This window comes from Pseudomonas sp. PP3, from assembly GCF_905336995.1.
Lineage (GTDB): Bacteria > Pseudomonadota > Gammaproteobacteria > Pseudomonadales > Pseudomonadaceae > Aquipseudomonas > Aquipseudomonas reinekei.
This window is the reverse complement of sequence record NZ_HG995459.1, coordinates 2,288,798-2,401,603: the sequence shown is the minus strand read 5'-3', so window position 1 is coordinate 2,401,603 and position 112,806 is coordinate 2,288,798. Positions and strand designations below refer to the sequence as shown.

Annotated in this window: 110 protein-coding genes and 4 pseudogenes (1 of these 114 running past the window's edge); 55 read left to right on the top strand and 59 right to left on the bottom strand. The window is 59.5% G+C overall.

Annotated features, from left to right (window positions below):
- The 10 genes from tssG to tssA form a co-directional block, all read left to right on the top strand.
- Window positions 1-864 carry the 3' portion of a type VI secretion system baseplate subunit TssG gene (gene tssG, locus KHO07_RS11070; RefSeq protein WP_150736178.1) on the top strand. The gene continues 207 nt to the left of window position 1, outside the view, so the window shows 864 of its 1,071 coding nt (coding positions 208-1,071); its start codon lies off the left edge, out of view; the stop codon is at window positions 862-864.
- Window positions 861-3,464 (top strand): type VI secretion system ATPase TssH, encoded by a 2,604-nt coding sequence (gene tssH / locus KHO07_RS11065; RefSeq protein ID WP_212627200.1) that lies wholly within the window; start codon window positions 861-863, stop codon window positions 3,462-3,464. The genes tssG and tssH overlap by 4 nt, the downstream gene beginning before the upstream one ends.
- A gap of 23 nt (window positions 3,465-3,487) precedes the next feature.
- Window positions 3,488-4,243, top strand: a complete 756-nt coding sequence (gene tssJ, locus KHO07_RS11060) for a type VI secretion system lipoprotein TssJ (protein ID WP_212627199.1) — start codon at window positions 3,488-3,490, stop codon at window positions 4,241-4,243.
- A complete protein-coding gene (tssK, locus tag KHO07_RS11055; RefSeq protein ID WP_034150984.1) occupies window positions 4,240-5,583 on the top strand; it encodes a type VI secretion system baseplate subunit TssK in 1,344 nt (447 codons plus the stop codon). Before tssJ ends, tssK begins: the two co-directional genes overlap by 4 nt.
- The gene (gene icmH, locus KHO07_RS11050; RefSeq protein WP_212627198.1) at window positions 5,580-6,293 is read left to right on the top strand and encodes a type IVB secretion system protein IcmH/DotU; all 714 of its coding nucleotides are present in this window, start codon (window positions 5,580-5,582) and stop codon (window positions 6,291-6,293) included. Before tssK ends, icmH begins: the two co-directional genes overlap by 4 nt.
- Before the next feature lie 30 nt (window positions 6,294-6,323).
- Window positions 6,324-10,202, top strand: a complete 3,879-nt coding sequence (locus tag KHO07_RS11045; RefSeq protein ID WP_212627197.1) for a type VI secretion protein IcmF/TssM N-terminal domain-containing protein — start codon at window positions 6,324-6,326, stop codon at window positions 10,200-10,202.
- Between the two features lie 31 nt (window positions 10,203-10,233).
- The gene (gene tagF / locus KHO07_RS11040; protein ID WP_150736183.1) at window positions 10,234-11,160 is read left to right on the top strand and encodes a type VI secretion system-associated protein TagF; all 927 of its coding nucleotides are present in this window, start codon (window positions 10,234-10,236) and stop codon (window positions 11,158-11,160) included.
- The gene (gene tssM / locus KHO07_RS11035; RefSeq protein ID WP_150736184.1) at window positions 11,157-13,637 is read left to right on the top strand and encodes a type VI secretion system membrane subunit TssM; all 2,481 of its coding nucleotides are present in this window, start codon (window positions 11,157-11,159) and stop codon (window positions 13,635-13,637) included. Before tagF ends, tssM begins: the two co-directional genes overlap by 4 nt.
- A 151-nt stretch (window positions 13,638-13,788) precedes the next feature.
- Window positions 13,789-14,307, top strand: coding sequence for a type VI secretion system tube protein Hcp (locus tag KHO07_RS11030; protein WP_075949379.1), 519 nt, complete (start codon window positions 13,789-13,791; stop codon window positions 14,305-14,307).
- A 94-nt stretch (window positions 14,308-14,401) separates the two neighbouring features.
- Entirely contained in the window at window positions 14,402-15,499 is a 1,098-nt protein-coding gene (tssA, locus tag KHO07_RS11025) for a type VI secretion system protein TssA (RefSeq protein WP_212627196.1), read from the top strand.
- A 229-nt stretch (window positions 15,500-15,728) separates the two neighbouring features.
- On the opposite strand, the gene KHO07_RS11020 is transcribed toward tssA, so the two are convergent.
- From KHO07_RS11020 to KHO07_RS11005, 4 genes are all read right to left on the bottom strand, one after another.
- Entirely contained in the window at window positions 15,729-17,075 is a 1,347-nt protein-coding gene (locus KHO07_RS11020; protein WP_212627607.1) for a glutamine synthetase family protein, read from the bottom strand.
- Window positions 17,076-17,096: 21 nt separating this feature from the next.
- Window positions 17,097-17,651 (bottom strand): XRE family transcriptional regulator, encoded by a 555-nt coding sequence (locus KHO07_RS11015; RefSeq protein ID WP_075949382.1) that lies wholly within the window; start codon window positions 17,649-17,651, stop codon window positions 17,097-17,099.
- 25 nt (window positions 17,652-17,676) lie between these two features.
- Window positions 17,677-18,966: an FAD-binding oxidoreductase gene (locus tag KHO07_RS11010; RefSeq protein WP_212627195.1), complete on the bottom strand. Its 1,290-nt coding sequence runs from the start codon at window positions 18,964-18,966 to the stop codon at window positions 17,677-17,679.
- Window positions 18,967-19,136: 170 nt separating this feature from the next.
- A complete protein-coding gene (locus KHO07_RS11005) occupies window positions 19,137-20,339 on the bottom strand; it encodes an NAD(P)/FAD-dependent oxidoreductase (protein WP_150736188.1) in 1,203 nt (400 codons plus the stop codon).
- Window positions 20,340-20,632: 293 nt separating this feature from the next.
- On the opposite strand from KHO07_RS11005, the gene KHO07_RS11000 reads away from it, so the two are divergent.
- Window positions 20,633-21,202 carry an Rrf2 family transcriptional regulator gene (locus KHO07_RS11000; protein ID WP_212627194.1) on the top strand — a complete coding sequence of 190 codons (570 nt, stop codon included), beginning with the start codon at window positions 20,633-20,635 and terminating at the stop codon, window positions 21,200-21,202.
- Between the two features lie 3 nt (window positions 21,203-21,205).
- On the opposite strand, the gene KHO07_RS10995 is transcribed toward KHO07_RS11000, so the two are convergent.
- Both KHO07_RS10995 and KHO07_RS10990 read right to left on the bottom strand, forming a co-directional pair.
- Entirely contained in the window at window positions 21,206-21,547 is a 342-nt protein-coding gene (locus tag KHO07_RS10995) for a hypothetical protein (RefSeq protein ID WP_150736190.1), read from the bottom strand.
- A gap of 71 nt (window positions 21,548-21,618) precedes the next feature.
- Entirely contained in the window at window positions 21,619-21,831 is a 213-nt protein-coding gene (locus KHO07_RS10990) for a hypothetical protein (RefSeq protein WP_212627193.1), read from the bottom strand.
- 168 nt (window positions 21,832-21,999) lie between these two features.
- Between KHO07_RS10990 and KHO07_RS10985 the strand changes: the two genes are divergently transcribed.
- The gene (locus tag KHO07_RS10985) at window positions 22,000-22,233 is read left to right on the top strand and encodes a hypothetical protein (RefSeq protein WP_075949387.1); all 234 of its coding nucleotides are present in this window, start codon (window positions 22,000-22,002) and stop codon (window positions 22,231-22,233) included.
- A 244-nt stretch (window positions 22,234-22,477) separates the two neighbouring features.
- On the opposite strand, the gene KHO07_RS29140 is transcribed toward KHO07_RS10985, so the two are convergent.
- The gene (locus tag KHO07_RS29140; RefSeq protein WP_150736193.1) at window positions 22,478-22,669 is read right to left on the bottom strand and encodes a DUF2188 domain-containing protein; all 192 of its coding nucleotides are present in this window, start codon (window positions 22,667-22,669) and stop codon (window positions 22,478-22,480) included.
- A 218-nt stretch (window positions 22,670-22,887) separates the two neighbouring features.
- On the opposite strand from KHO07_RS29140, the gene KHO07_RS10980 reads away from it, so the two are divergent.
- On the top strand, window positions 22,888-23,250 hold the full coding sequence (locus KHO07_RS10980) for an NUDIX hydrolase (protein WP_150736194.1): 363 nt from the start codon (window positions 22,888-22,890) through the stop codon (window positions 23,248-23,250).
- 11 nt (window positions 23,251-23,261) lie between these two features.
- Here the strand turns inward: KHO07_RS10980 and KHO07_RS10975 are convergent, their stop codons facing one another.
- The 8 genes from KHO07_RS10975 to KHO07_RS10940 form a co-directional block, all read right to left on the bottom strand.
- Window positions 23,262-24,035 (bottom strand): 1,6-dihydroxycyclohexa-2,4-diene-1-carboxylate dehydrogenase, encoded by a 774-nt coding sequence (locus KHO07_RS10975; protein WP_150736195.1) that lies wholly within the window; start codon window positions 24,033-24,035, stop codon window positions 23,262-23,264.
- Between the two features lie 7 nt (window positions 24,036-24,042).
- Complete coding sequence (gene benC, locus KHO07_RS10970; RefSeq protein WP_150736196.1) at window positions 24,043-25,056, bottom strand: benzoate 1,2-dioxygenase electron transfer component BenC; 1,014 nt, start codon at window positions 25,054-25,056, stop codon at window positions 24,043-24,045.
- A 10-nt stretch (window positions 25,057-25,066) separates the two neighbouring features.
- The gene (benB, locus tag KHO07_RS10965) at window positions 25,067-25,555 is read right to left on the bottom strand and encodes a benzoate 1,2-dioxygenase small subunit (RefSeq protein WP_150736197.1); all 489 of its coding nucleotides are present in this window, start codon (window positions 25,553-25,555) and stop codon (window positions 25,067-25,069) included.
- Entirely contained in the window at window positions 25,552-26,916 is a 1,365-nt protein-coding gene (benA, locus tag KHO07_RS10960; RefSeq protein ID WP_150736198.1) for a benzoate 1,2-dioxygenase large subunit, read from the bottom strand. The genes benB and benA overlap by 4 nt, the downstream gene beginning before the upstream one ends.
- 217 nt (window positions 26,917-27,133) lie before the next feature.
- Window positions 27,134-28,093, bottom strand: a complete 960-nt coding sequence (locus tag KHO07_RS10955; RefSeq protein WP_150736199.1) for an AraC family transcriptional regulator — start codon at window positions 28,091-28,093, stop codon at window positions 27,134-27,136.
- A gap of 194 nt (window positions 28,094-28,287) precedes the next feature.
- Window positions 28,288-29,217 carry a catechol 1,2-dioxygenase gene (gene catA / locus KHO07_RS10950; protein WP_212627192.1) on the bottom strand — a complete coding sequence of 310 codons (930 nt, stop codon included), beginning with the start codon at window positions 29,215-29,217 and terminating at the stop codon, window positions 28,288-28,290.
- Window positions 29,218-29,272: 55 nt separating this feature from the next.
- Window positions 29,273-29,563, bottom strand: a complete 291-nt coding sequence (catC, locus tag KHO07_RS10945; protein WP_034150962.1) for a muconolactone Delta-isomerase — start codon at window positions 29,561-29,563, stop codon at window positions 29,273-29,275.
- A gap of 10 nt (window positions 29,564-29,573) precedes the next feature.
- Window positions 29,574-30,722, bottom strand: coding sequence for a muconate cycloisomerase family protein (locus tag KHO07_RS10940; RefSeq protein ID WP_212627191.1), 1,149 nt, complete (start codon window positions 30,720-30,722; stop codon window positions 29,574-29,576).
- 127 nt (window positions 30,723-30,849) lie between these two features.
- On the opposite strand from KHO07_RS10940, the gene KHO07_RS10935 reads away from it, so the two are divergent.
- Entirely contained in the window at window positions 30,850-31,737 is an 888-nt protein-coding gene (locus tag KHO07_RS10935; protein ID WP_150736202.1) for a LysR family transcriptional regulator, read from the top strand.
- A gap of 59 nt (window positions 31,738-31,796) precedes the next feature.
- On the opposite strand, the gene KHO07_RS10930 is transcribed toward KHO07_RS10935, so the two are convergent.
- From KHO07_RS10930 to KHO07_RS10920, 3 genes are all read right to left on the bottom strand, one after another.
- Entirely contained in the window at window positions 31,797-32,036 is a 240-nt protein-coding gene (locus KHO07_RS10930) for a DUF1652 domain-containing protein (protein ID WP_075949398.1), read from the bottom strand.
- 112 nt (window positions 32,037-32,148) lie between these two features.
- Entirely contained in the window at window positions 32,149-33,048 is a 900-nt protein-coding gene (locus tag KHO07_RS10925; RefSeq protein ID WP_212627190.1) for a polysaccharide deacetylase family protein, read from the bottom strand.
- A 135-nt stretch (window positions 33,049-33,183) separates the two neighbouring features.
- Entirely contained in the window at window positions 33,184-34,131 is a 948-nt protein-coding gene (locus KHO07_RS10920; RefSeq protein WP_150736204.1) for an ABC transporter substrate-binding protein, read from the bottom strand.
- Between the two features lie 295 nt (window positions 34,132-34,426).
- Between KHO07_RS10920 and KHO07_RS10915 the strand changes: the two are divergent.
- The 5 genes and pseudogenes from KHO07_RS10915 (at window position 34,427) to KHO07_RS10895 (ending at window position 37,781) form a co-directional block, all read left to right on the top strand.
- Window positions 34,427-34,887, top strand: a pseudogene (locus tag KHO07_RS10915) (hypothetical protein).
- Window positions 34,888-34,977: 90 nt separating this feature from the next.
- Window positions 34,978-35,814, top strand: coding sequence for an ABC transporter permease (locus tag KHO07_RS10910; protein WP_212627189.1), 837 nt, complete (start codon window positions 34,978-34,980; stop codon window positions 35,812-35,814).
- Window positions 35,815-35,817: 3 nt separating this feature from the next.
- Window positions 35,818-36,531, top strand: a complete 714-nt coding sequence (locus KHO07_RS10905) for an ABC transporter ATP-binding protein (RefSeq protein ID WP_150736207.1) — start codon at window positions 35,818-35,820, stop codon at window positions 36,529-36,531.
- A 39-nt stretch (window positions 36,532-36,570) separates the two neighbouring features.
- Window positions 36,571-37,251 (top strand): SOS response-associated peptidase family protein, encoded by a 681-nt coding sequence (locus KHO07_RS10900; RefSeq protein WP_212627188.1) that lies wholly within the window; start codon window positions 36,571-36,573, stop codon window positions 37,249-37,251.
- A 257-nt stretch (window positions 37,252-37,508) separates the two neighbouring features.
- Window positions 37,509-37,781: a hypothetical protein gene (locus KHO07_RS10895; protein ID WP_212627187.1), complete on the top strand. Its 273-nt coding sequence runs from the start codon at window positions 37,509-37,511 to the stop codon at window positions 37,779-37,781.
- A gap of 126 nt (window positions 37,782-37,907) precedes the next feature.
- On the opposite strand, the gene KHO07_RS10890 is transcribed toward KHO07_RS10895, so the two are convergent.
- The 3 genes from KHO07_RS10890 to KHO07_RS10880 all read right to left on the bottom strand — a co-directional run bounded on the left by KHO07_RS10890 (window position 37,908) and on the right by KHO07_RS10880 (window position 39,139).
- Entirely contained in the window at window positions 37,908-38,063 is a 156-nt protein-coding gene (locus tag KHO07_RS10890) for a hypothetical protein (RefSeq protein ID WP_191635299.1), read from the bottom strand.
- Between the two features lie 66 nt (window positions 38,064-38,129).
- Entirely contained in the window at window positions 38,130-38,441 is a 312-nt protein-coding gene (locus KHO07_RS10885) for an AzlD domain-containing protein (RefSeq protein ID WP_191635301.1), read from the bottom strand.
- A complete protein-coding gene (locus KHO07_RS10880) occupies window positions 38,441-39,139 on the bottom strand; it encodes an AzlC family ABC transporter permease (protein WP_150736211.1) in 699 nt (232 codons plus the stop codon). Before KHO07_RS10880 ends, KHO07_RS10885 begins: the two co-directional genes overlap by 1 nt.
- A 285-nt stretch (window positions 39,140-39,424) precedes the next feature.
- Between KHO07_RS10880 and KHO07_RS10875 the strand changes: the two genes are divergently transcribed.
- Window positions 39,425-39,787 (top strand): DUF2784 domain-containing protein, encoded by a 363-nt coding sequence (locus KHO07_RS10875; protein ID WP_212627186.1) that lies wholly within the window; start codon window positions 39,425-39,427, stop codon window positions 39,785-39,787.
- Between the two features lie 63 nt (window positions 39,788-39,850).
- Here the strand turns inward: KHO07_RS10875 and KHO07_RS10870 are convergent, their stop codons facing one another.
- Complete coding sequence (locus KHO07_RS10870; protein WP_212627185.1) at window positions 39,851-41,404, bottom strand: sensor domain-containing diguanylate cyclase; 1,554 nt, start codon at window positions 41,402-41,404, stop codon at window positions 39,851-39,853.
- A gap of 90 nt (window positions 41,405-41,494) precedes the next feature.
- On the bottom strand, window positions 41,495-42,022 hold the full coding sequence (locus KHO07_RS10865; protein WP_150736214.1) for a DUF3087 domain-containing protein: 528 nt from the start codon (window positions 42,020-42,022) through the stop codon (window positions 41,495-41,497).
- A 231-nt stretch (window positions 42,023-42,253) separates the two neighbouring features.
- Here KHO07_RS10865 and ppnN point away from each other — a divergent pair, with 231 nt between their 5' ends.
- From ppnN to KHO07_RS10845, 4 genes are all read left to right on the top strand, one after another.
- Entirely contained in the window at window positions 42,254-43,627 is a 1,374-nt protein-coding gene (ppnN, locus tag KHO07_RS10860; RefSeq protein ID WP_150736215.1) for a nucleotide 5'-monophosphate nucleosidase PpnN, read from the top strand.
- Window positions 43,628-44,634: 1,007 nt separating this feature from the next.
- Complete coding sequence (locus KHO07_RS10855; protein ID WP_150736252.1) at window positions 44,635-45,375, top strand: response regulator; 741 nt, start codon at window positions 44,635-44,637, stop codon at window positions 45,373-45,375.
- Between the two features lie 170 nt (window positions 45,376-45,545).
- Window positions 45,546-45,962 carry a hypothetical protein gene (locus tag KHO07_RS10850; protein WP_150735049.1) on the top strand — a complete coding sequence of 139 codons (417 nt, stop codon included), beginning with the start codon at window positions 45,546-45,548 and terminating at the stop codon, window positions 45,960-45,962.
- Window positions 45,963-46,198: 236 nt separating this feature from the next.
- Window positions 46,199-46,423 (top strand): hypothetical protein, encoded by a 225-nt coding sequence (locus tag KHO07_RS10845; protein ID WP_075949018.1) that lies wholly within the window; start codon window positions 46,199-46,201, stop codon window positions 46,421-46,423.
- 176 nt (window positions 46,424-46,599) lie between these two features.
- Here the strand turns inward: KHO07_RS10845 and KHO07_RS10840 are convergent, their stop codons facing one another.
- On the bottom strand, window positions 46,600-48,030 hold the full coding sequence (locus KHO07_RS10840) for an FAD/NAD(P)-binding protein (RefSeq protein WP_212627184.1): 1,431 nt from the start codon (window positions 48,028-48,030) through the stop codon (window positions 46,600-46,602).
- Between the two features lie 153 nt (window positions 48,031-48,183).
- Entirely contained in the window at window positions 48,184-48,747 is a 564-nt protein-coding gene (locus tag KHO07_RS10835; protein ID WP_212627183.1) for an XRE family transcriptional regulator, read from the bottom strand.
- Here KHO07_RS10835 and KHO07_RS10830 point away from each other — a divergent pair.
- The 7 genes from KHO07_RS10830 to KHO07_RS10800 all read left to right on the top strand — a co-directional run bounded on the left by KHO07_RS10830 (window position 48,742) and on the right by KHO07_RS10800 (window position 56,064).
- The gene (locus tag KHO07_RS10830; RefSeq protein ID WP_212627182.1) at window positions 48,742-49,767 is read left to right on the top strand and encodes a DMT family transporter; all 1,026 of its coding nucleotides are present in this window, start codon (window positions 48,742-48,744) and stop codon (window positions 49,765-49,767) included. The genes KHO07_RS10835 and KHO07_RS10830 overlap by 6 nt on opposite strands.
- A gap of 233 nt (window positions 49,768-50,000) precedes the next feature.
- The gene (locus KHO07_RS10825) at window positions 50,001-52,919 is read left to right on the top strand and encodes a monovalent cation/H+ antiporter subunit A (protein WP_212627181.1); all 2,919 of its coding nucleotides are present in this window, start codon (window positions 50,001-50,003) and stop codon (window positions 52,917-52,919) included.
- Complete coding sequence (locus KHO07_RS10820) at window positions 52,919-53,263, top strand: Na+/H+ antiporter subunit C (RefSeq protein ID WP_007944721.1); 345 nt, start codon at window positions 52,919-52,921, stop codon at window positions 53,261-53,263. Before KHO07_RS10825 ends, KHO07_RS10820 begins: the two co-directional genes overlap by 1 nt.
- Window positions 53,260-54,945 (top strand): monovalent cation/H+ antiporter subunit D, encoded by a 1,686-nt coding sequence (locus tag KHO07_RS10815; RefSeq protein ID WP_212627180.1) that lies wholly within the window; start codon window positions 53,260-53,262, stop codon window positions 54,943-54,945. Before KHO07_RS10820 ends, KHO07_RS10815 begins: the two co-directional genes overlap by 4 nt.
- Complete coding sequence (locus KHO07_RS10810; RefSeq protein ID WP_150735055.1) at window positions 54,942-55,430, top strand: Na+/H+ antiporter subunit E; 489 nt, start codon at window positions 54,942-54,944, stop codon at window positions 55,428-55,430. The genes KHO07_RS10815 and KHO07_RS10810 overlap by 4 nt, the downstream gene beginning before the upstream one ends.
- On the top strand, window positions 55,427-55,705 hold the full coding sequence (locus KHO07_RS10805; RefSeq protein ID WP_075949011.1) for a K+/H+ antiporter subunit F: 279 nt from the start codon (window positions 55,427-55,429) through the stop codon (window positions 55,703-55,705). The genes KHO07_RS10810 and KHO07_RS10805 overlap by 4 nt, the downstream gene beginning before the upstream one ends.
- Window positions 55,702-56,064, top strand: a complete 363-nt coding sequence (locus tag KHO07_RS10800; RefSeq protein ID WP_150735056.1) for a Na+/H+ antiporter subunit G — start codon at window positions 55,702-55,704, stop codon at window positions 56,062-56,064. Before KHO07_RS10805 ends, KHO07_RS10800 begins: the two co-directional genes overlap by 4 nt.
- Before the next feature lie 18 nt (window positions 56,065-56,082).
- Here the strand turns inward: KHO07_RS10800 and KHO07_RS10795 are convergent, their stop codons facing one another.
- The 4 genes from KHO07_RS10795 to KHO07_RS10780 all read right to left on the bottom strand — a co-directional run bounded on the left by KHO07_RS10795 (window position 56,083) and on the right by KHO07_RS10780 (window position 58,533).
- A complete protein-coding gene (locus KHO07_RS10795) occupies window positions 56,083-56,520 on the bottom strand; it encodes a DUF3995 domain-containing protein (protein WP_212627179.1) in 438 nt (145 codons plus the stop codon).
- A gap of 225 nt (window positions 56,521-56,745) precedes the next feature.
- Complete coding sequence (locus KHO07_RS10790) at window positions 56,746-57,762, bottom strand: ABC transporter substrate-binding protein (protein ID WP_212627178.1); 1,017 nt, start codon at window positions 57,760-57,762, stop codon at window positions 56,746-56,748.
- A gap of 118 nt (window positions 57,763-57,880) precedes the next feature.
- Entirely contained in the window at window positions 57,881-58,084 is a 204-nt protein-coding gene (locus KHO07_RS10785; protein WP_150735059.1) for a hypothetical protein, read from the bottom strand.
- On the bottom strand, window positions 58,084-58,533 hold the full coding sequence (locus tag KHO07_RS10780; protein WP_075949006.1) for a hypothetical protein: 450 nt from the start codon (window positions 58,531-58,533) through the stop codon (window positions 58,084-58,086). Before KHO07_RS10780 ends, KHO07_RS10785 begins: the two co-directional genes overlap by 1 nt.
- Between KHO07_RS10780 and KHO07_RS29375 the strand changes: the two genes are divergently transcribed.
- The 4 genes from KHO07_RS29375 (at window position 58,528) to KHO07_RS10765 (ending at window position 59,982) form a co-directional block, all read left to right on the top strand.
- Window positions 58,528-58,653, top strand: coding sequence for a hypothetical protein (locus KHO07_RS29375; protein ID WP_263597133.1), 126 nt, complete (start codon window positions 58,528-58,530; stop codon window positions 58,651-58,653). The genes KHO07_RS10780 and KHO07_RS29375 overlap by 6 nt on opposite strands.
- Before the next feature lie 312 nt (window positions 58,654-58,965).
- On the top strand, window positions 58,966-59,214 hold the full coding sequence (locus KHO07_RS10775; RefSeq protein WP_212627177.1) for a hypothetical protein: 249 nt from the start codon (window positions 58,966-58,968) through the stop codon (window positions 59,212-59,214).
- A gap of 160 nt (window positions 59,215-59,374) precedes the next feature.
- Window positions 59,375-59,605, top strand: a complete 231-nt coding sequence (locus tag KHO07_RS10770) for a hypothetical protein (RefSeq protein ID WP_212627176.1) — start codon at window positions 59,375-59,377, stop codon at window positions 59,603-59,605.
- Window positions 59,606-59,742: 137 nt separating this feature from the next.
- Window positions 59,743-59,982 (top strand): DUF2789 domain-containing protein, encoded by a 240-nt coding sequence (locus KHO07_RS10765; RefSeq protein ID WP_075949004.1) that lies wholly within the window; start codon window positions 59,743-59,745, stop codon window positions 59,980-59,982.
- A gap of 5 nt (window positions 59,983-59,987) precedes the next feature.
- On the opposite strand, the gene KHO07_RS10760 is transcribed toward KHO07_RS10765, so the two are convergent.
- From KHO07_RS10760 to KHO07_RS10745, 4 genes are all read right to left on the bottom strand, one after another.
- On the bottom strand, window positions 59,988-60,191 hold the full coding sequence (locus KHO07_RS10760) for a hypothetical protein (protein WP_150735062.1): 204 nt from the start codon (window positions 60,189-60,191) through the stop codon (window positions 59,988-59,990).
- A 217-nt stretch (window positions 60,192-60,408) separates the two neighbouring features.
- Window positions 60,409-62,013 (bottom strand): methyl-accepting chemotaxis protein, encoded by a 1,605-nt coding sequence (locus KHO07_RS10755; RefSeq protein WP_212627175.1) that lies wholly within the window; start codon window positions 62,011-62,013, stop codon window positions 60,409-60,411.
- Window positions 62,014-62,260: 247 nt separating this feature from the next.
- Window positions 62,261-62,665, bottom strand: a complete 405-nt coding sequence (locus tag KHO07_RS10750; protein WP_007907888.1) for a TraR/DksA family transcriptional regulator — start codon at window positions 62,663-62,665, stop codon at window positions 62,261-62,263.
- 460 nt (window positions 62,666-63,125) lie between these two features.
- Complete coding sequence (locus tag KHO07_RS10745) at window positions 63,126-64,058, bottom strand: hypothetical protein (RefSeq protein WP_150735064.1); 933 nt, start codon at window positions 64,056-64,058, stop codon at window positions 63,126-63,128.
- 267 nt (window positions 64,059-64,325) lie between these two features.
- Here KHO07_RS10745 and KHO07_RS10740 point away from each other — a divergent pair, with 267 nt between their 5' ends.
- On the top strand, window positions 64,326-65,009 hold the full coding sequence (locus KHO07_RS10740; RefSeq protein WP_020796732.1) for a response regulator transcription factor: 684 nt from the start codon (window positions 64,326-64,328) through the stop codon (window positions 65,007-65,009).
- Window positions 64,987-66,380 (top strand): annotated as a pseudogene (locus tag KHO07_RS10735) (HAMP domain-containing sensor histidine kinase). The gene KHO07_RS10740 and the pseudogene KHO07_RS10735 overlap by 23 nt, the downstream one beginning before the upstream one ends.
- A 139-nt stretch (window positions 66,381-66,519) precedes the next feature.
- Here KHO07_RS10735 and KHO07_RS10730 read toward each other — a convergent pair.
- From KHO07_RS10730 to KHO07_RS10720, 3 genes and pseudogenes are all read right to left on the bottom strand, one after another.
- Window positions 66,520-66,930, bottom strand: coding sequence for an SRPBCC family protein (locus KHO07_RS10730; protein ID WP_212627174.1), 411 nt, complete (start codon window positions 66,928-66,930; stop codon window positions 66,520-66,522).
- A 27-nt stretch (window positions 66,931-66,957) separates the two neighbouring features.
- Window positions 66,958-67,755, bottom strand: a complete 798-nt coding sequence (locus tag KHO07_RS10725; RefSeq protein ID WP_150735067.1) for an SDR family oxidoreductase — start codon at window positions 67,753-67,755, stop codon at window positions 66,958-66,960.
- A 70-nt stretch (window positions 67,756-67,825) separates the two neighbouring features.
- Window positions 67,826-67,933 (bottom strand): annotated as a pseudogene (locus tag KHO07_RS10720) (aldo/keto reductase); the annotation flags it as partial.
- Between the two features lie 507 nt (window positions 67,934-68,440).
- Between KHO07_RS10720 and KHO07_RS10715 the strand changes: the two are divergent.
- The 3 genes from KHO07_RS10715 (at window position 68,441) to KHO07_RS10705 (ending at window position 71,216) form a co-directional block, all read left to right on the top strand.
- Window positions 68,441-68,728: a DUF6124 family protein gene (locus tag KHO07_RS10715; protein WP_212627173.1), complete on the top strand. Its 288-nt coding sequence runs from the start codon at window positions 68,441-68,443 to the stop codon at window positions 68,726-68,728.
- A gap of 309 nt (window positions 68,729-69,037) precedes the next feature.
- Window positions 69,038-70,174: an RHS repeat-associated core domain-containing protein gene (locus KHO07_RS10710; RefSeq protein WP_212627172.1), complete on the top strand. Its 1,137-nt coding sequence runs from the start codon at window positions 69,038-69,040 to the stop codon at window positions 70,172-70,174.
- Window positions 70,175-70,295: 121 nt separating this feature from the next.
- Window positions 70,296-71,216 carry a LysR family transcriptional regulator gene (locus KHO07_RS10705; RefSeq protein WP_212627171.1) on the top strand — a complete coding sequence of 307 codons (921 nt, stop codon included), beginning with the start codon at window positions 70,296-70,298 and terminating at the stop codon, window positions 71,214-71,216.
- On the opposite strand, the gene KHO07_RS10700 is transcribed toward KHO07_RS10705, so the two are convergent.
- On the bottom strand, window positions 71,137-71,730 hold the full coding sequence (locus KHO07_RS10700) for a DinB family protein (protein ID WP_150735073.1): 594 nt from the start codon (window positions 71,728-71,730) through the stop codon (window positions 71,137-71,139). The two genes, KHO07_RS10705 and KHO07_RS10700, sit on opposite strands and share 80 nt — an antisense overlap.
- Before the next feature lie 281 nt (window positions 71,731-72,011).
- On the opposite strand from KHO07_RS10700, the gene KHO07_RS10695 reads away from it, so the two are divergent.
- Together KHO07_RS10695 and KHO07_RS10690 are read left to right on the top strand one after the other, a co-directional pair.
- Entirely contained in the window at window positions 72,012-73,028 is a 1,017-nt protein-coding gene (locus tag KHO07_RS10695) for a DJ-1/PfpI family protein (RefSeq protein WP_212627170.1), read from the top strand.
- A 101-nt stretch (window positions 73,029-73,129) separates the two neighbouring features.
- Window positions 73,130-73,447 (top strand): DUF2388 domain-containing protein, encoded by a 318-nt coding sequence (locus KHO07_RS10690; RefSeq protein WP_150735075.1) that lies wholly within the window; start codon window positions 73,130-73,132, stop codon window positions 73,445-73,447.
- A gap of 121 nt (window positions 73,448-73,568) precedes the next feature.
- Here the strand turns inward: KHO07_RS10690 and KHO07_RS10685 are convergent, their stop codons facing one another.
- The gene (locus tag KHO07_RS10685; RefSeq protein WP_212627169.1) at window positions 73,569-74,360 is read right to left on the bottom strand and encodes an SDR family oxidoreductase; all 792 of its coding nucleotides are present in this window, start codon (window positions 74,358-74,360) and stop codon (window positions 73,569-73,571) included.
- Window positions 74,361-74,484: 124 nt separating this feature from the next.
- Between KHO07_RS10685 and KHO07_RS10680 the strand changes: the two genes are divergently transcribed.
- Complete coding sequence (locus KHO07_RS10680) at window positions 74,485-75,429, top strand: GlxA family transcriptional regulator (RefSeq protein WP_150735077.1); 945 nt, start codon at window positions 74,485-74,487, stop codon at window positions 75,427-75,429.
- Window positions 75,430-75,452: 23 nt separating this feature from the next.
- Here the strand turns inward: KHO07_RS10680 and KHO07_RS10675 are convergent, their stop codons facing one another.
- From KHO07_RS10675 to KHO07_RS10650, 6 genes and pseudogenes are all read right to left on the bottom strand, one after another.
- A complete protein-coding gene (locus tag KHO07_RS10675; protein ID WP_212627168.1) occupies window positions 75,453-76,118 on the bottom strand; it encodes an HAD-IA family hydrolase in 666 nt (221 codons plus the stop codon).
- 74 nt (window positions 76,119-76,192) lie between these two features.
- The gene (locus tag KHO07_RS10670) at window positions 76,193-76,591 is read right to left on the bottom strand and encodes a response regulator (RefSeq protein WP_212627167.1); all 399 of its coding nucleotides are present in this window, start codon (window positions 76,589-76,591) and stop codon (window positions 76,193-76,195) included.
- A 112-nt stretch (window positions 76,592-76,703) separates the two neighbouring features.
- A pseudogene (locus KHO07_RS10665) lies at window positions 76,704-76,808 on the bottom strand (GMC oxidoreductase); the annotation flags it as partial.
- A gap of 117 nt (window positions 76,809-76,925) precedes the next feature.
- Window positions 76,926-77,189, bottom strand: a complete 264-nt coding sequence (locus KHO07_RS10660) for a pentapeptide MXKDX repeat protein (RefSeq protein WP_212627166.1) — start codon at window positions 77,187-77,189, stop codon at window positions 76,926-76,928.
- Between the two features lie 53 nt (window positions 77,190-77,242).
- Window positions 77,243-78,028 carry a molybdopterin-dependent oxidoreductase gene (locus tag KHO07_RS10655; RefSeq protein ID WP_150735090.1) on the bottom strand — a complete coding sequence of 262 codons (786 nt, stop codon included), beginning with the start codon at window positions 78,026-78,028 and terminating at the stop codon, window positions 77,243-77,245.
- The gene (locus tag KHO07_RS10650; protein WP_212627165.1) at window positions 78,025-78,642 is read right to left on the bottom strand and encodes a cytochrome b/b6 domain-containing protein; all 618 of its coding nucleotides are present in this window, start codon (window positions 78,640-78,642) and stop codon (window positions 78,025-78,027) included. Before KHO07_RS10650 ends, KHO07_RS10655 begins: the two co-directional genes overlap by 4 nt.
- Before the next feature lie 279 nt (window positions 78,643-78,921).
- Between KHO07_RS10650 and KHO07_RS10645 the strand changes: the two genes are divergently transcribed.
- On the top strand, window positions 78,922-79,863 hold the full coding sequence (locus KHO07_RS10645; RefSeq protein WP_212627164.1) for a class I SAM-dependent methyltransferase: 942 nt from the start codon (window positions 78,922-78,924) through the stop codon (window positions 79,861-79,863).
- Window positions 79,864-79,879: 16 nt separating this feature from the next.
- On the opposite strand, the gene KHO07_RS10640 is transcribed toward KHO07_RS10645, so the two are convergent.
- A complete protein-coding gene (locus tag KHO07_RS10640; protein ID WP_212627163.1) occupies window positions 79,880-80,653 on the bottom strand; it encodes a helix-turn-helix transcriptional regulator in 774 nt (257 codons plus the stop codon).
- 110 nt (window positions 80,654-80,763) lie between these two features.
- On the opposite strand from KHO07_RS10640, the gene KHO07_RS10635 reads away from it, so the two are divergent.
- Both KHO07_RS10635 and KHO07_RS10630 read left to right on the top strand, forming a co-directional pair.
- Window positions 80,764-81,867: an extracellular solute-binding protein gene (locus tag KHO07_RS10635; protein WP_212627162.1), complete on the top strand. Its 1,104-nt coding sequence runs from the start codon at window positions 80,764-80,766 to the stop codon at window positions 81,865-81,867.
- Window positions 81,868-81,945: 78 nt separating this feature from the next.
- Window positions 81,946-83,073, top strand: coding sequence for a P1 family peptidase (locus KHO07_RS10630; RefSeq protein WP_212627161.1), 1,128 nt, complete (start codon window positions 81,946-81,948; stop codon window positions 83,071-83,073).
- A 317-nt stretch (window positions 83,074-83,390) separates the two neighbouring features.
- Here KHO07_RS10630 and KHO07_RS10625 read toward each other — a convergent pair whose 3' ends face one another.
- Complete coding sequence (locus KHO07_RS10625) at window positions 83,391-84,113, bottom strand: GNAT family N-acetyltransferase (RefSeq protein ID WP_212627160.1); 723 nt, start codon at window positions 84,111-84,113, stop codon at window positions 83,391-83,393.
- Between the two features lie 213 nt (window positions 84,114-84,326).
- On the opposite strand from KHO07_RS10625, the gene paoA reads away from it, so the two are divergent.
- From paoA to KHO07_RS10605, 4 genes are all read left to right on the top strand, one after another.
- Entirely contained in the window at window positions 84,327-84,950 is a 624-nt protein-coding gene (gene paoA, locus KHO07_RS10620) for an aldehyde dehydrogenase iron-sulfur subunit PaoA (RefSeq protein ID WP_212627159.1), read from the top strand.
- Window positions 84,947-85,903, top strand: a complete 957-nt coding sequence (locus KHO07_RS10615) for a xanthine dehydrogenase family protein subunit M (RefSeq protein WP_212627158.1) — start codon at window positions 84,947-84,949, stop codon at window positions 85,901-85,903. Before paoA ends, KHO07_RS10615 begins: the two co-directional genes overlap by 4 nt.
- Window positions 85,900-88,098 carry an aldehyde oxidoreductase molybdenum-binding subunit PaoC gene (gene paoC, locus KHO07_RS10610; protein WP_212627157.1) on the top strand — a complete coding sequence of 733 codons (2,199 nt, stop codon included), beginning with the start codon at window positions 85,900-85,902 and terminating at the stop codon, window positions 88,096-88,098. Before KHO07_RS10615 ends, paoC begins: the two co-directional genes overlap by 4 nt.
- Before the next feature lie 200 nt (window positions 88,099-88,298).
- The gene (locus KHO07_RS10605) at window positions 88,299-89,192 is read left to right on the top strand and encodes a LysR family transcriptional regulator (protein WP_212627156.1); all 894 of its coding nucleotides are present in this window, start codon (window positions 88,299-88,301) and stop codon (window positions 89,190-89,192) included.
- A gap of 145 nt (window positions 89,193-89,337) precedes the next feature.
- On the opposite strand, the gene KHO07_RS10600 is transcribed toward KHO07_RS10605, so the two are convergent.
- From KHO07_RS10600 to KHO07_RS10570, 7 genes are all read right to left on the bottom strand, one after another.
- The gene (locus tag KHO07_RS10600) at window positions 89,338-91,824 is read right to left on the bottom strand and encodes a TonB-dependent siderophore receptor (protein WP_212627155.1); all 2,487 of its coding nucleotides are present in this window, start codon (window positions 91,822-91,824) and stop codon (window positions 89,338-89,340) included.
- A 119-nt stretch (window positions 91,825-91,943) separates the two neighbouring features.
- Window positions 91,944-92,897, bottom strand: a complete 954-nt coding sequence (locus KHO07_RS10595) for a FecR domain-containing protein (protein WP_212627154.1) — start codon at window positions 92,895-92,897, stop codon at window positions 91,944-91,946.
- Window positions 92,898-92,900: 3 nt separating this feature from the next.
- On the bottom strand, window positions 92,901-93,410 hold the full coding sequence (locus KHO07_RS10590; RefSeq protein WP_212627153.1) for a sigma-70 family RNA polymerase sigma factor: 510 nt from the start codon (window positions 93,408-93,410) through the stop codon (window positions 92,901-92,903).
- Between the two features lie 111 nt (window positions 93,411-93,521).
- Window positions 93,522-94,091, bottom strand: coding sequence for a YceI family protein (locus KHO07_RS10585; RefSeq protein ID WP_150735104.1), 570 nt, complete (start codon window positions 94,089-94,091; stop codon window positions 93,522-93,524).
- A 217-nt stretch (window positions 94,092-94,308) separates the two neighbouring features.
- A complete protein-coding gene (locus KHO07_RS10580; RefSeq protein ID WP_212627152.1) occupies window positions 94,309-94,995 on the bottom strand; it encodes a phosphoribosyltransferase family protein in 687 nt (228 codons plus the stop codon).
- Window positions 94,996-95,152: 157 nt separating this feature from the next.
- Complete coding sequence (locus KHO07_RS10575) at window positions 95,153-96,118, bottom strand: alpha/beta hydrolase (RefSeq protein ID WP_212627151.1); 966 nt, start codon at window positions 96,116-96,118, stop codon at window positions 95,153-95,155.
- A gap of 140 nt (window positions 96,119-96,258) precedes the next feature.
- Entirely contained in the window at window positions 96,259-97,620 is a 1,362-nt protein-coding gene (locus KHO07_RS10570) for an MATE family efflux transporter (protein WP_212627150.1), read from the bottom strand.
- Window positions 97,621-98,007: 387 nt separating this feature from the next.
- On the opposite strand from KHO07_RS10570, the gene KHO07_RS10565 reads away from it, so the two are divergent.
- Window positions 98,008-98,838 (top strand): type 1 glutamine amidotransferase domain-containing protein, encoded by an 831-nt coding sequence (locus tag KHO07_RS10565; protein ID WP_212627149.1) that lies wholly within the window; start codon window positions 98,008-98,010, stop codon window positions 98,836-98,838.
- A gap of 156 nt (window positions 98,839-98,994) precedes the next feature.
- On the opposite strand, the gene KHO07_RS10560 is transcribed toward KHO07_RS10565, so the two are convergent.
- The 3 genes from KHO07_RS10560 to KHO07_RS10550 form a co-directional block, all read right to left on the bottom strand.
- The gene (locus KHO07_RS10560) at window positions 98,995-100,209 is read right to left on the bottom strand and encodes an aldose 1-epimerase family protein (protein WP_212627148.1); all 1,215 of its coding nucleotides are present in this window, start codon (window positions 100,207-100,209) and stop codon (window positions 98,995-98,997) included.
- A gap of 439 nt (window positions 100,210-100,648) precedes the next feature.
- Complete coding sequence (locus KHO07_RS10555) at window positions 100,649-103,381, bottom strand: cation-transporting P-type ATPase (protein ID WP_212627147.1); 2,733 nt, start codon at window positions 103,379-103,381, stop codon at window positions 100,649-100,651.
- 401 nt (window positions 103,382-103,782) lie between these two features.
- Entirely contained in the window at window positions 103,783-105,993 is a 2,211-nt protein-coding gene (locus KHO07_RS10550) for an LTA synthase family protein (RefSeq protein WP_212627146.1), read from the bottom strand.
- A gap of 290 nt (window positions 105,994-106,283) precedes the next feature.
- On the opposite strand from KHO07_RS10550, the gene nhaA reads away from it, so the two are divergent.
- On the top strand, window positions 106,284-107,480 hold the full coding sequence (gene nhaA, locus KHO07_RS10545; RefSeq protein ID WP_212627145.1) for a Na+/H+ antiporter NhaA: 1,197 nt from the start codon (window positions 106,284-106,286) through the stop codon (window positions 107,478-107,480).
- A gap of 138 nt (window positions 107,481-107,618) precedes the next feature.
- Here nhaA and KHO07_RS10540 read toward each other — a convergent pair whose 3' ends face one another.
- Complete coding sequence (locus KHO07_RS10540; protein WP_212627144.1) at window positions 107,619-108,521, bottom strand: universal stress protein; 903 nt, start codon at window positions 108,519-108,521, stop codon at window positions 107,619-107,621.
- A gap of 351 nt (window positions 108,522-108,872) precedes the next feature.
- Here KHO07_RS10540 and KHO07_RS10535 point away from each other — a divergent pair, with 351 nt between their 5' ends.
- Window positions 108,873-109,847, top strand: coding sequence for a TerC family protein (locus KHO07_RS10535; protein ID WP_212627143.1), 975 nt, complete (start codon window positions 108,873-108,875; stop codon window positions 109,845-109,847).
- Between the two features lie 150 nt (window positions 109,848-109,997).
- Here KHO07_RS10535 and KHO07_RS10530 read toward each other — a convergent pair whose 3' ends face one another.
- Window positions 109,998-110,456, bottom strand: coding sequence for a helix-turn-helix domain-containing protein (locus KHO07_RS10530; protein ID WP_212627142.1), 459 nt, complete (start codon window positions 110,454-110,456; stop codon window positions 109,998-110,000).
- A gap of 137 nt (window positions 110,457-110,593) precedes the next feature.
- Here KHO07_RS10530 and KHO07_RS10525 point away from each other — a divergent pair, with 137 nt between their 5' ends.
- Both KHO07_RS10525 and KHO07_RS10520 read left to right on the top strand, forming a co-directional pair.
- On the top strand, window positions 110,594-111,877 hold the full coding sequence (locus KHO07_RS10525; RefSeq protein WP_212627141.1) for an MFS transporter: 1,284 nt from the start codon (window positions 110,594-110,596) through the stop codon (window positions 111,875-111,877).
- Entirely contained in the window at window positions 111,874-112,068 is a 195-nt protein-coding gene (locus KHO07_RS10520; RefSeq protein WP_212627710.1) for a hypothetical protein, read from the top strand. Before KHO07_RS10525 ends, KHO07_RS10520 begins: the two co-directional genes overlap by 4 nt.
- A 17-nt stretch (window positions 112,069-112,085) precedes the next feature.
- Here KHO07_RS10520 and yfcF read toward each other — a convergent pair whose 3' ends face one another.
- Complete coding sequence (gene yfcF / locus KHO07_RS10515; RefSeq protein ID WP_212627140.1) at window positions 112,086-112,718, bottom strand: glutathione transferase; 633 nt, start codon at window positions 112,716-112,718, stop codon at window positions 112,086-112,088.
- Window positions 112,719-112,806: the final 88 nt, after the last annotated feature.

The window sequence follows — 112,806 nt, the reverse complement described above, 5'->3', positions numbered from 1 at the left end:
GACTTGCAGTTCGAGCGCGAAGGCAAAGTGTCGGTGGCCGGCCTGCCGCTGTCCGAGGTGCAAGTCACCTTCATGGGGCTGGTGGGGCCGTCGGGTGTCTTGCCGCGCCCGTACACTGAGTTGTTGATCGAGCGACACATCCAGTACCGGGATGACGCGGCGCACGCCTTTCTCGACATCTTTTCACACCGCATGACCACGCTGTTTTACGAGGCCTGGCAAAAGTACAAGTTTTACATCGAGTACGAGCGCAACGGCAGCTCGGATTTCGACCGCTATCTGCTCAACCTGGTGGGTTTCGGCCCCGAGGCGCAGAAGCAGAAGTTCGACAAACAGGGTTCGCCCCTGCGCCGTGAATTGTTCAGCTATTTCTCCGGCCTGTTCGCCCAGAAGCCACGCAACGCATTGAACCTGGAAGTGATGCTCAGCTTCTATTTTTCGCTGCCGTTCAAGGTCAAGCCGTTTGCCGGGCGCTGGCTCAAACTCGATGCCAGCCAGTGCACGCAACTGGGCCGCAAGAACGCCGTGCTCGGGCAAAGTGCCGTCGCCGGTAACCGGGTCTGGGATTACCAATCGTGCGTGCGCATCGAGACGGCCCCACTGGAGCTGGCCGACTATCAACGCTTGCAGCCGGGTGCCATCGACTACCAGAAACTGCTGGAACTGGTGCGTTTCTATGTCGGTGCCGAGCTCGACTTCCAGCTGGCGCCCAAGCTCAAAACCCAAGCCGTACCCGTGGCCCGCCTCGGTCGCCAGGGCAACGTTTCGCTGGGCCGGCTCGGCTGGCTCAAACGTCCAGGCGTCGACGTGGAACCCTCCCGTTGCGCGCTCTTCCACATTCCATTTGATGGGGTCTCCCTGTGAACCTGAAGTCCCTGTTCGCCAAGCTGAACGACACCAGCCGCACCGCCACCGAAAGCGCCGCGGCGCTTTGTCTGTCGGAACACCACTACGATGTCGAAGTCGAGCACCTGTTGTTGCAATTGCTCGACAGCAACGACAACGACCTGCCGGCCATCCTGCGCCATTACGACGTGGTGCCTGAACGCTTGCAGGCGCAATTGGTGACGGCACTGGGGACCTTCAAGAAAGGCAATACCCGCACCCCGGCGCTGTCCCCGCACCTGACCCGCATGATCGAGCAGGCGTGGGTGCTGGCCTCCATCGAGTTCGGCCAGGCGCAGATCCGTACCGGTCATCTGCTGCAGGCATTGCTGGATGACGATGAGCTGCGCCGGGTGGTGATCGCGGGTGCGGCCGAACTGGAGAAGATCAACGCCGACGATTTACGCGTGAACCTCAACGCGCTGGTAGAAGGCAGTGCCGAGTCGAAACAGGCCAAGGCGCTGGACACGTCCGGCAGCGCCAGCGCCAACCCGGTAAAAGGCAACGGCAAAACCCCGGCCCTCGATCAATACACCATCAACCTCACGCAAAGTGCGCGCGAGGGCCGGATCGATCCGGTGCTCGGTCGCGAGTTCGAGGTGCGGCAGATGGTCGACATCCTGACCCGCCGCCGCCAGAACAACCCGATCCTCACCGGTGAAGCCGGCGTCGGCAAAACCGCCGTGGTCGAAGGCCTGGCCCTGCGCATCATCCAGGGTGACGTGCCGTCGGTGCTCAAGGGCGTGGCCATTCACACATTGGACCTGGGCCTGTTGCAGGCCGGTGCCGGGGTGAAGGGCGAGTTCGAAAACCGCCTCAAGTCAGTCATCGAAGAAACCAAACGCAGCCTGCACCCGATCATTCTGTTCATCGACGAAGCGCACACCCTGATTGGCTCGGGCGGCCAGGCCGGGCAGAACGATGCCGCCAACCTGCTCAAGCCAGCCCTGGCTCGCGGCGAACTGCGCACCATCGCCGCGACCACCTGGGCCGAGTACAAGAAGTACTTCGAAAAGGATGCCGCCCTGGCCCGCCGCTTCCAGGTGGTGAAAGTCGAAGAGCCGGACGAAGACAAGGCGATCCACATGCTGCGCGGCCTGCTGGCCAAGATGCAGGAACACCACAAAGTCACGGTGATGGACGAAGCGCTGGTGCAGGCCGTGCGCCTGTCCAATCGCTACATCACCGGGCGCCAATTGCCGGACAAAGCCGTCAGCGTGCTGGACACCGCTTGCGCCCGGGTCGCCCTGGGGCAATCGGCGCAGCCCGGGCCGCTGGAAGACTGCAAGCGTCAGATCGACAACTTGCAGGCGGAAATCTCGGTACTGCAGCAGGAAGCCGCCAAAGGCAGCGACCATGCCCGACGCCTGACCAGCCTCAACGCCGAGCTGCTGAACGAACAGCAGACCCGCGACGCCCTTGAGCAACAATGGCAACGCGAACTGCAACTGGTCGAGCAACTGGGTGCCCTCAGCCACCCGGAAAATCAATCACCCGATGCCCTCGAAATTGCCGCCGTACGCGCCGAACTGACCAGCGTCCAGGGTGAGCAACCGCTGGTGCATGCCCTGGTGGATGGCGGCACTATCGGTGAAGTGATTTCCGGCTGGACCGGCATCCCGCTGGGCAAGATGCTGCGCGACGAAATCGAAACCGTGCAGCGCCTGCCAGCACTGCTGGGCGAACGCGTGCTTGGCCAGGACCATGCGCTGCACGAAATCGGCAAGCGCATCAAGATTTCCCGCGCCCGCATGGAAGACCCGAACAAACCGATCGGCGTGTTCCTGTTGCTCGGCCCAAGTGGCGTCGGCAAGACCGAAACCGCACTGGCGCTGGCCGACACCCTGTACGGCGGCGAACGCAACGTCATCACCATCAACATGTCCGAGTACCAGGAAGCCCACACGGTCTCCAGCCTCAAGGGCTCGCCGCCGGGTTACGTCGGTTATGGCGAGGGCGGCGTGCTGACCGAGGCCGTGCGGCGCAAGCCCTACAGCGTGGTGTTGCTCGATGAAGTGGAGAAGGCCCACCCGGACGTGCTCGAACTGTTTTTCCAGGTGTTCGACAAAGGCGTGCTGGATGACGGCGAGGGTCGCGAGATCAACTTCCGCAATACCGTAATCATCCTCACATCCAACACCGGCACCGACCGCATCATGCAGTGGTGCCTCAATGCACAGCCGCAACCGACGCCGGAAGCCATCGTCGAAGGGCTGCGTGACGAGCTGAATCAAGTGTTCAAACCAGCCTTCCTCGGCCGCCTGACCATCGTCCCGTACTACCCGGTCAAGGACGCGATCCTGGAGCGCATCGTCGCCCTCAAGCTGGAGCGCATTCGTCAGCGTTTCGAGCGCAACCATCAGGCTGTCCTCAGCTATGACGAGGCGCTGGTCAAAGCCATCGCCTCACGCTGCACCGAGGTCGACAGCGGCGCCCGCAACATCGACAACATTTTGTCCAAGACCCTGATGCCGGAACTCGCGCAACGGGTGCTGGAGCGCATGGCGCAGGACAAACCGATTCAGAGTTTGAACATCGAGTTGGGCAGCGATGGCGATTTCGCCTATCGCCTGTCCTGACCGGGCAACTACAGGTAGTGGTCATGGATAACAGACATACAGGGAAGCGTTCCGCGAAGGCGGCATGGGCAAAAAGCCTGACGGCGGTGGCGGTGATGCTCGCGCTGACGGCTTGCGGCGTGACCGATCGGGTCAGCAAACGGGTCGACGACACATGGGCCGGTGACATGCTGTTCGATGACACCGAAAAAGTCATCCTGACGTCCGACGGCGGCAACCAGCTCAATCCCGACGCGGCCGGACAACCGCTGTCTGTGGTGCTGCGTGTCTACCAACTGACTTCGCTTGAACGCTTTTCGTCGGTTGACGCGGACTCATTGTGGGACGACCCGCAAAAAGCCCTCGGCAACACCCTGATCGAGAACCGCGAAATCACCTTGTTGCCGGGAATGGGCCAGGTCGACAAATGGCCGCTGAACAAGGCCACGGGTTATGTCGGCGTCGCGGCTTTTTTCCGCACTGACGAGAACAGCCGCTGGAAGGTCGCGTTTGACGCCAACTCCCTGCGCAAGGACGGCATCTGGTTCTCATCCGATGGCCTGCGGGTGCTGGTGGACAACAACACGGTGTCCGCCGTCAGCGGCGTCGACGTGCTGAACAAACCCAAGAGCGAAGAACAACTCGCCAAAGCCTCCGCCCTGCCCGAGCAACCGGCCCAGCCAACACTGACCCAACGGGTTCAGGACGCCGTGATTGAAAAAGCCCAGGACCAGGCCGCCGGCTCCGCGCAAAAAGCCCTGGACTCGAAATTGAATTCATTTTTGGAAGGCGCTCAATGAGTAAGCAAAGCCGGGTGATGTGGTCCGAAGGCATGTTCCTTTTGCCACAACATTTCCAGTATCAGGATGAGTTCCACCAGCATCAGCTGGCGCAGGCAACGCTGCGCAACACGCCCTTTCACTGGGGCGTGCAGTTGCTGGAAGTGGACGAGGAAGCCCTCGCCACCGGCTCCCTGCAGCTCAAGCGTCTGAAACTGGTGTTTCCCGACGGCAGCCTGTTCGACGCGCCGCAGCATGATCCGCTGCCGGCAGCCCGCGACTTGAAAGACCTGCTCAAGGGCAACGACCTGAAGGTCTACGCTGCGCTGAAACTGCCTGAGCCCTTCGGCCTGAATTACGTTGAAGACGGCCAGGAGCAAAAGACCGGGCGACGTTTTCGCAAGCAATTCGACACCTTGCCGGACCTCAACGAAGGCGACCTGGAAAACGAAATCACCAGCCTGCGCCTGAACGTGGTGATGCTGATCGACGGCGACAATCTGGATGGTTACACCTGGTGCCCGATTGCCCGGCTGTCGCGCAACAACATCGGTGGTTTCAACCTCGACGGGCATTTCGTGCACCCGACGCTGCACCTGGGCACCCATGACACCCTGATCGGTCTGGGCAAGCGTTTGCTCGGCGCCCTGCAATCCAAGAGCAAGGCGTTGTCGGGCCGGCGTCGCGAGCGTGCGGACCAGATCGCCGAATTTGGCTCAAGCGATGTGACCCTGTTCTGGCTGCTGAACACGGTGAACCGTGCCCATCCGAGCCTGGCGCACCTGCTCGCGCACCCGCGTTTGCACCCCGAGCGTTTGTATCTGTTCCTGGCAGAACTCGCCGGCGGCCTGCTGACGTTTTCGCTGGATACCCAGCTTAACGACATTCCCGAGTACGACCACCACGACCCGGCGGCCTCGCTGGTCAAGCTCGACGAGATGATTCGCGTGCTGCTCGACAACGTGGTGCCGAACCAGTGCGTGGTGATCAACCTGACCCAGACCAAACCTTCGTATTGGCAAGGCCAGTTGCACGACCCACGGCTGGCGGAGGCGGATTTCTACATTTCCGTGCACGCTGACATGCCCGGCGCAAGCCTGCTGGAACTGGTGCCACGGGCGTTCAAGGTCGGCTCGCCGGAGGACATCGAAGTGGTGGTCAACAGCGCCATGCCGGGCGTTACGCTCAATCACTCGACCCGCCTGCCCAATGCGATTCCGGTGCGACTGGACAATCACTACTTCTCCATCGAGCCCCACGGCCGGGTCTACGAACGAATGATGAGTGCCCAGGCCATTTCTTTCTATGCGCCCAGCGCGTTCACCAACCTCAAGCTTGAACTGATGGCGGTACTCAAATGACCGAAGCCGTACTGCAAGGCGCCGTTGCGGCCGCCAGTGAAAAACCGACGCTCAAAGACCTGGTGCAGGACTTCATCAGCATGGCGCTGATCGTGCGCAAGGGCCGACAGGTCACCTCGGTCAGCGCCTTTGAAGCGAGCGTCGACAACTTCTTCAAGACACTGGAACGCGATGCCCGCAGCGCCAACTACAGCGTTGAACAGGTGAAGGACACCCAGTACGCCCTGTGTGCATTCCTCGATGAAAGCGTACTGCGCTCCGGGGACAACGAGTTGCGCCGTCACTTTGAATTGCAGCCATTGCAGTTCCGCTATTTCGGCGTGCACCTGGCCGGCGAAGGCTTTTTCGAAAAAATCGATTCGTTGCGCGGCGACGTCAAACAGAACCTCGATGTACTCGAGGTGTACCACCTGTGCCTGGCGTTGGGTTTCGAAGGCAAATTCAGCCTTGGGCAAAAAGATCAGCTGCGTTACCTGGCCAACACCCTGGGCCAGGACATCGCGCGTTTTCGCAAGACGCCCAAGGCTCTGTCGCCCGACTGGGCACTGCCAGACCAGGTCTCGCAGATGCTGCGCCATGAAGTCCCCCTCTGGCTCTACCTGGCGCTGATTGCGCTGGTCTGCGTGGGTGTTTACCTGACGCTGGACTGGTTGCTGGGCAAGGATGTAGCCGCGTTGTCCGAACAAATCAGCCAGCTGTTCAGTGCCTGAGCACAGGTCAGGTAACCGAGTCAGGAAGACATGAAAACATTATTGCGTTTGTTGAAAAGCTTTTGGTTCCTCGTCCCCGTCCTGTGGCTGGCAAGCCTGGCGGTCAGTTGGTTCGCGGCCCCGCACGTGAGTTGGCTGCGCGGTTACGCGCTGGAGACGATGGCGATCGTCAGCGCCTTCTACCTGCTGATCATTGTGCTGCGTCAGTACAAGCGTATCCGGGCTGAACACAACCTCGAAAACCTGGTGCAGATCGAAGTTGACCGGTCGCTCAAAGGCGCCGGTGAGTTCCGTGACCAGCAGGTGCTGCGCGAACGCCTCAAGCACGCCATCGCCATGCTGCGCGCCGATCGCTCGGCCGGTGGCGGCGGTTCGTCGGCACTTTACGATTTGCCGTGGTATCTGGTCATCGGCATGTCGGCCGCGGGCAAGACCTCGTTGCTGACCCGCTCGGGGCTGTCCGCCAACATTGCCAGCAGCGCCAACGACACCGAAAGCGGTACGCAGCACTGCGATTGGTATTTCAGCCCCGAGGCCGTGATGATCGACACGGCCGGCCGTTACCTGCGCGACGACCCGTCGGCCAGCGAATTCGCCGCCTTCCTGCGCATGCTGAAAAAGCAACGCAGCAAGGCTGCGGTCAATGGCCTGGTGCTGGTGGTCAGCCTGCCGGAACTGCTGGCCTGCAGCGCTGCCGAGCGCAATGAGCTCGCCGCGCAACTGGTCTCGCGCATCGAGGAGTACAACGATTGCCTTGAGGCCAACCCACCGATTTACCTGATGCTGAGCAAGACCGATCAACTGCCGGGGTTCAGCCAGGCATTCGAAGGCCTGGACCTGAACGAACGCCAGCAACCGCTGGGCATGACCTTCGGTTTGTCCGAGATCCGTAATCAGGGCCTGCGTCCGGTGCTGGACGCCAAGCTGGCCAACCTGCACGGCCACATCCGTCGTCACGTCGACGCGCAGATGATTGCATTGGGTGCCGATGCCAACAGTGCATTGCTGAACTTCCCGAACTATTTCGCCGAATTGTCGGGCGTGCTGGAGCAATTTCTCCAACACTTCGCCGAGACCCGTCGCAGCGGCGCGCCACTTTTATTGCGCGGACTGTATTTCACCAGCGCCTTGCAGACCGATCAGCAACTGAGCCAGGTGTATGAAGATGACCTGGCCGAGTCGTTCGCCTTGCAGCCGGCCACCGAACACGACAATCAGGCACAAGGCAGCGGCAAGAAAATCAGCGACCGCAGCTACTTCATCACCGATACGTTCCGTCGGGTGATCTTCCCCGATCGCGACTTGACCCTCTACCAGTCGCGTTTCGGCAAAAACAAGTCCGCCAGCCCTGCCCTGCTGGGTCTGGCGGTGCTGGCGGGTGTGGCGTTCATTGGCTGGCAGATTCTGTCGTTCCAGAACAACCGCCAGTGGCTGGCGACACTGCGCGAACAACTGACCGAACTGCAACAATCCCCGGACAGTGCGCGGTTACTCGCCTCGGGGCACGGCCTGGAACTGCTGCGCGAGCAACTCACCGCCATCGAGAAGCACCGCGCCAAAGGCGTGCCGCTGCAACTCGGCGCCGGCCTGTACCGGGGTGACGATGTTTATCGCGTTGCACAGACCGCCTACTTGCAGCAACTGCGCACTCAGGCCCTGGAGCCGATCACCCTGCAACTGCAATTGCAGATGCGTGCGTTCAATGAGTTCGCCAAAACCATGGACCCGCAGAATAACTTTGCGCCTGCGACGGCCAAGGCCGGCTCAGCCAAAGCCCGTTTGCAGGGGCAGAAACTGCCAACCCGCCTGAACAATCTGCCGCGCAGTACCGGTGAGGTAGCCAGTCGATTGAATGGGGCTGCCAGGGGCGCCGCAAACAAGGTTCGCGGCGAAGCACTGACAGCGCTGCGCAACCCGGCTACCGCGAGCGATGCCGCTGAACTGTCGGCGACGACCGGCGGGCTTTCGCTGTCCGAAGAAATGTTGGGCCGACTCGATGAGCGCCAGGTCGCTTCGATTATCGAGTCGTACAACGCACTCAAGCTGTATCTGATGCTGACCCAACCTGCGACCCATCCGGATCCGGAGTTTGTGAGTGCGGCGTTGCCGGTGGCCTGGGCCAACACCGCCAGCACCGACAACGCGGTCAGCAGTGCGGTGATCCAGGACAATGCGCCGGTGTATGTGCAATTGCTCAAGAGTGGTCAGGCGCCGACTTTGTCGCGCAACGAGCAGCTGATCAGCGAAACCCGCAACAGCCTGAAGTCGTTCATGATTTCCAGCTCGCTGGTAGACCGCGAATACCTGCGCCTGCAACTGGAATCGAGTCGCCAGTTTCCGGCCGTCAGCCTGAGCGATCTGGTGCCCTTGCCGGGCCGTCAATTGCTGTACGGCACAGAAGCGGTCCCCGCGATTTTCACCCGTCAGGGCTGGGAGCAATTCGTCAAGCCGGAGCTGATCAAACTGGTGTCGGGCAACCTGCAGAATGAATCGGACTGGGTGCTCGACGGCGAAGGCGCCGACAGCATTGTGCAGAAGGCCAATTTCATCCGTGAGTTCATGGCGCGCTACAAGCGCGATTACACACAGGCCTGGTACACCCTGATCAACAGCGTCGGCGTTCGCCATTTCACCGACATGGCCAACGCGACCCAACAACTGTCGCTGCTCAGCGACGTGCAGAACTCGCCGGTGAAAATTCTCCTGGCGGCGGTCAATGACAACACCCAGTGGGATGTCCCTGCCCCCCGCGAAACCCTGCAAGCAGGCATCAAGCCCGATGACGGATTCTGGAGCAGTGTCAGCGGCATTTTTGATGACAAGAATGCATCGCCAAGCTCGCTGATTTCGCCATTGCCAGCGGTTGACGACGGCAGCCTGGCCAAGCGCTTCGAGCCGGTATCGCGGGTATTCGCCGTGCAAAACGCCGAAGGTGCCGACAGTACGATCATGGACCGCTACCTCGCGGCCTTGCGCAAACTCAAGGTGCGGATGAACAACATCCAGCGCTCCCAGGACGTCGGTAAAAGCAGCAAGCAGCTGATCAGCGAAACCCTTGAAGGGCTGCCAAGCGAAGTGACCAGCGTGCGCAACTATGTCGAGACCACCGTCGACACCAGTCAGGGCGGCTTGTCCACTTCGTTGCAGGGCCTGTTCAGCCTGCCGATCCAGTTTGCCTGGGAAACCTTGCGTGACCCTGCCGGCCAACAGATTGCCAAAGCCTGGGCTCAGCAGATTGCCAAGCCGTGGGAACAGGTCATGGCGCACCGGTATCCGATCGCGGCAGGCAGCCGCAACGAAGCGTCGGTCAAGGACCTGCAGCGTTTCGTCGACCCGGAATCCGGCCTGCTGCCAAACTTCAAGCGTAACGAAATCGGCAACCTGTCCGGTGGCGAAGGCCTGGGCATGAGCAGCGACAGCAAGGCAACGCCGCTGGTCAACCCGAACATGGTCAACAGCATCGACAAGGCCAGCTCGTTGGGCCAGGTGATTGCCAGCCTGTCGGACCGCGACAACGGCTTCGAGATCATGCTCGAACCCTCCGCCAGCCTGACCGACATCATCTTCACCCTCGATGGCCAGGTGCAGCACTACCGTAACGGCAAGACCAGCTGGAGCCGCTTCTCGTGGCCGGGCACGACCACCACGCCGGGCGCACGCCTGGATGTGGTCACCCTGACCGGCGAGCGCCTCACGGTGTTCGACTACCCGGGCCGTTGGGGCTTGCTGCGCATGAACGACAGCGCACGGGTCAGTGATCTGGACGGTATTCAACAACGTTTCAGCTGGAACACCAGCAGCGGCCCGGTCAGCCTCGCCGTGCGCAACTACGGTGGCGTCAAGCTGACGGACCTGGGCAACGTCAAGGCCTTGAGTGCGCTCAACGCCAAAGAAGGTCGTCCGCTGTGATCGGCCGCCTCTTGAATCAGGGATCCGGCCAATGATCGGCTGCTTCGGCAAAGTCCCCGCGAGCCCGGACTTCGTCAGCCTGCAAGGTGCAGGCGACGACGTCTGCGAGTTCGACGGCTGGCTGCAAGGCGCGCTGGCCGCCTTGCAGCACCGCGAAGACTGGCGAGAACTGTTCGACGCCTTGCCAGTGTGTTTTTTCAGCTACCGCGCGCGCAGCGGCAACTGGCTGCTGGGCGGGCTGATCAGCTCGAAAGATTCGAGTGGGCGACGCTATCCGTTTTTCATTTTCCAGACGCTCAAGGCCAGCGAGGCCGAGCCTCTGGTCAATCCGTTTACCCTCGGCGAACTGTTCAGCGGGCAGATCAGGCCCTTGCTGCACATGGCAGTCCAGGGCGAAAGCACTTCGGTGCTGTTCGAACGCATCAAGGCCCTGCGCCCATTACAAGGCCAGGACTTCGAGTTGTTCCGGCGCGTGCATGACAAGTTTCTGGTGAATTTCAATCTGCGCGACATCAGTACCGCGCTCGAAGGTGCCTACCCGGAGTTCGTCACCAACGCCGTGCTGACCCGACTCCTGGCCCTCAGACGGCATCTGTCTCGCCCGACGCCGATCGGCATCGCCCTGCCCTTGCCGGCGGAAAGAGGCCTGAAGAATCCGACCGCCGATTTGTGGGTCACCTGGCTGACGCATATGACGCCTGAACGCGCGGTGCCTCAGGTCAACCTGCTGGCCGACGACTTCATGCGCCCCAGGCTGATCTGTTTTGCCTCACGCCAGACCAGTGATGCCTACCGCGTGCTGACGGGGATCAGTGAGCGTTCACAAAGCTACGACGTGCTGGCCTCTTTCGATGCCTTCGACGAGCACCACCGCACACACGCCTTTCCCGAAATTGACCGCCCTCTGGGTGACGTTATCGACCGTTTTGTCGATGCCCTGGATTCGAAGTCCGTATGAACAAGATCAAGTATTACTTCTTGCGCTATCAACCCTACATTCTCGGGGTGTGCTTTTTCCTCACGATCTTCGTGGTGTGGGGCATCGGGCGGGCGTTTGACTTCAGTTCGCTCAACAGCCTGCTGACCGGCATTGGCGTGTTCCTGGTGCTGTCGGCCGGCTACGTCTTGCTGCTTTATCGAGGCGTGTCCCGGCATCACAACCTCGAAGGGCTGCTGCGTGACGATGCCGATCAGGCGGTGTTGAACGCGAGCCCGGCCGATCGCGAAGAGGTCAGCTTGCTGCGCGAGCGGCTGCTGCAGAGCATCGAACGCTTGCACAACAACAAGCCCCGGGGCAGCAACGCCAAAGATGCGCTGTATGCCCTGCCCTGGTACCTGGTGGTCGGCCAGCCTGCGGCGGGCAAAAGCACCATGCTGTACCAATCGGGTCTGAATTTCCCCTACGCCGAACGTGAAGGCGTACGGGTCGCGGGCCTGGGTGGCACGCGCAACTGCGACTGGTTCTTCAGCTCCGAAGCGGTCCTGCTGGACACCGCCGGCCGCTACATGAATAACCAGGAAGAGGCCGGCAAATGGCGAGCCTTCCTTCAGCTGCTGCGCCAGCATCGCCAGCGCCGGCCACTCAATGGCTTGATCGTCACCGTCAGCATCCACGACATCCTGCAATCCTCGCTGGAAGATCAGGAACGTATCGCCAAGCGCCTGCGCGAACGCATTCAGGAAACCCATGCCCTGCTGGAAGTGCGTCTGCCGGTCTACCTGGTGTTCACCAAGTGCGACCTGGTCCCGGGTTTCGCCCCCTTCTATCGCCAGCTGGATGAAACCGCGCGCGGCGAAGTCATGGGCAAGACTTTTTCCCACAAAGGCTACGAGCAGGCCGATTGGGGCCAGCGCTTCGGTGTCGCAATGGACGAGTTGGTCGGCTACTGGCAACAGGTGGCGAGCCAGCAGTTGGTGACGCAGGACATCCAGATCACCCGCCAGGATTCGGCGGTGTATCGCTTCCCGCTGGAACTGGCGGCGCTCAAGCCACGGCTGCAACTGTTCGTCGATGCGCTGCTGCGGGCCAATCCTTATCAAAATGCAGAACTGCTGCGCGGCTTCTATTTCACCAGCGCCCTCGATGCCGACCAGCCGGAAATGGGTGGGCACGCACGCCAGGTGACAGAGCGTTTCTCGCTCGAACGGGATCTGGAGATCGCCAGCGGCAACGCGCAGCCGCGCCCGTTGTTCATCAACAGCCTGTTCCGCAAAGTCATCATTCCCGACCAACATCTGGTGGCGCTATACACCACCAACCATCGCGAGCGTCGGCGCAAAGCGGCATGGATCGGCGGTGCCGGCCTGGTTGCGGTGCTGCTGTGCAGCCTGTTGAGCTGGTCGTACATCAACAACCGCAACACCCTGCAAACCCTCTCGGCAGAGCTGACCCAGGCCGCTGCCGACGATCACTCGGCCACCGGCCAATACACCGATTGGCAGACCCTCGATCGTCTGCGCTTCTGGACCGCGCATTACTACGCCCGGCATCACGACGAAGGCGTGCCACTGCGCATGCGCCTCGGGCTTTACCAGGGCCATAAGGTCGAGCCAATGCTGCGCCGCCAGTATTTCGATCGGCTGGAAACCGTGATGCTCAAACCCACGGCCGACAACCTGACCCGCTCGTTGTATCTGCTGACCACGCTCAAGGTCTATCAGCGCAATGCCAAAGAGTTGATGCCGGTGACAGGCGTGGACAGCGTCGAGCCCAAGGCGTTGCCGAACGACAACCGCGCACAATCCATTGCCGCGTTCGGCAAGGCGACGCTGGACACTTACGTCATGCTGTCGCGTGCGCAACGGGACAAGGCCGACCCGGCGTTCCTGAAAGCGAAAATCCCGGATTACTGGTACCCGGCAATTGCCCGCCAGGTCGGCAGCACCGCCGTCGCCGCCACCCATCAGGACTATGAGTTCGCCAGCCGGCAGATCAATTTCTACAGCGATCAGATTCACGAGCCGGACGTGCCGCGGATCCTCGACAACGCGTTCCTGATCTCCAGTTCGCGCAACTACATCAACAGTCTGCTCACGCAGTCGTTGCGCTCGATCGAGACCATCACGCTGGAGTCGGACACCCTGTTCGCCTTTGCCCGTGCCGACTTCCAGAGCCTCAAGACTGAGGGGCAAAGCCAACTCAGCGCGATTGCCGGCAAGCTGCTCAGCACGCCCAACATCGGAAAAATCATCATTGCCGGCCACGCTGATCAACTCGGCGATCCACAGGGCAACCTGCAGGTTTCCAAACAGCGGGCACAGACCATCAAGACCTATCTGGTGGGCAAAGGCGTCCCCGGTGAGCTGGTAGAGGCGGTCGGCGAAGGCAGCAACAAGCCTTTGGTCAAGTGCGATATGCAGCAACCAAGGGCGCAACTGATTCACTGCCTGGAACCCAACCGGCGGGTAGAAATCGAAGTACGGGCACTCAATTGAGACGCCACGTGCAATGAAGAAAAACCGCCACCCGGGCCAGTCCCGAGTTGGCGTAACACACCTCTCTTGATCGTTTCAAAGAGGTTTAAACGAAGGGCTGTGATCTGTTTGCAGGTGACAACCTTTAAATAAAGGTAAGGAGAAACTAAAAATGGCATTTGACGCATACATCCAGATCGACGGCATTCCAGGTGAAGTACTGGACGAAAAACACAAGGATTGGATCGAAGTGCTGGGCTACGAGTACGGCGCAACCCAGGCCACTTCCGCGACGGCCAGTTCGTCGGGCGGTGCTTCGTCGGAGCGTGTGGCGCTGAGCGACTTCAGCATTCGCAAAGCCGTGGACAAGGCTTCTGCCAAGCTGTTCGAAGCCTGCTGCAAAGGCACGCACATCGCGAAGATCCAATTGAATGTGAACCGCGCTGGTGGTGACAAGGTGACCTACCTGACCATCAACCTGGAAGAAGTCGTGGTGTCTTCGGTCAAAGCGGTCGCCGGTGGCAGCCAGAACGGTGAAGACAAATCGGTTGGCGACCTGCCGATCGAAGAAATCAGCTTCAACTTTGCCCGCATCAAAACCACCTACACCCAGCAGAGCCGTGCCGATGGCCAGGGCGGCGGCAACGTCACCGGTGGTTGGGATCGCACTGCCAACAAGGTTTTTGCATAAAACCGTGGCAATGACGGGCCGCCCCTGCGGCTCGTTTTCAGCACCGTGCCTGCCGGGCAGGCACGGTGTTCTTTTATTTTGATCAGAGTTTCCTATGTCTGAATTTCTCAACGACCTTTCGCTGGCCGAACTGACCGCGCCCATCAATGAGGGGAGCGGCGAAGACTTGAGCTTTTCCGCCTTGTTCGATCAGGTGAAAGAAGCGCGGCGAGCAGACCCCGATTATTTGACCCAGGGTGACTGGCAAACGGATCTGAAGTCCTCTGACTGGGATCTGACCATCACTCTGGCTGCCCAAGGCCTGGCTCGACAGAGCAAGGACCTGATGCTTGTCGCCTGGCTCAGTGAAGGGCTGGCGCACCAGTATCACTTCAGCGGTATCACCTTTGGCCTGACGCTGGCCGAACGCATTCTGGATAATTTCTGGGCCGATCTGTTTCCTTCCCTCGAAGACGGCGTCGATGAGCGAGCAGCCCGCCTGGCGTGGATGAAAACGACCCTCACCGATGTCGTCGGCGGTCTGCCCATCACCCAGGGCCAGCAATACGGCTTGCTTCGTTATGACGAATCCAGGCATGTCGAAAACCTGGCCCTGCAAAGCCCGCAGGCCATGCGCGCCGCCCTTGACGAAGGCAAGATCAACGCCGAGGTGTTCCAGCGCTCGGTGGTGCTGACAGACTCGGATCACCTGCGCCGCAAAGCCGGCGAAATTGCCGCCAGCCTGAGCGCCTGCCAGCAATTGCAGAGCACCGCTGACCGGCTCTTCGGCCATGACGCGCCAAGCTTTGCCGGGCTCCATGACGTGTTGTCCCGTGCCGGCCAACTGGCCGAGAAACTGCTCAAGGATCGTGGGATCGAACTGAACCCGACCCCAGTCGCGCCGGCCCCGAGCGTCTCCGAAAGCGCTGGCGCACAACCCACAGGTGCTGCAATGACCCAGACCCAGCAAGACATTCCCGTCACGCCGTTGCGCACCACGCCCCAGACCCGCGACGAGGCGTTCACCCTGCTGGCGGGGATCGCGCAGTTCTTCAAGCAGACCGAGCCCCAGAGTCCCGTCCCTTACCTGATCGAACGTGCGATCAAATGGGGCAACATGCCGCTCGAAGGTTGGCTCAACGACGTCATCAAGGACAGCAATGTGGTGGACAACATCCGCGACGTGCTGGGGACCAAGGAAGCCAAGTCCTGATTCGGCCCCGAAGCTCGCACGACGCAAAAATGGCGGGCAAAAAAAATCCCGGGCAGCTGATGGACGCCCGGGACTTAAAAATGCATAAACCGTGGTGGTGAACGCGGCGCGGATATTACGCAATGTTTCGCGCTGTAACAAGATATTTTATTTAACCAGCCAGTTACTAAAACGCCTAACCCATTAAATATCCAGATATTTTTTAGGGTTAAGCTCGAATCCTCTTTAACTACAGGAACCAGCGATACTCCCTCGCACTGATGTCGTGCAGGAAGGCCAGGTGGTCCTGGCGTTTGTTCTCGCAATAGACATCCACGAACTCCGCACCCAATCCTTCGCGCAGTGGCGAGTGATTTTGCATCGAGTGCACGGCCTCGAGCATTTCCAGCGGGAAATCGATGCCACTGCTGCGGTCTTCGTTCAGCGGTGCAATCGGCTCGCACTCCCCTTCCAGCCCCTGCTCCAGTCCCACCAGAATGGCCGCAAGCACCAGGTATGGATTGGCATCGGCGCCGGACAGACGATGTTCGATCCGCAGGTTTTTCGCGTCCGAGTCCGGCACGCGCAGGCACGCATCACGGTCTTCAAAGCCCCAACTGGCGCGCGATGCGACGTTCACCGTGCCGCTCAGACGGCGCAAGGCATTGTGGTTCGGTGCGAAGATCGGCATGCAGTGCGGCAATACATCCAGGCAACCGGCCACGGCATGGCGCAATGCCCGCTGGCCGTTCACCGCCAACAGATTCTTGCCGGCCTTGTCGTAAAGGCTCACATGCACATGCATGCCGCTGCCAGGGTGCTGCAAGTACGGCTTGGCCATGAAACTGGCGCGGTAGTTGTGCTTGAGCGCCACGCCACGGGTGCTGCGGCAAAACAGGGCGGCCCAGTCGGCGGCGCGCAGGCCGTCGTCCGAGTGGCCGAAATTGATTTCAAACTGGCCCGGCCCCAACTCGGCGGTGATCACCGTGGCATCGATACCCTGCGCTCGCGCGGTCTCGACCATTTCATCGAGCACCGGGGCAAACCGGGACAGGCGTTCGATGTGCATATTGGGCTGGTCGTCGGCATCACCCGTCAACGGATCGCGGGCAAACTGCGGCATGCCATCACGCAACTGGCTGTCGAACAGATAGAACTCCAGCTCGAACGCCACCACCGGGAAAATGCCTTTGCGTTTGAGTCGGTCCAGCACTTGCGCCAACACTTCACGCGGCTCGAAGACGATCGGCTTTTCTGTGCCATCGGAGGTGATGAGCATTTGCCCCAGTGGCTGTTTCTCCCAGCTCACCCGCTTGAGCGTGCCCGGCACCAGGCGACGCAGCGCATCCGGGTCGCCGTCGTTGAAGCAATAGTCACCGATCTTGAACAGCCCGCCCTGAGTGCCGAGCAACACACAGTTTTGCGGCAACTTGAGCGCACTGCCGGCGGCGACTTTTTCGAGCATTTCGATCGGGTAGCGCTTGCCATAGAAATGGCCCGGGATGTCCAGGGAAATCAGGTCGACGTAACGCACATCGGGATTGCGCTGACGAAACCCGCGCACTTCGGCCAGCAGTTCAGAGCACACAGCATCCATCATTCTGTTCCTTGTTTTTTATCAGGTGTAAACCCAAAGCACGCGGGTGAGTTGGTCTGACAGGTTGCCGTAACGGCAATGGGCATGACTGGCGAGTTGAAAGCTGTCGCCGGCGTGCAGGGTCACCGGCTCGTCGTCATCGAGCCATAACGTCAACTGTCCTTCGAGGACATAGCCGCCCTGCTCCGAACTGTCTTTCATGTGCCGGTCACCACTGCTCGCACCCGGTTCCAGCTGGCTCTCCAGCATCGAAAAGGACGCGCGCATTTTCGGTGAAACCATGATGTCGGTGATGCCGTCGGCGTAGTACAACGTGCGGCGCTCATCCGGCCGGGTCACCCAAGGCAAGGCCATGGGCTTGGGCAGGCTGTAGAAATAGGTGGTGGGCACGCCGAGGGTTTCGCTGATCGCCGTCAAGTCTGCGACCGTGGGACGGGACAAGCCGCGCTCGACCTGCGACAGAAAACCCACCGACCGGCCGATTTTGTCCGCCAGTTCCTTGAGGGTGTATTTCTTGTGTTTGCGCAGGTCCTGAATCAGGATCGCCAGCGCCGAAATCTCTTCTTGCATGTCCATCTATAGGCTTCCGCAAATGCTCGTTTCAAATGCTGTCGCGCAGCCGATACCAGGCTTTGCCGATGGCTTCCAGCGGAGCGGCCATGTACTTGCCGCCGGGAAAGCTGCCGTTGGTCAAACCCTGGTACAACGCCAGTTCATCCTGTTGGCCGAGTATCGCCTCGGACACTGCCCGCGCCCCGGCCAGGGTCGGCAGAACACCGTGCCCGGAGTAGCCCTGCATCCAGTAAAGGTCGCCGCGCCGGCCGATATCGGGCGTGCGCTTGAGGGTCAGGTCGATGTGCCCACCCCAGGCGAATTCCAGCTCAACACCTTTCAATTGTGGGAACACGCGTTCCAGGCACGGCCGGGTGGCACCGGCGATGTCCTTCGGCATGCCGCCGAGGTACGTGCAACCACCGCCGAACAACAACCGGTTGTCCGGCGTGCGACGGAAATAATCGAGCACGAACTGGTTGTCGGTGACACACACATTGCTCCGCAGCAACGCCGTGGCCTGTTCCTCGGTCAGCTCAGCGGTGGCCACCTGATAGGTGCCGACAGGCAACACACAACTCGCGAGTTGTGGATCAAGGCGATCAAGGTAGGCATTGCAAGCCAGCACCAGCACATCCGCGCGGATGTGACCGCGCTCGGTGGTCACCACGTATCCGCCTGCCTCCTCGCGGTAATTCAGAGCCTTGCTGTGTTCATGAATCACCCCACCGGCACGCTCAATCGCAGCGGCCAGCCCCAGCGCCAGCTTCAGCGGATTCAAATGCCCGCCCTCGGGATCAAACAACCCCGCCTGATAGCGTTCGCTGGCAACCCAGTCGGGCAACTGTTCCCGGGGGATGAACTGCAAACTGTCGTGACCCCATTTGTGGCTGGCTTCGTGTTGCCATTCGGTGAGCAGACTGACCCGACGTGGCATCACCGAGGTCCACAAGTGCCCGGGCCGATAGTCACAATCGAAACCATGGCGTTCCGGCAAATCCCGCAACTCCCGCGCCGCCCAACGCATACCTTCCCACAACTGCCGTGCGCGCTGGTAACCCAGCGCGGCTTCCAGCGGCGGCATGTCGCATGACCAGCCGAGAATGGCCTGACCACCGTTGCGTCCTGATGCAGCCCAGGCCACGCGACTGGCTTCCAGCAACGTCACGCGCTTGCCGGCCAGGGCCAGGCGCAATGCGGTGTGCAGGCCACTGAAACCGGCGCCGATGATCAGTATTTCAGTAGTTTCTTCACCTTCCAGAGCCGGTCGATTGGGCAGCTGATCCGCACAGGTGTGGGCGTAATAGCTGGCGATGTGTTGAGTTGATTGCTGAAACATACCGGCCCCGTGAAATTTTATAGTTTTATTTTCATGAAAAAATACACGATGAATTTCATTGGGGCAATGGTGTCGTTAGCGCAGCACGGATAGGTACACAAACCAAAACGCAAAAAAATCCCGCCCGGGCAACCCCGGGCAGGACTCATATCAATCAAGAAACCAGAAAATCACGCAACCGGAATCAACGGATCCGCCGCCGCCCAGGCCACTGCACGATCAGCCACCGGTGGGTAAATCCACACCGTGTTGATTTGCGTCTTGAGTTCCTTGCCTTCCTGCCCGAACAACTTGACCTGACGATCCCAGCCCTCGGTATAAACCGCCCCCCAAGCCCCCAGGTCCAGACAGGTCACGTACTTCGGCTGACGATACGGTGTCGGCTCCACACCCAGAATCTGTGCCGCCACGTTATTGCCCGCATGACGCCCCAACGCAATGGCGTGCTGACAGGTCATCAACGCATGGTTGCCGATGTCGTCGCTGGCCGCGTAGGCAACATCACCCGTAGCGTAGACATCGTCCAGCCCGATGACTTTCAGATGCGCATCAACATGCAGGCGTCCCAGATGATCGCGCTCGGCGGGGATCTGCTCGGTCAGCGAACTGGCGCGCACGCCGGTCGTCCAGACCACGGTCCTGGCGTCGATGCGCTGGCCATCGGACAACGTCACGCCTTGTTCATCGACAGCGACAACCGAAGCGTTCAGGTGCCATTTCACGCCGGTTGCAACGCTGGCTTCAACGATTTTCTCGGCGATTTGCGGCCCCATGGAACCGCCGACCTTGTTACCGCGATCCACGATGATCACGTTGATGTCCGCACGATCACCCAGGATGGCACGCAGGCGAGTCGGCATTTCAGTCGCCGTTTCGATGCCGGTGAAACCGCCGCCGGCCACCACGACGGTATTACGCGCCGGGCTTTCTGGCTGGCTGGCCAGGGACTTGAGGTGGTTTTCCAGGCGCACGGCCTGCTCGATCTGGTCGACATCGAACGCATGCTCAGCCACACCCGGGGTGCCAGGCACGGCCAGACGACTGCCGGTGGCCAGAACGAGTTTGTCGTAGATGGCGACCTGTTTTTCGCCCGCCGCGTCGATGTAGCCCACACGCTTTTGCGCTACGTCGATGGTTTCGGCGGCGCCCTTGATGAATTTCACACCGACCGCATCGAACAGTTCGCCAATCGGAGCGGCCAACTGGTGGGCATTGGGCTCGTAGAAGCGCGGACGCACACGCAGTTCGGCCTGGGGAGCCAGCACGGTCACTTCAACGTCATCGTGACCATGAATGTCGAACAAACGCGTGGCGCTCAAAGCGGTCCACATGCCACCGAAACCTGCGCCGATTACCAAAATGTGCTGTTTCATTTGTCGCTCCAGAGAGGCATTGAAATTCGTTGAATGATCAGGGGATTGGTGTGCTCGTCCTTGTGAACGCAGCGCTGGGCTCCCGACCTGACAACGGCGACTCTATTGGTCCAAGTTAAAAGCCGCAACAGATTTTTTCAAATGCTTGCAATCGATCAAATCGATACACCGGGAAAACCCTCTGAAACCCAGAGCCTCAGAGCAGTTATCGGAAAAATTCAAAAGCGCTTCAGCGCGTTGAATGGTCGGTCATCAGCTGTTAATATTTGCGACAACATTAGTCGGAGATCGAGATGTCTCTTTACAGCGCAGGTGTCGAGTACGGCATTCACTGCCTGATTTTCCTGGTGGGCAATTGCGGCGATACCCGTGAAGCGAGCGTGCGCGACCTTGCGGAACTGCAGGGCGTGCCTCTGGACTATCTGGCAAAAATCTTCACCAAACTGGCCAAGGCAAAACTGGTGGTCGCCACTGAGGGTGTGCGGGGGGGCTTCAAGTTGGCGCGACCAGCCGATGAGATCTCGCTACTGGATATCGTCAACGCCATCGATGGGCGCAAGGCCATTTTTGAATGCCGGGAGATTCGCGGTCGCTGCGCATTATTTGAGGGTGAAGCCCCCGCCTGGGCGCTTGAAGGCCACTGTTCGGTGCATGGCGCGATGATGACGGCGCAAAAGCGCATGGAAGACGCCCTCGCCCAGCAAACCATTCTGGATATCGCCCGGAAGGTCGGACGTAAAGCGCCAGCCGAGTTCAATGCGCAGGTTGACAACTGGATGAATGAGCGCCGGGAAAAAAAAGGCACAGCCAACGCTCAGGTAAGCGACGATCAACTCATCCAGGTCACGGACATCTCTGGCTGAAGACTACAGGCAGTCACGCACTGCATCGCGCAGTGCGCCGGATTTCGCCCAGGGCGGCCCTTGATACAGCGACACCCGGCTACCGTCCTTCGACTTCACGATATCCAGAACCTCGTCGGCCGTGATGATGCTGGGCGCGGTGATCCGGTAGCCGTTGGAAATCGACGCCTGAGTGCTGTTGGAAACTTCTTTCTGCCACATCGGCAATACGCACGCTGCATAGTCCTTGGGTGCTTTCTCACTGTACTTGCTGACATTCGGTTCGCCGGGCACTACAGACGCCGGCAACGAACATCCCCCCATCAACGCCAAAACCACACCCCCCAACAACATGCGACTCTGCATAAAGCATCCTTATCCTGAAAACATGAAATGTAGCCTGTCCCCACCCCGGCAGCCATTTTCGGCGTCGCGCCCTAGACGTTGTGGTCGCCAGGTTCAGGGTATGAGCGTTCGTTCAAATAGGTCATCCAGCGCTCATAGGCTTCGTGCTGCCATTGAGTGACCCGCTCCCATTCGGGCCCGCTGAGCTGGTGGCCGGAAATAAGATTCATCATTGCGCTGGTGGCCGCATCCAGATCGGCGATCAGTTCATGGGCCTGTGCTCTGAAGTCATCGGTTGCCGTCATTTGAACTTGACCCCGCCATCTGAAAAATAGCTACGTGACTACGACAGCGAATTTTGCCGTTCGCGCAAATTTCCCGACCAAAGGATGCGGCGCAGAAACAGACGAATACAACGTCCCGTGTCAGTAATGGGTCTAACATTTCGTAGCACAGCGTTTCAGGAGAACATCATGTGGCTTAACGAAAGCGAACAAGCGCTTCGGCGTGATCTGCAAGGGCTGGCATCAGACCTGCGATGGTCGGCAGTGGAACTGTTGCGCATCGCGGAGCAATTGCGCCTGACTGGTAACGATGTCGATGCAGAAGCCGTCAAGCGCCTGTGCGACCTGTTTCAAGGCGATGAAAAGCGATTGTCGGAGTATGCCGAGGAAGTGAAAGCCAAGACCATCACTCGCAATAAGTGAGACCTTTCACCGGACACAATAAAAAGCCCCGGCATGCCGGCAATGCTGTTCAGTCAAGGACGAACACTGTACCTGTGGCGAGGGAGCTTGCTCCCGCTGGACTGCGCAGCAGTCCCATTTTAGGGGCCGCTTCGCGCCCCAGCGCGAGCAAGCTCGCTCGCCACAGGATATTGATTGCTCGCTCTATCTCTCAAATGAACTGCATATGCCGGCATGCCGGGGCTTTTACGTGCGCTATAAGAGCTTACTGACTGTTCGCCTGCTTGCTCGATTTCGATCGGTAACCGGGAAGAGACGCCGCAAACGCCAAGGCTTCCTCTCGGCTGGAAAATGACGCCAGCCGGTCACCTTTGGTGCAGACGCGCCATGGGCCGTTGTTTACGCTGAGTACGTCGTAACCGTTCATGTGCATTCTGTTCAACATCGGAACGCTCATAGTCACCCTCCAATTCGGCAGCGATATCCAGAGTCAACGCTTCTACCTTACACCCACCTGCCGCGAGAGTGCCGACCAGACGTCGTCTCGAATTACTCCATTCAAATGCACTTTTACACTTTTAGAGCCCTCCAACTTCTCGAAGAGAGGCAAAATGCGCACGGCTTGAATATTGCATTTTTATTACTGTTTTGTGACACGCAGCAATCGGGTAACACATGAAAGTACGCGCAACCGTCATTTGCGAGCAGGACCGACACATTCTCCTGGTGCGCAAGCCGAGATGTCGCTGGGCATTGCCCGGCGGAAAGGTCGAACCCGGTGAAACGGTGACAGAAGCCGCCCAGCGCGAGCTCCAGGAAGAAACCGGGCTCGAGAGCGATGACATGCTGTACTTAATGGAGATGGAAACGGCAGGCACCCGCCACCACGTCTACGAAGCCTCAGTGGTGAACCTGGATGAAGCCCGGCCACAAAACGAAATCTTCGATTGCATCTGGTTTCCACTGGATGCCGTACACAACCTTAACACCAGCGACGCCACGCTCAGGATCATCAGAGCCTTTCAGCGTCGCTTGTAACCCATCGATCGTCAGCCCTGATCACCACCGCCAACCGGCATGACCATGCCTGTGATGTAGGAAGCGTCATCACTGGCCAGAAACAGGATAGCGCCGGCCTGCTCATCCAGCGTGCCGTAGCGTTTCATCAGGCTGCTGTCGATGGTCTGGTCGACGATCTGCTGATACCAGATTTTCTCTTGCGGGCTCTGCTCGGCGCTGTTGCGCGGAATCAGCCGTGGCGGCGCTTCGGTCCCCCCGGGCGCGGTGGCATTGACCCGCACGCCGCGTCCGGCGGTTTCGAATGCCAGGCACGCAGTCAGTGCATTCACGCCGCCCTTCGCCGCGCCGTAGGGCACGCGATTGACGCTGCGGGTGGCGATGGACGACACGTTGACGATCGCACCACTGCCCTGCTCCAGCATGAAGGGTAATGCGGCATGGCAACACCACAGTGTCGGGAACAGCGAACGGCGCACTTCGGCTTCGATCTGCGACGCTTCGTAGTGCTCGAAAGGCTTGGCCCAGATTGTCCCGCCGACGTTGTTGATCAACACGTCCAGGCGCCCGAAATGTTTGACGGCGGCCTGGATCACCCGGCTGCATTCTTCGTATTGCTCAAGGTCGGCAGTCAATGCCAGGACCTGGCTGCCCTGCCCCAGTTGCTGCTGGACCTCGAAGACCAGGTCGGAGCGATCAACCAGGATCAACTTCGCCCCTTCCGCCGCCATACGCTCAGCAACGCGCCGGCCGATGCCTTGCGCCGCGCCGGTGATCAGCGCGACTTTATCTGTGAATCTGTCCATGAGCACCTCACGCCGCGCTGGCGGCGAATTTTTCGTAGTAGAAGTTCACAGGCGCAATACCTTGCTCGCGGATGAACTGGCTGACGGCCTCGACCATCGGCGGCGGTCCGCACAGGTAGACGTCGACATCACCGTCATTCAAATGCTTTGGCTCGATGTGCTGGGTCACGTAGCCCTTGAGCGGATGCTGGCTCTCAGGGCTGGCGACGCAGGCACTGAAGGTGAAGTTGGGAATGCGCGCGGCGAAGGCTTCCAGGCGGTCGAGCTCCACCAGGTCGAAATCGTGGGTAACGCCGTAGATCAGGTGCAACGGATGATCACTGCCCTGCTCGGCGATTTTCTCCAGCATCGCGGTGAACGGCGCCAATCCGGTGCCACCGGCCAGCAACAGCAACGGGCGGCGGATATCGCGCAGGTAGAAACTGCCCAAGGGGCCGGCCAGGCTCATGCTGTCGCCCGCCTTGGCCATGCCGGTGAGGAAGCTGCTCATCAACCCGCCCGGCACGTTGCGGATCAGGAAGCTGACCTCGCCGTCGCGTTGCAACGAGCTGAACGAATAGGCGCGGGTCTGCTCGCTGCCGGGAATCCCCAGGTTCACGTACTGCCCCGGCAAGAATGCCAGTTTGCTCAACGCCTCGCCCTTGATCGATAGCGCGATGGTGCTGTCGGACAACTGGCGCACCGCGCTGATGGTCGCGTCATAGCTGGCCTGACGGGTGCGGCAGACCTCGGAGGACGTCGGCACCCGCACCACGCAATCGCTCTGCGCGCGCATCTGGCAGGTCAGGACAAACCCTTGTTCGGCCTCTTCAGGGCTGAGGGCGTCTTCAATGTACTCCTCGCCCAAATCGTATTGCCCGGCTTCGGCAAAGCACTTACAGGTGCCGCAGGCGCCGTCGCGGCAGTCCAGCGGAATGTTGATGCCTTGGCGGTACGCGGCATCGGCCACGGTTTCGCCGACGTTGGCGTCGATGAATCGAGTGACGCCGTCTTCAAAATTGAACGCGATGGAATGGGTCATGACGGCAGTCTCACAAATGGTAAACATCAATGACCTGGCGAACGTAATCGTTCTTCAGGATCACTTTCTTGGCCTTGATCAGCGGGTTTTCACCGCGCACATCGAGGGTGTAGAAACTGCTGCCGAAATAGCTGTCGACGGTTTTGTAGCGAAAGCTCAGGGTGTGCCAGTTGAAGCGCACCTTGCACAGTCCGTCGGCTTGTTCCAGTAGCTCGATGTTGCTGATGTTGTGGGACGTGCGGGTGTCCGGCACGCTGGCGCTGGAGCGCTCGGTCTTGATGCGGAAGATGCGGTCTTCAAGGCCGGTGCGGTTGCCGTACCAGATCAGCGAGATTTCCCGCTGCGGGTCTTCGGTCAGTTCATCGTTGTCGTCCCAGGACGGCATCCAGTACGTCGCGTCGGCGGCATACATTTCCAGCCAGTCGTCCCACTGGCGGTCGTCGAGGTAGCGTGCTTCGCGATAAAGGAAGTCGCGCACCGCTTCATAGGAAATGGTCATTGCACGTCCTCCACGGCGATCAGTTTCGACTGCTCGGCCGCCAGGGCCTTGAGCATGGTCTGCTGCCAATACTTGTGTTGCAGCACGAACAGGCCTTCGTCCTCGGTGCGCACACCGCTGAGCAGCGGATGCAGGTCGATTTCCTTCGCTGCCTCATCGGCGCCATCGATCCAGTGTTCGGCACCGCGGGACATGTCGTTCCAGGTGGTGACGCTGCCCTGGTAGCTGGTCTGGCACGAGCGGAACTCTTCCAGGTCGTCCGGCGTGGCCATGCCGCTGACGTTGAAAAAATCTTCGTACTGCCGAATCCGGCTCGACCGGGCGTGGTCGCTCTCGCCCTTCGGCGCGATGCAGTAAATGGTGATTTCCGTACGGTTGACCGAGATCGGCCGGGCGATACGAATCTGCGAGCTGAACTGGTCCATCAGGTACACGTTCGGGTACAGGCACAGGTTGCGCGAGTTCTCGATCATCCAGTCGGCGCGAGCCTTGCCGAAGTCTTGCGCCAGCTCGTCGCGACGTTCGTACAGCGGACGATCCTCGGGGTTGGCCCAGCGGGTCCAGAGCAGCATGTGGCCCTTGTCGAAGGAATAGAAACCACCGCCCTGCTTGGCCCAGCTGCCGGCGCTCATGGTCGGGTTTTCGTCACCGGCTTCGCGCTGTTTGCGCTGGTTCTGGGTGGCCGCATAGTTCCAGTGCACGGAGCTGACGTGGTAACCATCGGCACCGTTTTCGGCGGTGAGTTTCCAGTTGCCTTCGTAGATGTAGCTCGAAGAACCGCGCAGCACTTCCAGGCCATCAGCCGACTGATCGACGATCATGTCGATGATTTTCGCCGACTCGCCCAAGTGCTCCACCAGCGGCAACACATCGGCCTTCAGGCTGCCAAACAGGAAACCGCGATAGGATTCGAAACGCGCCACTTTGGTCAGGTCGTGGGAGCCTTCGCAATTGAAGCTCGCCGGGTAACCGGCGTTGGCCGGGTCTTTGACTTTGAGCAGCTTGCCGGAGTTGTTGAAGGTCCAGCCGTGGAACGGGCAGGTGTAGGAGCTTTTGTTGCCGGACTTGTGCCGGCACAGGGTCGCGCCGCGATGACTGCAGGCGTTGATGAAGGCGTTGAGCACACCGTCCTTGTTGCGCGCGATGAAGATCGACTGGCGCCCCATGGTGGTGGTGTAGAAATCGTTGATATTGGGGATCTGGCTTTCGTGGGCCAGGTACAGCCAGTTGCCTTCGAAGATGTGTTCCATCTCCAGATCGAACAACCGGGGGTCGGTGAACATCTCGCGCTTGCAGCGATAGACGCCTTGTTCGGCATCGTCTTCAAGCAGGGAATGCAAATATTCGGGTCGCAGGGTCATGGCCGCCGCCTCCATTGTTATTGTTCAGGCAGGGGTCATGCTAGGACGGGGCAATGGGCTGGACTATCCGCGGGGTGCAGACCTTTATCCGTTTTGTGCAAGTGAACGTTGCGACACCGCTAACGGCAGGAGCCGGCTTGCTGGCGATTCAGGCGATGCGATGTGTCTGGGCTGACGCCTTCGCCAGCAAGCCGGCTCCTACAGGGGTTGTGGTGATTCAGTGCCGGCGCTTGAGGGTATCGGACGGCAACTCACCGAACTGCTTGCGATAGCTGTCGGAGAACCGCCCCAGGTGCAGGAAGCCGTAATCCATCGCCACTTCCGTGACGTTGCGCACGTTGCAGGTCGGGTCGCTGAGGCAGGCGTTGATGCGTTCCAGGCGTTTCTGGCGCAGGTAGTTTTTTGGCGTGAGTCCGGCATTGCGCTCGAACAGGCCATACAGCGAACGCAAGCTCATGTGCGCCTGGCGCGCGAGTTCTTCGCTGTCGATGTCCTGCTTGAGGTTATTGGCGATGTAATCGGCAATCGCCTCGAAGGTGGCCGTCTGCGAGCTCAGTTCGAGGCGGCAGACGTTGGTCTTCATCAGGCTGAGCATCTTGCTGACGATGATCTGCGTGTAATGCTCCTGCACCCTGGGGATCTGTTCGGTGGACTCGGCCTCCTGGCAGATCATCGCCAGCAGGTTGACGAAACCTTCCAGCTCATCGAGTTGATAACGGTTTTCCAGAAACCGCACGCCCTGCCCCGGATAACGCCAACGCTGCTCATCGCAGACGGACTCAAACAAGCGGGTCGGGACTTTGAGGATGAATTTTTCGCAATCGGCGGAATAGGTCAGGTCCACCGGATCGTCGGGGTTGATCAGCAACAATTCGCCGGGTGCAAAGTAATGCTCCTGGCCGTGGCCACGCCACAGGCAGTTGCCGCGCAGCAACACTTGCAGGTGATAAATACTGTCCAGCGCACCGGACGTCACGCGCACACTGGCTCCGTAGCTGATGCGACACAGGTCGAGGCTGGCGAACTTGCGATGGTCAAGGCTGGCCAGCGGACTGCCGGCACGGGGCATGAGAATGCAGTGATTACCGACGTGCTGATTGACGTAGCCCGACACCGCATAAGGGTCGGCATGGTCGAATACTCTGCTGCGCTGACTCAACAGTTGAGCTTGCATCATCGGGTCACTCTCATTGTTTTTATAAGTTGCTTCGGGCCATTCTAGAACACTGCATCAGTCCCTGGAGACTTTCCAGACAGCTAACCGAAACCCTTGTGGGAGCGAGCCTGCTCGCGAAAGCGGAATGTCAGTCAACATTGATGTTGACGCTGACTCCGTCTTCGCGAGCAGGCTCGCTCCCACATGGCTTGTTGTCAGTCTTCCAGTGCGCGAACCCGCTCGTGGCGCTGTTGCTCCTCAGGCTGGGCAGACGATTGCAGGGTGAAATCGAACTCGATTTCGGCAAAACGACCGCTCACGCCATGGGCAGCGGCGCGCTGCTGATCGTCGCTGAAGGTGATCTTGGCGATCAGTTCGTCACGGGTGGCGTAGGCGAAGTCGTCATGCAGGTACTTTTCGCCATCGAGGTTGATCTGCGTCGTCAGGTGGCGATGATCCGGTGCGGAAATGAAGAAGTGCACGTGCGCCGGACGCTGGCCATGACGGCCCAGTTGATCGAGCAGTTGCTGGGTCGGACCGTCCGGTGGGCAGCCGTAGCCCGACGGCACGATGCTGCGGAAACGGTAGCGGCCATCGGCGTCGGTGACGATGCGGCGACGCAGGTTGAATTCCGATTGGGTCGGGTCGAAGTACGAGTAGGTACCGCCGGTATTGGCGTGCCAGACGTCCACCACGGCACCGGCCAGCGGTTCGCCTGCGGTGTTGAACACACGACCTTGCATGAACAGGGTCACACCCGGATCAACGCCGTCATCCAGGCGTGCTTCGCCTTCGGACAGCGGTGCACCCGCCACGTACAACGGGCCTTCGATGGTGCGCGGGGTGCCGCCGGATTTGCCGGCCTGCTCGTCTTCGGCGTCCATCAACAGGTCGAGGTAGTGCTCCAGACCGAGACCGGCCACCACCAGCCCGGCTTCCTGACGCGCACCCAGCACGTTCAGGTAGTTGACCGCCTTCCAGAACTCTTCCGGGGTCACAGCGAGGTCTTCGATGATGTTCACCGAGTCACGCAGGATGCGGTAGATCAAGGCCTTGGTGCGTGGGCTGCCAGCATCGTTGTGCAGGCCGCTGGCCTCTTCGAGAAATTTCTGGACTTCGGCAGTGTGGGAAATCTTGACGTTCATTTTGGTGGGTTCCTCATCTTGTAATTATTAGGCTATCGCGCTGAACAGGCTGGGCTCAGCGGTCGTCGTCACGGATGGAAGAAGGATGCCGGCACATCGCGTCGATCTCGATGGCCATGTACGGGAACAGCGGCAGTTGCATCAGCAGGTCATGCAGTTCCTGAACGCTGTCGACATCGAACACGCTGTAATTGGCGTAGTGCCCGGCGATGCGCCACAAATGGCGCCACTTGCCTTGGTCTTGCAGGCGCAGGGCCAGGGCTTTTTCGTCAGCCTTCAATTTGGCCGCCGCTTCTGGATTCATGTCGACCGGCAGGTTCACGGTCATTTTTACGTGGAACAGCATAACGCTCTCCTCAGGCTTGATGAATGGCGGTGGATGACTTGTCGCGGCGGAAAAACGCCAGGCGCTCTTCATCCAGGGTCAGGCCCAGACCCGGGGTGTTCGGCACGTGCAACTCGAAATCACGGTAGACCAGCGGCTCGCTGAGAATGTCTTCGGTCAACAGCAGCGGGCCGAATAGCTCAGTGTCCCACGCCAGTTTGTTCAGGGTGACGAAGGCATGCGCCGAGGCCATGGTGCCCAGGCCACCTTCGAGCATGGTGCCGCCGTACAGGGCGATACCCGCCGCTTCGGCGATAGAGGCGGTGCGCAACACGGCGCGCGGGCCGCCATTCTTGGCAATCTTCAGGGCGAACACCGAAGCCGCGCCTTCGCGAGCCAGGTTGAACGCATCTTCCACACACTCGATGGACTCGTCGGCCATGATCGGCGCCGGGCTCATGGCGTTCAGACGCGCCATGCCGGCGCGGTTGTTGCGCGAGATCGGCTGTTCGATCAGGTCGATGCCATTGGTCCCGAGAATCCGGCAGGCACGCAGCGCGACAGCTTCGTCCCAGGCCTGATTGACGTCGACCCGCACACTGGCGCGGTCGCCCAGGGCTTTCTTGATCGCAATCACGTGGGCCAGGTCGCGGTTGACCTCGCCGGCACCAATCTTCAGTTTGAAGATGCGGTGGCGACGCAGGTCGAGCATTTTTTCCGCTTCGGCGATGTCTTTTTCGGTATCGCCACTGGCCAGGGTCCAGGCCACTGGCAGCGCATCACGCACCCGGCCGCCGAGCAATTCGCTGACCGGCAGGCCGAGGCGTTTGCCCTGGGCGTCGAGCAGCGCGGTTTCAATCCCGGATTTGGCAAAGGTGTTGCCACGGATGCTGCGCTCCAGGCGCAACATGGCGGCATTGACGTTGCCGCTGTCCTGGCCGATCAACAGTGGCGCGAAATGTTTGTCGATGTTGGTCTTGATGCTGTCCGGGCTTTCGTTGCCGTAGGCCAGGCCACCAATGGTGGTGGATTCGCCGATGCCTTCGATGCCGTCGGCGCACCGGACGCGGATGATCACCAGGGTCTGGTTCTGCATGGTGTGCATCGCCAGCTTGTGCGGGCGGATGGTCGGCAGATCGACGATGATCGTCTCGATCGACTCAATGGCTGTTGCAAGCATTTCGATACCCGTCAGGTTCTTGAAGTTCTGGAATCGATTCTCGTACGGCTTTTTTCTCGATGCCAATATAGAATTGGTCTGACTTGATACCTTAAAGGTATGCAAACAACTGACATCCGGAGGCTCCATGGAACTGCGGCACCTGCGCTATTTCCAGGTCTTGGCGCAAACCCTCAACTTCACCCGCGCCGCCGAACTGCTGCACATCGCCCAGCCGCCCTTGAGCCGGCAGATCCAGCAGCTGGAGGATGAACTGGGGGTGATCCTGCTGGAGCGCGGGCGACCGCTGAAGTTGACCGACGCCGGACGGTTTTTCCATGAGCACTCCACCGCCCTGCTCGAACAGCTGAACAAGATTTGCGACAACACGCGACGCATCGGGCTGGGAGAAAAAACCTGGCTGGGCATCGGTTTTGCGCCGTCGACGCTGTACGGCGTGCTCCCGGAACTGATCCGCCGCTTGCGCAGTGGCGAGCCGCTGGAGCTGGAGTTGGGCCTTTCGGAAATGACCACCCTGCAACAGGTGCAGGCATTGAAGGCCGGACGTATCGATATCGGCTTCGGACGCATCCGCATCGACGACCCGGCCATCGTACAAACCGTACTGACCGAAGACCGCCTGGTTGCCGCCCTGCCCGCCGGGCATCCTTTGCTTGCCGGCCCCATCAGCCTGCGCGATCTGGCCAGGGAACCCTTTGTGCTCTACCCCGGCAACCCGCGCCCCAGCTATGCCGATCACGTCATCGCGCTGTTCGAATCCTACGGCGTGAGCATCCACGTCGCGCAATGGACCAACGAACTGCAAACGGCGATTGGTTTGGTAGGGGCCGGAATCGGGGTCACGCTGGTGCCGGCCTCGGTGCAATTGCTGCACCGCGACGACATCGGCTTCACGCCATTACTGGAAGACAACGCGACCTCGCCGATCATTCTCAGTCGGCGGGTGGGCGATGTGTCGCCGGGCTTGAACCATTGCCTGCGGATGATTGATGAACTGTTGCCACAGGAAATATAAGGATCGTGGCGAGGGAGCTTGCTCCCTCGCCACAGGTTCGGTGTTAATCAACGATCGGCTCAGCCGGCAAAGGCCCGGCGTCCGGCGCTCATCTCGGTACGCAACTCGCCGATCAGCTCGGAGATGGCCCGCACGCTGGTCAGTTGCTCGGTCGAAACGCCATCGATCAACAGCTTGACGTCGCCGGAAGCGGGCTCGAAAACCTCGATGCGCAATAGGCCCAGGGTTTCCGTGCACTCGCAGGTCAGCGGCTCAAAACCGGACTCTACTATGTTGCAAAGTACTGAAATAGGAACCATGGCCGGTGCCTCGGCGACAGTTGATCGGTTTGGATCCGTTTCAGCATAGATCGCCTTTGCCGATTTTGCGCCAGCGAAAAATGTTAAATGCCTCTCACTTTGAACAGATTGTTCAATGCGGATTGTCCTTCCAGATCCAGTTCCACACGCCCGGCAGTTCAACCGGCTGCGAACTGTCGCGCAACGTGCGCGCCATCGCCGCGCGTTGCAGTGCGGCGGTGTCGTCGTAAAACGGCTGATCTGCGGTCCTGACGCCGGTCGCCTGGGCGCTGTCGAGCAGGATCTGCAAGTACTCGCGGGTATGCCGGGCGGTGTAGCGATTGAGGTCATGGAAGGTCACCACCACCGGAATCACCCCGTCCACCACGGGCAGCTCACCACGGGCGATGCGCTCGCGCACCTCGGACATTGAACGCAGCATGTGCGAACGCCGCCGCGGGCTGGCATTGAAGCCCCAGATCTTGCCATCGTTGGCGCTCAGGTCGGTGAGCAACACATGCAGGCCATGTTGCTGATAAGCGGCGAATGTGCGCTTGTCGTAACTCCAGAATGGCGGCCGCACCAGGGTTGGGGGCGCGCCGCTGATCGCGGCGATATCGGCACTGCCATCGGTGAGCGCCTGCTGCAATTCTTGCGCGTCCAGAGAACGGTGATTGGTGTGTGAAGGCGTGGCCGTATGAAAGGCCAGAATGTGCCCGGCATCGCGCTCGCGGTGCATGACCGCGCGGCCGATCTCACTGTTGCCGGCCCGTGTGGCGCGGGACTGGACGAAGAACACCGCTTTGATGTCGGTTTGCAGCGAATTCACCGCCAGACTGTCGAGCACGGTTTCGGTGGGGTTCCAGAAACTCGAGGCGGAGGGACCGTCATCGAATGTCAGCAGAAAGCGGATCGGCGGTTGCGCGCGCAGGCGTTGTTCGGTTTGCGGGGTCATGTCGATGGGCGCTGCAATACAGCCCAGCAGACTGGCGGTGATCGCGCCGGTCATGAGTATCTTCAACCACTGTTTCATGTTTTGCCTTGGGCCAGACCGTTGCGGTCAACACGTCAAACGGCAAAATTCCTTCGCCCGTTCATCCTTCTTCGGCCCGCAGCGCTGCGAGCCGAAGTTGGATAAGGGTACACAGAGTTTGGTTCCGAGGCTCGTTTACTGCGCCAGCGCCTGCTGGAATGAGCCGTCAATGATCGGCGCCGTGGCCAGTTCCGCTGGCAGTGCCTTGACCTTGAACAGGAAGTCCGCGGTGCTCTGCAAATCCTTGGCAGCCTGGGCGTCGACCGGGCCGACGGTCATGTGCGCCTGACGCAGCCAGTGGCGGGACACGTTCTGGTCGAGATTGGCTTTCTTGGCCCAGAGGTCGGCGTACTCGTCGGTATGGTTATCGACCCACGCCCGGGCCTTTTTCAGACGCCCGAGGAAATCGGCGATCGCTTCACGCTTGCTGTCGATCGAGGGCGTTGAGGCGGCAATGGCACTGAGACCAGGCATCAGGTTCTTTGCGGTGAGAATCGGCCGCGCGCCGGAGAACAGTATTTGCTGGGAAATGTACGGTTCCCACACCGGAAAGGCATCGATGCTGCCTTGAGGCAACGCAGCGGCAGCGTCGATCGGCATCAGCTTGATGAAGTCGACGTAGTCTTCCGGCAAATCGGCTTTTTCCAGGGCGCGCAAGGTCAACTGCTGGCTCCAGGCGCCGGGCCAGTAGGCGACTTTCTTACCCTTGAGATCAGCGATGGTTTTTACCGGCGAGTCCTTGGGTACCAGCAAGGCGATGGTGTCGGGGTTCTGCCGCGACACACCGATCAGTTTGACCGGCGCCTGTTTGGCAGCGAGAAACAGAAAGCCCGAGTCACCGAGAAAACCCAGGTCCAGCGCGCCGGTGTTCAGCGCTTCGGCCAGGGGTGCGGCCGCCTGGAAGTGTTTCCAGTCGACGGTGTACGGCGCGTCCTTCAATACGCCAGACGCTTCAACCGAGGCGCGAATGTTGTAGTAGTTCTGGTCCCCGATATGCAGGACCACAGGCTCGGCAGCGTAGGCCAATGGCGCGGAAAACAAAGCGCTGGTCAACAGACCGCGCACCAATCGGGACAGGTTCATCGAGAACTCCTTGAAGGCGAATTTGATAGACCATAACGCTCTTACAAGAAGCTGTTGAAATTCGATTTACGCATAAGCTCATGACTCGAACAATCAAGTGTTTGCCCAGCAACAGTGACTCAACAGACTGTTTTCCTGAGTACAGCCCATCACCCTCTCCGTCGTCCTGCAAGCCTTGAAAACCGGCGCACCGCGAACATGGCACAGAGCCTGCAATATTCCTTTTATGCAGGAAGCAATCGTGAAAAATACTTTTTTAGACATAAGAACCTCGCCGCCTTGCCCGGAGCCTCCCATGAAATCCACCTTCCGTTTTGCGTTGATCAGGTCCCTGCTCGGCGCCTGTGTCCTGGCTCTGAGCCTGCAACCTATGGCGCAGGCGGCTGAAACGCCGCCAGCCGAAGTGCATTTGGATTACGCCTACTATTCGCCGGTCAGCCTGGTGCTCAAGCATTTCGGTTTTCTGGAAAAGGCCTTGCCCCAGACCAAAGGGCCCGGGAATGGGCGGTAAACAATCCTGACGAACTGGCGAAGCTGCTCGCCACCGAATCCGGCCTGTCGCTGGAAGTGGCCAAGCTGCAACTGTCGCGCACCGACCTGGGCAGCCCGCAACTGACTGCCAAGGATGTGCTCGCCTCCAAGTCCGCTACACCGATTCTGGTTTCCGAGGAATTGGTCCGCCGTGGGGTGAACGTCGATCAGGTGATCGATCAGTTGATCGACACCGGCTTCAAAGAAACCGTGGCACGTCAGTAAAAGCAAAAGATCGCAGCCTGCGGCAGCTTCTACAGGGACGCTATGTAGGAGCGGCCGCAGGCTGCGATCTTTTGATGTCTGGAGAAAAACATGACCAGCAAAACCAAAACCCTGCCCACCCACCTGGCATTGCCTGCACCGCACCGCCTTGACAAGACCTGGCGCCTGCGCCTCAAAGGCCTGGCCCTGCCGGTGCTGATAGTGCTGGTGCTGGAATTCGTCGTGCGCATCGGCTGGCTGCCGTCCTACCAAATGCCCGCCCCCAGCGAAATCGCCCTGACTCTCAAGGAACTGGCCGAAGGTGCATTGTGGAAACACATCGGTGCCAGCCTGTTGCGCGTACTGCTGGGTTTCAGCATTGGCGCAGGCCTGGCCCTGGTGTTTGCCGCCTGGGTCGGTTTGAGTCGTGAAGCCGAAGCCTGGCTGGAACCGACGTTCGCCGGCCTGCGCTCGATCCCGAGCCTGGCCTGGGTGCCGCTGTTGCTGCTGTGGCTGGGTATCGACGAAACCTCGAAGATCGTCCTGATCGCCATTGGCGCGTTTTTCCCGGTGTACCTCAATGGCGTCGCGGCGATCCGCAACATCGACCGCAAACTGGTGGAGGTCGGGCAAATGTACGGTTTCAGCCGCCGTCGCCTGGTGCAGCGGATTCTGCTGCCCGCCGCCCTGCCCGGCCTCTTCACCGGATTGCGCAGCGGCTTGAGCCTGGCCTGGATGTTTCTGGTGGCCGCCGAGTTGATCGCCGCCACCAAAGGCTTGGGTTATTTGCTCAGCGACGGTCGCGAGACGTCACGCCCGGACATCGTGCTGGCAGCGATCATCGTTTTGGCGCTGCTGGGCAAACTCAGCGACGGCCTGCTTGCCAGCCTGGAGAAACGCTTCCTGGCCTGGCGCGATACGTTCAACGGCCAAAGCTCAGAGGGTTAAGTCATGACCGGACACTTGCTGGATATCCACGTCGAGCGCAAATCCTTCGCCGCCACGACCGTGCTCAACAACGTCCATTTACAGTTGAAGGCCCGGGAAACCGTCAGCCTGCTCGGCCCCAGCGGCTGCGGCAAAAGTACCTTGCTGCGGATCGTCGCCCGGCTGGAAAAAGACTTCCAGGGCAGCCTGCGCAGCAATGCCGGTGAAGTCGCTTTCGTGTTTCAAGAACCGCGGCTGATGCCGTGGCTAACGGTCGAGCAAAACATCGGTTTCAGCGCCGACAAGCATTATGACAAGGCCTGGGTTGCACAACTGATCAAGGAAGTCGGCCTCGACGGATTTGCCCAGGCCTTGCCCAAGGCGCTTTCCGGTGGCATGGCGCAGCGGGTGGCGATAGCCCGGGGCCTCTACTCGCGACCGCAAGTGCTGTTGCTCGATGAACCCTTCAGCGCGGTGGATGCCTTTACCCGCATGAAACTCCAGGACCTGCTGCTGCAACTGGCCGAGCGCCACGCCATCGCCCTGCTGCTGGTGACACACGATGTCGACGAGGCGCTTTACCTGAGTGATCGCGTACTGGTGATGGACAATCGCCCGAGCAGTATTCGACAGGAACTGGCGGTGCAGCTGGCGCACCCTCGTGATCGGCGGGACCCGCTACTGGCGCAACTCAAGGCGTTGTCATTGACCGAGTTGCAACGGGCGCACGTGATCTGAGGCAACTAGACTGAAAGCCTTGGCCAGAGGAACCAGTCGATGTGCGGACGCTTGTCGCAATACCGGGGCATCCACGATTTCGTCGCGGTGCTGAGCATTCCCGACGCGCTGATCAACCACGTCGGCGATCAGCCCTTGGCACGCTACAACGCGGCGCCCACCACGCAACTGGCGCTGTTGCATCGGGAGGACGACGGCCTGCACGCCGATTCGCAGCGCTGGGGCTGGCGTCCGCATTGGGCCAAGGATCGCGCCGCGCCGATCAATGCGCGGGTCGAGAAAGTTGCCCACGGTCCGTTCTTTCGGTCGATCTGGCCACACAGGGCGATCTGCCCGGTCGACAACTGGTTCGAATGGGTCGATGCCGGAGACGGCACACGGCAACCCTGGCTGATCCGGCGACGTGATCAGGGACCGGTGTTCTGCGCTGCCATCGGCCAGTTCCCGACTGGCGGCGCAGCGCCCAGGGAAGACGATGGCTTTGTGATCATCACCGCCGACAGCGCCGGCGGCATGCTGGACATTCATGACCGTCGGCCGGTGGTGTTTTCAGCCGAACTGGCGCGGGAATGGCTGGACCCGGCCACGCCCCGGGAACGCGCGGAGCAAATGGTACTTTTGCAAGGTGAAGACAGTCACGCGTTCTGCTGGCACAAGGTTGGCAAAGCGGTTGGCAATACGAGAAACCAGGGACCGGAATTAATTATTGAAGTGACCTGAAGTGTCAATATCGACAGTGACTCTGACATAAATAACAGTTATTTCCGAAAGATAAAGTTACAACTTTAACAATGACTGTTTCGGTGAGTTAACACCCGTATTCGATGTTTAACCGCTGGTCTGACCAGCGAGTCGCTTTGCATACATTTTTTGTCGCTAACGCTAATATTCGCGCCGTATTTCCAGCGGCACCATCAGCTGACCAAAGAGTCAGCAATTAAGGAATTCCCATACACCAAGCCTTGCAGAGAACTAAATTGCGCGACGATTTTATAAATAATCAAGTCGTGGGTTTGGCTCGTGTTCATCTTACAAAGACAGAGCACTACCAACTCGACTGTTTCATCGGGCAATACATACAGACCCGTAACTTGCGTTCAATCCCCAATATCAATGAAATTCTGAGTACAACCCTCGAAAACTACCCGGGCAAGCCCCCGGTGATGGTCAACGAGCTCAATGCATGGATCGACAAGACATTGGGTTTTCGGGCCGCTCATCCCGACTTTATGCCGTCGGACGACGCCTGAACCCCGCGCTCGCAACCTTCGCATTACCAGAGGTTCGTTGACCCTCTTTTTCTTTTAACAGACCCATGCGCCATCCACGTAGGCGCTGCCGCAAGCTGCGGCAGCGCCTACAGGGGCACGTTTCGGTCAGGGTTTTAATGGAATTTCGATGTCACGATCCGACAGCTCGCGACTGTCGTCGTGTTTCCACGTCTTCTCCGATTTTCGCTGCTGTTCAAGCTCTTCTTCTGTCGGTTCATCCATGTCGTCTTCCGGGTCCGGACGCTTGGGGTCGCTTGCCATGTTCACCTCTCTTCCTGAAGGGATCGTTCATCCGTTTTAAGCGTAGAACAGAATCCTGTGCCCGACTTACAGCCACCCGCGCAGCAAAAAGAAGAAGCCCATGCTCAACAACATACTGAGCAAGGTGTTGCGGGTGTAGAGCACCAGGCAGACCGCCACCAGCGAACTGATCAGGTACGGGTTGTCCCATTGCAGGTTCAGTTGTTTCTCGGGCATGAACACGATCGGCCCGCAAATCGCGGTCAACATCCCGGGCACGGCGAAGCCCAGAAACTGCCGGGCATTGCTGCTCAGGCGCAGTGGCAGCCGCGGCTCGAGAAAGACATAACGATTGAGAAACACCAGCACGCCCATGCCGAAAATGACTGCCCAGACCATCATGTGCGCGCTCCCTGGAATTTGTTGCAGATAAACCCGGCAGTCATGCCCGCCAGCCCCGACAGCACCAGCGCCGAGCCCCATTGCCAATAGCTGAACAGCACCGAGCAGAACAACGAAACGGCTACACAGACCACCGTCGGCACGTTGCGCACCACCGGGGTGATCAGCGCGATAAAAGTGGCGGCAATGGAGAAATCCAGCCCCAGGTGTTCCAGGCCGGGAATGCTGCTGCCAAGCACGATCCCGGCGAGGGTGAAGAGGTTCCAGGCAATGTAGAACGTCAGGCCGACGCCCAAGGCGTACCAGCGATCGAACTGCTGTTTGTCGTGCTGGCTGGTCAGGGCAAACAACTCGTCGGTGAGCAGAAATCCCAGGCCCACCCGCCAGCGACCTGGCAACGGCGAAATCACCGAGCGCATGCTCATCCCGTAGAGTAAATGCTGGGAGGTCAGCAACAACGTGGTCAACAGGATCGAAAAGATCCCGGCCCCGCCCTTGAGCATGCCGATGGCCACCAGTTGCGCGGCGCCGGCAAAGACAATGCTCGACAGGCCCTGCCCTTGCAGCGGCGTGAGATTGGCCTCGATGGCCATGGATCCGGCCAGCAAGCCCCAGGGCGCGGTGGCCAGGGACAATGGCATGATCGCTGCGGCACCGCGAAGAAACGCACGGCGCGGCAAGTGTGAGTTGGACATAACGCTCTACAACCAGAAGAAAGACGCCAGACTGTGCCAGCAGTCGCAGCCGAAGGCTTGAACAATCTTGCGCATTGCCACGAACCCGTTCCACTCAGATCGCACACGAGTTCTCCGTCGTTTGATCTTTGTTGAGCATGCTTCCCTGCACAATACGGCGCTGGAATTCGTCGAACAGGTCGACAAGTTGCGCTATCAAGCCAGGCACAACGGACGCAAGCACGCGCAGTTCACTGATTTTCGCGAGTAGGATAGAGCGATCGCCTGACCCCAGCGGGAGTCGACATGCTTTACCGAATTGCTGCCGATGGGCTGGTGCTGTTCCACCTGGCGTTCATTCTCTTCGTCTTGTTCGGCGGGTTGCTGCTGCTCAAATGGCGCCGCCTGATCGGCTGGCACCTGCCCTGCGCCGCATGGGGTGTGGCGGTGGAATTCTTCCACCTGCCCTGCCCGCTGACGCGCTGGGAAAACCTGATGCGCCACGCTGCCGGTCAAAGCGGTTATGGCGCTGGTTTCATCGAGCATTATGTGTGGCCGATCATTTACCCGGCCGGTCTGACGCCGGGCATTCAACTGTGGCTGGCCGGTCTGGTGTTGCTGGTCAACGGGGTGGTCTATGTTCAGGTGATCAAGCGGTGGTCCCGTTGAAAGATCGCAGTCCGAGGATTGAGGAGCAAACGGGTTCAGGGCAGTGACCGCTTTGTCTGCACCTCAGTTGGCGATGACGCTCATGTTTCGACCGCTGGCCTTGGCCACATACAACGCCTTGTCGGCAGCACCGATCAAGTCTTCGGTCGCCGCTTGTGAATCCGCATCGTAGCCACAGACGCCGACACTGACCGTCACAACCCCTTCGGGACTTTCACTGTGCTCCAGGCCGCTGGCGAGCACCGCGCTACGGATTTTCTCCGCCAGCAAAAACGCCCCCACGTAATCGGTCCCCGGCAGCACCACGGCAAACTCTTCGCCACCGAAACGCGACGCCAGGTCACCGGGACGCTTGATGGTGTCGACGATGATCGCACCGATCTTGCGCAAGCAGTCGTCGCCCGCCAGGTGCCCATAGCGATCGTTGAAGGCCTTGAAATGATCGACATCGATCATCAGCAGCGCGAGGCCGGTATGGTTGCGCCGGGCACGCCCCGCTTCGGCCTGAATGAACAGATCGAACTGACGCCGGTTGGCCAGCCCGGTGAGGGCGTCTTCCAGCGCCAACAGCTCCAGGTTGCGATTGACCTCCAGCAACTTGTCCTGGGCGCCGAGCAGTTCATTCTGAATGCGGTTTTGCTGTTTCATCAATTTGATCAGGCGATACCCCAGCACGCCCAAAAACCCCAGCAACAACGAGACGATCGCGGCACTGAGCAACGATTCCTTGCGCCAGCTCGCCAACACTTCATCTTTGTTCAACGCGGTAAAGACAATCAGCGGATAGCCCTCGACCCGACGATAACCCGTCACGCGCTCGACGCCGTCGATCACCGATGTGATCGTGGCCGTGCCCGCACTGCTGACGGGCAGCAACTGGGTGAACAGCGGGCTCTTGGTCAGGCTGGAACCGATGTCCGCATCATGGAACGGTCGACGCACGACAATGCGTGCATCATCGGCGATCAGGTTGATCACACCGTTCCTGCCAATGTCGATGCTGTCGTAGAGCTGCAGGAAGTGGCTGAGATAAATCGTCGCCAGTGCGACGCCGGCAAAGCTGCCGTCGGGATGATTGAGCCGACGCGATACGGTCATGATCCATTCGCCGCTGGAACGGCTCTTGATCGACGGGCCGATGTGCGGGCCGCGATCAGGGTGATCACGATGAAAGATGAAGTATTCACGGTCCGAATTGTTCGCCACACCGACTTCGGCGCCGTTTGAATTGGCGATCCATCGCCCGGTTTCGTCATACACAAACAGGCCATGGATCTGTTTCAATTCACTGCGCTGGGCGCTGAGCAGACGCTGCAAGCGATTGATCCGGCCCTCATCGATGCCATCGTTTTCAAGGCGATCGACCAGGGTAAACAGCAGCGTATCGGCCTGTTTGATCGTCGCCTGCGCTTGCGAGGCCAGGGTCTGCGCAAGGTTGGACATGGCCACTTCCTTGTCATGCAGGTGGTACTGGCGAGAACTCCAGGCCTCCCAGATGACAATCACCGCCATCGACAGGCAGACCGCAACCAGCAGCGTCACTGCGGAGCGAATCTTCAGGCGGGCAACGCCAGGCCGGCTAGTTTCGATACGATCGTGAATGGACGGATGCCCCATGTCGCTCGCTCCTTGATGATTGGGAAAACGAGGCTTCCTGCTCGATTTCTACTCACTATGCCTTCCCCGGGATGCCCACGGCTATCGGGGTTAGCCTGATGTGCGCTTCACCGCCTCCAGCCATGCCGGGTCCAGGCGTATTTGCTGCGGATCAAGCCCCAGCGCCTGCATTCGTGCTTCGTGTTGCTGCATTTCCCGGCTCAATTGCCCATGGTCGCTGGAGTTACCGTCCAGTTCGTGCATTTGGCTCAACCCCAGATGATAGAACCGAAGCAGCTTCATGGCCGTCGGATCGTCCGCCTGCACGGCGGCCGTGACGTGATGCATGACGTTGGTGACACTCATCAGGCTGCGCTTGAGTTGCCAACTATAGACCGCCGGCGCCATCCATTCCTGGGTCCAGAACACTTTGCGCATCAGCGCCGCCATCAACAGCACCGCGGCAAACACACCGCCGATGTTGAACCGCAGGTTGTCGCCGCCGGGCTCGCCGAACACAGCCACCGCCGCCGTCGAGAGCACCATCGCCAGCGCCACGAAGATCAGCGCAATGATCAGCGTGCTGCGCCGGGTCTGTTGCCGGTAGGTTTGGGCGTCCATCGGCTGGATTTCGAACATTGCGTCGCGATTCCTTTCTTCAGTGGTAAAAAGACTCTGCATCAAAAAGACTGCGGGGCATTATCGCCTCTGCACGGGATTTAGCTATGCTGGGCTCCCTTTTCATCTTTTCATCGTCAATCGGGGACATGGCGAGACCGCGTATTTAGTGCCATCTTCTTTCATGGATACACACTATTCGGATGCCATTCGTTGTTTCTGTAGGAATGACATCGTTTTAAGGATCATTGAATGACCCAACGACAAGTAATCAATGCTTCGGTCAGCCCGAAAGGCAGCCTGGAAACACTCTCCCAACGGGAAGTCCAGCAACTGAGCGAAGCCGGATCCGGCAGCACCTACGACATCTTCCGCCAATGCGCCCTGGCCATCCTCAACACCGGCGCCCACGTCGACAACGCCAAGACCATTCTCGAAGCCTACAAGGACTTCGAAATCCGCATTCACCAACAGGACCGAGGCGTACGCCTGGAACTGCTGAACGCCCCCGCCGACGCTTTCGTCGATGGCGAAATGATCGCCAGCACCCGTGAAATGCTGTTCAGCGCCCTGCGCGACATCGTCTACACCGAAAACGAACTCGACAGCCAACGCATCGACCTGAGCACTTCCCAGGGCATCAGCGACTACGTCTTCCACCTGCTGCGCAACGCCCGCACCCTGCGCCCCGGCGTCGAGCCGAAGATCGTGGTGTGCTGGGGCGGCCACTCGATCAACACCGAAGAATACAAATACACCAAGAAAGTCGGCCACGAACTGGGCCTGCGCAGCCTCGACGTGTGCACCGGCTGTGGCCCCGGCGTGATGAAAGGCCCGATGAAAGGCGCCACCATCGCCCACGCCAAACAGCGCATCCACGGTGGCCGCTACCTCGGTCTGACTGAACCGGGCATCATCGCCGCCGAGGCGCCGAACCCGATCGTCAACGAACTGGTGATCTTGCCGGACATCGAAAAACGCCTGGAAGCCTTCGTTCGCGTCGGCCACGGCATCATCATCTTCCCGGGCGGCGCCGGTACCGCGGAAGAGTTCCTGTACCTGCTCGGCATCCTCATGCACCCGGACAACGAAGGCCTGCCCTTCCCGGTCATCCTCACCGGCCCGAAACACGCCGCGCCATACCTGGAGCAAATCGACGCCTTCGTCGGCGCCACCCTCGGTGAGGCTGCCAAGCAGCATTACCAGATCATCATCGACAACCCGGCAGAAGTCGCCCGACAGATGACCGTGGGCCTCAAGGCGGTCAAACAGTTCCGCCGCGAGCGCAACGATGCGTTCCACTTCAACTGGTTGCTGAAAATCGACGAAGGCTTCCAGCGCCCGTTCGACCCGACCCACGAAAACATGGCCAACCTCAAACTCAGCCGCGACCTGCCGCCCCACGAACTGGCCGCCAACCTGCGCCGCGCGTTCTCCGGCATCGTCGCCGGCAACGTCAAGGACAAGGGCATCCGCCTGATCGAACAACACGGTCCGTATCAAATCCGTGGCGATGCGGCGGTCATGCAGCCGCTGGATCAACTGCTCAAGGCATTTGTCGCACAGCACCGGATGAAGTTGCCGGGGGGTGCGGCTTATGTGCCGTGTTATCGAGTGGTTGCGTGACTGATGGAATGAACTGCTGATGACACAAGCCGGAGCGATTGCTTCGGCTTGTTGCTTTCAGGGCCGGGGAAAAGCCGTGTTCCAAAGGGAATGCTGGTGGCGGGATACATCTATCAGATCATGTGGCTGCTACGACGCCATCGCCAGCAAGCCGGCTCCTACAGGGGGGAATGCGGACGAACCCGACAAACAGGCCGGCCGGTAGGCCGCCTCGCGTTGGCGTTGCCGTTGGCTTTTGCTTTTGATTTTCTTGCCCCCTCGAGAGGCCGAGCGCAGGTGCTGCGCAGTGGGCAACCCGGCATGGATGCCGGGTTAGCCGCCCCCGGCCATGGATGGCCGATGGCGGCGGGCCCACGGAGCAGGACCGGAGCGAGGGCATGCCGAGCCACAGCGAGGCACCTAACGAAAGGGGCAAGAGCCCTTTGGTTACTTTGGGGCTTTTCCAAAGTGACCCGCTGTAAGAGCGGAACCCTAAGCAGCCGTTACCGCAGCAACGGATATGTACACCAGCAAATGCAAGGCTGACAGTCAGGCCGCCATCGCTGGCAGGCCAGCTCGCACAGAAATCGGGTGTGGCCACAACAGCCAGGTCGGCTGTCAGGCCGCCGCGCTTTTGATTTGGCTTTTGATTTTCTTGCCCCATCGAGAGGCCGAGCGCAGGTGCTGCGCAGTGGGCAACCCGGCATGGATGCCGGGTTAGCCGCCCCCGGCCATGGATGGCCGATGGCGGCGGGTCCACGGAGCAGGACCGGAGCGCGGGCATGCCGAGCCACAGCGAGGCACCGAACGAAAGGGGCAAGAGCCCTTTGGTTACTTTGGGGCTTTTCCAAAGTGACCCGCTGTAAGAGCGGAACCCTAAGCAGCCGTTACCGCAGAAACGGATATGTACGCAACCCACCCAAAGCATGGTCGGCTACAAGGCCGCCAAGCCCAAAAAAATCCGCCAACCACAATCCCCGCCGCTCCTCTAGAATGCCCCAAACCGCGAATAACAAAAGGATCACCCCATGGACCACACCAACCATATCCTGATCGTCGACGACGATCGTGAAATTCGCGAACTGGTAGGCAACTACCTCAAAAAAAACGGCCTGCGCACCACCATGGTCCCCGACGGCCGGCACATGCGCAGCTTCCTCGAAACCAACCAGGTCGACCTGATCGTCCTCGACATCATGCTCCCCGGCGATGACGGCCTGGTCCTGTGCCGCGAACTGCGCTCAGGCAAACACAAAGCCACGCCCATCCTGATGCTCACCGCGCGCAACGACGAAACCGACCGCATCCTCGGCCTGGAAATGGGCGCCGACGACTACCTGACCAAACCCTTCGCCGCCCGCGAACTGCTGGCGCGGATCAACGCCGTGTTGCGCCGCACCCGGATGCTGCCACCGAACCTGCTGATCACCGAAAGCGGCCGCCTGCTCAGCTTCGGCCGCTGGCGCCTGGACACCACCGCGCGCCACTTGCTGGACGAAGACGACACCCTGGTCGCCCTCAGCGGCGCCGAATACCGGCTGCTGCGGGTATTCCTCGATCACCCGCAACGGGTGCTCAGCCGTGATCAATTGCTCAACCTGACCCAAGGCCGCGATGCCGACCTGTTCGACCGGTCCATCGACTTGCTGGTCAGCCGCCTGCGCCAACGACTCAAGGATGACTCGCGGGAGTCGACCTACATCAAGACCGTGCGCAGCGAGGGCTACGTTTTTTCCTATCCGGTGGAAATGCTCGATACCCAGGTATAAGCATTTACCGAGGGTTTTGTATCCGTCTGTATAAAATCCTCCCCCGGATACCTAAACGCCGATTTCGAGCGTTTCAGGCACACATCAGCGATACACCCCGGCGTTTAACTGTGAACACCAGCTAGCACGAGCTACTGACCCCTCACACTTAAGCGCACGGAGAATTACCCATGTTCAACTTCTCGAAAGTTTCGTCCCTGGCACTCGGCCTCGCCTTGGTGGGCGGTCTTGGCTTGTCCAGCCTGGCATCGGCCAACACCTCGAACACCGTGTCAAACAGTCAGATCCAGTCGCTGTTGGCAGAGGGCGGTTCAGACCGGTTGCAACAAAATCGCGTGGCTGAAGGTGGCTCTGACCGCCTGATACAGAATCGCGTCGCCGAAGGTGGCTCTGACCGCCTGATCCAGAATCGCGTCGCCGAAGGTGGCTCTGACCGCCTGATCCAGAACCGCGTCGCCGAAGGTGGTGCCGATCGTTTGCAAGAACTGCGAGAGCGAGTGGCTTCGATCCCTCACAACGCGCTGCTCGGCGGCGTGATCGTCGCCGAAAACCGTGCCGAGTTCGGTTCAAAATATCAGCGCTACTGATCACGATCAGTCGAATCAGCAAATATCCCTGTGGGAGCGGGCTTGCCCGCGATGACGGAATGCCAGGCGACATCATCGTCGTCTGTCAGGTCCCCATCGCGGGCAAGCCCGCTCCCACAGTTTTGTTTTTTGAGGATCATCGCTCTCGATAATGACTATGCGTCAGGGTGTTTTTTCATCACGGCGCTCCAGCACTACAGTAGCCACATCTTCTCCCCACACTCTGGAGCAACATCATGAAAAGCATCATCGGTATCGGCTTCGCCCTTTCGGTTCTTGGCGCCACTTCCGCCATCGCCGCCCCACACGCAACGACCCCCGTCGTAGCAGCAGCCAAAGTCAGCCAACCGGCCATCCTGAACGTGAACACCGTCAGCGTTGACCAGAAAGACACCCAGGCGAGCAAACTCTACGTCGCCGAAAATCGTCCTGAGTTCGGTTCCAAATATCAGCGCTATTGATCAACGGCCTTGGGCTGCTTGAAACAAGAAACCCCGCCAACGTGCGGGGTTTCTTCATTTCCAATGTGGCGAGCGAGCTTGCTCGCGCTTGAGTGCGTAGCGCTCACAAAATCCTGGGGCCGCTGTGCAGCCCAGCGCGAGCAAGCTCGCTCGCCACAGGGTTATTCCAATAGTCGTTACAGCGTTGCCAATCGTGCAGCCAACGCCTTGGCCTGGCCGGCGACGTCGGTGACGGCGGTGCTTTCCCACCACATCCCACGCAACGGCGGGCCCATGGCGAACAGCCGGTCAGCCACCCGTCCTTCGGCATCCAGCACCGCACCATCCACCTCGGCGGCGATCCCCAAGGCCAACGGCCCCGGCCGAATCAGCCCGCGCGCCAGCAATTGCTGCGGCAACGGCCGGGCGACCCGGCGCCAGTCGTACTCGATGCCACTGGAGTTGATCAACGCCGCGCCCCTGACGACAACCGTCTGCGCTTCAGCCCTGCGACGAATATGAATACTCACGCCACCGCCCGAAGCAGGCTCCAGCCCTTTGAACGACGCAGCTTGAATCCGCAACCGCCCTTCCCCGTGCAAGCGTTCCACCAACTCGGCGCTCAGGGGTGGCGAACGGTGGTGATGGCTTTCCCACCAGGGACGCACGTGGCGTACAAACTGCCGGCGCTGCACATCGGTGGCCTGATGCCACAGGCGACCAATATGCGCGCGCACCGTGTCCAACGGCGCTTGCCAATCAATCCCTTGCGCGATGGCATCGCGGCAATGCCGGCGCAGTTCACGCATCAGCTGTCGTGGTGTGCGAATGCTGTGATCCTCGGCCAGGAAATCCACCCAGGCCGGTGGTTGCCGCCGCACATGGGGCAACAAGCCGTGACGGGAAAACACCTCGATCGGCCCGCGATGCCCGGCCTGTTCCAGCGACACCACGGCATCGACCATGGTCAGGCCCGAGCCAATGATCAGCACCGTCGATTGCGGATCGAGCTGCTGCATGGCCGCCACATCCCAGGGATCAAGTGCCGCCGCGTTCAAGCCGCTGGATTCGGTCTGCGGCGTGCGCGCGGCCGGAAACATTCCTGTGGCAAGCACCGCACATGCACCCTGTAAACGCTGGCCATCGCTCAACGTCAGCCGCACCGACTCGGCAGCGGTTTGCAAGTCCACTACTTCTGCCCGCACATGTTCGACCGTCGAACCGTTAAAAGCCCCCACCGATTGCGCCTCGGCCAGACGCTGTTGCACATACAGGCCGAAAATCCCCCGGGGCGGGAACAGTTCACTGATCGGCACAGGTTGCTCGTTCGACTCTGGCCACCCTCCGGCGGCGATGTATTCGGTCAGCCATTGCGTCAGGTCATCGGCGTTGTCCGGGTCGACGCTCATGCGCGCGGCGTTGCCGTTGAGCGTATGGCCCAGTTCCACGGCGCTGTAGGCTTCGCCGCGCCCCAGTTCGGCGCGCGGTTCGATCACCAGCACCTGGCGTTTGCCCGGCAGGCGCAACAATTGCGCCGCCAGCATCGCGCCGCTAAGGCCGCCGCCGATGATCAGGATGTCCGCGTGACGGATGACGTCGGTCGGCTGTCCGCTTTGGGTTTCGCTCATGCCGTTCTCACTGATCAATGATTGCCTGGATAAAAATCATGCAAATCGCCCCGGGCCAGCAGCTCGCTGGCGCGGCGGACAACACCACCCGGCCGGTGTCGAGGACGCAGGCCGTGGACGCGGACTTGATCGTCACTGTTGATGGGCCAACCGTCAGATCACCACATTACGCACGAACCGCACCGCCACCGCCCCCTCGTTGCGATAGGAATGCGGCTGGTTGCTGGCGAACATGAAAAACTCACCTGCGGCGATCTTGTGCGGCACATCACCGACCATCAGCGTCAGGCAACCTTCGAAGACATAAAACTGCTCGCTCCAGCCATCGGCATCCGGCTCCGACGGGTAGTGCTCGCCCGGCTCAAGGCGCCACTCCCAGAGTTCGACTTCACGGGAAGCGTTGGCCTTGGCCAGCAACACCGCCTTGCTGCCAGGGATCGTCCCGGCCCAGGCCAGTTCGTTGATGCGGCTGTGGTCACGGGCCTCGGGCGCCTGGATCAGATCGCTGAACGCCACGTCCAACGCTTCGGCCACGCGGTCGAGGGTGGTCAGGCTGACATTCTTTTCACCGGCCTCGATGGCCACCAGCATACGGCGGCTGACCCCGGACTTTTCCGCCAAAGCAGCCTGGCTCATGTCGGCCGCATGGCGCAGACGTCGAACATTCTGGCTGACGTGCTGAAGGACCGAAGCCCGCTGCGAAGAATCTTTGTGCACTATATTGCTCACTCGGTGGTGCTGCGCAGTATACTGCCCAACTTCCGGCGCATTGTGCGTCCCCCTCAGGTAGCACGCAAGATCATGACGTCGGTGAATACCTCCCAGCCCCCCTCCCGCCTCCTTCGGCTCAGCAAGGCCGAATGCGTACTGGTGTTGATCACCATGGTCTGGGGCGGGACCTTTTTGCTGGTCCAGCATGCGATGACCGTCAGCGGCCCGATGTTTTTCGTCGGCCTGCGCTTTGCCGCCGCCGCGATCATCGTCGCCCTGTTCTCGTGGCGCAGCCTGCGGGACCTGACCCAGTTCGAACTCAAGGCCGGTGCCTTTATCGGCGTGGCAATCATGCTTGGTTACGGCTTGCAGACCGTCGGGTTGCAGAGTATTCCCAGCAGCCAGTCGGCTTTTATTACCGCGCTCTACGTGCCTTTCGTGCCCCTGTTGCAATGGCTGGTGCTGGGCCGTCGACCGGGGCTGATGCCGAGCATCGGGATCATGCTGGCCTTTACCGGGTTGATGCTGTTGTCCGGCCCCTCCGGTGCAGCGCTCAACTTCAGCCCCGGTGAAATCGCCACGCTGATCAGCGCCATCGCGATTGCCGCCGAGATCATCCTGATCAGCAACTTCGCCGGCCAAGTCGATGTTAAACGGGTGACGGTGGTGCAACTGGCGGTGACGTCGGTGCTGTCATTCCTGTTGGTGGTGCCGACCCAGGAACCTATTCCGGACTTTTCCTGGCTACTGTTGTGCAGTGCCTTGGGGCTGGGCGCGGCGAGTGCGGCGATTCAGGTGGCGATGAACTGGGCGCAGAAGAGTGTTTCGCCGACTCGCGCCACATTGATTTACGCCGGTGAGCCGGTTTGGGCCGGGATTGTCGGGCGGATCGCCGGAGAACGTTTGCCGGCCATCGCACTGCTGGGGGCGGGGCTGATTGTCGCGGCGGTGATTGTCAGTGAGTTGAAGACCAAGGGTAAAACGGTTGCGGCAGCGCAAGCGCTGGAGCGGGAGACCCAGGGTTAAAGCGCAATTTTTCTTCGTGTTATAGATAGCCATCGCGGGCACAGTCGGAATGCCTTTCCCTGTGAGAGCGAGCCTGCTCGCGATGGGGCCGGTACAGGCGAAATCCCTATCCCTGAAACAATGTTAAACAGGCTTTTTCCATCTACCGTGTAGGATTCTGCGACAGCTTGGCGTTTGGTGATCCGGGAGCTGGCACGTATGATGCTTCACAAACTTCCGCAGATTAGAAGCCTATGTCCCTGATAGTTCTACTGCTTCTGCCTTTCTTGGGCAGCTGTCTGGCAGCGGTGCTGCCACACAATGCGCGTAACACCGAATCGCTACTGGCTGGCCTTGTCGCCCTGATCGGCACCCTCCAGGTCGCTCTCCTGTACCCGCAAATCGCCCATGGCGGCGTGATCCGTGAAGAATTCTTCTGGCTGCCGAGCCTGGGTTTGAACTTTGTCCTGCGCATGGACGGTTTCGCCTGGCTGTTCTCGATGCTGGTGCTGGGCATCGGCACGCTGGTGTCGTTGTACGCCCGTTATTACATGTCTCCGGACGATCCGGTGCCACGGTTCTTCGCGTTTTTCCTGGCGTTCATGGGCGCCATGCTGGGGCTGGTGATCTCGGGCAACCTGATCCAGATCGTGTTTTTCTGGGAGCTGACCAGCCTCTTCTCGTTCCTGTTGATCGGCTATTGGCACCACCGCGCCGACGCACGGCGCGGCGCCTATATGGCGTTGATGGTCACCGGTGCGGGCGGTCTGTGCTTGCTGGCGGGGGTCATGTTGCTCGGCCATGTGGTCGGCAGCTATGACCTGGACAAGGTCCTGGCCGCCGGCGATCTGATTCGCGCACATGCCCTCTACCCTATCCTGCTACCCCTGATCCTGATTGGCGCACTGAGCAAAAGTGCGCAATTCCCCTTCCACTTCTGGCTGCCCCACGCCATGGCCGCACCGACACCGGTGTCGGCCTATCTGCACTCGGCAACCATGGTCAAGGCCGGCGTGTTCCTGCTGGCACGGCTGTGGCCGTCGCTATCCGGCAGTGAAGAATGGTTCTACATCGTCAGCGGCGCCGGGGCCTGCACCCTGTTGCTCGGTGCCTACTGCGCGATGTTCCAGAATGACCTCAAGGGTCTGCTGGCCTATTCGACCATCAGCCACCTCGGCCTGATCACCCTGCTGCTCGGGCTGAACAGCCCTCTGGCTGCCGTGGCCGCGGTGTTCCACATCCTCAACCACGCCACATTCAAGGCCTCGTTGTTCATGGCCGCCGGTATCATCGACCACGAAAGCGGCACCCGCGACATCCGCAAACTCAGCGGCCTGGTCAAACTGATTCCGTTCACTGCGACCCTGGCCATGGTCGCCAGCGCCTCCATGGCCGGTGTGCCCTTGCTCAACGGCTTCCTGTCGAAAGAGATGTTCTTCGCCGAAACCGTGTTCATCAACGCCACGGCCTGGGTCGAAGCCACCTTGCCGATCGTCGCGACCATCGCCGGGACCTTCAGCGTCGCCTACTCCCTGCGCTTTACCGTGGACGTGTTCTTCGGCCCGCCCGCCACCGATCTGCCCCACACCCCGCACGAGCCGCCGCGCTGGATGCGTGCGCCGGTCGAGCTGCTGGTGTTCGCCTGCCTGGTGGTCGGGATCTTCCCGGCGCAAGTGGTCGGCCCGTTGCTCGCCGCTGCGGCGCAACCGGTCGTTGGCGGGCAGTTGCCGGAATACAGCCTGGCCATCTGGCACGGTTGGAACGCGCCAATGATCATGAGCCTGATCGCCATGTCCTGCGGTGTGTTGCTTTACCTGCTGCTGCGCAACCAGCTCAAGCGCGGTCGCATCAACCATCCGCCACTGGTGGGTCGATTCAACGGCAAGCGCCTGTTCGAACTGGCGCTGGTGCTCAAGATGCGCCTGGCCCGCCGCCTGGAGCGGCGTGTCAGCACCAGGCGCCTGCAAACCCAACTGTTCCTGATGGTGCTCGCCGCCGTGCTGGCCGGGTTGATCCCGATGCTGCACAGCAGCCTGAGCTGGGGTGACCGGCCGAAGATTCCGGGTTCGATCGTGTTCGTCATCCTCTGGTTGCTGGCAATAGCCTGCGCCCTTGGCGCGGCCTATCAAGCCAAGTACCACCGTCTCGCGGCACTGACCATGGTCAGCGTTTGCGGCCTGATGACCTGCGTAACCTTTGTCTGGTTCTCGGCGCCGGACCTGGCGCTGACGCAACTGGTGGTCGAAGTGGTGACCACGGTGCTGATCCTGTTGGGCCTGCGCTGGTTGCCACGACGGATCGAAGAAGTTTCGCCGTTGCCGAGCACCCTGCGCAAAGCCCGCATCCGCCGCTTCCGTGACTTGCTGTTGTCGACCGTGGTCGGCGGCGGCATGGCGTTGCTGTCGTACGCCATGTTGACGCGGCAGACGCCCAACGACATTTCCTCGTTCTACCTGAGCCGCGCCCTGCCCGAGGGCGGCGGCAGCAACGTGGTCAACGTGATGCTGGTGGATTTCCGTGGCTTCGATACCCTCGGTGAAATCACCGTGCTGGCGGCAGTCGCGTTGAGCGTGTTCGCCCTGCTGCGGCGTTTCCGTCCACCGAAGGAAAGCCTGCAATTGCCCGCCCAGCAGCGCTTGCTCGCACCCGACGTGGTCACCGATCTGGTCAACCCTCGCCACGCCAGCGATACCGCGCTTGGCTTCATGATGGTCCCGGCGGTGCTGGTGCGCCTGTTGCTGCCGATTGCGCTGGTGGTGTCGTTCTACCTGTTCATGCGCGGGCATAACCAGCCGGGTGGCGGTTTCGTCGCCGGCCTGGTGATGTCGGTGGCGTTCATCCTGCAATACATGGTGGCCGGCACCCAATGGGTCGAGGCGCAAATGAGCCTGCGGCCGCTGCGCTGGATGAGCGTCGGCCTGCTGTTCGCCACGCTCACCGGCCTGGGTGCGATGCTGGTTGGCTATCCGTTCCTGACCACACACACCTGGCACTTCGACTTGCCGCTGCTGGGTGACATTCACCTCGCCAGCGCGCTGTTCTTCGACGTGGGCGTGTACGCGGTGGTGGTCGGTTCGACGCTGTTGATCCTCACGGCCCTGGCCCACCAATCGGTCCGTGGCCACAAAACCGCGGCCCAGCCCAAACCCGTCGCCATGAAGGAGGCCGTCTGATGGAAGAAGTCATCGCAATCGCCATCGGCGTCCTGGCCGCGTCGGGCGTCTGGCTGATCCTGCGCCCACGGACATTCCAGGTGGTCATGGGCCTGTGCCTGCTGTCCTATGGCGTCAACCTGTTCATCTTCAGCATGGGCAGCCTGTTCATCGGCAGAGAGCCAATCATCAAGGACGGCGTGCCGCAGGACCTGCTGCACTACACCGACCCGTTGCCGCAAGCGCTGGTGCTGACGGCGATTGTCATCAGCTTCGCCATGACCGCGCTGTTTCTGGTGGTTTTGCTGGCCTCCCGGGGCCTGACCGGCACCGACCATGTGGATGGCCGGGAGCCTAAAGAATGAATGCAATGACGCACCTGATCGCCGCGCCCATCCTGCTGCCGCTGCTGACCGCCGCGATCATGCTGATGCTCGGCGAGAAACACCGCCCGCTCAAAGCCAGGATCAACCTGTTCTCCAGCCTGCTCGGGCTCGGCATCTCCGTTCTGCTGCTGCAATGGACTCAAACCACCGACGTGCCCGGTTCCATCGGCGTGTACCTGCCGGGCAACTGGCAAGTGCCGTTCGGCCTGGTGCTAGTGGTCGATCGTCTGTCGGCACTGATGCTGGTGCTCACCGGGATCATCGGCGTCTGCGCCCTGTTGTTCGCCATGGCCCGCTGGGACAGCGCCGGTTCGAGTTTCCACGCGCTGTTCCAGATTCAGTTGATGGGCCTGTACGGCGCGTTCCTGACCGCCGACCTGTTCAACCTGTTCGTGTTCTTCGAAGTGCTGCTGGCCGCTTCTTATGGCCTGATGCTGCACGGCTCGGGCCGGGCGCGGGTGTCTTCGGGGCTGCATTACATCTCGATCAACCTGTTGGCCTCGACCCTGTTCCTGATCGGCGCGGCACTGATCTATGGCGTCACCGGCACCCTGAACATGGCTGACCTGGCACTGAAAATCCCGCTGGTGCCGGAAGCCGATCGCGGCCTGCTGCATGCAGGCGCGGGGATTCTGGCGGTGGCATTCCTGGCCAAGGCCGGCATGTGGCCGCTGAACTTCTGGCTGGTGCCGGCGTATTCCTCGGCGAGCGCGCCGGTGGCGGCGATGTTCGCGATCATGACCAAAGTTGGCATCTACACCCTGCTGCGCCTGTGGACCCTGCTGTTTTCCGGTCAGGCCGGGGCGTCGGCGTACTTCGGTGGCGACTGGCTGATTTACGGCGGCATGGCGACCATCATTTGCGCTGCCGTGGCGATCGTTGCCGCGCAACGCCTGGAACGCATGGCCAGCCTGAGCATTCTGGTGTCGGCCGGGATTCTGCTGTCGGCTATCGGTTTCGCCCAGCCCAACCTGATTGGCGCGGCGTTATTTTATCTGGTCAGCTCGACCCTGGCCCTGAGCGCGCTGTTCCTTCTGGCCGAGTTGATCGAACGCTCGCGCTCCGCCAATGAAATCCCGCTGGAGGATGAAAACGAGATGCTGCCTCGGCCGCTGGAATCGCTGCATCCGGCCAAGGGCGTCAATCTCGATGACGACCGCAAAGCCTTGGTCGGCCAGGTGATTCCGTGGACCATGGCCTTCCTCGGCCTGAGCTTCATCGCCTGCGCCCTGCTGATCATCGGCATGCCGCCGCTGTCCGGGTTCATCGGCAAGCTAAGCCTGCTCAGTGCCCTGCTCAATCCGATGGGCCTGGGCAATGGCAGTGATGCGCCGATCTCGAATGCGGCGTGGGGCTTGCTGGCGTTGCTGATTCTTTCCGGGCTGGCCTCGCTGCTGGCTTTCTCGCGCCTGGGCATCCAGCGTTTCTGGACCCCGGCAGAACGGCCTTCGCCGGCGTTGCGGCGGTTTGAGTGCGTGCCGATCTTCGCCCTGCTGGGCTTGAGCATCGCACTGACGTTCCAGGCCGAGCCGTTGTTGCGCTACACCCAGGCCGCTGCCAATGCCTTGAACAACCCGCAGCAATACGTGATGGCCGTGCTCGGCACCCGCGCCGTGCCGAGTCCGGAAGCTCGGGCTGCATTGCTGGAGGTGCAACCATGAAGCGTCTGTTTCCTGCGCCGTGGTTGTCACTGGCCCTGTGGCTATTGTGGCTGGTGCTGAACGTGTCGATGAGCCCCGGCAACCTGCTATTGGGCGCCGCCCTGGGCTTCTGTGCGCCGCTGATGATGCGCAAGTTGCGTCCGTTGCCGATCCGCATTCGCCGGCCGGGGGTGATGCTGCGCCTGTTGCTGGTGGTGGGTCGCGATGTGCTGGTGTCCAACCTCGCCGTGGCCTGGGGCGTGCTCAATGCCGGCCGCCGCCCGCCCCGCTCGCGCTTTATCAAGGTGCCGCTGGACCTGCGCGATGCCAACGGCCTGGCGACGCTGTCGATGATCTGCACCGTGGTGCCCGGCACCGTCTGGTCGGAATTGGCCCTGGACCGCAGCATTCTGTTGCTGCACGTCTTCGATCTGGATGACGAAGCGCAGTTCATTGAACACTTCAAGGTGACTTACGAGCGCCCGCTGATGGAGATTTTCGAATGAGCGCCCTGCTGTCGAACGCGATTCTGCTGAGCCTGTTTCTGTTTTCCGTGGCGATGATCCTGACCCTGATCCGCCTGTTCAAAGGCCCCTCCGCCCAGGACCGGGTCCTGGCGCTGGATTATCTGTACATCGTTGCGATGCTGATGATGCTGACGCTGGGCATTCGCTACGCCAGTGACACGTACTTTGAAGCGGCGCTGCTGATCGCGCTGTTTGGCTTCGTCGGCTCGTTTGCCTTGGCGAAATTCCTGCTGCGCGGAGAGGTGATCGAATGAACGCAGAACTGTCTCTATGGGTGGAAGTCCCGGTGGCGATCCTGCTGGTGCTCGCCGGCCTGTTCGCGCTGATCGGCGCCACAGGCTTGCTGCGCATGAAGGATTACTTCCAGCGCATGCACCCACCGGCCCTGGCCTCCACGTTGGGTGCGTGGTGCGTGGCACTGGCTTCGATCATCTACTTTTCGGCGTTGAAGTCCGCGCCGGTGCTGCACGCTTGGCTGATCCCGATCCTGCTGGCGATCACCGTACCGGTGACCACCCTGCTGCTGGCGCGGGCAGCGCTGTTTCGCAAGCGCATGGCGGGGGATGATGTGCCGGCTGAAGTGAGTAGTCGGCGGACTGAGAGTGGTAGCTAAGTTCAGGACCAGCCAGCCTTAAATCCAGGCCACGGCCAACAATCCACTCCCCAACACCACACACAGCGGCGAGTAAACCCAGGTATCCCACCGGGCAAACCTCGAGCCTTTGATCTCTTTGAAAAACCCCACCAGTTCCGAATCGCCGATTGCCCGGGCGAACAGTAAGAGCGCAATCGCACTGATCACCCACTGCAACATTTGATGATGCACTTGCGGCAGCCACCAGCCGACCCGCAAACACACCAACAGGGCAATCACCATAAGGGCTGCAGCCACCAGCAGCGTGAGCCAGCCTCGCGACTTGAAGGCCGGGCGCAGTTGCGTGCCGCCCTCCTGTGGCACTTGAGGAACGGCCGCCACCGCGGCCCATTCGCCGCCCAGCGCCCAATAAACGTGAACCAGAGCAATCGCCGCAAATATCGTCACCAGCCATTGAGCCAACGCAAAGGTCATGGTTGAGGATCCTTGAAAGGGATTTGGTCAAATCATCCTAGTCGGCATTTTTTGATGTGCACGACCGTTGGTGCACAACCTGACAAACGTGGGACTGACGCCGAAAAAAGCATCGCGAGCAGGCTCGCTCCCACAGGAGTTATTCAGTGATCACAGATTTTGCGAACGACCGGGAACCAATGTGGGAGCGAGCCTGCTCGCGATGGCGGTGTCAGACTCGCCGCATCACTTCAACTCGGCTGACACTTTGTCCGCCACATCCTGCGGCACCCAGGCCTTCCACACATCCGGATGCTTCTTCATGAAGTTCTCGGCTGCCTGACGCGGTGCGGTGTGTTTCTCGCTCATCTCCGCCAGCGCCTTGTTCAACGGATCAATCGGAAAGTCGACCTTGGCGAAGAACTCGGCAATCTGCGGATACTGCTTCTGGAACGGCGTGGATACGCCAATGGACAGCTTCGAGGGCAGCGAACGGGTGGGTTGGGGATTGGGGTTGTCGGCGTCGGTCAGGGTTTTCCAGGCTTCGGCGTCGAAGGGCGGCTCTTCAAGCTGGATCAGCTTGAAACGACCGAGCAAGGGCGTAGGCGACCAGTAGTAAAACAGCACCGGCTTGCCGCGGCGGATCGACGAGCTGATCTCGGCATCCAGTGCCGCACCGGAACCGCTGCGGAAATTCACATAGCTGTCGTCCAGCCCATAGGCCTTGAGCTTCTGCTTGTTGACCACTTCCGAGGTCCAGCCAATGGGGCTGTTGAGGAAGCGTCCCTTGTTCGGCGCTTCCGGGTCCTTGAACACGTTCTTGTATTTGGGCAGGTCGCTGACACTGCGCAAGTCCGGCGCCATCGGCTTGATGCCCTTGGCCGGGTCACCCTTGATCACGTACTCCGGCACCCACCAACCTTCGGTGGCACCCTTGACCGTATCGCCGAGGCTGACGACCTTGCCTTCCGCCTCGGCCTTGACCCACACCGGACTGCGTCCGGCCCACTCCTCACCAATGACCTGAATGTCATTGTTGGCCAGGGCGGTTTCCAGGGTAATGGTCGTGCCCGGCAGCGTGTCGGTCGGCAGCCCGTAGCCCTTCTCGACAATGATCCGCAGGATGTCGGTGATCAGGCTGCCGCTTTCCCAGTTCAGATCGGCGAAATGAATGGGCGCCTGGGCGGCCAGGACCGGAACGGGAGACGCCAACAAACCGCAAGTGGCCAGGACCGCGGCCAGCAACCGTCGAAAACCTTTCATGCTTTTGCACCTCGTGCTGTTCACAGCAATCGCAGGATGGCCTGGCAGAAGACCGCGAAGCCTCTGAATAATCAGTCAACTGACTGTAGTAGAGGTTCCTGCTTTCGAGGGGCATGGATCAGTTTTCAGAAATTTCCTGCAAGCGCACCAGCTCTCTTCTGACCATGCTGGCGTAGGCCGCCGGGCGCAGCGCGTAGATCTGTGACGCCACCCAGTTCAGCCACGCTCCCTGCAAAACGGCTTTCTGCTCGAACAACCGCAGGGCTTCGGCTTGGGCGCCAGCCTGGTTCTGTTCGTGGAAGTCGGCGCGGGTCTGGGTCATTACTCGCTGGCCTTGAAGGTCACCAGCTCGCCTTTGCGCCATTTAGCGGCTTTGGCGGTTACCGCTTTCAGGGTTTTGGTCAGGCCTTCCTGTAACTGCTGGTGGGCGGCAAATACCGTGACCACGCTATGACCTTCCTTGAACAAAACGGCCTGGCCGTCGGCGGTGGTGACAAACGCGTAGTCGCCCAGGCCATAGACCGTCAGTTTGATTTCACGGAATTTGATTTCCAGCTTGCCGCCTTCACGGCTGGGCAACACCGAAGCGCTGAAATGATCGCCGACCTTGAGCTTGAGTCCCGGTTTGTCATCCACCACCAGTGCTGACTCGGTGTCGATTTCGGCAACGTAGATGCCTTCAGCATTCTGCTCGGTGATGTAGACGAAACGTGACTGAAACTGCTTAACCAGCTTTGCGCGCAAATCACCCAGAACGAACAAAGCATGCATATCGAGATTACTTACTGCCAAGGAAACATCCCCACATCTAAAAATGATGCTGCACGCGAAAAAAGCGCACAGCCGAAAAAGGCGGCAATGCCGAAAATGAAACCAAAAGACCCGGGTTGAAAGCCTGAATGAGTAGAGGACTCATCCATCACAAGACTTGAGCAGACTACTGGAACGTCGCTCGTGTCGCCTTGCCTGGTGTTCGTCAAAGGTTGAAGGAAAACGCCTTTCTTACAGCCAGAGAAATACGGACTATCAACTTCAGGGAAAAAACTCTTAAAAAAAAGCACTTTTCTTACATATCGCCAGCCGAAAATTGCTTTAGATAACCATCAATCACCCACCAGTGAGGGTGATTCTAGAGCAGCGATGCTCACCGAGACTACCCATAACGACGTACATACGTCGGCAAAACAACGAAAAGGACTTCATATGTGCACGCTGACACACTTCGCCCACCCGCAACTTTCCTGCTCCGGCAACCCTTCGGCCCTGTTTCCGGTGGCATTGCCTGACCCTGACACGCACCTGCCGGACCATCAACCGCCGAGGTTTCAGGTGATTCTGGCCGGGAATGCGTTCTTTCATATCAAGGAAATTTCCACGGGGCATGTAAGAGGTTTTCGGGGTAATCACAACGACGCCTGCGCCCTCGCCCGCTCGCTTGAGTCGCGCAGTTGATCTCTTTACCGCGCTTCATCCTTGAAACGTTTCGTCATGCCGGCGACTTAACTCAGCCGCCGGCCTGCAACTGCTGCCATACTGCCCGACCAATCAAACGCGTCCCGCCAAAGAGGACGACGTTGAACACAACAATATATTTCCAAGGGAAGGCTGCGACGTGACGGAATTTGATATCGGCGAGTTTTTTATCCGGGGCGAAGCCAGAGAAGTCGAAGGCGAGTTCCAGGCAGTGATAGTCATGCGCGCCAAGCCACCACAAAAAGCCGTGACCTATCACCAGGTCGAGAAGGATCGCTGGTTCAAAAGTTCTGAAATTGCCGCCATCGCTGCCCAGGAATCCGCCCGGGAGTTAAAGGCTGCTGTCGACGCCGGCGCATTGAAAGCCTGATGCCCGGGTTTGTGGCGTCTATGCTCATCGCTGCGTTTGAACATCGCTTTCGAACTTACTGAAACGCTACTCGCTCAGAAGTAATGGAGCCGTAGCTCAGTCCTCGTACGCGACCGATTATCTGCAAGGAGATGAAGATGGAATCACCGACCCACGACTTGAAAGGTTTGTTCGACCAGCTCGGCCTGGATTCCACCCAGAAAGCTATCGACGATTTCATTGCCAGCCATTCACCGCTGCCCGATGACAAGAAGCTCATCGATGCCGATTTCTGGACGCCGCAGCAGGCAGGTTTCCTCAAGGAACAACTGCGCGAGGATGCCGACTGGGCGCGCGTGGTCGACGACCTCAACCTGCGCATGCACCAGGTTCACTAGCGTCATCAGTGCAGGCTGTCTGACGTTTCTGCGTTCAATTGCGCCAACCAGGCAGCCTTGCATTCCTCCGCTTCCGAGCGGCTGGAAAACGCGGTTCCCCGGCGCTCGCCATTGAGCAACACCACCCAGCAAACACTCTGCCCCAACGCCCGCAGACTGGCGGGCACACCGCTGCCGATCATCACGGCGACATCAACTTTACCTTGCATGCTGACCTTCTCACATCGTTAGCAACCTAACTATGTAGACATGTTAATCAGTCGATTCGCGTGGAAACAGCTGCGACCGTGCACAGCAGCGTTGCCAGAATCGCAACAATGCATAGCGCTATCAAACCCGTAGGAGCCGGCTGGCTGGCGACAGCTTTTTGAGGCCGCGATCGCCAGCAAGCCAGCTCCTGCGAAGGACTCTCCGCGTTGCCTCCCTTTAACGAGGACTCTGCGGCTTGTAGCCCAGTCGCAAGCCACCCCAATGCCGCCCCTTGAGCATGATCGGCACCGACAGGTCGTGCATCAGCTCACCCGTATCGCGGGTGTAGGTCTGTAGCAACACCGGTTGCTGGTGGCTGCCGCAACGGATTCCGGTGCGATCGGCGAACTTGCGTTTGGTACGGTTTTGCAGGGTGTCGACCTGGGTATCACCCGTCAGTGGCTGGCTGAAAACCGCGTTATGGGTCGGCACGTAGCCCTGCTGAGTGCAGGCGATGGCGAATACCAAACCTTCGTGGCGTGGCAGCAACGGCTCTTGAATAGTCGGCAAGACCTCATCGGTGTAGCGGTCGAAACGTGTCTGGAATTTCGTCGGGTTGGTGTTGGGGAGCGCCTGATAGTTGCGGTCGAACAGGTCGTCGAGGCTGATCCGGCCCGCCTCGATATCCGCCTCGAAACGCGCCGCAATCTGGCTTGCGCCTTCCCGGGCCAGGTCGTATACGCGCTGGTGATAGTCATCCAGGCCAACTTCGGCCAAACGCTCGCTGATGGTTTCGGCCTGGCCCTCCATCTGCACCGCGGCTTCGGCCAGGCGCCGGGTCTGCTGGTCACTGATCGCCAGGTCGCTGCGCATCTGTTCGATGGCGTGAAACAGGCTGTCGAGTTGCTCACGATTGGTGTCGGCGCCCCGGGCGATTTCCCCGACCTGACTCTCGACGCTGGCGGCCAGACGAGCGATGTTTTCCAGGTGTTGCCCGGTGTGCTCGACCTGCTCGACGCCGCTATCCAGATCGCTGGATAACTGACGGATCTGTTCCACCACCTGCGCGGTGCGGTGCTGGATGTCGGCCACCATTTCCCCGACCTCTCCCGTCGCCGTCGCCGTTCGCGCAGCGAGGCCGCGGACTTCGTCGGCGACCACCGCGAAACCACGACCGTGCTCGCCGGCGCGCGCGGCTTCAATCGCGGCGTTTAGTGCCAACAGGTTGGTCTGGCTGGCGATGGACTGGATGACCAGGGTGACGCGCTGGATATCATCACTGCGCAGGCTCAAGGCTTCGATCAGTTCACGGCTGCTATTGGCGCGCTGGCTGAGCTGGTGCATGCGCGCAATCGACTCGATCAACTCGACCCGCCCTGCTGCACCGCTCTGATGGGCCTCGCTGGCCGCACTCAACGCCTCACGACTGAGGATCGAAGTGGCCTGTTCGGTAGCGATCATGACTTCAGCGTTGCTGACGATTTGTGCGGCCGCGCCGAGTTGCGACTGCAGCTTGTCGGCCAGTTGTTTGACGGAAAAGGCTACGCCTGCGGCTGACAGCGCATTGTGACTGGTGGTGTAGGAAAGATCCCGGGTCAGGGCAGAAATGGCGCTGGACGTATCCAGTGGCGCGGTTTCGGGGGTTGCGCGCGACCGCAGGCGTGGCAGCCAGATAATCAGGATGACCAATGGCAGGCCAAGGTAAAGCGACCAGCCCCCCAGCGTCATGCCACACAGCAACAGCATCAGGGCGATGCTTTGCAGCGTCGGTGTGAACCAGCGGTTTTTCGGCAAAAACACTGGTGCAGGCACGGCCGCAACCAGAGACTCGTCTCTCGTCATCGTTGTCACCCCAAACATCTTCTAATTGTTGTCTTCGCATTAAACGCCACTATAGGGCCATTATCTATGAGCCTTTAGTCGTGGGCGTTGCAACAGATCAATAGAAGGACGGAGGTTTCTACGGACGTCGAAAAACAAAGATCGCAGCCTTCGGCAGCGCCCACAGGGTTGAGTGAACCCATGCAGGTGCTGCCGAAGGCTGCGATCTTTTCAAGGCAGCCCACGTTAAACGGGCTGCCTCACAGAATCAGGCCTGACGCTGGTGCTTGTCGATCTGCTCGTGACGCTCTTGAGCTTCGATGCAGTACTTGGTGGTCGGACTGATCAGCAGGCGCTTGAGGCCGATTGCCTCGCCGCTGTCGTCGCACCAGCCGAAGCTGTCTTCCTTGATGCGTTCAAGGGCTTGTTCCAACTGAGGCAGCATGCGCTGGTCGCGATCGATCGCGTTCACCAGCCAGGTACGCTCTTCTTCAACGGAAGCCGCGTCAGCCGGATCGGCCGGGGTGTCCAGGCTTTCGATGGCGATGCGATTCTGTTCGATGCGCTCATGGGTTTCGACTTTCATGTTCTGCAACAGCTCGCTGAAAAAAGCATGTTGCTCGGCGTTCATGTAGTCATCCGCCGGCATGGCCAGCAACTTGTCCTTTGTCATTGATATCTCTATAAAAAAACGTGCATTAAGGCGAATTAGGGAGCGTTCCGGCAGACCTGGACGGGTCATCGGAAAGGCGCCGTTTATACCAAGCGCCACCCGGCACTCAATTTACGAGGGGCGGCAGTCTAAGGCCGAGTGGAGGCCTCAGCAACTGAAAAGACAGCGAATTTGTCCGACAAAGCCTCGAAAATGCTCTATGGCAGGCTTTGAGGTGGATATCGGAGTGCGTTTATAGCAAGAAATTCAATCCGGCACAGGTATATAGAAGATAAACGGCTGTGTTTGCACATTCCCTGTACCGGCCCTGCATAAACAAATCGCCGCTTCTACCAAAGGCAGAAGCGGCAGAGGCACAAGCCTCAGTCGATCAATGCATGAACAGAGCGATCAGAATGATGATCGGGATCGGTACGCCGAGAAAGAACAGCAGTAATGAACGCATGATGATTCTCCTGTTTTAACGAATCGTTGGGGTGGCTGCGTAGGTATCGGTTTCCAGGTACACCACGGCATCCCGGCGACGACCACCGAAGGTCGCGGCAAGGCTGGCGAAGAACGCACCGGCCAACAGGGCTACAAACATCCAGAGGGTGGTCCAGGCGGCGACTTTGGCGGCAGTGTCAGCCGCTTGCTGCGCAGCCAGCTTGGCGTCGGCCACGGCTTTTTGCGTGCGGGCATAGACTTCATCGACACGACGTTCCGCGTCCGCTTGCGTCAAATTCGTCCGTTGCGACACCAGTTGCGCCAGATAAGCCCGATCTTCGGCGGCCAGTTGCCCGTCATTGCTCAGGGAACGCACGAAAATCCGCGTCACCGTGCCCCTCGCCGCGTCATCGCTGACGGCGGCTGGACGATCATCGCGGAACAGGCTGTCAATGTAGTAACCGTATTGATCGCTATCGGTGTTGCCAGCAGCGGCCCCCGCCGCTTGCGTGGCAGCCGTGGCGGCACCGCCGACCATGTTTGCCCCTGCCTGCACCCCGCCGCTCACCAGGCTGCTGACCGAGCCCGCGACCAATGTGGCCGTCACCAGCGTCGCCACGCACCAGGCGAGAAAGCCATGGGCGGTGTCGCGGAAATACACTTCATCGCCATGCATGTACGCCCACTTCACCCGCAGCCGCCCGGCGATGTAACCGCCGGCGCCGGAAGCGATGATTTGTGTGACGGCCAGCCAGACAATGGTCGAAATACCCAGGCCCTTGGCGCTTACGCCTTCATTGGCCCACGGCGAGACCGCCGAGAATCCCAGGCCGAAACCCAGCAGCACAAGGATCAGCGATAACGCCGCGGCAGCCGCGGCCCCGGCGAAAATCGCCCCCCACGACACGCCGGACAGCGTCGTCGATTCGTCTTCGGCAGGATAGAAACCATCAGAGGATCTATTCATTGTTATATCGCTCCAGGCAGAAAAATGGTGTTACAACTCTCGAGGGAGCATTTGCAGACACCGTGCCAGTCGAGCGCTCTGCGTAAAGCCAATGTTTTCAGTGAGATACAAAGTTTGAACTTCGACAATTCTTGCAATATGCAATGAATGGGCAGACTCAGCGGGTTTTATGCATTAAAGCGTCCATGAACTTTTATTTAGAAAGCCTGCGATCATTTCTTGGCAAAATGCCCCACAACGTTGTGAACATTTAATCAGGCCAATTCCATGACCCGCATCTTGACCATCGAAGACGACGCCGTGACCGCCCGTGAAATCGTCGCCGAATTGAGCAGCCATGGACTCGACGTCGACTGGGTCGACAACGGCCGTGAAGGGTTGGAACGTGCGGTCAGCGGAAACTATGACCTGATCACCCTCGACCGCATGTTGCCCGAGCTCGATGGCCTGGCGATTGTCACCACGCTGCGGACCATGGGCGTGGCCACGCCGATCCTGATGATCAGCGCCCTTTCCGATGTCGATGAACGCGTTCGCGGCTTGCGCGCTGGCGGTGACGATTACCTGACCAAGCCGTTCGCCACCGATGAAATGGCCGCCCGGGTTGAAGTGCTGCTGCGTCGGCAGAACACCGTGACCGCCCAGGCCACCACGTTGCGGGTGGCGGATCTGGAACTGAACCTGATCAGCCACGAGGCCAGCCGCGACGGTCAATTGCTCACGCTGCTGCCCACCGAATACAAGCTGCTGGAATTCCTCATGCGCAACACCGGGCAGATCCTGTCGCGGATGATGATTTTCGAAGAGGTCTGGGGCTACCACTTCGACCCCGGCACCAACCTGATTGACGTGCACATCGGCCGCTTGCGCAAAAAGATCGACCCGCCTGGCAATGTCCCATTGATTCGAACCGTGCGAGGCTCGGGTTATGTCATTGCCGAACCCGTCTAAAGGCTGGCGCTCTTCCAGCAGTCGCTTGCTGGCGCTCTACAGTGCGCTGTTCGTGGCCTGGAGCGGCATTCTGATGGGGGTCATGTACTTCGAGGTGTCCGCTTACCTGGACAACCTGGCCAAGCATTCGCTGATGCAGCGCCAGCATCTGTTTTCGCGTTTCCAGGGCGAACAACTGGTGGACGCCCTCGCCGTCAGCATGACCTTCGACATCCGCGGCATCGACGGCTATGGCCTGTTCGATCAGCAGCGCCGCTACCTGAGCGGTGCGCTGGACCACATTCCCCATGGCCTGCCGCTGGACGGCAAGATTCACATGCTCAGCGATTGTGCCGACTCCGACGACCCGACGCTGCCCAATGACAGCTGCGACGCCGTGGCGACCCAGACCCGGGACGGCCTCCTGCTGGTGCTGGTGCGCGACAACGGCTCGCTGTTCGCCGTCACCCGGATCATTCTGCACGCGTTGTTCTGGGGCGTGACCCTGACCATCCTGCCGGGCATCGTCGGTTGGCACTTGTTGCGCCGCCGTCCGCTACGGCGGATCCGCGCGATTCAGGCCAGCGCCGAAGCCATCGTCGCCGGTGACCTTACCCGACGCTTGCCGCTGTCCAATCGCCGGGATGAGCTGGACATGCTCGCGGCCATCGTCAACGCCATGCTCGAACGCATCGAACGCCTGATGCACGAGGTCAAAGGCGTTTGCGACAACATTGCCCATGACCTGCGCACGCCCCTGACCCGCTTGCGCGCTCAGCTTTACCGCATGCAGCAACAGGCCGGTGAAGGTTCGGCGCAGGCGGCGCAACTGGATCTGGTATTGGGCGAGGCCGACACATTGATGGCGCGGTTTCGTGGCTTGCTGCGGATTTCCGAACTGGAGGATCGCCAGCGCCGTTCCGGCTTCGTGCAACTCGATCCGGTGTCGTTGCTGCAGGAACTGCATGAATTTTATCTGCCGCTGGCGGAAGACGACGGCCTGACGTTCGAGCTGCAGTTGCCTGAATCATTGCCGCCGCTGACTGGCGATCGGGCCTTGCTGTTCGAAGCGCTGGCCAATCTGCTGAGCAACTCGATCAAATTCACCCCGCCCGGCGGCCAGGTGATTTTGCGCGGGATCGACGCAGGCGGACACACCCGCATCGAAGTGCTGGATTCCGGCCCGGGCATTCCCGAGGCTGAGCGCGAAGCGGTATTCCAGCGCTTCTATCGCGCTGAGGCGGGGAATCTGAAAAGCGGTTTTGGCTTGGGCCTGTCGATCGTCGCGGCGATTGTCAGCCTGCACGGGTTTACGCTGGAGGTGGGCCGCAGCGAGATGGGGGGGCGCGGTTGGTGCTCGACTGTGAGCAGCGTTTGATTGCCCAGAGCTGAATATTAAAAAATCGCAGCCTTCGGTAGCGCCTACAGGTGTACACACCACTCTGTAGAAGCCGGCTTGCTGGCGATCGGGCCTATGAACACTGCGCCCACCTAAGACTGCCATCGCCAGCAAGCCGGCGCCTACAAGTGATCAGGCTGGATAGTTAGCCCGCAGCGCCTCGAGGCCACCCTGGTAGATCCCGGTAAACAACGCCTCTACTTCCTCGTTACTCACGCCTACCGGTTCAAACCGGCCGGACCATGTAACCCGAGCCCCGTCGCCCTGCGCTTCAACCTTGATCGTTGCCAGGTATTCGGTCGCCGGAAACGGTGCCTGCAAAATCGAGTAGCTGTATGTCTTGGCGGCGTTGTCGAACGTTTGCAGGCGTTCGACCACCACCCCTCCGTCCGCCGTTTGCAGGCTACGCACGCGCCCGCCTTCGCTCAGCTCGCTCTTGGGTATGAACGGCAGCCAGTCCGGCAGCGAGTTGAAACCACCGATCAATTGCCAGACCTGATCGGCCGAAGCCGGGATGTCGATGATTGCTGATGCAGTTGCCATGTAATGCGCTCTCTCAATGAATAAGGTTCAGATGGCCATGCTGTCGACAACGCCGCCGTCGACTCGCAACGCAGCGCCCGTGGTGGCCGAGGATAGCGGCGAAGCAATGTACGCCACCAGGTTCGCGACTTCATCGACATGGGCGACGCGCTGGATGATCGAGGTCGGCCGCGCCTCACGCACGAAGGCGTCGGCTTCCTCCTGGAGGCTGCGACCGGACGCGGCAATGGCATCCTTGAGCATCAACTCCACGCCATCGGTCAACGTCGGGCCTGGCAGGATCGCATTGACCGTCACCCCGGTGCCCGCCAGCCGCTTGGCCAGTCCGTGGGACACCGCCAGGTTGGCGCTTTTGGTCACGCCATAGTTGAGCATGTCGGCCGGAATGGCGATGCCGGATTCCGAGGACAGGAAAATCACCCGCCCCCAGCCCTGCTTGACCATGTCCGGCACGTAATGCCGGGACAGGCGTACACCGGAAATCACGTTGATTTCGTAAAAGCGCGTCCACTCGCTGTCGGGCGTTTCAAAGAAATCCACCGCGTTGAAGATCCCGAGGTTGTTCACCAGAATGTCCGCTCGCGGCTCGGCGGCGAACAGTTTTTCCGCGCCTTCAGCCGTACCGAGGTCAGCGGTCAGTCCACGCAATTGAGCACCAGGCACCTGCTCGCGAATGCTCGCCAAGGCCTGCTCGACCTTGGCCGACTCGCGACCGATCACTACCACCGTGGCGCCGGATTCGGCCAGCGCCTTGCTGATGCCCAACCCGATGCCAGCGGTGCTGCCGCTGACAATCGCCAGTTTTCCACTCAAATCGATTTTCATGTTCAGGCTCCAATGATTGGCAATGGTGCACGCTCGGACACCCGTTTCGCATCGCGCAGCGCATGCCACCATCCAACAAGCGCTGCGAGGTGCGGTCATGGTCGAGAACAGTGTAGCGACCCGCCAGCAGAAAACCGTCTGGCTGCGCTTCGCTCAGATCAAGGGTCAATTCACACGGTGCCCCTGTGGCGAGGGAGCTCGCTCCCGCTGGGTCGCGCAGCGGCCCTAAACCCTGCAACCTCGGTCATTCAGGCACACCGCATACGCAGGGTTTACGACTGCTGCGCAGCCGAGCGGGAGCAAGCTCCCTCGCCACAGGGTTTAGGGCAGCCGTTCGAGGTTGTTTAACGGCTGTCAGCGTTACTTCATGAAAGCTACAACGCCTTGCGCCGTTGCCTACGCTTACGCCAGAATCCGCCGGCTTGTGCGCCTTGGGGCCGGGTTCTATCGTTGGCCGGTCGCTGAATAACAGCGATGGGGTTTGGTAGCCCGGCCATACACAAGGCGCACAGCGTCACCTTTTGCAGGTGTTATTTACCCCTGCATTAATGGTGGTCATACGCAGGGCACCTTCGGGTGCGCCGGGTTTTCCTTGTGTGCCGGTCTACCAACCTGCGTATGGCCATCACCCATCGTTTGGTAGCGAAGGGGTTGGCTCCTTCATTTTTCACAAGGAGCTCCATCCATGCCCAAAGCCACACTCAACCCACCCGACCACATCCCCTCCGCCGCCGACATCCGCGCCACCCCACGCACACTCTGCACGATGTACGTCATCGACCCACAAATCGACGTCGAAACCCTGCTGGGCGACGCGTGCGAATCACTGGCCTCGGCCCATGTCATGACGCTGGATCTGGCGGATCGTATCGAAGGATCAAGTCGCAACACCCTGCTGGGCATCGCCCAAGTCATCATGCTCGGCGAACTGGCAGTGAACCGCGCACTGGACCGCATCGACCCACCTGCATAAACGCAATCCCCTGTGGCGAGGGAGCTTGCTCCCGCTGGGTCGCGCAGGGTCCCAGCCCTGTGATCGTGGTCACTGGTCGTACGCATAACCGTGCTCACTGCAAATCCAGTGCGGAGCAAGCTTGCTCGCGATGGGGGCAGCACATTCAACATATATGTACCTGACACATCCCTATCGCGAGCAAGCTCACTCCCACAGGTTGCGCGCAATGATTTCCCACCCCCGCACCTATCAGTTCTGATAGTTCCCACCGCTTGCAATACCGCCAATACTGAGCGCCAGCACTTAGGTACTTCGGAGCACTCGCTCATGCCATTACCAGAAAAAGTTGTCCTGTGCCAATATCGCTACGATCCCCTTGATTGGTTGATAAGCCATCAGCCATCAGGCGCGCCACAGCATCAACGCTTCTACTGTAAAAGCCGCTTGGCTACCGAAATTCAAGGGGCTACACGGCACTCCATCTTCCAAGAGGGTGATTTGCTCCTGGCACAACAACGAAGTGATGAAGGAGTAATCGACACCTCGCTGTTTGCGACTGACCAACAGCGATCGGTGTTGAACACGGTCAAGGCCAATCAGCAACGACAGCCCATTGCCTACTCACCTTATGGTTACCATCCTGCTGAAAATGAATTGCTTAGTTTGCTGGGATTCAATGGTGAACGTCCGGATCCGGTTTCCGGCCACTATTTATTGGGTAATGGTTATCGGGCGTTCAATCCGGTGTTGATGCGTTTTAATAGCTCAGATAATTTAAGCCCTTTCGGGAAGGGCGGATTGAGTTCATACATGTACTGTTTGGGAGACCCAATAAATTTGCACGATACAAATGGGAGGTTCCCGCTTCCACGATTTCTCTCAAATGCTTTCGAAGGTCTTCTGAAATCACTGGGAAGAACAAGAAAGACTTATATAAGCGGCCCCGAAAAATTATTCAAAACCTCTACAACCTCTTCAAGACCCTTTACTTATGTAGATTCTTCTTATCGAGGCAGAAGGCATTCTTCCCCTTCTGCATTATCTCCACCGCCTTCCACTGACGAACTCAAAAACTGGGATTTCTTAGGGTTTCATGGTAGCACCGAAAAAAACTCCAGTAGCTTAATATCAGGCCTCAACGCAGAACATATGGGAACCGCACATGGATTAATGGGTGGTAAAGGATTTTATGTAGCACCACACCCTAGGCTACCTATTATGTATGCTATAAATTCTTCTATTAAGAACTTGAGCCCGCCTGGGATTTTTGGCGCCTACACAAAGAACTACGCCGCGCTCAAATTGGGTCGCGACTATCGTTTTGGACTGCACGCAGGCTCTCCCAACACCCGTAAAAACCTTGAAATAGTTATCAAAGAACCCGCATACAATCTAGTCGTTATAAGAGAAGGAGATTTGCGAAAAACTGCTTTACTACCTAAATCATACGAATCGCCTTTGTAAGGCTAATCTGCCTATTAGCGCTCTATTAACATGCGTATGGGAGTGTGACCTGAGTGAATGACCACGCAGTCTGGGTTTAATGCTTTAATAATAAGAGCCCAACCCAAGCGAGTAAGCCGCGATGAACCGCAACGACCTGCGCCGCGTGGACATGAACCTGTTGGTGATTTTCGAAACCCTGATGTTCGAAAAAAACCTGACCCGGGCCGGGGAGAAGCTGTTTCTCGGCCAGCCTGCCGTCAGTGCGGCACTCGCCCGATTGCGCGATTTGTTTGATGACCCGTTGCTGGTGCGTAACGGTCGTGTGCTGGAGCCGACGCCCCGGGCGCTGGCGATTCTCAAGGAGTTGCAGCCGGCGATGGATACCATTTCCGGCGCGGTGAGTCGGGCCAAGGATTTTGATCCGTCGATCAGCCGCGATGTGTTTCGCATCGGGCTGTCCGATGATGCCGAGTTTGGTCTGTTTCCGCCGCTGCTCAAGCAGATCCGCGAAGAAGCGCAGAACGTTGTGGTGGTGGTCCGGCGGGTGAATTACTTGTTGATGTCGTCGATGCTTGCCAGCGGGGAAATTTCCGTGGGCATCAGCTACACCACGGAGTTGCCGGCCAATGCCAAACGCAAGAAATTGCGCGACCTGAGCGTCAAGGTGCTGCGCGGTGATGATCGCCCCGGCCCGCTGACCCTGGATGAATTCTGTGAGCGTCCCCATGCACTGGTGTCGTTTTCCGGGGACTTGAGCGGTGCGATCGATAACGACCTGGCCCGTATCGGACGTTCCCGTCGAGTGGTGCTGGCGGTACCGCAGTTTTCCGGCTTGCGGGCCTTGCTGGCCGGCACCGACATGCTCGCGTCGGTGCCGGACTATGCGGCGGCTTCCCTGATCGAAGGCAGCGACCAGTTGCGTGCCGATGACCCGCCGTTCGATATCAATCTGTCGGAGCTGTCGATGGTCTGGAACGGCGTCAGCGATAACGATCCGGCAGAACGTTGGTTGCGATCGCGTATTGCGGAGCACATGTCTGCTCCACTGCCGAAGCATTGAGCGAATTGAAGTTCGGGTCGGTCTCGCGCAGGTAGATCGGCAGGTCGGTCATCGGCGGCATGGCCGGGATTTCGAAGTACATCTGGATCACCCAGCCCCGGTGATAGCTGGCGTGGTTGACCACATGCATGAGCATCGCGCCGGCGCTCATGGTGCCGCTTTCACCGGAGATAAAGGTGAACCGCAAGGGTTTATCCAGCGACGCATCGGTCTGCCGGGCGCTCCAGTCGCAATACCAGTGATCGACGTTTTGTTGCGCCTGGCGCAGGTCCGGCAAGGCCGGGTGCACCACGTCATGGGAAGTCTTGAAGCCATGCCCTCGCCCTTCAAGATGAGCCTGCCAGAGGCAGTCCACGACATACATGTGATTGAGCGTGCCAATCATGTTCTTGAAAATCCCGGCGCGTTCCTTTTCAACTTCACCCGGCGGCAATTGCGCCAGATTCTCGAAGAGGCGCTGGTTGGCCCATTGTTTGTAATCGGCGAGCATGCGGGCAGTGCGTACATTGATCATCGAACTTCTCCGATGGCGAATAGCGCATCTCCCAAGGATAGCGCTATCCACGCCAAGTGCCGCGGGCGCTGATCATCGGTACGCATCAGAAAATCCGACCCGGTGGACTGCACGATCCAGCCAGTCATGATCGGCACGATTTCTGTACCTGCCGGCAGTGCTAGAGTAAAACCGCTTGTTCGACTGACATAAAACCCTGAAATAATGACAGCCGACCAATTGCGATAACCTTTAGATCGTTTGCGAATTATGATTATTCCCACTCGCTGAAACAGAAGCCTATGAACATCGCAAACTCGCCAGCCCCTCGCGAAATTCAATCTGAAGCACCGCGCCTGATCGTCTTCCTCGCTTACCCGGAAATGGGCCTGCTGGACCTGACCGGCGCGCAAACCGTGTTTTGGGCGGCCTCTCGTTATCTCAGCAGCAGCAATCTGCCGGGTTACAAACTGCAAACCGCGAGCCTCACCGGCGGCCTGATTCAAACGGCCGAAGGCCTGGCCGTCGACACCGTGCCGTTGAGTGACTTTGCTGAGCACTCGATCGACACCCTGATCGTTCCCGGGGCGCCGGTGATTATTCTGGCAATGAACAATGCCCTGGAGGTTGTCGACTGGCTGAAAAACGCCGCGACCCAGGTCAGGCGCACCGCCTCGGTGTGCAGCGGCACGTTCCTGCTCGCCGAAGCCGGATTGCTCGATGGCCGACGCGCCGCTACCCATTGGGCGATGTGCGGCATGCTCAAGGAGCGTCACCCTTCAATCGAAGTCGACAACGATGCGATCTTCGTTCAGCAGGGCTCGGTCTGGACTTCCGCCGGGGTCAGCGCCGGCATCGACCTGGCCCTGGCGCTGGTCGAAGAAGATTGTGGACGCGAATTGGCACTGTTGGTGGCGCGGGAAATGGTGGTGTTTCTCAAACGTCCCGGCGGCCAGGCTCAATACAGCGAATTGCTGCAATCGCAGACCAGCGACGGCGCCATGTTTGACGAACTGCATCTGTGGATCTCAAAAAATCTTGCGAGCAATAACCTGACAGTCGACCTGCTCGCCCAGCAGGTGCAGATGAGCCCGCGCAACTTCGCCCGGGTCTACAAACTCAAGACTGGCCGCACCCCGGCCAAAGCAGTGGAGGTGCTGCGCGTGGAAGCCGCCCGACGCCTGCTGGAAGACTCCGAACGTAATATCGATCAAATTTCCCGACTGTGCGGGTTTGGTGATGAAGAGCGTATGCGCCTGACGTTCCAGCGCAACCTGGGCGTCTCGCCAAGGGACTATCGCAATCGCTTTTCCCGTTGAATCAACGGCCAGTTGCATCGGCAGGGAACTCTTGAGCGTTGTCGTGCATCCTAAAGGGTGAGGTATTTCCTTTTTGCAACACGCTTTCAGAGGACACCGTCATGCGCCGTCTGATTATCATTTCTTCCCTTATGCTGTGCTTACCGTTCGGCTCCGCAATGGCCGATGTGGACGCAAAAGATGTCGCCACCTCGGCAGGGGTCTCCGCTTCGCTGTACTCGACGTTCAAGGACGACAAGTTGATGATTCCCGCCCGGGATGATGCGTCCAGCTTCGTTGCCAGTGACGGTGCGATTCGTGGCGTTTATCTGGAGCAGGTAATGCAAAGGGTACGTCACGAAAATCCTGGGCTCAACGCCAGTGACGAGGAACTGGCCCGTGCCATTCTCGTTCAGGACGGCACGCAAGCACTTCAATAACCAGCGTCAAACTGAGCGGTGGGGCTTGTGTCACTTCGATAGCGTTTTGGCCCTGCCTGCTTTTGGCCCCACCGTTGCACATTTAGGCTGACCCTGACGCGCCAGCGACAGGGTCGGTATTTCAGCGATAACGCGGTGCCGCTGCCGAATTTCCGAACAGCCCGCTCAACACTTGGCGCTGAGCTTCATGGCGGTCCCACTGGCTGCCATCGTGCAACCCCGGAATGGTCACCACTTCACCCTTTGCCAACCCCACCAATGCCGCATCGACCATGTCCTGCGCGGACATCACGATTTCCGGCGGCAGGTTCTCCACCGGGTTGCCCGCTTCGCTCCAGAAGTCGGTCGCGGTGGCACCCGGCAGCACTGCCTGGACGCGCACGCCTTTGTCGGACAACTCCCGATGCATCGACTGGCTCAAGCCCAGCACAAACGCCTTGGTCCCACCGTACACACCGTTGAGAATTTCCGGAGCGATGGCAACGATTGAAGAAATGTTGATCACCGTCCCGGCGCCGCGCGCGACGAAGCCAGGCACCACGGCGTAGGCCAGTCGCATCAACGCGGTGACATTAAGCGTGATCATGTCTTCCATCTCATCCACCGGGCTGCCAAGCAACGGCATGACCGCGCCGACCCCGGCGTTATTGACCAGCAGCGTGATGCTGGCATCGTTGCGCAGGATGTCTTCTACTCGCCGCACATCGGCCTTTTCCTTGAGGTCGGCGGCGACCACTTCCACGGTGCGACCCGTCTCGTCGCTCAAATGTCTGGCCAGGGCATTGAGTTTTGCCTGGCTGCGAGCGACCAGAATCAGGTCATAGCCCTGGCGGGCGAGACGGTCGGCGTACACCGCGCCAATACCCGACGATGCGCCGGTGATCAATGCAGTGCCTTTGGATGAGAGCGCCATAATCGGTTTCCTTCACAGTGGGGCGAGACATTCGCCGGTTGTGTACCGTTATAAATGCCCTCGCCCGCGTCTCAAATGACGTTTAAAGTACGGTTTTCGGACATCACCGTTTGAGGACATCCTGATGATCACCGTGGCGTTTGTAGTGTTCGAAGGCTTCCAGTCCATGGCGTTGGCGGCGATGCCGGTGTTCGAGTACGCCAACTTCAGCGCTGGCGAAACGCTGTATGACGTGCGGGTGCTATCCGCGCACGGCTGCTCGTTGCGGGCCTCCGGCGGTTTAAGTATCGGCACTGAAGCATTCGATGAGCGCGTGTTCGACACGGTGATCGTGGTCGGCGGTGATTCCATCCTCGAACAGGCGCCCGACGCGGTGCTCGAATACCTGCGCGCCAGCGTCCACACCGCACGCCGCACCGCGTCGATTTGTTCCGGGGCTTTTGTCCTGGCTCAAGCCGGTTTACTTGAGGGAAAGCGCGCGACCACCCATTGGGCGTATGTGCGACAGCTGCAGGATCGCTTCGCGGGGATCCACGTGGAGGCCGACCGGATCTACGTGATTGACGGTGCCATCTGGACCTCCGCCGGCATGACTGCCGGCATCGACCTGGCGCTGGCCATGGTCGAGAAAGACCAGGGTGCCGACCTCGCCCGTTCGGTGGCGCAGAAGCTGGTGATGTATCACCGCCGCGCGGGCGGTCAGTCGCAGCATTCGGCGCTGCTGGAACTGGAACCGAAATCCGATCGCATCCAGACCGTCTTGACCTACGCCCGGGAACACCTGGACCAAGCGCTTTCAGTCGAACAACTGGCCGAGGTGGCGCGCCTGAGTCCACGACAGTTCAGCCGGGCATTCCGTGCCGAAACCGGCCAGTCGCCGGCCAAGGCCATTGAAAACCTGCGCCTGGAAGCGGCGCGGCAAATGCTCGAACGCGGGCGTTTGACCCTCGACCAGATCGCCCTGGAAACCGGCTTCAGCGATCGCCGCCGCATGCGCGAAGCGTTCCTGCGGGCATTCGGACAGCCACCGCAGGTGATACGACGCAGTGCGCGATCAGCGTCAGCATGATCCCGGCAGGCTCGCTCCTGTATTTAGCGCTTGCGCAGGCTGAGACTTTTCTCAGCCAAATATGCCTCGACCCAATCGTAACCCGCCAACGTCGAATGCTCCGTTTGAATCGGTTGTTCATGCGCCGCCGTCACAATCAGCAGATCCGCACCCGCCGCCTCGGCCGCGAGAATCCCCACCGTGGCGTCTTCGAACACCAGGCATTGCGTAATCTCCACGCCCAGCCGTTTCGCCGCGAGCCGATAACCGCTCGGGTCGGGTTTGCCGAAGCTGACGTCTTCGGCGGTGACCATCACGTCCGGCTCAGGGATCCCCGCCGCTGCCATTCGACGCAACGCCAGCGTCCTCGGCGCTGAAGTGACAATGGCCCATTGATCAGCCGGCAGCGACTTGAGAAAAGCCGCAGCGCCGGCCACTTCCTCGACACCCTCGACATCGTCGATTTCCGCCTGGGTAATCCACGCCGCTTCCGCCTCGGCATCCACACCGGGCAAGGCCAGGCGCGTGATGGTGTCGATGGCGCGGGCACCATGGATGGTCGGCAGAAAGGTTCCGACGTCGACACCATGGCGCAAGGCCCAGGTGGTCCAGACGCGCTCGGCGGCGGCAATCGAAGTGAGGATGGTGCCGTCCATGTCGAAGAGGAAGGCACGGTAAGGGGTATTGAAGACGGATGTTTGAGCTGGCAAAAGGTCCTTCCTGTCTCAAGAGTCTGACGGATGTTTTGCGCAATCTACATGATCCGCAGCAGCACCTGCAGGACTCATCGGGATTTGAGTGCGCCTTCCACACAATCGAGCAACTGCCCCAGCGCCCAGGGTTTCTTGATGAAAGCCACCTCGTGCCGGACCCCGGAGCTTTGCGGGGTTTCGTAGCCGGACATGATCATGATCGGCTTTTCCGGCCAGCGATCGCCAAACTGATTGGCGAGATCGGCGCCATTGAGTTTGCCAGGCATGGTGATGTCCGTGAGCAACATACTGACTTGCGCAGCATGCCGCTCCAGATACTCCGCCGCAGCGTCAGCACTGGCCTGCGGCTGTACCTTGAAACCTTCGTCCTGCAGAATTTCACAGAGAAATTCCAGGATCAATGGGTCGTCCTCAACCACCAGGATCAACCCCTCAGGAAGATTTCGGTCCGCCGTCTTCAGTTGGCTCATGAACTTGCCGCTCCCTGATTGCACCTATGATTTCGCGGGCCTGAGTCCGCTACCTACACGTAGGAGCAGCGGACTCCGAGGAAATTCATTTTTGATACACCCAGGTGATAAATCAAGCGTCCTGCAGGATCAGATCAGCGCCCTTCTCGGCCACCATCAACACCGCGGCGTGGGTGTTGCCCGAGGTGACGTTGGGGAAAATCGACGCATCGATGAGCGTATTTCAACACTAGTGCCTGGCGGGGCTGTGACGATAAAAAATCATGGGGGCATGACTCAAGTCATACCCCCACACAACCTTTGCAGCCCCTAGAGGGATTTGCGTTGGTCTGGATTACTGCGACGACTCTTTTTTCATGGCGTCCTTGGACATGCTGTCCTTCTTCATGGCGTCTTTGGACATGCTGTCTTTTTTCATTGCGTCCTTGGACATCGCATCCTTGGACATCGCATCTTTCTTCATGGCGTCTTTGGACATGGCATCCTTGGACATCGAATCCTTGCTCATGCTGTCCTTGCTCATGGTGTCAGCCGCGAACACGCTAGCGGCGCCTACGGCCAGGCACATGGACAAAACGACGGTGGTCAACTTTTTCATGATGAAACTCCTTGGAGCATGGGTTTGCGGACGGTGAAGTTGTCGGACGTTCATCAGCTGCCACCGAACCAGTTGTAGCCCTGGTCTTCCCAATAGCCACCGCTGAAGGTGTTGCTGACGAAAATCGCCTGAATGTGTTTGGGGTTCTTGTAGCCCAGCTTGGTGGGCATGCGCAGCTTCATCGGGAAGCCGTACTCACGCGGCAGCACCGCGCCGTCGTAGGTCAGCGACAACTGCGTTTGCGCGTGCAGCGCGGTGGCCATGTCAATGCTGGTGTAGTAGTCGTCGGCGCATTTGAAGCCGACGTATTTGGCATCGGTGTCGGCGCCGACACGCTTGAGGAAATCGCTGAAACGCACGCCACCCCAGCGGCCGATCGCGCTCCAGCCTTCCACGCAAATGTGCCGGGTGATTTGCTCGGTCTGGGCCATGGCGCGCAGTTCTTCGAGGCGCCAGCTGCGTTTGTCGGCGACCAGCCCAGTGACTTCCAGGCGATAGCTCTCCTCCTCCACCGTCGGCGCGTCTTCGATGCCGTAGAACGCATTGAAGGGAAACGGCCGGGTGATCATCGACGCCGGATAGGTCGGGGCCATGGCGTTGGGGTTGAACAGCCAGCCCTGCACCCGGTCGTTGAAGCGCGACATCGACGACAACGCAGTCTCGACACTGTCATTGTCAGTGATGTTGCAACCGGACAGCATCGCCACGCCGCCGAGGGTCAGGCCACGCAGCAGAAACGAGCGACGCGAGCGGTCTTCGATCTGGGGGGCGAGGATCTTGCGGGCATCGGTGAGGATCGAAGCCTCATCCAGCCCGGGTACCTGAATGCGCTTTTTCATACCGGCTCCTTGCGGCCAACGATCATGGCCAACAGCGTTTTCGGCACCAGCGCGACCATCACCAGATGCACCGCCACGAAGGCCACCAACAGCGCCATGGCGAAGAAGTGCACACGGCGTGCGCCTTCGTAGCCCCACAGCAATTCACGCAGCAACGGGAACTGCACCGACTTCCACAACACCAGCCCGGAGAGCACCAGCAGCGTGATGTCGATGATCACAAACAGGTAGGCGAACCGTTGCACCTGGTTGTAATGACTGAGGTCGGCATGCCCGAGTTTTCCGCGCAATGCGGCCCACAAGTCGTGCAGCACGCCTTTGGGCGACAGCGGAAAAAAGCGTCGTTTGAGACGACCACTGAACAGATTGATGATCAGGTAGACCAGGCCGTTGATCGCCAGGAACCACATTGCCGCGAAGTGCCATTGCAAGGCGCCACCGAGCCAGCCGCCAAGGGTGATCGACGTGGGAAAGCTGAATTCGTAGATCGGCGAGGCGTTGTAGATGCGCCAGCCACTGGTGACCATCACCAGCACCGCCAGGGCATTGAGCCAATGGGTCAGGCGCAGCCAGCGTGGATGACTGGCCTTGGGTGAGGCAGATGACTGCGACATGTCCGGCTCCCGATGTTGTTGTTCGTTGGAGCCGAGTATGGGAGCCGCAAGATCGCCAAATCCTCACGCAAAGTTAAATTAATCGTGATAACTCGCCTCTCCGGACACCCCAAAACCTGTGGGAGCGGGCTTGCCCGCGATGAGGCCATCACCTTCAACATCAAGGGTGTCTGATCCACGGCTATCGCGGGCAAGCCCGCTCCCACAGGGTTTTGTGTGATCTGTAACGAGCGCATCTATGGTTAAATGCCGCCCCCCGCAAATTGCCGACCCAAATTCATGAACGCAGACGCCCTCGCCACCCTCCGCGAACACTTGCTGACCGCCCTCGCGGCAGCCCCCGCCGAAACCCGCCGCCTGTTCCACGGCCGTGGTCGCTGCTGGCCGGGGTTGGAGCAGCTGACCGTGGACTGGCTGCAAGGCGTGGTGCTGGTGGCGTTGTTCAAGGAACCGCAAGCGGCGCAACTGGAAGACTTGAAGCAACTGCTGATGGCGATCACCCAATCGCCGCAGTGGGCACAATCGGGCGCACACACGTTGCTGTTGCAACACCGCTACCTGCTGCAAAGCACCACCGAATGGCTGCTGGGCGACGTCATCGACGAAATGACCATCACCGAAGGCGGGCTGAAATACCGAGTGGATCTGGGCCGCAAGCAGAACACCGGGCTGTTCCTCGACATGCGCTACGGCCGCGATTGGGTGCGGGCCAATGCCGACGGCAAACGGGTGCTGAACCTGTTCGCCTACACCTGCGGCTTCTCGGTGGCAGCGATCGAAGGCGGTGCGACCCAAGTGGTCAACCTCGACATGTCCAGCCCGGCCCTGAGCCGTGGCCGCGACAATCACCGGCTCAATGGCCATGACCTGAGCCAGGTCACGTTCCTCGGCCACGATCTGTTCAAATCCTGGGGCAAGGTGATTGGTAAAGGCCCTTACGACCTGGTGATCATCGACCCGCCGTCGTTCCAGAAGGGCAGTTTTTTGCTGACCAAGGATTACCAGCGTGTGCTGCGCCGCTTGCCAGAATTGCTGGCTGAAAACGGCACGGTGCTGGCCTGCATGAACGATCCGGCGTTCGGTGCCGACTTCCTGATCGACGGCGTCACCCGCGAAGCACCGAGCCTGCACTTTGAACAACGGCTGGACAACCCGCCGGAGTTTCCCGATGCGGATGTGGAATGCGGGTTGAAGGCGTTGGTGTTCAAACTCGAAAACTGAAAAGCAAAGTTTGATGTCAACGCGGTTGCAGCACCAACGCGAACAACTCCCCATGCCCATTCACATTGAGCTTGTGATAAAGGTTGCGCCGATGCACCTTCACCGTCTCCGGTGAAATGCCCATCTGCTGGGCGATAGCCTTGCTGGAGAAGCCCTGCAGAATCGGCCGTGCCGTTTCGATCTCGCGTACTGACAAGCGTGCATCGAAACGATCCAGCAGCGTCGCCAGATCCCCAGCCACGACCTCGGCGACCGGCCCTTCCGGCGGCAGCAATCGCAAGTGTCGACGCATGGCGGCCAGCACCCAGTCGCGCACGCACAACAGGCGGCCCTGCTGTTCGAGGCTGAAGCGTGTCGCACGTCCCAGGGACAACCCCAGCACGGCGCCATCAACGTTGACCATGAATTGCAACTCGTCGCCGCCGACCACGCTACGGAAGTAACTGAGGTAGTACTCGCTCTGCAGGAACTGGTCCGGGGCCACCGAATCGAGGCTGTGCAAACCGTCACTGATGCCGCCACACACCGCGAGGTAAAACGGATCGAGCAGGTACATGCCGGCGCGGTAGTCTGCCAGTTCTTCGTGCTCGTCGGCGGTGGCTTTGGCGTCAAAATCGATCAGCAGGCGCGGCACCCGACTTGGCTGCATCACCGCGACCAGGGCGTTGTCGAACGGCACCAGCAGGCGCAGGGTATCGACCAGCGCCCGCCAGAACCCTTCCTCGCCCACGGAGGCAAACACACGCGCCAATCCCTGGTGCAGCGGCAACTCTTTCAACAACGCGTCCACGCACTACCCCTTTCGAGTAACCCATGATGGGAATGGGTGACGGCCACCCCTGTCGATACCCTGCAAGCTCCTGAACATCACCGGCCGCAGCAGGCCAGGAGTGCCGCATCATGAGTGGTCATCGCTCGTATTTCAATCTGGGGTTGGGCGCCTGTCTGGCGGTGTCGCTGTCGGCCGTTGCGGCCGAGAACCCGACCGTTCACGTGTACAACTGGTACGACTACATCGGCCCGACCACCCTGCATGACTTCCAGCGAGATACCGGTATCCAGCCCGTCTACGACACGTTCGACAGTGCCGAAGTACTGGAAGGCAAACTGTTGACCAGCCGTAGCGGTTACGACGTGGTGGTGGCCAGCAACTACAGTTTGCCGACACTGATCAAAGCCGGTGCCCTGGCGCCCATGCCTCGCGCCGACCTGCCTGATTTCAAGAACATGGACACCGACCTGCTGGCAAAACTGGCCAATAACGATCCGGGTAACCAGTACGCCGTGCCGTACCTGTGGGGCACCAACGGCATCGGCTACAACATCGACAAAGTGCGTGCGGTGCTCGGCGACAACGCGCCGGTGGATTCCTGGGACCTGGTGTTCAAGGAAGAGAACCTGGCCAAGCTCGGTGAATGTGGCGTGGCGATGCTTGATTCGCCTTCGGAAATGCTGCCGGTCGCCCTGCACTACCTGGGCCTGCCGCCCAACAGCACCCACCCTGCGGACTATAAAAAAGCCGAGGCGTTATTGCTCAAGTTGCGCCCGCATATCGCCTACTTCAACTCGTCGAAATTCATCAGTGATTTAGCCAACGGCAACATCTGCGTCGCGGTCGGCTGGTCCGGAGCGATGCTTGAGGCCAAAACCACCGCCGAGCAGGCCGGCAACGGCGTGAAGGTCGCCTACAGCTTGCCGAAGGAAGGCGCGCCGGTGTGGTTCGACACGCTGGTGCTGCTCAAAGATGCACCGCATCCGCAACAAGGGCTGGCCTTCATCGATTACTTGATGCACGCCGAGGTCATCGCCCCGATCAGCAATCACCTCAACTACCCCAATGGCAACCGCAATGCGACAGCCCTGGTGGCCGAGGCGACACGGAGCAATCCCGCCGTCTACCCGTCTGCCGAAGCCCTGGCCACCCTGTTCACCCTGCAACCCCTGCCGGCCGCCACCGAACGGGTGCGTACGCGGATCTGGAGCAAGGTCAAGAACGGCCAGTAGGCACACCTCTATCCCCTGCGGGATCCGCCCCCGAACACACACCTTTTTTATGCCATGAATTTGAAGAGGAGAGATCCGATGAAACCACGTGCCCGCGACCTCAACATCCAGTTTGGCCAACTGCAACCCGGCCCGCTCAATGCCATCACCGACGTGCCCGGCGTGAGGGTCGGCCACTGCGATGTGCGAGGTCGTACCGACAAAGGTCGCGACATCCTGACCGGCGTCACCGTCATCGAACCGCGTGCTGGTTCCACCAGCGAGCAACCGTGTTTCGCCGGAGTCCATGTGCTCAATGGCAATGGCGACGCCACCGGGCTGGAGTGGATTCGTGAAGCGGGTCTGCTGACCAGCCCGATTGCCTTCACCAACACCCACAGCCTGGGCGTGGTGCGCGATGCGCTGATCGCCGTGGACCGCGAGCAGCAAGCCGACGGCAGGCTCTACTGGAACATGCCGGTGGTGCTGGAAACGTATGACGGTCTGCTCAACGACATCAACGGCTTTCATGTGAAACCCGAGCACGTCGCCGAAGCTGTGCGCAGTGCCAGGAGCGGCCCGGTGACGGAAGGCAATGTCGGCGGTGGCAGCGGCATGATCTGTCATGAATTCAAGGGTGGCATCGGCACCGCCTCGCGGCGATTGGACAGTACCCTGGGCGGCTGGACCGTCGGTGCCATGGTCCAGGCTAACCATGGCATCCGCAACGAATTGCGCGTCGATGGCTACCCGGTCGGGCGATACATGGAGCAGATCGACTCACCGTTTCTCAAAGCTGCGTTGCCGCATCCGGGCATGGGTTCGATCGTGGTCTGCCTGGCGACCGATGCGCCGTTACTGCCACACCAGTGCGCACGTCTGGCGCAACGTGCCAGCCTTGGCCTGGCCCGTACCGGCGGCGGCAATGAAGACCACAGCGGCGACATCTTCATCGCCTTCGCCACCGGCAACCAGCATGTGCCCCCGGCGGCCTACGAGAGCAAAAAAGCGCCGACCACCGACAACCTGAGCATGGTCAACAACGATCACATCAGCGAGCTGTTCCTGGCCGCAACCGAAGCCGTGGAGGAAGCCATCATCAACGCCATGCTCGCCGCCGATACCGCTGAAGGTAACGGCCATGCGGTGCCGGGGCTGGATGCTCAAACGCTGCTCAAGGCACTGCGTCGGTCCGGTTGGCCGGGGGATTCGACTAGCGGTACTTGAGTGAAACACTCGGTCTTTCTAGGATGAACTTGCGCAGCCGCCTGTTTGCTCAACAAGCCGTTGCGTAAGTGGTGAGTGCACTGAACCCCTACAAGCTCACCACTTGCTTCATGCGCATCTTGAGCCTCAATGGCTCTACTTCCTCCCCATCAAAGAGCTTTGAGGCTCTTTTTTTACCTTCGAAAAACAACCTCTTTCATTGTGGAAGCGAGCCTGCTCGCGAAAGCGGTGTTTCAGTCGCAATCAATGTGACTGACACGACGCCATCGCGGGCAAGCCCGCTCCCACAGGGTTCTGGGGTGTGGAACAGATGGTGATCAAACCAGGCGCAATCGCGGACCGCTGGCAGGCACCGCATCGTCACCCAACCGTGCACGCACAAACTCATTGGCCTTGAACGTCAACTTATCCAGATGCCGGTCCCGCTGTTTCTCGGCATCGACCATCGCCCGCTTGCCATGTTTTTGCAGCAGGTAGGTATGAATCTGCCGCACTTCCAGCGAGCTGTAGATCGGCGCCACGTCCAGCAGCGCCATCAAGCCGTCGCTGCCGTGGTCGCGGGTGTTCATCAGGACCTGGGTTGCGCGCACGCCCACCACCTGAAACCCCATCGCCTCGAAATACGGCACCTTGGCCACCGCGCAAGTCAGCTCGGCATGGGGATAACGACTGACCATTTCCCGCAGCATCCGACGCGCAATGCCCTGGCGCCGATGTTCCGCCTGAACCGCCATGTACGCCACGCCGCAGGCCTCGGGATCGTCCTTGACCGGCAGATACAGCAAGAAGCCAGTCACCGTGTCCGGATCGTCCAGATCGGTGGCGACGATCAGCTCTACGTCAATGCCTTTCGCACCGCTCAACGCTTCCAGATACAGATGCACTTCGTAGCCAATCGCGTACTGGTAAACGTTGTACAGCAGGTTGCTCGGCGGTATCGCGACCATGCTGATGTCGGTCAGGTTGTCGACCACCATCTGCAGGATCTGGCTGTTGATGTGCTCGGGGCACGGCGTTTTGAAGTGCGTGATCTGCGGCATTGCGGGGGTTGGCTCCGGGGTGGCGTAAAGCGTTCGTTGCGGGCGGACATCTTAACGCGTTCCGGCCCTTTTCTGGATTCATGAGCTACGTGCATGACTCTATAGCTGAAAACGGCAAAAACATTTTCATCAAACCACTGGTCACTCCTATTGATGAGGGCTGCGAAGTGCCGCAGGGCACTGCACGCGAAAATAACCCAAGGAACTGACCTGATGACGATTTCCCGACGCACATTCCTGATTGTCGGTGCAGTGACGGCGGCCAGCGTGGCATTGCCGCCGTTCATTTCTGTGCAGGCATCCGTCGCCAATGCCGCGCGCCCGATCAAAGCCTCGGTGAAGATCTGGGTGAACGACGAACAGCGCGACCTCGACCTCGATACCCGCACCACCCTGCTCGATGCCCTGCGGGAGAACCTGCAATTGACCGGCACCAAGAAAGGCTGCGACCACGGCCAATGCGGCGCCTGTACGGTGATCGCCAATGGACGACGGATCAATTCGTGCCTGACCCTGGCCGTCATGCACGAAGGCTCGAAGATCACCACCATCGAAGGCCTCGGCACACCGCAACAGTTGCACCCCATGCAGGCCGCGTTCATCAAACACGATGGCTATCAGTGCGGTTACTGCACACCGGGGCAGATCTGTTCGGCCGTCGCCGTGCTGGGGGAAATTCGCGATGGCATACCCAGTCATGCCAGCCCCAGTCTCACTGAACCACCCAAGCTGATCGCCAGTGAAATCCAGGAACGCATGAGCGGCAACATCTGCCGTTGCGGGGCGTACTCCAACATCATCGAGGCGATCAATGAAGCCGCGGAGGCCAGCGCATGAGACCTTTCACATATCTGCGCGCGAAATCCCCGGCTGAAGCGGCCGCATTGGCAGCCCAAGCCAGCGACTCGCGGTTCATCGCCGGCGGCACCAACCTGCTCGACCTGATGAAACTCGACATCGAAACGCCCGCGCACCTGATCGACGTCAACGGTATTGGCCTGGACCGCATCGAGGCCACGACTGAAGGCGGCCTGCGTATCGGCGCCCTGGTGAGAAACACCGACCTCGCCGCCGACCCGCGCGTTCGTAAAGACTACGGCTTGCTCGCACGCGCCCTGCTCGCCGGCGCCTCCGGGCAGTTGCGCAATGTCGCCACCACCGCCGGCAACCTGCTGCAACGCACCCGCTGTCCGTACTTTTACGACATCCATCAGGCCTGCAACAAACGCCAGCCGGGCAGTGGCTGCGCGGCCATCGATGGCTTCAATCGACAACTCGGAATCATCGGCGTCAGCACCGCCTGCATCGCCACCCACCCCAGTGACATGGCCGTGGCGATGCGTGCACTGGATGCCCAGGTCGAAACGGTGAAACCCGACGGCACTACCCGCGTCATTCCCCTCGCCGAGCTGCATCGATTGCCCGGTACCACACCGAACATCGAAACCACGCTGACGGCCCACGAGTTGATCACCGCTGTCACCTTGCCGGCGCCGATTGGCGGCACTCACATTTACCAGAAGGTCAGGGACCGCTCGTCCTATGCGTTCGCCCTCATTTCGGTCGGTGCGATCATCCACAGCGACGGCAGCGGCCGCGTCGCTCTCGGCGGCGTGGCGCATAAGCCGTGGCGCGTCGAAAGTGCCGAGTCGGTCATGCCACACGGTGCGAAAGCCCTGACCGAAAAGCTGCTCGCCGGTGCGACACCCACCCATGAAAACGCCTTCAAATTGACCCTGGTCGAGCGCACGCTCGCTGCGGTGATGGCCCAAGCGAGGGAGCACGCATGAAATTCGACACGCCAGCCACCACCAACCCGATCGACCAGATGAAGGTCGTCGGCAAGGCCACCACGCGCATCGAAGGCCCGTTGAAAACCACCGGCACGGCGCATTACGCCTTCGAGCATCACAACGCCGTACCGAACCAGGCTTACGGCGTGGTGGTCGGCTCGGCCATCGCCAAGGGCCGAATCGCCTCGATGGACCTTGAGGTCGCACAAGCCGCGCCGGGCGTGCTCGCCATCGTCACCGCAGCCAATGCCGGCAAGCTTGGCAAAGGCAAATACAACACCGCTAAATTGCTCGCCGGGCCGGACATCGAGCATTACCACCAGGCCGTCGCCTTGGTGGTGGCAGAAACCTTTGAGCAGGCACGCGCCGCCGCGGAATTGGTCAACGTCAACTATGTGCGCGCCGAGGGCGTATTCGACCTCGCGGCTACTCGCGATTCGGGCAAAAAAGCCGAGGATCAAATGCCCGATACCGTACATGGCGACTTCGACGGGGCTTTCGCCGCTGCGCCGGTGCAACTGGATGCGACTTACACCACCCCCGATCAGGCCCACGCGATGATGGAACCGTTCGCCTCGATGGCGGCGTGGGACGGCGACAAGCTGACCCTGTGGACGTCCAATCAGATGATCGACTGGTCCGTCTCGGATCTGGCGACCACCCTCGGCGTGCCGAAGCAGAACGTGCGGTTGATCTCGCCGTACATTGGCGGCGGTTTTGGCGGCAAGTTGTTCATCCGCGCCGACGCGGTGCTGGCCGCGCTCGGGGCGCGCATGGCCGGCAGACCGGTGAAAGTCGCGCTCGCGCGGCCGCTGATGTTCAACAACTCGACCCACCGCCCCGCCACCATTCAACGCATTCGCATTGGCACCACGGCTGACGGAAAAATCACCGCCATGGCCCACGAAGGCTGGTCTGGCAACTTGCCGGACGGCAAGGTCGAACTGGCCGCGCAACCGAGCCAGTTGCTGTACGCCGGGGAAAACCGCCGGGTGACAATGCGCCTGTCGACCCTCGACTTGCCGGAAGGCAATGCCATGCGTGCACCGGGAGAGGCACCGGGCATGATGGCGCTGGAAATCGCCATGGATGAAATGGCAGAAAAACTGAAACTCGACCCGATCGAATTCCGCATCCTCAACGACACCCAGGTCGATCCGGTCAAACCGCAACGGCCTTTCTCGCAACGACGCTTGATCGAATGCCTGCGCACCGGGGCCGAACGGTTCGGCTGGAGCAAACGTCAGGCGCAACCGGGCACGCAACGCGAGGGCCGCTGGTTGATCGGCCAAGGCATGGCCGTTGCCTTTCGCAATAACCTGCTGGTGAAGTCGGGAGCCCGGGTTCGGCTGAATGATCAAGGCATCGTCACCGTTGAAACCGACATGACCGATATCGGCACTGGTAGCTACACGATCATCGCCCAGACCGCAGCGGAGATGATGGGGGTCAACCTCGACAAGGTCGTGGTGCGTCTCGGCGATTCGAGTTTTCCGGTGTCGGCAGGGTCCGGTGGCCAGTTCGGTGGCAACTGCTCGACGGCCGGGGTCTATGCGGCGTGCCTGAAACTTCGCGAAGCCGTTGCACAACAACTTGCAATGAAGCTGGACGATGCAACGTTCGCCGAGGGTGAAGTCCGTTCCGGCGATAAACGCGTGCCGCTGCAAGAGGCCGCGAAAAACGGAGAACTGGTGGCCGAGGATTCGATCGAGTTCGCCGAGCTGAGCAAAAAATTCCAGCAATCGACCTTCGGCGCGCACTTCGTCGAAGTCGCCGTGGACAGCGCCACCGGCGAAACCCGTGTGCGGCGGATGCTCGCGGTCTGCGCCGCCGGGCGCATCCTCAATCCGACCTCGGCACGCAGCCAGGTGATCGGTGCCATGACCATGGGCGTCGGCGCGGCATTGATGGAAGAACTGGCGATCGACAAGCGCCTGGGCTTTTTCGTCAACCATGATTTGGCCGGATACGAAGTGCCGGTGCACGCCGACATCCCGCATCAGGAAGTGATTTTCCTCGACGAGACCGATCCGGTTTCATCGCCGATGAAAGCCAAGGGTGTGGGTGAACTGGGGATTTGCGGGGTCAGTGCGGCGATCGCCAATGCGGTTTACAACGCGACGGGGATTCGAGTCCGTGAATACCCCATCACGCTGGACAAAATGCTCGATAAATTGCCGCCAATGATCTAATTCGATCGTCGGGTCACGGCGCGTCGGGATCATCCGCCGCGCTGACTTGCTCCATCCGGTCAGGCACTTTGCCGTGCTGCATCTCTGCGATGGCGATGTGGGTCATGCCGGTGGTGTGGCTGTTTCAGTGCCGATTAACTCCCTGCGTATTCCAAGGATAAGCCGCTACAATCAGGAAGACCTATGAGGGAGACTCATGAATGTTGCGTGAGAACGCCAATGACCTGCTCGCCTTTCTTGCGGTAGCGCGGGAGCGAAGTTTTACCAAGGCGGCCGGCAAACTCGGGGTTTCCCAATCGGCGCTGAGCCATACCATCCGCGGCCTCGAAGCCCGGTTGGGCTTGCGCCTGCTGACGCGTACCACCCGCAGCGTCTCGCCCACAGAAGCCGGGCAACACCTGATTGACAGCGTGGCACCGCACTTTGAAGAAATCGAAATCGGCCTGGCGGCATTGAGCAATTTGCGCGACACGCCTGCCGGCAACATCCGCATCAATGCGGTGGATCATGCCCTGGAATACATTCTGTGGCCGGTGCTCAAACCCTTTTTGGCGCAATACCCGGACATCTCGATCGAGGTGAGCTGCGATTACCGCTTCGTCGACATCGCGGCCCAGGGATTTGATGCGGGGGTGCGTCTGGGTGAAGACGTAGCGCAAGGCATGATCGCTACGCGCATCGGGCCGGACATGCGCATGGCGGTGGTGGGTTCGCCGGCCTACTTTGCCCATCGGACCCTGCCGAAAACCCCGCGCGACCTGACCGATCACCAATGCAACAACTTGCGCCTGCCCACCCACGGCGGCTTGTATGCCTGGGAGTTTGAAAAGGGAAAGGAGAGTCTCAAGGCCCGAGTCTCCGGGCAGGTCACGTTCAACGGCGTGTATCAGTTACTCACTGCCGCGCTGGATGGTTTTGGCTTGAGTTACATCCCTGAAGACCTGGTGGCGCCACATATTGCCGATGGCCGACTGGTGCGGGTACTGGAAGATTGGTGTCCGTTGTTTGCCGGCTTCCATTTGTATTACCCGAGCCGACGCCAGGCGTCGCCGGCGTTCGCATTGTTGCTGGAGGCGTTGCGGTATCGGGGGTGATGATGATTGGCGGCCCCATCGCGAACAGGCTCGCTCCCACCGGGTAGCGGGCCGCCCGGCTGTATATCGGCGGCAGCCTGATGCTCGGGTTGGCATTGATTTGCATCGTTGCCGTGATCATCAGGCCTGCCTCGCTGGCACCGAGTTACCAGTCGTAAGTCATCTCAACCGACGCCACCCGCTCCTGCCCGTAGTAGCAGCCAAACGAGTAGTTGCAGTCCGACACGTACTCGCGATCGAAGAGGTTCTGCACGTTCAGGCGGGTCTGCAAACCGCGCAGGCTTGGGTCGAGTTTGCCCATGTCATAGCTGACGGTCGCGTCGTAGACGACCCAGGACGGGACGTCGAACGAGTTGGCCGCATCCCCCGGCTTGCGTCCGGTGTAACGCGCACCAGCGCCGAAGGTCAGGCCATTGAGGGTGGCCTGGGTGAAGTGGTAGTCGACCCACATCGATGCGGAAACCGGTGACTGCGCTTCGTTGCGGTTGTCCTCGTTGCCCCAGGTGTCCTTGGTGTAGAACGAGTCCATGTAGCTGGCAGCGGCGAGGAGGTCGACGTTGTCGATGCTCGATTTGATTTCCAGCTCGACGCCGCGCGAACGCGTTTCGCCGCCCTGGGACATGTACTCCGGATAGTCATCGTCACCGGTCAGCACGTTCTTCTGTTTGATCTCATACACCGAAGCGGTGATCAGGGTCTTCTCGAACGGCTGGTACTTCACACCCACTTCGTATTGTTGACCCTCGGTCGGCTCGAAGGCCTTGCCGCCACGCTCGGGCGCCGCAGTGCCCAGCGTCGGCAGGAACGACTCGGAATAGCTGACATAGGGCGCGAGGCCGAAATCAGTGACGTAAGTCAGGCCGATACGCCCGGTGAACTTGTTGTCGCGTTTGGATTCACGGGTCGATGCGAGCAAATCCTTGTTGTCGATTTCCGCCCAGTCCTGACGCCCGCCGATGGTCAGGATCCACTGGTCCAGTTTGATCTGGTCCTGCAGGTACACCCCCGTCTGACGCAGGGTGTTGTCCCATTGGGTGGTGAGCGTTGGCGTCACGCTGCTGGTGTCGTAGTTGTTCTTGCCGTACAGGTTCACCGGCAACACGTTGTTGGCGTTGTAGCCGTCGTACTTGCGGGTGAAATGCCGATAGTCCACCCCTGCCAGCGTGGTGTGTTCCAGGGCACCGGTGTTGAATTTGTATTCGAGGTTGTTATCGACGGTCCAGGCGATGTTGTGTTGGTGCCAGTCGACCTTGGCACGATTGGCGCGGGTGTAATCGGTCACGCCGGCATCGGTGACGAAGCTGCGCAGATAGAAGCCCTTGTAACGGTCGCGCACGTCGGTGTAACGCGCAGTGGAGCGGTATTTCAGGTCCTCGCTGAAGTTGTGGCTGAAGTCATAGCCGAAAATGTACTGGTCACGCTTGTAGTCGTTGAAGTGGGTGTCGCCGGAGAAAAAGTCGCGATTGATTTTCTCGCCGTTGGGGCCACGGTTGAGGGAACCGATGCGTGGCAGCGACTGATAATCGGGCACGCCGTCGTCGCGCTGGACCTGCGCCAGCACCGTCAGGAAGGTGTCATCGGTGGGCGCCCAGGTCAGGCTCGGCGCCAGCAGCATGCGTTCGCTGCTGTTGTGCTCGACCTGTTCGCCTCCCTTGTTGGCGACGCCGATCAGGCGATAGGTGAACTGTTTCTGTTCATCGAGCGGGCCGCTGGTGTCGAAGGCACCGTTGACCCGATCGTAACTGCCCGCACCCAATTTGATCTGGCTGCGCTGCTCGGTGGTCGGGCGCTTGGAGACCATGTTGATCAAGCCACCAGGCTGGTTCTGCCCATAGAGGACCGACGACGGCCCCTTGAGCACTTCGATGCGCTCCAGGGTATAGGGATCGATTTGCGGCGCACCACCGAGGCTACCCGCGTAAGGGATGTACGCACCATCGAAATACAACGGCGTCGGCGCGAAACCACGGCTGGTGATTTCATCGGCAATCGAGTTGCGGTCGGTGTACCCGCTGGTGTTCAACCCCGGCGTGTAACGCAAGGCCTGGGTCAGGTTGCGCGCGCCTTGGGTTTCGACCTGATCGGCGGTGACCACGTTAATGGTCTGCGGGATTTCGAGGATCGGCGTGTCAGTCTTGGTGCCCGTGGCACTGCGGGTCGCCACGAGGCCGTCCACCGGTCCGTAAGCGGACTCGACGATCGCACCGGAAATACTGGTGGCCCCCAGTTGCAAGGCGGCGCCGTCACCCACCATCGGCAATAGCGAATAGCTGCCGTTGTCATGACGCACAGCCTGCAATTTGCTCCCGGCGAGCAATTGGCGCAGCCCCGCCTCCACCGAGTGACGACCCTGCAATCCCGCGGTCGTTTGGCCAATGGCAGAGCCCGGTTCAAACGACACGGTCACCCCGGCGGTGCCGGCAAACTGGGTCAACGCCGACCCCAGGGGACCTGCCGGAATATCAAATTCGGCTTCGGTGCTGGTTTGCGCCCACGCCGGTTGTGCCACGACAGCCATGCCCAACGGCACGACCAGCGCCATACCGAGCAGTGCGGCATGCACGGCGCGACTCAAGGGTCTGACAGATGGCTGGAGGGTAGAAATGCTCGAGGGGGAGTTGCGAGGGGTCATGCAGTGTCCTTTCGCCCGTGAGTGGCAGTCAATGGCAGCGTCTAAATGCGCCTCTAACTACCAAGTCGAACGAGAATCGAAATCAATAACCCCTGCGGCAAATTTTTTCGGTCAAGCACTCAAACAGGCTCCACGCTGGCCCAAAAGCGGCTGAACCGTCGGATGCGCACGGGCAAGGTCGAGGTCAGGTTGTCCAGAATGGTGTCGGTGCTGGCCAGATGAAAAGCGCCGGAGATCCGCAGCGCCGCCACCGCCGGATCACACCCCAAGTGCCCCGGACGATAACGCTGCAGTTCACGGACGAAGTCACCCAGACGCCAGTCATTGACCACCAGCATGTCGCGGGTCCAGGCGTCCGACTGCGGGACGGCGCGCAGCACGGTATCGGTGGCATCGCGGCGAAAGCTCAATTGCTGGCCGGCATCGACGCGCACCGCTGGGCCGGACAGATCGGCGCAGCGCACTTCAACCGCATGTTCCTGCACGCTGACCCGCGTTTGCTCCGCGTCGTGGCGCACGACAAAACGGGTACCCAGCGCGCGGATGCTGCCTTCAGCGGTATGGACCACGAAGGGCCGCGCCAATGAATCGCGCGCTGTCTCGATCTGGATTTCGCCCTCCAGCAAACGAATCTCGCGCAGGGTGGCGCTGTAGCGAATGTCCACCGCCGTCGCCGTGTTGAGTTGCAGTTGACTGCCATCGTCCAGTCGCACCCGGCGACGCTCGCCGGTGCCGGTGCGCTGGTCGGCCATCAACGTCGGCAGCGGTGTGGTGTTCCAGGCCAGTGTCCCTGCCCCGCCTGCCATCAACAGAATCGACAACACCTTGAGCACGTCCCGGCGTTTGGCCCGGGCGCTGGCCAGGGTCGGGCGGGCGACGGCGGGAGATAGCTGGCCAAGCTTGTCCTGCAAGCGTCCGAGGCGCTCCCATGCCTGCACATGCCGAGGATCACGCTCCAGCCAGCGCCGATGCGCTTCGCGTACGGCGTCGTCTTGCACCTCACCGCGCAAGTCGACGTACCAGCGAGCAGCGGCTTCAAGGGTGGCGAAATCCAGAGGTTGCGCACGGGCCACGGTTCAGTCCTCGATCAGCAGCAGACAGTGAGTCAGGGCGCGCACCGCGTGTTTCTTGACCGTGGTCACCGAGACATTCAGGCGTCGCCCGATCTCGACATAGTTCAGGCCATCGAGCTGGGCCAACAGGAAAATCTCGCGGGTGCGCTCACCCAGGCCGTCGAGCAAGCGATCGATTTCCATCAGGGTTTCGATGATCAGCGAACGGGTTTCCGGGGAAACCGCCACCGGCTCGGGATTATTCGCCAGGGTTTCCAGATAAGCCTGCTCCAGCGCGCGACGGCGGAACATATCGATCATCAGGCTACGAGCGATAGTGCTCAGGTAGGCGCGAGGCTCGCACAGCTCCTGGGTCTTGCGCTGGGTGAGCACGCGAACGAAGGTGTCCTGGGCCAGGTCCGCCGCGCTGTGGTTGCAGCCGAGCCGCTTGCGTAACCAGCCACACAACCAACTGTGGTGATCCTCGTAAAGCGTGTGCACGGCGTGTTGCAGCGAGAGGTCGGCGGAGGACATGGAAAAGGCCCGATACAAATTTATTTGATAATGACTCTCATTTTCTTCCAAGCCAACGCATTTTGGCAAGACCACCCCTGTGTTTCTGCGCGGCTGAGTGATGGCTTTACGTCAACGCTCAGGCGCAACTATGCGGAAACGTATGTTGATGTCGTTGGAGACAACACTGTCAGCCCATTCACCCGAACCGATCTTGAAGTCACTGCGTTTGAGCGTTAACTCGCCATCGAAAATGCCGATCGCATTTTCCGCTTTCAGCTGCACCGGCACCTCCACCTCCTGAGTGAGGCCCCTGAGCGTGAGATTGCCGGTGATCATGTAATGGTTGTTGCCGAGGTCCTTGACCTGAGTCGATTCGAAGATTGCCTTCGGATACGTGGCCGTGTCGAACCAGGCAGGCTTGGGGAGTTCGGTCCTGGCGTCACTATCGTCCACTTCGATGCTGTCGAGGTCGATGATCAACTTGGCGTGCGCATCCTGGGGGTGCGTTGTGTTGAAATCGAGAGTCCCGACGAACTTGCCGAACGTGCCATACACCCGCGAGCCCATCTGGTTGTAAGTGAAACTGAGGGTACTGGCCGCGGGATTTACTTCGGTGTATTCGACTGCATGGGCGCACGCAAACACATCGAACAAAAGGACGCAGACCCATGCAGAGAAACGCGTAGTACGAGCGTTCATTGGGCTCTCCGGGGTGCAGGTAAGCCGACAGTAGGTGGACTAAAGCAAAGAACCACCGTTTATGCCACCCGCAAAAAAAGGTTCTTCACGCAATCCCGGGGAACACAGCTAACGCGAATTCCGTAGAAGCCAGTGCTTGATCGGGATACAGCAAGTCTTCACCAGAGCAAGTGACGTTGTGCGATGCCACCGCCCTGTCCGATCGCTGGCGCGATGATCAACCGTTGGCGTCAGGCGAACCGGCTTCTCGCCGCCAGGCCCGCTGCAACAAGGCGATCACCTCGGCATCCGACGTCTGGGAAAAATCCACGTACCAGTGGCCAATCGACGTGAACCCGTCTGGGAAAAGTGGGCACACCAGCTCATCCACTTCGCCGCGTAACACCTCTGCCGTTTCAACCGGTGCCACCGGCACGGCCACCACAATGCGCGACGGCGCCTGCAATCGCGCCGCCTGCACCGCCGCCAGCATCGAAGCGCCGGTCGCCAGGCCGTCGTCGATCAGGATCACCACCTGATCCTTTAGCTGCACCGGCACCCGCAATCCTCGGTAGGCCTGCTCCCGGCGCAGCAGTTCGCGGCTCTCGCGCTCGACCACGGCCTGGAATGCAGCCTTGTCGATGGGATGAAAGCGCAGCGCTTCTTCATTGCGAATCTGAATACCGCCGCTGGCGATCGCGCCCATGGCGTACTCCGGACGGGACGGCACGCCGAGTTTGCGCACCAACATCAAATCAAGGCGAACGCCGAGCGCCGAGGCCACTTCGTAGGCCACCGGCACACCGCCTCGGGGTAAAGCGAGAATGATCACGTCAGGTCGATGGGCATAAGCGAGCAGCGGCTCCACCAGACGCCGCCCGGCGGCGGCTCGATCCTGCAGGATGGAACGGGACAAGGGGCTCATCGGAAAACCTCCCCAGGCAATAGCGCCTGTCGGTTATTTTCCCCACCACTGGATTGTCGGTGCGATGGTGGCCGTCAGCAAGACCTCACTGCTCACCACCGCCCCCTGTAGGCGCGAGCCTGCTCGCGATGACGCCCGCCCGGTCAACCGTGAAGCATTATTTCCCGACATGCCTGCCAAGGAAATCTCCCACCAACCGCGCAATTTCCCCAGGTTTTTCATCCAGCGCAAAGTGCCCGGCCTCCAGCACATGAATTTCCGCGCCCGGCAGATCCCGTCGATAAGCCTCGGTTTCGGCGACGTCAAACGACGGATCAAACTTGCCCCACACCACCAGCGTCGGCGGTTGGTGCTCGCGCAGCCAGGCTTGCCACTTCGGATAGCTGGCCACGTTGTTGCGGTAGTCGTAGAACAGATCGCTCTGGATATCCGCTTGACCTGGCTGGTTCAGGAAGTTGAATTCGTCGGTCCACAAATCCGGGTTGAACACCTCGATCGCCGGATTGGCGCCGATATGCCGTTGCCGGGTGGTCGCCAACGAGAAAAAGCTCGCTCGCAACCCCGCCTCGTTCGGCGCTCGATTGGCCCAAAACTCACGCCGTTTCTGCCACAGCGGCCCAAGCCCGTCTTCATGCGCAACCGCATTCTGAACGATCAGTGCCTGCAGGCGTTCGGGATGCGCGAGCATCATTCGAAAGCCCACCGGGCCGCCGTAATCCTGCACATACAACGCATATTGGTTCAGGCCCAGGGCTTCGGTGAAATGCTCCATCACACTGGCCAGATGATCGAAGGTATAGGCAAACCGCTTCGAATCCGGGGCATCGCTATGACCAAACCCCGGATAGTCCGGCGCCACCAGGTGGTAGTTCTGCGCCAACCGTGACAGCAGCGGGTCATACATGCGCGAAGAACTGGGGAAGCCGTGCAGCAGCAACAACGTTGGCGCATCCGGACGACCGGCTTCACGGTAGAAAATCGTCAGGTCATCGACCTTGATACTGCGGTAGGCAACGGCCATTTGCTCCACCGAAGGACTCGCCGATTCGGCAGCGTAGGCGGTACTGGAAAGCGACAGGCCCAAGGCACAACCGAGGGCCAGGGCAGACAGCAATTTATTCATGGGAAACTCCGATTCAGGGTGCGAAAGTGACTTGGGCAAACAGTGCCACTTCGATGTATCCACCCCGTACCGGATTTGTAATCCCCTGTATGTTCACCGCCGATCTTACATAGCGATACACACGCTCTGCGGCCGCTGCGCTACACCAACCGCTCAATCTTCTGATGCTTCCACACCAATTTGTAATACAGCGTCTGCAACACCAGCATCCCCAGGTACGCCACCGGAAACGCCATCCACACCCCTTGCAACCCGAACCGCGCATCCAGCAAATACGCCACCGGCAACTGCACGCCCACCACGCACACAATTGAAATCGCCACCGGCACCATCACCGTGCCGCTGGCGCGCATGATGCCGCCGATGATCGCCTGGAAGCCGAACACCAGCAGGCTCCAAAGCATGATGTGCAACAGGTGCTCGGCCATGTTGAGCGTCGATTCTTCCGTCAGGAAAGACGCCAGCAACGCGCTCGACAACAAATAGCCAAGCACGATCAAGCCGCCGGTCAGGCACACATTGATCATCAGCCCGGTCTTCAAAATCGGCCCGATGCGCTCGATGCGCCCTGCCCCGATGGCCTGCGCGCCAAGGATCGATGCCGTGATCGCAATCGACAGCGCCGGGAACTGCACGTAGTTGACGATCTGCGTCACCGCGCCATACGCCGCCGTCGCCTGGGAACCGTGCTGGTTCACCAGCGCCAGAATCACCAGCTCCGACAGTGACAACACCACCATCTGCAACCCGGTGGGCAAACCGATGCGCAACACCTTGCCGAGGATCGCCCAGTCCAGCCTCATCGCCGCAAAAAACTCGCGGTCTGGCGCCAATGGATGGCCACGACGAATCAAGCGCCACGCCAGCCACCCCATCGCCGCCAGGTTGCCCGCCAACCCGGCAAACGCCGCACTTTGAATCCCCAGCGGCGGCAACCCCAGCCACCCGCGAATCAACGCCGGCGTCAGCGCCAGGCCAATCGCGGTCGACACCACCAGCGCCAACAGCGGCGACAATGTATCGCTCACCCCGCGCAGCAACTGCGTGAACAACACAAACACCAGCAGCGTCGGCATGAACCACAACATCACATGGGCATACGCCACCGCATCGTCCAGCACATCCGCCGGCGTCCCCAACCCCACCAGTGACGACCGCGCAAACACACTCCCTACCACCGCCGCGACCAACCCGATCAACACGCCCAACATCAACGTCGCCCCGGCAATCGCCTTCACCAAATGCGTCTCCCGCGCCCCCCACGCCTGCCCGATCAACACCCCCGCGCCAGCGCCCAGGCCAATGACCAATGCGATGAAGAAAAACACGATGGGGAACATGCCGGAAACGGCCGCCAGCGCTTGCGTGCCGAGCATCTGGCCGATGTAGATGCTGTTGACCGTGCCGGACATGGATTGCAGGAAATTCGACAGGACCATCGGCGCAAGGAACAGCAGGTAGATTTTCCAGAGGGGGCGTTGGGCGCTAGTAGCGGTTTGCATTGGGTGGAGGTCCATCTCGACGGCGTGAGGGCTGATATGAGGATAGCTTCGGTGAGTTATGAGCGAGGGGCAATGAACATTTGGGGGGTGTTTAGTTTTGTAGGGATGTGAGGTGAAAGGTCTGAGTATTCATTGTTATTGGTCCTACATAAAGCTCGGAATGTCTCACCTACTGCGCAGAACTTGTGCGACTTAAAGTCAGTGCCGTCGCCTTAAATGGCGATTCGGGTGTGGCGACCTGACTTCAGAGAATGCGGCCCTTCGCGAAAGGGAGCCATCGGTCTATTGATTACTCAATGTAATAAGTGAAATTCAATTCTGGGACTCTATCTCTGTCTTCTATAGCAATAGGATGGCTCCATCAAATCATTCCTATTGGAGAATCGCGTGAAAAAAACCATTATTGCCGCCCTGCTCGCCACTGCCGCTAACTATGCCAACGCCGGCACGGTATTGGTTGTACTGTCGGATCAGGATCAACTGGACCTTAAAGACGGCAAGGTCATGCAAACAGGTTTCTTCCTGAACGAATTAATGCAACCGGTGCAGACCTTCATCGAGGCGGGTCAAACCGTCGTATTTGCCACCCCGAGTGGCAAGGCACCAACCGCGGACCAGAAGTCCAATGATGTGAGCTTCTGGGGCAGCGATGAAAAGGCCCGCCAGGAAAGTCTCGCGTTGCTGGACACGCTGAAGCTGACCTCGAAGAGCAACTCGCCGGCAATCAGCTTCGCGCAAGTTCAGAAAATCGGCTACGACAAGTTCGATGCCGTATTCGTGCCTGGTGGCCATATCCCGATGCAGGATCTGCTGAAGGACAAGCAACTGGGCCAACTGCTGACCAACTTCCATGAAAAAGGCAAGATCACCGGTTTCACCTGCCATGGCACCATCGCCATGTTGTCGGCGATCCCGGACGCGCACGGTTTTGTCTCCGCGCTGGAATCGGGCAAACAGCCGGCAGCGCCAGCCAATTGGATTTACAAGGGCTACAAAGTCACCGCCTTCACCGACGCGGAAGAGGAGCAGGCCAAAGGTTTCCTCGGCGGCGGCCATATGAAACTGTTCCCGCAGGATGGCCTGACGGCAGCCGGTGCTCACTTCTCCGAAGCCAAGCCATGGAGCGTGAACGTGATCGAAGACCGCGAAGTCATTTCCGGCCAGAACCCACAGTCGGCCAAGGCAGTCGCCGAGGCCATGTTGGCGAAACTGAAGTAATCCTGGGAGGCCGTTCCAGGCAACCCAGGCCTTAGGTGCTGCGTGTCGATCTGTTTTGGCGCCAGCACCTCCGTCTATCCCGACTCGCTGCAAACTTAGGTGTCGCAAGACGACACCCGAGGGCTGCAATATCGGCCGACAATGCGCTAGCCGGTGTCATCCCTTGGTCAGATCAACCAACGGCGTCTGCCGCACCTCAGTCTCCCGCCCACCCTGAATCTCGCTCACCTGCTTCAAGGCCTTATCCACCGCCGCCTTGTCCGCCAACAAGCTATAGCTGATGCGGAATTGCTTGTGTTCCTTGGGCCCAATGGTCGGGACCAGGTTCAGTGGCCGCTGATAACGACGGTTGTAGGAAAAACTTGTCCCCGGCTCCAGCCCCGTGACATAGCCCTGGCCTTGGGTATCGGTGTTTTTCCACAGGGAAAACACCGGCAGTGTCTGGGTATTGAAGCCGACCGAAACGCCAAGGCTGCCGGCCTTGTTATGCAACACGGTCAACGTATCGCCCTTGGCATCGGCATACGGCACCACGTTGTAAACCGTTTCATCGTAGTCCTTGGTCGGTGCGCGGTAGGTTTGCCAGTCGGGCAGATCGCCCTTGGCCTTGTCGTTGAACGGCGACACCTGTTTCACCGGCGCGGCGAAACGAGCGCCCTGCTCCAGGAACGGGGTGCTGAAGTTACTGTGATACAGCGCCTGGTATTCCTTCGGATAGTCGCCGTTGTTGGTCAGGGTGTCGTTGAGGTCGAATACGACGCTGCCGGGTTCGGTGACCAGTTCGGTCGCGACGGAGAAGTCGACCTTCTTGAACGCCTGCTCTTTCAGTTCGCCGCGCAGGGTGATGGCGTACGGTGGTTTGTCATCGATGTGCAGGGTGACTTTGTTCGCAGGAATGTTGGCGGCCCGACCGTGCAGGGTCAGCAGTTCGCCGTTGTCGACGCCGGGGTGGCCGACCCATTCGTATCCGCAGCGGGTGACCAACTCATTGAAACCTTCCAACCAACCCAGACCACCGCGGCCATTGAGTTCGATGAAGGACGGATTGACCACTTCCTTGACCGGCGAATCCCAGCCCATGCGCACATTGCCGACCGAGGCCTGCAAGACGTTCATTCCGCGCGTCGGCACTACCGAGAGTTTCATCGTGCCGTTATCGATGTCGACGATGCTGACGCCCTCCTGCCGACCGCCGTGCAAGGTGCGCAGGGTAACGCTGAAGGGTTTTTCGGTTTTTATGCCGAGTTGCTGGCTGGTGATCTGCCAGTTCTGGGCGGCTTTGTCGGTGTCGAGCAGAACGTAATCCCAGGCCATGGCGTGGGAGGCAGCGGACAGTGCGCTGAGGGCAACGAAGAGTTTGAGCGGGGTCATGACATCAGCCTTTCTTGGATTTGTGCCATTTTTATAAACTTGATGAAACGTTTCAGCAAGCTAATAAGCGTCGCGCCGCCGGAAAATGCCAAGAAAGATGGGGGACCAATCGGAAATTGAGTCGATGTCATCGCGAGCAGCTTGATTGAGCGCGATATCATCCAAAACAACTGTCTTTGACAATCCAGTTATGGGTGCTGTGTTATCAAACCATCCACGATCTCTTATTTGACCAAGGTGATTGGTAAATCCGAGAGCTGAATCACCTTTGCCGCGACAGACCCCAGAAAAATCCCCGCCAAAAACCATTGCCATGCGAACCCGGGATGATGCTGTCACATCCAAGGGAATGCGAACACACTACAATTTGGCTGGCTGCATCGCCTTGTAAGGTATGGAGTGCGAATGCAATCCCCTCTTGCTTCAGAAGCGCCTCTTTCTACTCGGACAAGCGAATTCGAATTTGTTTTTCAATCTCGATGATCGCAAAGAGCGCAACACCCACCCCGATGATCAGTAGGCCATCAAGGAACGGGATCGCTTCTGTGGCAAACACCTTTTGCAGCGGTGGCGCATACGTGATGGCGAACTGAGCGATGGTAATCACTGCGACGGTCATCCACACGACCTTCGTGCCACGAATGCCCTTCCAGGTAAGCGATGTGCTGTAGAGATTACGAATGAAGAACAAATGGAATATTTCCATCACGACTAACGTGTTCACCGCGATGGTTCGGGCCAACTCCACCGAGTAGCCTCGGTCGAGCGCATACGAAAAAATACCGTAAACGCCGCAGAGAAACAGAATGGAAACAAGCACCATATGCCAGACTAAAGCACCGCTTATCAGCGGCTCTTTGCGCGAACGGGGCGGTCTGCGCATGGTGTTTTCTTCAGTGGGCTCAAACGCTAATGCGATGCCGAGCGTTACTGCGGTTATCAGGTTGATCCACAGAATCTGTATCGGCGTCACCGGCAGTGTAAGGCCCAGTAGCAGGGCCACGATGATGGTCATGGTCTCGCCCGCGTTGGTAGGCAGCGTCCAGCTCAGCACTTTCTTGATGTTGTCGTAGACTGTCCGCCCTTCGCGCACTGCAGCCACGATGGACGCGAAGTTGTCATCGGCCAGCACCAGGTCTGCGGCTTCCTTGGCGGCCTCACTGCCTTTTCCACCCATGGCGATACCGGCATCGGCACGCTTTAGCGCTGGTGCATCGTTAACACCGTCGCCGGTCATGGCCACGGTCATGCCATTCGATTGCAGCAGCATTACCAGCCTGAGCTTATGTTCGGGGCTGGTACGAGCAAAGATATTGACGTCCTTTACGGCCTCCTTGAGGACGGCATCGTTCATGGCGTCCAGGTCTACACCAGTCAGCACCCTGTCGGGATTTTGCAGGCCAATCTGGCAACCGATGGCGGCGGCGGTGCCGCCATGATCGCCAGTAATCATTTTTACGACAATGCCCGCCGCTTGGCATTGTTGAACTGCCTTTATGGTCTCGGGTCTAGGCGGGTCAATCAGCCCGACCATACCCAGCAAGGTCAACGTCCCTTGCACGTCCGCAAACGCCAACACGGTGTGCTCGGGCTGAACTGATCTGACTGCAAACGCCAATACACGCTGCCCTTTGGCAGCTATCGTGTTTGCCTGTTCGTGCCAGTAGTCCACGTTCAGCGCCTCAGTCCCGCCAGCGTTTACGAGCTGCTGCGTGCTCATGGCCAGTATTTGCTCTGGCGCGCCTTTCACATAGATAGAGGCATGTCGATCATGGTTGTGATGCAATGTCGCCATGAAACGGTGTTTAGCATCAAACGGAATGGCGTCGGTGCGGGGCCAGGCCTGATGATCTTCTTCTCTATCGATTCCGGTCTTTGCGGAAAATGCCAGCAAGGCACCCTCCATCGGATCGCCCTCTACCTTCCATAAGTCTTGATGCAGGCGCAGCACAGCATCGTTGCACAGGCCGGCTGCTCGCCCCAGTTCTGCCAACACAGGGTATGTCGATATGTCGACCAGCTGATCTGCAAGGATGATGCTTCCCGCTGGCTGATAACCTGCGCCATCGACCGTGAAGATGAGATGGTTCGTGACGACCGATGCCACCATCATTTCGTTGCGGGTCAGTGTGCCAGTCTTGTCAGTGCAGATGACGGATACCGAGCCTAGCGTTTCGATGGCCGGCAGGCGACGCACGATGGCGTTGCGGCGAGCCATTGCCCGAACGCCGACAGCCAGCGTGATGGTAAGGACGGCGGGCAGCCCTTCAGGTATCGCCGCAACTGACATCCCGACCACGACCATGAAGATATCGGTGAACGCGTAGTGCCCGACATAATGGCCGAACACGAGCAGAAGGCCGCCGACTAACAAGATCAAGATCGTCAGCCAACGCGCAAATACGTTCATTTGCTGCACCAGCGGAGTGGTCAGCGTTTCTACTCCGGCAAGCAGCGTACTGATGCGTCCGATCTCAGCAGCTGCTGCGGTAGCAACGACAACCCCTGTTGCTTGCCCGCAAGTCACGAGGGTGCCGCTGAACGCCATGCAAGTACGATCACCCAAGGCTGATTCGAGGCCCACTGGTTGGGTATGTTTCTCTGCTGGTACGGATTCACCGGTAAGAATCGCTTCTTGAATCTGTAGTCGGTTCGCGTGCAGCAGTCGTAAATCAGCAGGGACTTTGTCCCCGGCCTCCAGTAAGACAATATCGCCCGGTACTAGCTCCTCGCCTACAACACTCAAGCGTTCGCCTGCACGAACTACGGCGGCGTGCGGTGCCAACATCTGCCGAATGGCGTCCATGGCTTTTTCCGCTTTGCCTTCCTGGACATATCCAATGATTGCGTTTGCTATAACCACTGCAAGAATCACCACCGTGTCCCACAGATGCTGCAGCATCGCGGTAATCGCAGCGGATCCTAGAAGCACATAAATTAGAATGTTGTGAAATTGCAGCAGGAATCTGAGCCACGCAGGTCGACGTGCAGCTTCTGGCAGCCTGTTAAAACCAGTAAGGGCAAGCCGGGCTTGAACTTCGGCGGCCTCCAGCCCAACCTGCTCATTGACCTCAAGCAGGTTCGTCACCTGCTCTGCCGGCAAGGCGTGCCAAGCCACGGAATGCGCAGGAATTGGTGTTTGCTCAGTTGCTGCATCGACCACCTGCTTCATCAATAATTATCTCCTGTGCGCACAGCTCAACTGAAACGGGCTGAGGTGGTCATGAGCGAGCGTGGCTATATCAGAATGCTGAAAAAATCGTTGGTCGTTCTTACATTCTTTATGTCATCTAGCTGATACGAACTAAAAGATACATGCAATCAACCGCTTGATGATTATTGACTTAAATCAAATTGTTGGCAGTCGGTAGTGTGACAAGATATTTTACTGAGCAAACTATTCTTCGATCTAAGTTTCTGGTGATTCAGGGTGTCAGTACCCCGATATTATTTTTTAGTAAGTTGGAGCTGTTAAGCCTTTTGAGAACCGTTACTGCAGTACGTTGATAAATCACTAAGATACAGTCCGCCTATTGGTTGCACTCGACGTCAGAGTGCAACCAGGCGGGGTACCTAGCTTGATTGAGCACCGCTGTCGACCGGATTCTCATCCAGCACTTCCAGTGCTTCTGGCAACTCGGTAATCACGCTGAAGTCGCTCACCTCGACGGCACCCAATCCATAGCCCAACAAGTGGAACGAAAACGCCTTACGTGACTGCGGATTGTCAAAACTGAAGTCCATCTCCAGTGGCTGGTCTGCGGTGACGACCATTTCCGCTGGCAGGCCCAGTTGGACATCCTGTTCCAGCTCCTTGGCCTTGAGCAGTATGTAGGCCTTCTGTTGTGGATCTACTGAACGCACGGTCAGACGCACGCGAGTTTGTGAGCCCTCGGGCATTTCCAGGTACTGAGCACCGATAAGGTTATCGGCCCAGTCATCCTTGATCTGCGCCTGAAGCGGGATGATGGCGGGACTGCCGAACTGGTAGTGCTGGTTCAACGGCGTGCGGAGCAGCGTACGATCCAGTGCCGTCGCTCTGGCTACGATTTGGCGGGCACGCGCGCCCCCATACTGCCCCGTCAACGTTGCACGTTCGGCAATGAAGCCGGCGCTGGCGTAATACCGACAGCGCTGTTGAAAGTCACACTCGGTCAAGGTGCCTTGGCCATCGTGATAGCGCAGCTTGTCGTTGGTGAATGACATGATTTCGCGGCCCGTTTCATACTCCCGAAACAGGGAACGACCGCTCAAGTTTGAGGGGACAGGTAAGGCGAAGTAGTCGAGTATCGAGGCACTCACATCGACATGCCCGTAGACCCCAGACTTCACACTGGGCAATTGATCCTGCTCGGGCGCCAGCATCAGGTTGAAGCCCCATGAGGAAGCCAGGCGCACACCCTCTATGCCGTGGGATTCGTCCGAGGTGATTACCACCAGGGTGTCTTTCAAGATGCCCTGACGTTCCAGGCCGCTGAGGAATTGCCCCAGAGCATCATCCAGATACCCGACGGCGGCCTGCTTGGGTGTGTCGTAGCGCTCAAGGTAGTCTTCAGGGGCCGAATAGGGTTGGTGGGTGCCAACGGTCAGCAGGGTCAGCATCCACGGCTTTTTCTGCTTTTTCAGCTGGCCGACGTAGTCGAGCGCCCCCTCGAAGAAAGCCTTGTCGTCCTTGCCCCAAGGGAACTCCAAGTAGTTGCCATTAGTGAACCATTCCAAGCCGTGGGTAGCCTGGAAGCCGATGTGCGGCATGATCTTGTCTTTGGCCATGAATCGAAGGCCTGCACCTTGAAGGTAGTGCGTGGCAAACCCGTTCTTATGCAACTGGGCTGGCAAGCAGGCTTGGTTGCGCTCGCTCTGGGTCAGCATTTCGACGCCTTTGGGCGTGCCGTTATCCAGCTTGTCGTAATCGCCGCAAAGCATCGCGTAAAGGCCGCGAATGGTTTGATGGCTATGCAGTACATAGTCCGGCGTATTCATGCCACGCTCTGCCCAACGACTGAGGTTGGGCATGAGGTTTTCTTGATAGCTGCTGTGCAGGGCTTGGCGGTTGACGCCGACGTAAGCGCCGGGAATACCTTCCAGCGCAATGATCAACACATTGCGCGCACGCCCCGGTGCCGCTAGCAATTTCTGTCCGTTCAAATCGAGTTGAGTGAGCCCCGCCATTTGCGGTGGGAGATCGACAACATCACCTTCAAACCACTCTTGTGCGCTTGCCTGAACATCACCAACGCTTGCCGCCATCAACTGATGCGGGAGGTTGAACAAGCGCCACTGGTCTTCCTCTGAGGGGTACAGGTGCTGAGCGCCCCAATGGGCGATCAATAGCAGTAGCGGTGCTCCCCATGCGCTTCGTGGCAAGCCCGGAGAGGCAGTGGAGCGCCCCAGATACTGCGTGATCAGCCAAATCACCAGTCCAAAAAACAGACTGGCGGCAAGCCAAGGCTGGGCGAAACCACCACCGGTAGAGTTTTCCAAAAACTGAGGGTCGATCAGGTAGTGCAGGTCTGAGGCATTTGGAAGTCTACCGACCGCGCTGACCAGTTCGGCAGTCGCCAGCGTCATAACTCCCCATGCCAGCAGCACTGGAAGTGCTAACCACCAAGGACGGCGATGCAGGAGTACGATGAGCAGGCTCGCAATTCCCAGATCTGAAAGATAGCCGAGTGGGTTCGACCAACCCAGTGCCGCACGCATGCACACAGGCACGATCAGAACCAGTCCGATCAGAGTGATGAGACGTGCACAGGGTTGTCGTAACCAGCGACGGATAATGTTCACAGTGGCCTTCCAGACATTAAATCTTCATACAAGTGTGCTGGATGGTATCAAGCGATGCGAAGACTGATCGGATTATTCGAAAAGGACATGGGGTATGGAGCCGATGATCGGCATGTATATTGTTTCGCGTGCCAATAGGTTCTGGTCTAACCCCCCATTCCAGAGTGATGAAGGAACAGCATTAATGCCCCTTATGGCCTTGAACATGAACTGTTTCAGGCTATTTAACGCCGCCACTCGTGTGGGCCAGATGTTAATCTATTACCTTTTAAGTGATACCAAGGACGTTGATGACCAAGCATCAAGCTAAAGCCGAAACCCCTAGAGCAGCCGCCATTCTGGCTCGCTTCCTGTCGTCGGAATCCGCTGGCGGTCTCGTGTTGATGGGTGCAGCGCTGGCCGCTCTCATTGTTGCTAACTCGCCTCTATCCCAGAGTTACTTTGCAGCCTTGCACAGCGTTTGGATGGGCATGTCTGTAGAGCATTGGGTGAATGATGGCCTGATGGCGATCTTCTTCCTGATGGTCGGTCTCGAAATCAAACGAGAGGTGCTGGCTGGCGGGCTTTCCACTTGGGGGCAGCGCGCCTTGCCTGGATTTGGTGCTTTGGGCGGCATGGTTGTTCCAGCGCTGATCTACATCGCAATCAACTGGGGTAATCCTGAGACCTTGAGGGGATGGGCCATCCCGTCCGCTACTGACATCGCATTCGCTTTAGGTGTTTTGTCGTTACTGGGTAAGCGAGTCCCGACTTCGCTGAAAGTGTTTCTGGCTGCCTTAGCGATCATTGACGATCTGGGCGCGGTGGTGATCATCGCCTTTTTCTATACGTCGGGCCTTTCCATGCCGATGTTGCTGGCCTCGCTTGCGACTCTGGTCATTCTGATCGCAATGAATCGATTGGGCGTAAGGCGATTGTTCCCGTATCTCCTGGTCGGTGGTGTGCTGTGGTACTTCGTGCTGCAATCGGGTGTACATGCCACGCTGGCGGGTGTCGCTGTGGCGCTGTGCATACCCATGGGCAAGCCAGAAGAGGAAGCCCGATCTCCGCTGCTTTTCCTGGAAGAGAAGCTGCACATGTGGGTAGCGTTCGCTGTGGTGCCGATTTTTGGTTTCGCCAACGCCGGTGTTTCATTGGCCGGTATTTCGATGGAGAACCTGGTCGATCCGGTTCCGCTGGGTGTAGCGCTGGGGCTGTTGGTGGGCAAACAGGTCGGTATTTTCCTATGGACTGCAGTGGCCATTCGTATGGGCCTGGCCAAGCTGCCGGAAGGCAGTACCTGGGTTCAACTCTATGGCGTAGCACTGTTGTGCGGCATTGGTTTCACTATGAGCCTATTCATTGGCAATCTGGCGTTCGCCGGATCAGCTCTTTTGATTGATGAAGTCAAAGTCGGTGTATTGATGGGATCGATTCTGGCAGCGTTGGGCGGCGTTATAGTCCTTCGCCGCAGCAGCGTCCTGACGAGTGCTGCCGCAGCCAAATAATCTCTCTTGATACGGCCACAGTATTTCTCGAAGCCAGGAAATACTGTGGTTTAGAAACCAGGGTCATCTGAAGTCAGCAGCTTGGGTCAAAACCACATCAGCGCCAACAGCAGGCTGCGATAGTGGCGTTTTTTTCGTTCAGTGATCCGCTTCTCCCTTGATGGCCATAACGCTGCAGGGCACCTGATACAGAACATGCTCCGTGGTACTGCCAATCAGCTTGTCCACCCCCTTGTGATGGGTATTTCCCATTACGAAGACATCCGCTCGAGTATGAGTGGCAAAGTCGGCCATCGCTTTGGTTGGCGGCCCTGCAATGAAGTGTTGTCGTTCAGGTGGCACGCCGTGGCGTCCAGCCAAGGCAATGAAGCACTTCTCAAGTGACCGGCGCACGTCGTTGCTGAAGCCTGGCATCGTCACGGCGCCAGCCCCCGCATCAGAGAAATGTGTGTGTGTCAGTTCATAGGCATACAGCATGTGCAATTCAGCATCACATTGCGTCGCCAATTCGTTCGCCGCCTGAATGACGCTGTCGTTGATTCCGCTGATCTGCCCCTCTGGATGCGATGGATCAACCGCCGCCACAATCACCCGAGGAAGCGGACACCTGACTTCGCTGACCAGATGTATGGGGGTCGGACATTCGCGCAACAACTGCCAATCCAAAGGCGTGACGAATACGCGCTTGAACGCTGATTCATGATGTACGTCCTTGATAATCAGGTCCGGCTGCATTGCAGCCACATGCCCAAGGATCTCTTGCAGCGGGTCACGGGTCAATGCAACTTCGGTGGTCACATTGATGCCCTTCCTGCGCATGAGTTCGGCCTCATCCGTCAACCACTGCAGGTTCTCCTGCCGGCAACTCTCACGAAGTTGTTCACTGTTGCTCATTAACCTCATAAAGTCGAAGTCTTCGATGAACACTGCGATATGCAGCGCTGCGCCTGTGGCATCGGCCAGTGCGATTGCCCGCTCCATCGCCGGCGAGTGACGCATGGTTGGACCTGCGATCAGAAAGAGTCGTTGATACTGTCTCATGTGACACCTCCAAACGTTCTGGGTTATCCGCTAGCGCCCCCAGCACTCTCGCTTGTCCAACCAATGGCGATCTCTTATCGCCTCAACTGCCTGGATCGACACTATCAATATACGCCAGCATGACCGGCTTATCAGTTTCCAGACCTTCGAACGGTGTAGCAGACCGTTCATAGAGATCGAGCAATAGGCGGGATCGTTGGCGCGCGCCATGCTCCTGGCATGGGCCTCGTACCCTGAATCAATACTTCGTAAAAAACGAACTATTCACAACGAATAAACGATTTTTGTTGATGTAGAAGGCTCGTTAGCATGACCCCTCCAGCCTATTTCTGCCTCATGCGGAGACAGTAAATGACCGCCATCAGCGTCGGCCAACCCTGGATGTGGGCCGCCTTCATCGTGTTCGTTCTTGCCATGCTGGCGCTCGATCTGTTCGTCTTCGGCGGACGCAAGGCGCATCGTGTTTCGGTCCGCGAAGCGCTGGCCTGGGTCATCGCCTGGATCAGTTTGGCGTTGGTCTTCGCCGTCCTGCTCTGGTGGTATCTGCGCAGCATGTTTGGGGCCGAATTGGCCCAGCGTACAACGCTCGAATTCCTGACGGGCTACCTGATCGAACAGTCGTTGTCGATCGACAACATGTTCGTTTTCGTGATGATCTTCGGCTACTTCGCCGTGCCGCCAGAGTTGCAGCGCCGTGTCCTGCTCTATGGCGTGCTCGGCGCCATCGTCATGCGTGCCGGTATGATTTTCGCCGGTGTCTGGCTGGTGCGGGAGTTTGCCTGGCTACTCTATGTCTTTGGCGCTTTCCTCGTCATCACCGGCATCAAGATGCTGATCTTCGCCAACCAGCAGCCAGACCTCGAAAAGAACCCTTTGCTGCGCTGGCTGCGTAGCCATATTCGTATCACCGACGGCTTTCACGGCGAGCGCTTCTTCGTGCGCCAGAACGGCCTGCGCTGGGCGACGCCGATGTTCCTGGTGCTGGTACTGATCGAGGCCAGCGACCTGGTGTTCGCGGTGGATAGCATCCCGGCAATCTTCGCCGTCACCACCGACCCCTTCATCGTGTTCACCTCCAACATCTTCGCCATCATGGGCCTGCGCGCACTGTATTTTCTGCTTGCCGACATGGCCGACCGCTTTCACTTGCTCAAATATGGCCTGGCCATCGTACTGGTGTTCATCGGCGGCAAGATGCTGATCGCGCCGTGGTGGCACGTGCCGATCCAATGGTCGCTGACCACAGTCGGCGGCATCATCTTGATTTCGGTCCTGTTGAGCCTGACTTTAACGAAGAGCAAAACACGGGTCATGGGAGAGCAATGATGAATCAGAGATGATGGCGCTGATGCGGCTTTGACCCAGGCTACCGAAAATCAACGACCTACCCGAATACTTGGTAATCGATGGCCTTATGTGTGTCTTCACAAACCGCCTCGTCAGGGACCTTTGGTGTGAGGCAAAGCTGCTGACGATTCACGACTCACCGTCAACCAGTCTCACTCTGTGGCAGTCAGACGGTCCAAGTTTTTGACCGCTTGATGAGCGAACATCAATCGGCATCAGCGGCTGGCCGGACTCGTTGTCCAGCAGCACAGAACGCGTCTCCCGCGGATCGAACAGGAAACGCTCTCCCCACTGCCGCAAACTGACCAAAACCGGAAAGATCTCCCGTCCTTTTTCCGTAAGGACGTACTCCTTGTAGGCGCTGCCGTCCGATGCCGGGCGAACGTCGAAAACCCCGACCTCAACCAGCGTCTTCAATCGCGATGCCAGAATATTTTTGGCCACGCCCAAGCTCTTTTGAAACTCGCTGAATCGTCGAATGTCGTCAAAAGCGTCGCGGATGATCATGAGCGACCAACGATCCCCGATGGCCTCCATTGCTCTTGCTACCGGACATTCGCTGCTGTGTGGTGAGGCGTGTTCGACCATCTTTTTGACCCTGCGAAATGTGGAGTTGCCGAGTCTGTCGCGCAGCCCGGCACAATGTGGTTGCAATTTAAAACCTGATGCAGCAACAATTGAATCCAGTTTTTAATTGAAACCAGTTTAACGCCATGGAAGTGCACATGACAGCAGATGTCGAATCAACCACCAAACGGTTCTCCAGACACCCTTCAGGATTGCTGCATTCGGATACCGGAGAAAGCAGCAGGACCGACCAGTCTCCAGGGCTTTCGCCGTCGCTGACCTTATTGTTTTCTGTCACCTGCGCGCTGGCAGTCGCCAACGTTTACTTCGCGCAACCGTTACTTGATTCAATGGCTCAGAGCCTGGGTGTCGCCTCATCAATGATCGGAGTAGTCGTGACGGCTACTCAGGTGGGTTACGCGTTGGGGTTGCTGTTCATCGTCCCGCTGGGGGATTTGGTAAACCGCAAGCGGCTGATTCTGACTCAGGTATTGCTATCTGCGGTTGCACTCGCGGCGGTCGGCGCAGCACAGCAATGGCTGGTCCTGTTGAGCGCCATGATCGTGATGGGCTTGCTGGCAGTAGTCGTTCAAGTACTTGTGGCATACGCCGCCATGCTTGCAACGCCCTCACAACGCGGGCATGCAGTTGGGACGGTAACAAGTGGAATTGTCATGGGCATTCTTCTGGCGCGGTTTACCTCGGGCCTGATTGCGGACATTGCGGGCTGGCGCGCGGTTTACTTCGTGTCCTCAGGTTTGATGCTGATCATCGCGGCGGTGCTGTGGAAAGTGGTTCCTGTCACGGCGCCGCCAAGGCACAAAGACGCCTACCTGGCGCTCATAAGTTCGGTCTTCAAACTGTTCATCACCGAACGCATTTTACGCGCCAGGGGCCTTCTGGCCTTACTGATCTTTGCCGCTTTTTCCGTGCTGTGGACATCCATGGTGCTGCCGTTGAGCGCCCCGCCGCTATCGCTTTCACACACCACCATCGGCATGTTTGGATTGGCCGGCGTCGCCGGTGCCCTTGCTGCCAGCAGAGCCGGTCGCTGGGCCGATCAAGGTCTGGGGCAACGAGTTACCGGCATTTCGCTGGGACTCCTGACACTGTCCTGGTTGCCCATCACGTTTGCCGAGACGTCCTTGATCGCGCTGATCTGTGGCGTAGTACTGCTCGACTTCGCGGTGCAAGCAGTACACGTCACCAACCAGAGCCTCATTTTTGCTGCACGGCCCGACGCCCAAAGTCGCCTGGTCGGTGCCTACATGTGCTTCTACTCGGTCGGTAGCGCGCTGGGAGCCGCCGCTGCGACCCAGGTTTATGCGCTATGGGGCTGGATTGCAGTAAGCCTATTGGGTGCATTGATCAGCGCTACTGCCTTGGTTTTGTGGTTTCTCACGTTTCATTTTTCAACGAACAATCAAGGAGGATCAGCATGAAAGCCGGGCACCTGCTACTCGCAATATCGATTACTGCCATATGGGGTGTGAATTTCTCAGTTATCAAACTTGGGTTCAGCTCCGTTGACCCATTCATTCTTGCCGGCATTCGCTTCACGCTATGCGCGCTCCAAGGCGCTGCCAGCCTGGCAGTCGAAACCCTCTCTTTAAAAACAAGCCGCTCTCCATAAAATGATACGTGTGCCGACTACATCGGAGGACGTTGCAATTTGACCCACTCCTGTACGGTTGGTCGTTGCCATTGGCGCTGCGCGTACTCCACCAGCGCGGGTGGTACGGAGTCACCATTGAGTATCAGCCGGTTGAGCATCAAGGCCAGATCCACATCGGCGATCGACCATTGGCCGAACAGGTACTCGGGGTTGTCGGCCAGCAGCGATTGTGCGGCACCGAACAGCTTGCGCGCTGCCGACTCGGCAGCTGGCGACAAGGGATTTGATTTGAGTCCATAAAACACAACCAATGTGGATCGTTCCTGCCGAATGGGCAGCAGGTCACTTCGCACCCATGCCTGTACTTGTCGTGCCTTTGCATGCTGCATCAGGTCTTGTGGGTAAACCGGCGGCTGGGGGAAAACGTCTTCCAGGTACTCAGTGATCGCCGACGATTCAGACAAGGCGAAGTCGCCGTGCACAAGCGTGGGTACCCGCTGGGTCTGTGAGAGGCAGGCATAGCCCTCTGACTGGTTTTCGGATGCGTCGAGGTCTAGCGGGATCATTTCAAATTCGATGCCCTTTTCGCGGAGCACCACGAAAGCCGACATGGCATAGGGGCTGGTTAATTGAGAGTCAACGTACAAGCGCAGGCGGGAATTATTCACAGGGTCATCTCCTTATGCAGAAGGAGGCACGCTACGAGATCCACAGTGACAAATAAAATTCATGATTTTCATGGGCGTATTCCTGACC

Coding starts and splice junctions, on each gene's coding strand:
- paoC (WP_212627157.1), top strand. CDS start 85,900: ATGAAATTCGACACGCCAGCCACCACCAACCCGATCGACCAGATGAAG.
- tagF (WP_150736183.1), top strand. CDS start 10,234: ATGATCGGCTGCTTCGGCAAAGTCCCCGCGAGCCCGGACTTCGTCAGC.
- KHO07_RS11015 (WP_075949382.1), bottom strand. CDS start 17,651: ATGGACATGCAAGAAGAGATTTCGGCGCTGGCGATCCTGATTCAGGAC.
- benA (WP_150736198.1), bottom strand. CDS start 26,916: ATGACCCTGCGACCCGAATATTTGCATTCCCTGCTTGAAGACGATGCC.
- KHO07_RS11000 (WP_212627194.1), top strand. CDS start 20,633: ATGTCTCTTTACAGCGCAGGTGTCGAGTACGGCATTCACTGCCTGATT.
- KHO07_RS10710 (WP_212627172.1), top strand. CDS start 69,038: ATGCCATTACCAGAAAAAGTTGTCCTGTGCCAATATCGCTACGATCCC.
- tssJ (WP_212627199.1), top strand. CDS start 3,488: ATGGATAACAGACATACAGGGAAGCGTTCCGCGAAGGCGGCATGGGCA.
- KHO07_RS10585 (WP_150735104.1), bottom strand. CDS start 94,091: ATGAACGCTCGTACTACGCGTTTCTCTGCATGGGTCTGCGTCCTTTTG.
- KHO07_RS10940 (WP_212627191.1), bottom strand. CDS start 30,722: ATGCTTGCAACAGCCATTGAGTCGATCGAGACGATCATCGTCGATCTG.
- tssK (WP_034150984.1), top strand. CDS start 4,240: ATGAGTAAGCAAAGCCGGGTGATGTGGTCCGAAGGCATGTTCCTTTTG.
- KHO07_RS10785 (WP_150735059.1), bottom strand. CDS start 58,084: ATGACCCAGACCCGCGCCGACTTCCACGAACAGAACCAGGCTGGCGCC.
- KHO07_RS10930 (WP_075949398.1), bottom strand. CDS start 32,036: ATGGTTCCTATTTCAGTACTTTGCAACATAGTAGAGTCCGGTTTTGAG.
- KHO07_RS10765 (WP_075949004.1), top strand. CDS start 59,743: ATGGAATCACCGACCCACGACTTGAAAGGTTTGTTCGACCAGCTCGGC.
- KHO07_RS10890 (WP_191635299.1), bottom strand. CDS start 38,063: ATGGCAAGCGACCCCAAGCGTCCGGACCCGGAAGACGACATGGATGAA.
- KHO07_RS10855 (WP_150736252.1), top strand. CDS start 44,635: ATGGACCACACCAACCATATCCTGATCGTCGACGACGATCGTGAAATT.
- KHO07_RS10715 (WP_212627173.1), top strand. CDS start 68,441: ATGCCCAAAGCCACACTCAACCCACCCGACCACATCCCCTCCGCCGCC.
- tssM (WP_150736184.1), top strand. CDS start 11,157: ATGAACAAGATCAAGTATTACTTCTTGCGCTATCAACCCTACATTCTC.
- KHO07_RS10995 (WP_150736190.1), bottom strand. CDS start 21,547: ATGCAGAGTCGCATGTTGTTGGGGGGTGTGGTTTTGGCGTTGATGGGG.
- KHO07_RS10655 (WP_150735090.1), bottom strand. CDS start 78,028: ATGAAAAAGCGCATTCAGGTACCCGGGCTGGATGAGGCTTCGATCCTC.
- KHO07_RS10905 (WP_150736207.1), top strand. CDS start 35,818: ATGACCGGACACTTGCTGGATATCCACGTCGAGCGCAAATCCTTCGCC.
- KHO07_RS10575 (WP_212627151.1), bottom strand. CDS start 96,118: ATGAATAAATTGCTGTCTGCCCTGGCCCTCGGTTGTGCCTTGGGCCTG.
- KHO07_RS10900 (WP_212627188.1), top strand. CDS start 36,571: ATGTGCGGACGCTTGTCGCAATACCGGGGCATCCACGATTTCGTCGCG.
- KHO07_RS10650 (WP_212627165.1), bottom strand. CDS start 78,642: ATGTCGCAGTCATCTGCCTCACCCAAGGCCAGTCATCCACGCTGGCTG.
- KHO07_RS10535 (WP_212627143.1), top strand. CDS start 108,873: ATGACCGCCATCAGCGTCGGCCAACCCTGGATGTGGGCCGCCTTCATC.
- KHO07_RS10825 (WP_212627181.1), top strand. CDS start 50,001: ATGTCCCTGATAGTTCTACTGCTTCTGCCTTTCTTGGGCAGCTGTCTG.
- KHO07_RS10760 (WP_150735062.1), bottom strand. CDS start 60,191: ATGCAAGGTAAAGTTGATGTCGCCGTGATGATCGGCAGCGGTGTGCCC.
- KHO07_RS10820 (WP_007944721.1), top strand. CDS start 52,919: ATGGAAGAAGTCATCGCAATCGCCATCGGCGTCCTGGCCGCGTCGGGC.
- KHO07_RS29375 (WP_263597133.1), top strand. CDS start 58,528: ATGCATATCGAGATTACTTACTGCCAAGGAAACATCCCCACATCTAAA.
- KHO07_RS10590 (WP_212627153.1), bottom strand. CDS start 93,410: ATGTCCTCCGCCGACCTCTCGCTGCAACACGCCGTGCACACGCTTTAC.
- KHO07_RS10705 (WP_212627171.1), top strand. CDS start 70,296: ATGAACCGCAACGACCTGCGCCGCGTGGACATGAACCTGTTGGTGATT.
- KHO07_RS10645 (WP_212627164.1), top strand. CDS start 78,922: ATGAACGCAGACGCCCTCGCCACCCTCCGCGAACACTTGCTGACCGCC.
- KHO07_RS10910 (WP_212627189.1), top strand. CDS start 34,978: ATGACCAGCAAAACCAAAACCCTGCCCACCCACCTGGCATTGCCTGCA.
- KHO07_RS10985 (WP_075949387.1), top strand. CDS start 22,000: ATGTGGCTTAACGAAAGCGAACAAGCGCTTCGGCGTGATCTGCAAGGG.
- KHO07_RS10775 (WP_212627177.1), top strand. CDS start 58,966: ATGTGCACGCTGACACACTTCGCCCACCCGCAACTTTCCTGCTCCGGC.
- icmH (WP_212627198.1), top strand. CDS start 5,580: ATGACCGAAGCCGTACTGCAAGGCGCCGTTGCGGCCGCCAGTGAAAAA.
- KHO07_RS10795 (WP_212627179.1), bottom strand. CDS start 56,520: ATGACCTTTGCGTTGGCTCAATGGCTGGTGACGATATTTGCGGCGATT.
- KHO07_RS10925 (WP_212627190.1), bottom strand. CDS start 33,048: ATGAAACAGTGGTTGAAGATACTCATGACCGGCGCGATCACCGCCAGT.
- paoA (WP_212627159.1), top strand. CDS start 84,327: ATGACGATTTCCCGACGCACATTCCTGATTGTCGGTGCAGTGACGGCG.
- benC (WP_150736196.1), bottom strand. CDS start 25,056: ATGACCCATTCCATCGCGTTCAATTTTGAAGACGGCGTCACTCGATTC.
- KHO07_RS10845 (WP_075949018.1), top strand. CDS start 46,199: ATGAAAAGCATCATCGGTATCGGCTTCGCCCTTTCGGTTCTTGGCGCC.
- KHO07_RS10695 (WP_212627170.1), top strand. CDS start 72,012: ATGAACATCGCAAACTCGCCAGCCCCTCGCGAAATTCAATCTGAAGCA.
- KHO07_RS10690 (WP_150735075.1), top strand. CDS start 73,130: ATGCGCCGTCTGATTATCATTTCTTCCCTTATGCTGTGCTTACCGTTC.
- KHO07_RS10810 (WP_150735055.1), top strand. CDS start 54,942: ATGAAGCGTCTGTTTCCTGCGCCGTGGTTGTCACTGGCCCTGTGGCTA.
- KHO07_RS10840 (WP_212627184.1), bottom strand. CDS start 48,030: ATGAGCGAAACCCAAAGCGGACAGCCGACCGACGTCATCCGTCACGCG.
- KHO07_RS11010 (WP_212627195.1), bottom strand. CDS start 18,966: ATGTTTCAGCAATCAACTCAACACATCGCCAGCTATTACGCCCACACC.
- KHO07_RS10570 (WP_212627150.1), bottom strand. CDS start 97,620: ATGCAAACCGCTACTAGCGCCCAACGCCCCCTCTGGAAAATCTACCTG.
- KHO07_RS10920 (WP_150736204.1), bottom strand. CDS start 34,131: ATGAACCTGTCCCGATTGGTGCGCGGTCTGTTGACCAGCGCTTTGTTT.
- KHO07_RS10850 (WP_150735049.1), top strand. CDS start 45,546: ATGTTCAACTTCTCGAAAGTTTCGTCCCTGGCACTCGGCCTCGCCTTG.
- KHO07_RS10870 (WP_212627185.1), bottom strand. CDS start 41,404: ATGGGGCATCCGTCCATTCACGATCGTATCGAAACTAGCCGGCCTGGC.
- KHO07_RS10935 (WP_150736202.1), top strand. CDS start 30,850: ATGGAACTGCGGCACCTGCGCTATTTCCAGGTCTTGGCGCAAACCCTC.
- benB (WP_150736197.1), bottom strand. CDS start 25,555: ATGACCATTTCCTATGAAGCGGTGCGCGACTTCCTTTATCGCGAAGCA.
- KHO07_RS10790 (WP_212627178.1), bottom strand. CDS start 57,762: ATGAAAGGTTTTCGACGGTTGCTGGCCGCGGTCCTGGCCACTTGCGGT.
- KHO07_RS10780 (WP_075949006.1), bottom strand. CDS start 58,533: ATGCATGCTTTGTTCGTTCTGGGTGATTTGCGCGCAAAGCTGGTTAAG.
- KHO07_RS10980 (WP_150736194.1), top strand. CDS start 22,888: ATGAAAGTACGCGCAACCGTCATTTGCGAGCAGGACCGACACATTCTC.
- KHO07_RS10805 (WP_075949011.1), top strand. CDS start 55,427: ATGAGCGCCCTGCTGTCGAACGCGATTCTGCTGAGCCTGTTTCTGTTT.
- KHO07_RS10880 (WP_150736211.1), bottom strand. CDS start 39,139: ATGTCCAACTCACACTTGCCGCGCCGTGCGTTTCTTCGCGGTGCCGCA.
- KHO07_RS10975 (WP_150736195.1), bottom strand. CDS start 24,035: ATGGACAGATTCACAGATAAAGTCGCGCTGATCACCGGCGCGGCGCAA.
- KHO07_RS10670 (WP_212627167.1), bottom strand. CDS start 76,591: ATGAGCCAACTGAAGACGGCGGACCGAAATCTTCCTGAGGGGTTGATC.
- KHO07_RS10745 (WP_150735064.1), bottom strand. CDS start 64,058: ATGAATAGATCCTCTGATGGTTTCTATCCTGCCGAAGACGAATCGACG.
- KHO07_RS10525 (WP_212627141.1), top strand. CDS start 110,594: ATGACAGCAGATGTCGAATCAACCACCAAACGGTTCTCCAGACACCCT.
- KHO07_RS10580 (WP_212627152.1), bottom strand. CDS start 94,995: ATGAGCCCCTTGTCCCGTTCCATCCTGCAGGATCGAGCCGCCGCCGGG.
- KHO07_RS29140 (WP_150736193.1), bottom strand. CDS start 22,669: ATGAGCGTTCCGATGTTGAACAGAATGCACATGAACGGTTACGACGTA.
- KHO07_RS10520 (WP_212627710.1), top strand. CDS start 111,874: ATGAAAGCCGGGCACCTGCTACTCGCAATATCGATTACTGCCATATGG.
- KHO07_RS11030 (WP_075949379.1), top strand. CDS start 13,789: ATGGCATTTGACGCATACATCCAGATCGACGGCATTCCAGGTGAAGTA.
- KHO07_RS11005 (WP_150736188.1), bottom strand. CDS start 20,339: ATGAAACAGCACATTTTGGTAATCGGCGCAGGTTTCGGTGGCATGTGG.
- KHO07_RS10955 (WP_150736199.1), bottom strand. CDS start 28,093: ATGATGCAAGCTCAACTGTTGAGTCAGCGCAGCAGAGTATTCGACCAT.
- tssA (WP_212627196.1), top strand. CDS start 14,402: ATGTCTGAATTTCTCAACGACCTTTCGCTGGCCGAACTGACCGCGCCC.
- KHO07_RS10685 (WP_212627169.1), bottom strand. CDS start 74,360: ATGGCGCTCTCATCCAAAGGCACTGCATTGATCACCGGCGCATCGTCG.
- KHO07_RS10600 (WP_212627155.1), bottom strand. CDS start 91,824: ATGACCCCTCGCAACTCCCCCTCGAGCATTTCTACCCTCCAGCCATCT.
- KHO07_RS11045 (WP_212627197.1), top strand. CDS start 6,324: ATGAAAACATTATTGCGTTTGTTGAAAAGCTTTTGGTTCCTCGTCCCC.
- KHO07_RS10660 (WP_212627166.1), bottom strand. CDS start 77,189: ATGAAAAAGTTGACCACCGTCGTTTTGTCCATGTGCCTGGCCGTAGGC.
- KHO07_RS10625 (WP_212627160.1), bottom strand. CDS start 84,113: ATGCCGCAGATCACGCACTTCAAAACGCCGTGCCCCGAGCACATCAAC.
- KHO07_RS10530 (WP_212627142.1), bottom strand. CDS start 110,456: ATGGTCGAACACGCCTCACCACACAGCAGCGAATGTCCGGTAGCAAGA.
- catA (WP_212627192.1), bottom strand. CDS start 29,217: ATGAACGTCAAGATTTCCCACACTGCCGAAGTCCAGAAATTTCTCGAA.
- KHO07_RS10540 (WP_212627144.1), bottom strand. CDS start 108,521: ATGAGACAGTATCAACGACTCTTTCTGATCGCAGGTCCAACCATGCGT.
- KHO07_RS10800 (WP_150735056.1), top strand. CDS start 55,702: ATGAACGCAGAACTGTCTCTATGGGTGGAAGTCCCGGTGGCGATCCTG.
- catC (WP_034150962.1), bottom strand. CDS start 29,563: ATGCTGTTCCACGTAAAAATGACCGTGAACCTGCCGGTCGACATGAAT.
- KHO07_RS10630 (WP_212627161.1), top strand. CDS start 81,946: ATGAAACCACGTGCCCGCGACCTCAACATCCAGTTTGGCCAACTGCAA.
- ppnN (WP_150736215.1), top strand. CDS start 42,254: ATGACCCAACGACAAGTAATCAATGCTTCGGTCAGCCCGAAAGGCAGC.
- KHO07_RS11020 (WP_212627607.1), bottom strand. CDS start 17,075: ATGGATGCTGTGTGCTCTGAACTGCTGGCCGAAGTGCGCGGGTTTCGT.
- KHO07_RS10875 (WP_212627186.1), top strand. CDS start 39,425: ATGCTTTACCGAATTGCTGCCGATGGGCTGGTGCTGTTCCACCTGGCG.
- KHO07_RS10865 (WP_150736214.1), bottom strand. CDS start 42,022: ATGTTCGAAATCCAGCCGATGGACGCCCAAACCTACCGGCAACAGACC.
- KHO07_RS10885 (WP_191635301.1), bottom strand. CDS start 38,441: ATGGTCTGGGCAGTCATTTTCGGCATGGGCGTGCTGGTGTTTCTCAAT.
- KHO07_RS10730 (WP_212627174.1), bottom strand. CDS start 66,930: ATGGCAACTGCATCAGCAATCATCGACATCCCGGCTTCGGCCGATCAG.
- KHO07_RS10615 (WP_212627158.1), top strand. CDS start 84,947: ATGAGACCTTTCACATATCTGCGCGCGAAATCCCCGGCTGAAGCGGCC.
- KHO07_RS10605 (WP_212627156.1), top strand. CDS start 88,299: ATGTTGCGTGAGAACGCCAATGACCTGCTCGCCTTTCTTGCGGTAGCG.
- KHO07_RS10560 (WP_212627148.1), bottom strand. CDS start 100,209: ATGACCCCGCTCAAACTCTTCGTTGCCCTCAGCGCACTGTCCGCTGCC.
- KHO07_RS10680 (WP_150735077.1), top strand. CDS start 74,485: ATGATCACCGTGGCGTTTGTAGTGTTCGAAGGCTTCCAGTCCATGGCG.
- KHO07_RS10750 (WP_007907888.1), bottom strand. CDS start 62,665: ATGACAAAGGACAAGTTGCTGGCCATGCCGGCGGATGACTACATGAAC.
- KHO07_RS10815 (WP_212627180.1), top strand. CDS start 53,260: ATGAATGCAATGACGCACCTGATCGCCGCGCCCATCCTGCTGCCGCTG.
- KHO07_RS10740 (WP_020796732.1), top strand. CDS start 64,326: ATGACCCGCATCTTGACCATCGAAGACGACGCCGTGACCGCCCGTGAA.
- KHO07_RS10555 (WP_212627147.1), bottom strand. CDS start 103,381: ATGAAGCAGGTGGTCGATGCAGCAACTGAGCAAACACCAATTCCTGCG.
- KHO07_RS10990 (WP_212627193.1), bottom strand. CDS start 21,831: ATGACGGCAACCGATGACTTCAGAGCACAGGCCCATGAACTGATCGCC.
- nhaA (WP_212627145.1), top strand. CDS start 106,284: ATGACCAAGCATCAAGCTAAAGCCGAAACCCCTAGAGCAGCCGCCATT.
- KHO07_RS10635 (WP_212627162.1), top strand. CDS start 80,764: ATGAGTGGTCATCGCTCGTATTTCAATCTGGGGTTGGGCGCCTGTCTG.
- KHO07_RS10755 (WP_212627175.1), bottom strand. CDS start 62,013: ATGACGAGAGACGAGTCTCTGGTTGCGGCCGTGCCTGCACCAGTGTTT.
- KHO07_RS10700 (WP_150735073.1), bottom strand. CDS start 71,730: ATGATCAATGTACGCACTGCCCGCATGCTCGCCGATTACAAACAATGG.
- KHO07_RS10725 (WP_150735067.1), bottom strand. CDS start 67,755: ATGAAAATCGATTTGAGTGGAAAACTGGCGATTGTCAGCGGCAGCACC.